We start from the raw sequence: 104,225 nt of genomic DNA on the forward strand, positions 1-104,225 counted from the left end.
TCATGGTGCGGGGCTCTTCTGCGTTTAGGGTGACCCGCAAGGTCACGACGAGGACGGCCCGATACGGTGGCCAGCATGAGCGGCCGCGCGTTGTTGATGTGGGACGAGGCAGTCACGAAGTATGACTTCGGGAACGACCATCCGATGGATCCGGTGCGGCTTGCGCTGACGATCGGATTGGTGCGGGCTTACGAGCTGGACCGTGCGCTCGATGTGGTGGCGGCGAAGCCGGCCGGGGACTCGACGCTCAGGCTCGTACACCGTGAGGACTATGTGGCGGCAGTCCGGGCGGCTTCCGCTGACCCACGCGAGGCCGACCAGGCGTACGGGCTGGGGACGATGGACGACCCGGCGTTCAAGGGGATGCATGAGGCGTCCGCGCTGATCGCCGGTCAGTCGGTGGGGGCGGCGGAGGCCGTGTGGCGCGGGGAGGCCGCGCACGCGGTGAACTTCGCGGGCGGTCTGCACCATGCGATGCCCGGCGCGGCGTCCGGGTTCTGCATCTACAACGACGCGTCCTTGGCGATCGCCCGGCTGCTGGAGCTGGGGGCCGAGCGGGTCGCGTACGTCGACGTCGACGTACATCACGGGGACGGGGTGCAGGCGGCGTTCTGGGATGACCCGCGGGTGCTGACGATCTCGCTCCATGAGCACCCTCAGACGCTCTTTCCGCAGACCGGGTGGCCGGAGGAGACCGGAGGCCGGGGCGCGGCGGAGGGCAGCGCGGTGAATGTGGCGCTTCCGGCGGGCACGGGGGACGAGGGGTGGCTCAGGGCGTTTCACGCGGTGGTGCCGGAGCTGCTGGCGGACTTCCGGCCACAGGTGCTGGTGACGCAGCACGGGGCCGATACGCACTTCGAGGACCCGCTGGCGCATCTGGCGGTGTCGCTGGATGCGCAGCGGTCGGTTCAGGCGGCGTGCCATGAGCTAGCCCATGCCCATGTGGACGGTGCGAAGTGGGTTGCCCTTGGGGGCGGCGGGTACGCGGTGGCGGATGTGGTTCCACGGTCCTGGACGCACCTGGTGGGGATCGTCGGCCATGCGGAGGTGCGGCCGGAGTCGTTGATCCCGGAGTCATGGCGCGATGAGGTGTATGCGCGGACGCGCGGGGTGGCGCCGGGGCGGATGACGGACGGGCGGTGGCCGGTGCGGTGGCGGCCGTGGGACGAGGGGTACGACCCGGGGGACCGGGTGGACCAGGCTGTGCTGGCGACGCGGCGTGCGGTGTTTCCGCTGCGGGGGTTGCTGGCCTAAGGGACCGGGGCCGGGGCCGGGACCGGAGGCTGAGGACCGGGGCCGGTTCCCCCGTTCCGTAATTAGGCCAATTGCGGGGGTAATTCGGGCTTTTCGCACGAAGGCGTCCCGCGTACGGCAGCATCGGGAAGGTGTTGAGTACCGGGGCGCTGCGGGCGCATTTGCTGGAGGCTCGGCTGGCCGGGGAAGTGGCCACGACGCGAGAGCAAAGCCTCCGCAGTTATCGGCTCTTCGCAGCTGGCGATCCGCGTGTCACCCTCGGGCTGAATCCCGAGTGGGTCTGGGGTGAGCGGGATCTGCTGGCGCTGATGGCTGACAGATGCGGAGTCTCCGCGGACCCCGACCAGGTGACCGGGCCCGATGTCATCGATCCGGAGCGGACGCTCGCGGGGCTCGACGCCTTCGCGGACCGGCTCGGGGACGCGGCCGAGCGCCGCGCGCCCGTGCTGTTCGGGACCGGGCATCCGCACCGGCTGCTGGGCTTCTACGCCGATCTCGCAGACGCTTTGTCGGCAGCTGGCTGCCCTGTCCTCACACCCGCGCAGGGGCGATGTGTCGACATAACGACCCGGTTCGGCGTACGCACGTACAACCTCGCGTACGTACGGCGCATCGCGCTCGTGCGCGAACCGGGCACGCGGGAGCACGGGGGCAATCCCGGCGCGCACACCCACTCACCACTGCCGATTCGGGTGGCCCTGGCCGCGGCCGCCGCCGCCCGCGAGCCGCTGCCCGAGCTGGTGGTGGGTGACCACGGCTGGGTCTGCGGTGCAGGTCAGCTGGGTATCGAGGCCATCGGCCTGGCAGATGTGAACGACCCCGCGCTGTTCGTCGGAGAGGCGGAGGGGCGGGTGTCCGTGACCGTTCCGGTTGATGACGCTGTGCGGTCTGATTGCTACCGACCGCTGACGCGCTATGTACTCAATCGAGCGTGTCTGTCACAGTAGGCGGCCGATGGCTGCTCCTCTTCCCCACTCGCACCACCCGCCCCTAGTCTGGGGAGTGAGCGCACAGCGACGAAGAGTCACCGGAGGGGAAGCCGGTGTGCGTCGGGTGCGGAAGGTACAGGTGGGTCATGGCTGCAGACCAGAGGCCTCTTAACGAGGTCGTGTTTCTGACCGTGGCGGAAGTCGCCACGGTCATGCGAGTGTCGAAGATGACGGTGTACCGCTTGGTGCACAGCGGTCATCTGCCGGCGATCAGGGTGGGGAGGTCTTTCCGGGTTCCGGAGCAGGCGGTTCACGACTACCTCCGAGAGTCCTATGTGGGGGTGGAAACCGCATAGCGGAGTCCGGATGGCTGCCCTCGGATTACGTCCCTCACTCGGCGGCAGGTAGGCTAGGCCGACGTAGGTCGTGTGGGCCCAGACGCCCCGCACCGAGATCCCCGCTGACGCGGGGTGTTCCGAGAAGTGAGCGAGGGTAGTCGTGGGCTCTGTTATCAAGAAGCGGCGTAAGCGGATGGCCAAGAAGAAGCACCGCAAGCTGCTCAAGCGCACGCGCGTTCAGCGTCGCAACAAGAAGTAAGCGCGCCCGGCGAGAGCCGTTCGCGCAGCCGTGGCCCTTCCACCAGACGTGTGGGAGGGCCACGGCGCGTTTCGGGGCGGCCCCAGACCATCACGCCGGGCGGTACGGCGATATGGGCGATCAGGCCACTTGTCCGCAGTAAGTGCGACGGGTGGACATCACAGCGCAACGCCCAAGCGCTACGGTGACGCACAGGACCTAAGGGAAGGCGCTGATCTTGGGCAAGGTCGTGCTCGTCACCGGGGTGGCCCGGCAGCTAGGAGGCCGTCTTGTACGGCGAATCCAGCGCGACCCGGAGGTGGACCGGGTCATCGGCGTCGACGCGATGAAGCCCGAGCACCATCTGGGCGGCGCCGATTTCATCCGCGCGGACATCCGGCAGCCGACGATAGGGCGGGTTCTCGCCGAGCATGCCGTGGACACCGTCGTCCATATGGATGTCACCGGCACACCGCTGGGCGCCGGCGGCCGCACCGCCGTCAAGGAGACGAATGTCATCGGCACGATGCAGCTCCTCGGCGCATGCCAGAAATCGCCGACGGTCAAACGGCTGGTGGTGAAATCCAGTACGAGCGTCTATGGCTCGGCGTCCCGGGACCCGGCCGTCTTCACCGAGACCACCCCGCCCAAATCACTCCCGAGCGGCGGTTTCGCCAAGGACGCGGTCGAGGTCGAAGGGTACGTACGGGGATTCGCCCGCCGCAGGCCGGACGTCGCCGTGTGCGTGCTGCGCTTTGCGAACATCCTCGGGCCATGCGCGGATTCCCCGCTTGCCGAGTTCTTCTCGCTGCCCGTCATGCCCACCGTCTTCGGCTATGACCCGCGGCTGCAGTTCGTCCATGAGGACGATGTGATCGACGTACTGCGCATCGGGCTGCACGAGCCGCGCCGGTCCACGCTGAACAGCGGCACATTCAATGTGGCCGGCGACGGCGTGCTGCTGCTGTCCCAGTGCTCGCGCAGGCTCGGGCGGCCGACGCTGCCGCTGCCGCTGCCCGCTGTCACCCGCTTCGGCTCGGCGCTGCGCACGATCGGCGTCACGGACTTCTCGCCCGAGCAGATCCGGCTGCTGACCCATGGACGTGTCGTCAGCACCGTGCAGATGCGCGAGACGCTCGGGTTCCACCCCAGGCACACGACCGCGGAGACCTTCGCGGACTTCGCGCGCAGCCGGCAGCCCGGGCTGCTGCCTCCGGCCGCCGTCGCCGCGGCGGTCGACCGGGTCGCGGCGGCTCTGCCGCGCGCAAGAGGAGCCTGCGGAGACAGAGCCCGGGGACACGGAGCCCGGGGACAGAGCTCACAGCCCGACGGTCGCACAGCCGGATAAGGAGCGCAGCCAACGATGGCGGATGCCAAGGTCATTCCCTTCGACGACGACCGTTCGCGTGGCGGGGCACAGCGCGGCGGCGCACAGCGCGGCAGCGGCGGTGCACGGCGGCGTCCCCGTCAGCCGTCCGGCGGCCGCGGCGCCGCCGCGCCCGACACGGCGGCGGGGACGGCGCCGGTGCATGAGGCCGCTGTGAGCCCGCTGCCCGGCGCCGCACGGCCGCGGAGGGCCGAGCGGAGCACGCCGTACGGCGGTGAGACGGAGCCCGAGGAGCGGTCCGCCCGCGTCGACGGCCAGGAGGCAGAGGCGCGGCCCGATCGCTGGGAGCGGCGGATCGCCGGCGGACTGGCGTTCCTGCGCCGACGGCTCACCGGCGACTACGAGGTGGATGAGTTCGGCTACGACAAAGAGCTGACCGACCAGGTGCTGATGTCGCTGCTCCGCCCGCTGTACGAGAAGTACTTCCGGGTGGAGGTGAAGGGCATTGAGAACATTCCGCAGGACGGCGGCGCGCTTGTGGTGGCGAACCACTCGGGCACGCTTCCGCTGGACGGGCTGATGATGCAGGTCGCCGTCCATGACAACCATCCCGCCCAGCGCCATCTGCGGCTCCTCGCCGCCGATCTCGTCTTCGTCCTCCCGGTCGTCAATGAGCTGGCCCGGAAGGCGGGACACACCCTGGCGTGCGTGGAGGACGCGGAGCGGCTGCTGCAGCAGGGTGAGGTCGTCGGGGTGATGCCGGAGGGCTTCAAGGGCATCGGAAAGCCGTTCAGCGAACGCTACAAGCTGCAGCGCTTCGGGCGTGGCGGGTTCGTCTCGACGGCGCTGCGGGCCGGGACGCCCATTGTGCCGTGCTCGATCGTCGGGGCGGAGGAGATCTATCCGATGATCGGCAATGCGAAGACGCTGGCGCGGCTGCTGGGCTTTCCGTACTTCCCGATCACGCCGACGTTTCCCTGGCTGGGGCCGCTGGGCGCGATGCCGCTGCCGACGAAGTGGACCATTCAGTTCGGGGAGCCGATCCCCACGGACGGCTATCCGCCGGAGGCGGCCGAGGACCCGATGCTGATGTTCAATCTGACCGACCAGGTGCGGGAGCAGATCCAGCACACGCTCTACAAGCTGCTCGTGCAGCGCCGGTCTGTGTTCTTCTGAAGCGTTCTTCTGAAGCGCTTGTCACGCATACGGCAGGGAGATGGGCGGGCCTCCTGAGAGGCCCGCCCATCTCCCTGCCTGTCTTCTGCTACTGGTCGCTTTCGCCCTCGACGCCGAGACCGGGGAGGATGCCCGGCAGCAGCGGCGGGAGGGTGACATCCGCCTCCGGCGTCGGCGACCCCGAGCCGTTCCCGGACGAGTCTTCGGGGGCGGGGGTGTTCGGCGGCGGGAGCAGACCGCCGGTGTTGCCGCCGAGCAGGCCCTCCTCCTGGGGCGAGGCGGAGCCGGATCCCGAGCCCGACGGCTGGGCCGAGCCGTCGGCGGACTCTCCCTGGCCGGAGGACGGCGCGGCCGGGGAGGTGCGGCTGTCGGATTCGGCATGGCCTGCGCCGGGTGTGTCACGGGTGGAGCCGGGGCGGCTCTGCACGCTGCTCTCCGTCTCCGGGGGGCGCGGCAGCAGCGACTCCAGCGGCTCGACGTCCTGCTCTATGGCGTCGAAGACCGAGCTGACCTCATTGCCGACGTCGGTGAGCTGGGTGGGCAGCCGCTCGCGGAGACCGAGCCAGGTGTCGCGGTGCGAGCGGGAGAAGGAGTCGAGGGCGGCCATGGGGCCGATCGAGCCGTCCCGCGCATAGGCGGCGGAGAGCAGCCGGTGCCCTTCCGAGGCGTCGTGGCGCATGCTGTTGAGCGCCCGGCGGATCTCGTTCAGCGACTCATGGTCCAGATCGCCGCTGCGGCCCCGCTCCATGAGCCGGCGGGCTTCGCCGAGGCGGGTCGAGGCGAGGTTCAGATAGAGCTCGCCGCGGTCGGAGTCGTCGTCCGCCAGGCCGAGCTTGAAGTCCTCCATGCCGCGCTTGAGGCCGTACAGCGAGTCGCCCGGGAGGGCGTCGGAGCTGGCGGCGGCCACTCCGCTGAAGGCTCCGGCGGCCACGCCGACCGTCAGGCCGCCTGCCGCCAGACCCTTGGACCAGCGGGAGCGCGGCCGCAGCTTCCGGAGCGCGGACGCACGATGGGCGCCGCGGCCCGCCTTGCGCTGCTCGGGGACCGTACGGCCCGCGGAGGCGCCGCCCGCGGCGAACATCTCTTCCATGGCGGCCACGAGCTGGGCCCGCTGCACCACTTTGACGTCGGGGTCCAGCTCGGGCTTCGGCAGCTCGCTGAGGCCGGTCGCCAGCGCCAACAGCCGTCCGTGCTCGGCTGGTTCGACGGTGTCGACCGGGCCTGCGGCGTCCGGCTCCGCGTCCGGCGCCTCGGGTCCCTCGGGCTGTTCGGCCGCCCGGTCTTCCAAGGCCTGGGCGAAGGCGTTCGCCCGCCGGTGCGCCGAAACGTTCGCGATCACTGGCGGCACCTCCTCTCGTCATGACGATCGACTCCCCAGGGGATCTGGAAGGTTGCACGCCTTGAACACATCCACACGAACGAGTGAGCGGACGCGGGCAGGGCGTAACCACAGGGAGCCTGCATCCCGCACAACGAGCGGCGCGGCACTTGGGTTACGCGCGAAAGATGATCGGACCAGAGCGTCATCGGGGCGTCACCGACGGTGAGTTGAGGAGTTAGTGAAAGGTGGACATCGGTCAGTGTGCGGACGGGCGGTACGGGCGGACGGTGCGGGCGGACGGCGGTGTGGCGGGTGGAGGCGGCTCAGCGGGCGTCGTCGGGGAGCAGCCGGGCCAGGGTGCGCACGGCCCGGTACTGGAGGGTTTTGATCGCGCCTTCGTTCTTGCCCATGACCCGGGCCGTCTCGGCGACGGACAGGCCCTGGAGGAAGCGCAGGGTCACACACTCCTGCTGCTGCGGATTGAGCTTGCGGACCGCCTCCAGCAGGGCGGCGTTGGAGAGGGACTCCAGGACGGAGTCCTCGGGGCTGCGCTCGACCTCATTGGCGTCGAGCATCTCGCCGGTGGTCACTTCCAGGCGGAAGCGGCTGGACTTGAAGTGGTCCGCGACCAGGTTGCGGGCGATGGTCACCAGCCAGGCGCCGAAGTCGCGGCCCTGCCAGGTGAAGGTGGAGATACGGCGCAGGGCGCGCAGGAACGTCTCGCTGGTGAGGTCCTCGGCGGTCGCCTTTCCGCCGACCCGGTAATAGATATAGCGGTAGACGGTGTCGCTGTACTGGTCGTAGAGGCGGCCGAAGGCGTCGGCCTCGCCGGCCTGCGCCCGCTCGACGAGCTCCATCATGCGGGCGCTGTCGCTGTCGGCGCTGGGGCGGCGGGCGGCGGTCGAGGCGCCGGCCCCGCCGAGCGCTCCCCGGCCGCGTCTGCCCACCGCCCGCCCGTCGCCCGACCACCTCCCCTCGACGACGCCGCTGCGCGCCGAGCCCTTCTCGACGCCGTTGGCCAGGGCATAGCAGGGGGCGGCGGGGCCGCCGCTTGCGGCGAGGCGGGGCATGGCGAATGCGGGGCCGGCGTACGCGGTGGGGACGAAGCCGCGCAAGCAGTCGAGGACCGTCGCGCGCAGCGTAGCCAGGCCCGAGGCGTCAACCCCGTCGTGTGGGTACACGGGACTCCCAGAGGCAGAGCTTCCATCACGTGCAGTGAGGGACCGTTCACCCGTCGTGGGGACAGGTGATGTCCGTCATGCGTCTGAGGAGAATAACGCTTCGTACAGGCAGTGCTACACCCAGTTGCTCAAATCATCGTTTCCGTCGCTTCTGTTACGCCTATGCGGCGGATCAAGTAGCGGATTGTGAACGGTTATTGATCGAAAGACTTCGTGATCTGTCTCATCGGGCGGCTGCTTGTGGCCGCGTGCAGAAAAGAGGACTGGCCGGCGGCGCGCGGGGGTAAGGCTTCGAGATTGGCCGCGTGTCCGTGTGCGGTTTCGTACGGGATCACGGGCGCGGGTGACGCGGATGACTGGACACGGGTGCGGGTCCCGGAAGACGGTTCGCGGGCCCGTTTCGCGGCCCTCATCGGGGCTCCCATGCGGCGCGCGCCCCGCCGAGTGCGGGCGTGGGGGGCGGGGCCGACGCCGGCGGAGCGGCCGGCTGGGCCCGGCGGGTCAGCGGCGTCGGCGGTGCAGCGCCACCGCGGCCGCAGTGCCGCCCGCGAGCGCGCCGACGCCCGCGGCCGCCGGGATGCCGACCTTGGCCGCCTTGCGGCCGGTGCGGTAGTCCCGCAGCCGCCAGTCGCGCTCGCGCGCGTACTTGCGCAGCTTGGCGTCCGGGTTGATCGCGTACGGATGGCCGACGAGCGTCAGCATCGGGATGTCGTTGTGCGAGTCGCTGTAGGCCGCGCAGTGTGACAGGTCCAGGCCCTCGGCGGCCGCCAGGGCCCGTACGGCCTCGGCCTTCGCCGGTCCGTGCAGCGGTTCGCCCACCAGCTTGCCCGTGTAGACGCCGTCGACGGACTCCGCGACTGTGCCGAGCGCCCCGGTCAGTCCGAGGCGGCGGGCGATGATCGTGGCCGTCTCGACCGGGGCCGCGGTCACCAGCCACACCTTCTGGCCCGCGTCCAGGTGAGCCTGGGCGAGGGCGCGGGTGCCGGGCCAGATGCGGTCGGCCATGTACTCGTCGTAGATCTCCTCGCCGATCGTCATCAGCTCGGAGACGCGGTGGCCCTTGACGATGGACAGGGCGCTGTCGCGCGCGTCCTGCATATGCTCCGGGTCCTCGACCCCGGCGAGCCGGAACCAGGCCTGCTGCCAGGCGAAGCGGGCCAGCTCACGGCGCTGGAAGAACTTGCGCTTGTACAGACCCCGGCCGAAGTGGAAGAGCGCAGCGCCCTGCATCACCGTGTTGTCGAGGTCAAAGAAGGCCGCGGCGCGCTCGTCCCCGGCGACGGGGAATTCCGGTTCCTCTGCCGCGGCGGCTTCCGCCGCGGCCTCGCGCTCCCGCAGGGCCTGCAGCTCCTCAAGCTCCCGCGACGACTTGCGTGCGGCCTCGGCTGCGGCCTCGCCTGCCAGGACGCTCCGTGCGGTGGCGGAGCGCCTACGGGGGGTGAGCCATCCCAGTGCGGCCATGTGGCGAGCATAGCCAGTCTGTTCGGTAGTTCCCGAGTCGCGGGGATGCGATGACGTGAACTCTGCAAGGCAGCTCTGTTAAACGGGTGATTCGCCGCGTACCGGGCGGCGGCTCCTGTGCTCGGTCCGCGCGGGCGGAGAATGGGCGTATGAGTCCTGTGCTGCGGCGTACGAAGAAGAAGGCCGGGGAACGGCTGGTGACCCTGATCGGGAAGCCGGGGTGTCACCTCTGTGACGATGCGCGGGCTGTGATTGAGGAGGTGTGCGGTGAGACGGGTGCTGCCTGGGAGGAGAAGGACATCACTCAGGACGAGGCGCTGCATCGCGCGTACTGGGAGCAGATTCCGGTTGTCCTGGTCGACGGCGAGCAGCACACCTTCTGGCGCGTGGACGCGGGGCGGCTGCGGCGGGCACTGGGAGCCTGAGGCGCATCAGGGTCCTCAGGCGTATGCGGAGCGTGAGCGTCCGCCTCCGGTTCTGCGGGAGGGTACCCTTGAGGGCGTTTTGCCCGGTTCTTTCTGGAGGATCGGGGCTCGTGCCGTGGCTCTATCGGAATGCGATGGGCGCAGGGCAGAGTGAGGCGTCCCGGGGTGTCATCGTGAGGAGTGTGTACGGCTGTGCCCGCAATGCGTGGTCAACGGGTCGGCGCGGCTCGCGGTTCCAGGAACGGGCGATCGAATCGCGTGACCCCGGTCACTTTGCTCGGACAAAGCGGACACTATCTTTGTGCACGCGTTCACAAAGACATAGCCTGCATTCGACGGGGCGGTCTTGGGACACACGGCCGCCTGCAGCCTCGCTCATCCCGCAGGAGCACCGTGGCAACTGGCCGAAATCACCGACCGGCGACCCGTAGCCGAGGAATCCCCGAGGCCACCGTCGCCCGGCTTCCGCTGTACCTGCGCGCCCTGACCGCGCTGTCCGAGCGGTCCGTGCCGACGGTTTCGTCCGAGGAGCTCGCGGCCGCCGCCGGAGTCAACTCCGCCAAGCTGCGCAAGGACTTCTCCTACCTCGGTTCGTACGGGACCCGCGGTGTGGGCTACGACGTCGAGTATCTCGTCTACCAGATTTCCCGCGAGCTGGGGCTGACCCAGGACTGGCCGGTCGTCATCGTCGGCATCGGAAACCTCGGCGCGGCCCTCGCCAACTATGGCGGGTTCGCCTCCCGCGGCTTCCGTGTCGCGGCCCTGATCGACGCCGACCCGGCCATGGCCGGAAAGCCGGTGGCCGGGATTCCGGTGCAGCACACGGACGAGCTTGAGAAGATCATCAACGACAACGGCGTGTCGATCGGCGTGATCGCCACCCCCGCGGGCGCCGCCCAGCAGGTGTGCGACCGGCTCGTCGCCGCCGGAGTCACCTCCATCCTGAACTTCGCTCCCACCGTGCTGTCCGTGCCGGACGGCGTCGATGTGCGCAAGGTCGACCTCTCGATCGAGCTGCAGATCCTCGCCTTCCACGAGCAGCGGAAGGCAGGCGAGGAGTCCGAGGCCGTCGCGGGCGCGCCCGCCGCGTCTGCGTCTGCTGCTGCGCCTGCCGCGTCTGCCGGAGCGCCTGCCGCGACCGAGCAGAACGAGAGCGCCGGGCCGGGCGCGAGTGCCGGCCGGAAGGGACCCGACGGGGATATGCCCGCCGTGATGCCGGCATGAGTCTCCTGGTCGTCGGGCTGAGCCATCGCAGCGCGCCGGTGAGCGTGCTGGAGCGGGCCTCCCTTGCCGCCGACACGCAGGCCAAGCTGCTGCAGGACACCCTCGCCGCGGAGCCCGCGGTCGAGGCCGCCGTCCTCGCCACCTGCAACCGCATCGAGCTGTACGCGGACGTGGACAAGTTCCACGCGGGCGTCGCCGAGCTGTCCACCCTGCTCGCCCAGCACAGCGGCGTCGGGCTGGAAGAGCTCACTCCGTATCTCTATGTGCACTACGAGGACCGGGCCGTCCACCATCTGTTCTCGGTCGCCTGCGGCCTTGACTCAATGGTCGTCGGCGAGGGCCAGATCCTCGGCCAGATCAAGGACGCCCTCGCGCTCGGCCAGGAGCTGCACACCGCCGGACGGCTGCTGAACGACCTCTTCCAGCAGGCGCTGCGGGTCGGCAAGCGCGCCCACAGCGAGACCGGCATCGACCGGGCCGGGCAGTCGCTCGTCACCTTCGGCCTTGAGCAGCTCGCCGCGGGTGCGTCCGTGGACGCCTGGGCCAAGGACAAGCGGGCGCTCGTCATCGGCGCGGGCTCCATGTCGTCGCTGGCCGCCGCCACGCTCGCCCGCGCCGGGGTCGCCGAGATCGTCGTCGCCAACCGGACCCTGAGCCGGGCCGAGCGGCTCACGGAGATCCTGCGCGAGCCGGGCGGCACGGGCGTGGACGCGCGCGCCGTCGAGATGACGGCGGTCGGCGCCGAGCTGACACGTGCCGATGTCGTCGTCTCGTGCACCGGGTCCACGGGGCTTGTGCTGGGGGCCGATGTCATCGGGGCGGCGGTCGAGGCGCGGGCCGCCGGGCCGCTGGCGCTGCTCGACCTGGCCATGCCGCGGGACATCGACGCCGCCGTGCACCGGCTCGGCGGGGTGCGCCTCGTCGACATCGAGTCCCTCGCCGAGGCGTCCGCCGACGTGCCCATGGCCGCCGACGTGGACCAGGTGCGCCGTATCGTCTCCGACGAGGTCGCGGCCTTCGGCGCCGCCCAGCGCGCCGCGCACATCACCCCGACCGTGGTCGCCCTGCGCACCATGGCCGCCGATGTGGTCGCCGGCGAGGTCGCCCGGCTGGAGGGCCGGCTGCCCGGGCTGGACGACAAGCAGCGAGCCGAGATCGTGCAGACCGTGCGCCGCGTCGTCGACAAGCTGCTCCACGCGCCCACCGTGCGCGTCAAGCAGCTCGCGAGTGAACCGGGCGGAGCCGGGTACGCGGATGCGTTGCGCACACTCTTCGACCTCGACCCGGAGGCGGTCGCTTCCGTCAGCCGGGCCGACCTGAATGACGCCGACGTCAAGAACCGAGGGCGAGTATGACCGAGAGGACCGAGAGGGCGGTCGGCGGCGCCGTGGAGCGTGCTGTGCACGCCGCGACGCATGCCGTCCTGTCCGAGACGGCCGACGGGCGGCCCGGGAAGGCGGGTGACGCGCGGCCCGGCACGGCGGGCACACGGCCCGTGCGCGCCGCCGAGGGTGCGTCGGCGGGGGCGGCCGGGCGGCCGTCGCGTGCGGCCGGTCGCGAGGACCGCGGGCGGTCCGTGCCTGCCGGCGATGCGCTGGGCGAGGTGACTCAGCCGTCCCGTGCGGCCGTCGCCGGGGAGCACGCCGGCGCGGCGGGTGCGGTGCGTGGTGCGGGTGGCGCAGGCCGGCCCGAGGCCGAGGGTGCGTCGGCTCCGGCGGGTGACGCCGCGCGGCCGTTGCGGCTCGGGACCAGGCGGAGCAAGCTCGCCATGGCCCAGTCCGGGCAGATCGCCCAGGCCGTGCGCGAACTGACCGGACGCGCCGTCGAGCTGGTGGAGATCACCACGTACGGCGACACCTCGCGTGAGCACCTCGCGCAGATCGGCGGCACCGGAGTCTTCGTCACCGCGCTGCGCGACGCGCTGCTCTCGGGCGAGGTGGACTTCGCCGTCCACTCCCTGAAGGACCTGCCGACCACCCAGCCCGAGGAGCTCGCGCTGGCCGCCGTGCCGCCGCGCGAGGACCCCCGCGACGCGCTGGTGGCCCGCGACGGCCTCACCCTGGACCGGCTGCCGCGCGGCGCGCGCGTCGGCACCGGGTCGCCGCGCCGGATGGCGCAGCTCAACGCCTATGCGCGCAGCCATGGGCTGCAGATCGAGACGGTGCCCATCCGCGGCAACGTCGACACGCGCATCGGATATGTACGCAGCGGAGAGCTGGACGCCGTGGTGCTCGCCGCGGCCGGCCTCAGCCGCATCGGCAGGTCCGACGAGGTGACCGAATTCCTTTCGGTCGACTTCGTGCTGCCCGCCCCCGGCCAGGGGGCCCTGGCGATCGAGTGCCCTGCGTCGAACGCAGACCTCGTCGCCGCGCTCGCCGAGCTCGACGACCCGTACACCCGGGCCGCCGTGACCGCCGAGCGTGCCCTGCTCGCCGCCCTGGAGGCCGGATGCAGCGCACCTGTGGGCGCGCTGGCCGATCTGTCGGGCGAGGGCCAAGTTGTCAACGAAATGCGCCTGCGGGGCGTCGTCGGCACGACCGACGGCGCGACGCTGGTGCAGCTGTCCACCACCGGTCCCGTACCCACGTCGCACGGCGACGCCGTCGCGCTTGGCCGCGAGCTCGCGTCCGAGATGCTCGCCAAGGGTGCGGCCGGTCTTATGGGGGAGCGAGTTCTTTGAGCCCCACCACCGTCTCGAACCATCCGGCCCCTCCCGCATACGGGCACGGCCACGGGCATGTCACCTTCCTCGGGGCAGGCCCGGGTGACCCCGGTCTGCTGACGCTGCGCGCCGTGGAGGCGCTCGCGGGCGCGGACGTGCTGATCGCCGAGCCGGATGTGCTCGACGTCGTGCGCGGCCATGCGCGCGCGAACGTAAGCACGCCCGAGCTGACGGCTTCTGACGAGGCGTCAGTTGTCGTCGGAGTCCCCGCCCTCAGGGATGCGGCCAATCTTGTCATGGAGGCCGCGCGGGGCGGCAAGCGGGTCGTCCGTGCGGTGACCGGCGACCCGGGGCTCGACGGCAACGCGGGCGAGGAGATGCTCGCCTGCGCCGCCGAGGGCATCCCCTTCGAGGTGGTGCCGGGCATCGCGGCGGCGGTCGGCGTGCCCGCGTACGCGGGTGTGCCGCTGCGGGACGCGCAGGGCGCGGACGTCCGCTTCGTGGACGCCCGCACCGCGAGCGACCGCTGCTGGACCGAGGTCGGCGCGTCCGACGGGACCGTCGTCGTGTCCGCCACGCTGGAGACGGTCGCCGGGGCGGCGGGGGAGCTCGTCTCTGCCGGGCGCAAGCCCGACACCCCGCTGACCGTGACCGTCGCCGGGACGACCACCCGGCAGCGGACGTGGACCGCGACCCTCGGCACCATCGCCCAGGTCTTCAAGCAGGGCAAGGTCCTGCCCTCCCCGGAGGGGCACCGCCCGGTGATAGCCGTGGTCGGCGAGCGCAGCGCCCCGGCGCAGCGCGACCAGCTCGCCTGGTTCGAGTCCAAGCCGCTCTTCGGCTGGAAGGTGCTCGTGCCGCGCACCAAGGAGCAGGCCGCGTCGCTCTCCGACCAGCTCCGCTCGTACGGCGCGGTGCCGCACGAGGTGCCGACCATCGCCGTCGAGCCGCCGCGCACCCCGCAGCAGATGGAGCGGGCGGTCAAGGGGCTCGTCACCGGACGGTACGAGTGGATCGCCTTCACCTCCGTCAACGCGGTCAAGGCGGTGCGCGAGAAGTTCGAGGAGTACGGGCTCGACGCGCGCGCCTTCGCCGGGATCAAGGTCGCCGCGGTCGGCGAGCAGACCGCGAAGGCCCTTGTCGACTTCGGCGTCAAGCCGGACCTCGTGCCCAGCGGGGAGCAGAGCGCGGCGGGCCTCCTGGAGGACTGGCCGCCGTACGACCCCGTCTTCGACCCGATCGACCGGGTCTTCCTGCCGCGCGCCGACATCGCCACCGAGACGCTGGTCGCCGGGCTGATCGAGCTGGGGTGGGAGGTCGACGACGTGACCGCCTACCGCACCGTGCGCGCCTCTCCGCCCCCGGCGGAGACGCGCGAGGCGATCAAGGGCGGCGGCTTTGACGCCGTGCTCTTCACCTCGTCCTCGACCGTGCGGAATCTCGTCGGCATCGCAGGCAAGCCGCACAACGTGACCGTCATCGCCTGCATCGGCCCCGCGACCGCGAAGACCGCGGAGGAGCACGGGCTGCGGGTGGACGTCCTGTCGCCGGAGCCGTCGGTGCACAAGCTGGCGGAGGCGCTGGCGGAGTTCGGCGCGAAGCGCCGCGAGGCGGCGAAGGAGGCGGGGGAGGCGATTCTCCGCCCGAGCGAGAAGCGGCCGGGCGGGCGGCGCCGCCGCGCGACGTAAGCCTGCGGGGGCTTGGCCCCGCGCCCGCCGCCTGCGGGGTGTGGGAGCTTGCCCCCCGGCACCCGCCTGCGGGGTGTGGGGGCTTCGCCCTGCACGCCCCCGGCGGCGGTGCGCGTCGTGGGCTGGGCGCGCCCGCTTTGGCGGGGTGCGGGTCCTTTCCCGCGGGGTGCGGGCGCTTTCCCACCCCTCCCCGCCTTGGAGTGCGGGGGTCGGAAGGGGGCGGGCGGGAGAGAAGGGCGCCCGGCCGGACCCCGGGCCGGCCGCTCTCGCGAGGGTGGCCGTACCGCCCCGGGCCCGGTACGCCGCCCGGTAGCGTGGGGTCATGACTTCGTACGGTTCCTTCCCCGGCACCCGCCCCCGTCGGCTGCGGGTCACCCCGGTCATGCGGCGTATGGTCGCCGAGACGCGGCTGCACCCGGCCGATCTGATCCTGCCCGCGTTTGTGCGGGAGGGCATCGGGGAGCCGGCGCCGATCGGCGCGATGCCGGGGGTCGTGCAGCACACGCGGGACTCGCTGCGGAAGGCCGCCGTGGAGGCGGCGGAGGCCGGGGTCTCCGGGATCATGCTCTTCGGGGTGCCCGAGGAGGCGAAGAAGGACGCGGCGGGGACGGCCGGCACGGACCCGGACGGTATCCTCCAGGTCGCGATCCGCGATGTGAAGGCCGAGGTCGGCGACGCGCTGGCAGTGATGTCGGACCTGTGCCTGGACGAGTACACGGACCACGGCCACTGCGGCGTCCTCGACGAGCGCGGCCGCGTCGACAACGACGCCACGCTGGAGCGCTACGCCGAGATGGCGCAGGTCCAGGCGGACGCGGGCGTGGACGTGGTCGGCCCCAGCGGCATGATGGACGGCCAGATCGGGGTCATCCGCGACGCGCTGGACCAGACCGACCACGAGGACGTGGCGATCCTGGCGTACACGGCGAAGTATTCGTCGGCCTTCTACGGCCCGTTCCGGGAGGCGGTCGGCTCCTCGCTGCGCGGCGACCGCAAGACGTACCAGCAGGACCCGGCGAATCTGCGCGAGTCGCTGCGGGAGCTGGCGCTGGACCTCGAAGAGGGCGCCGACATGGTGATGGTCAAGCCCGCGGGCCCGTATCTGGACGTCCTGGCGAAGATCGCGGACGCCGTGGACGTGCCGGTCGCCGCGTACCAGATCTCCGGTGAGTACGCGATGATCGAGGCCGCGGCGGAGAAGGGCTGGATCGAGCGGGACAAGGCGATCCTGGAGGCGCTGACCGGCATCCGCCGGGCGGGCGCGAAGATGATCCTGACGTACTGGGCGACGGAGGCCGCGCGCTGGATCAAGTGACCGGTGATGCCGCGGGCCGGGGAGCCGGGCGACTCAGACTCCCTGGCCCGCGGTGGTTCAGCGGCTCAGCAGTACAGGTTTGAGCCGGTGGACGTGCCCAGGATCTGGGTGAACTGGCGGAAGGTGTCCACCCGCGACTGCACCTGGCCCGGGTTGCCCCCGTTGCACTCCAGGCTGCCGTTGATCGCGCGGATCGTCTCGCCGAATCCGTGGTCGTTGACGATGGCGTGGTGCGCCGTCATGGTGCCGGGCCCGGTCTGGGTGTTCCAGTACCAGAGCGCCGTCTTCCAGGCGACCGCCGCGTCACGCTCGACGAGCCACGGGTTGTTCAGCAGATTCAGCCCGAGGGCGTCGCCCGCGGCCTTGTAGTTGAAGTTCCAGCTGAGCTGGATCGGCCCGCGGCCGTAGTACGCGGCCTGACCGGCCGGGCAGCCGTAGGGCCGCCCCCAGTCGCAGTAATGCGGGTAGTTCGCCGTGTTCTGCTCCACGATGTGGACCAGGCCGCCGGTCTCGTGCGAGACATTGGCGAGGAAGGCCGCCGCCTCACGCTTCTTGACGGTGTCGCTGCCGGTGTTGGCGAAGCCGGGGTACGAGCTGAGCGCGGCCTTCAGCCCGGAGTACGTGTAGAAGCCGTTCCGGCTTGGGAACATCTGGTTGAACTGCGCCTCGCTGACCACGAATCCCGACGGGTCCGTGGTGTCGCCCCCGCCGTCACCCGAGCAGGTGTACGGGTCCCAGTACCAGGTGGAGATCGTGGGGTCATAGCCCGGGTTGTCGTGCTCGGCTATGTAGTGGCTGCCGTTGTATCTGACAACGTTGCCAGTGGTGTACCAGACGCCCTGCTGCCAGTTGGGCGCGGTGTCGCAGACGCCGGCGGCGGCAGCGGAGCCGACGGCTGTGGCGGAGGGGGTGAAGACCGCGGACAGCCCGCTGGCGACGAGGGCCGCGAGCAGGAGGGGGATGATGCGCCGTCTCAGCACTCGATCACTCCTTGAGAGTCAACGGCCGTGCCCGGGGAGGGGGTTGAGCTACCGGGCCCGGCCGCGGTGGGGGGTGTGCCGGTAGCTAAGCGCGTTGACGTGATCGAGTCAATGGTATAGGCCAATTCTGACCAAGGGTCAGTTTCGGGGCGGGGCCGGGCATGCTCCATTCGGCAGAGGTCCGCTGGCCGTCGACGACGCCGGCGGCCAGGCTCGGAGGCGTACCGATACGAGGAGGACGCCGTGATCGAGATGCCCGTCGTGAACCAGTGCGCGGTCGAGGACTGCGCCTACAACCGGGACCACGGCTGCCACGCGCTGGCCATCACCGTGGGCGACACCCGGCATCCCCACTGCGACACCTTCTTCACCGCATCGGACAAGGGCGGCGATCCCTCCGCCACCGGCCGGGTCGGGGCCTGCAAGGTGTCCGACTGCCGGCACAACAGCGACTACGAATGCCGCGCCCCCGCCATCGCCGTCGGCTACCACCAGAGCGACGTCGACTGCCTGACCTACGCGCCTGCCTGAGTCAGTCCCACCAGAAGGACCAGCGGTCGCCGCCGACCAGCTCCTTGGCGTAGGCGTCGAGGGTGCCTGACCCCTGCCAGACGTTGTCCGGGCAGAAGGCGTGATGCTCGGCCGCGACGGCGAGCGCGTCGGGGAGCGTGCGGGGCGGGGCGGCGACGGACAGCTCCAGGCAGTCGAAGGACAGCCCGACCACTCGTATGCCGAACCTGTCCTCCCAGGAGCGCAGGACCGCGCAGAGCGCATCCGTCTCCGCGTGGTTGGACGGGCCCGTCCAGCCGAGGGCGTACGGGATGTCCGCGGACCGGGCAGCCGGGACCAGTCCCGCGCGGGGCGCGGGGAAGTGCGGGGACAGCGCCGGATCGAGGAGCGTCGCGGCGACGCGGGCGGCGGCGGTGTCCGGGTCCGTCTCGAAGGGCCGCGCGGGCGCGAGACCCGGCCGGTCGCCGTACCGGCCCTCGCCGTACGCGTCCTCGTCGGAGCGTACGAACTCCCAGAGCTCGGCGAGCACCGTCTCGGCGTCATGGTCGTCCGGGTCGGACGAGACCTCGGGGGACAGGTCCCTGTCCCAGGCGGGCGTCCTTCCCGGCCCGTCCGACAGCAGGACGGGATGCATGCCGGTGGCCTGCCGGGCGCGCTGGAGCTGCGCCCAAGTCTGCGGCTGCGCGGGCTCGTTCGCGTACCAGAACGACGGTCGTACGCGTACCGCGCCGGGCTGGAGGTCGAGCCCCAGCGCGTTCGGGTTCATCACCATGCGGCGACCCTAGGGGCCGCCACTGACAATCAGCCGACCTGCGAGGTGAACGCCGCCCAGGCGGAGGGGGTGAGGGTGAGCATGGGGCCCTCGGGGTCCTTGGAGTCCCGGACGTGGATGGTGGTGGGGGAGGCGGCGACCTCAACGCAGGACCCGCCCTCGGTGCCGCTGTAGCTCGACTTCCGCCAGGTGTAGGCGACTTCGACGCATGCGCCGCCCTCTTCGCTGCTGTAGCTGGACTTGAACCACTCAAGTGCGATGCTCATAACTCTCCTAGCAGCTGGCTCAACAGGCCTTTGGTCTCCTCCTGGTTGAGGGCCTGCGTTCGCAGCATCGCATACTTTTGCGAAAGGACGCTGACCTCGTCAGCGTCGGAAATGAGCTGACCGCCGCGCTGAGTCTCGGTGTAGGCCAGAAGCTCGTGGTCGTGCGTCTCCAGGAGAATGAACGGACCAGCCAGCCCTGCATGGGCCTGCCGGCCGAGCGGCATGATCTGGAGCGATACGCCTGGCAGGTCGGCGCAATCTCGCAGGTGCCGTAGTGTCTCCGTGTACACCTCGTCGCCGCCCAGCCGGTCCCGCACGACAGCTTCAGAGACGATGAAACTGATTGTCCTCGGGGTCTGGCAGCGGAGGATCTCCTGGCGTTCGAGACGGGCGGCCACAAGGGCGTCGATCTCTTCCTCGGTGACGATGGGGACCTTGCAGCGGAAGACGGCGCGAGCGTAGCTCTCCGTCTGCAGGAGCCCCGGCAGCACCTGGTTCTCGTACCACGAGATCGCGATGGCCTCGCGTTCGATGTCCATGAACTGCTCCGCCCACACCGGGAACAGGTCTGCCTCCGGCAGGTTGTCCAACGCCGTCTCCAGTACCCCCTTCGTGTCCAGAATCCGGTCCATCAGCCTGGCCAGATCCGGCTTCAGGGCCCGCCGTCCCACTTCGATCGACGAGATCGTCTCCACATGGAGCCTGACCCGTTCCGCCAGTTCCCTCTGTGTGAGGCCCGCCGCCTCGCGGAGGCGGGCGACCAGTGCGCCCACGAGCTTCATGGCCGACGCGTTCTTGGGGCGTCGCTTCTTGGAGTGCATGACCTGTCAACTCCCCGTACACGGTGAAAGGTCATGCCCGGTCCACCCGTACCAAAATTCTGTACGGGTGAACGGAGCGGCTGAGGCGAGCTCGATTTGTCCTTGCGTGACGGCTCAGGCGAGCAGGAATTTCAGCCGGTCGTCGGCCAGCCACGGGGCGATCTCCACGATCTCCGAGCTGACGATGTCCTCGACGACGAAGGGGTCGGCCGCGACGCGGCGCTCAAGGTCCTCCCGTGAGGCGCCGTCGGCCAGGATCGCGCCGCCGAGCCCCGGGCAGAACCATGAACATGGGGCACCTCTCGGTTGGCTGAAGGGGATGAGTCAGACGTTCGTCTGGCCGGCGGCGTCTTCGTTTCCGGCGTGCGGGGCGGTCTCGGGGCTCGCGGCATAGGCGCTCAGCCAGTCGTGCATGCGCTGGACCTCGCGGCGGATGAAGTCCTCGTCCTGGAAGGCGTGTGCGAGCGTGGCGACGCCCTGGCTGAAGGCCAGGACGTGCATCGCGAGGGCGTCGGCCTCAGCCTCCTGCCCCAACAGCACGAACTGCCGCCGCAGCCACTCCCGGAAAAGCGTGAACAGATCGCCGGCGTCGTCCAGCGCGGGGTGGCCGAGCTTGGCCAGCTCCGTGGTCAGGGTGCCCACCGGGCAGCCGTAGTGCTGGATGTCCGCGCGGTTCGTCACGACGATCTCGATGAACCTGCCGATCCGGCCGACGGGGTCGGGCTCGTCGGCCTCCCACCGCTCCAGCATCCGCCGCCTGTCGTCGAGCCGTGCGGCGATGACCGCGGCGAGGATGTCGTCCTTGGACTTGAAGTGGTAGTAGAAGTTCCCTCGCGAGATGCGTACGGCCTCGGCGATCGCCGCGAAGGACGTGTGCTCGTAGCCCTGTCGGTAGAACAGCTGATCGGCCGCCTCGACGATATGCGCCCGGGTGGTCGCAGCGCCCACTGTCACCCCTCCTTGGTGTCGCCCGGCCATGCGGAGCATGTTTAGGACGTCCGTCCTAGAGCCGCCTTGGAAGGGATATTAGGACGCTCGTCCTATTGCGTGTCAAGCAAAAACTGGGAGATCGGCGCGTGGCGATCAGCAGACGGGCGGCGCACCCTGGAGGTGGGTATCGCTGGAGGTGACCGTCATGCAGACGCTGGTCGGATGGCACATCGATATGGAGTTCCGCGAGGACGGCGACCGTACGCGGGCGGCGGCGCTGGTCAGGCTCGGTGACGGTACGGAGTACCGCGGGCACGGCGCGGCCAGTCGGCATCCTTCGGATCCGCCGCAGTTGCGGGTGGGGGAGGAGATCGCGGGTGCGCGGGCGATGATGGATCTCGCGTCGCAGCTGCTACAGAAGGCGCACAAGGAGATCGACGAGGTGAGCGGCAGGACCTCCCACCCGCTGAGGTGAGGGAATGGTTCCCTTATAGACCCCTGGCCCGGTGAACTGGGTTCACAGGGCCAGAGGGCGGATGGGTGCGGTCAGAGCCGCTCGGGCGTGCGGATGCCCAGCAGGGCCATGCCCTGGTGGAGCGTGCGGGCGGTGATGTCGCAGAGGAAGAGGCGGTTCTCGACCTGGGCCGGGGTGTCCGCCTTCAGGACCGGGCACTCCGAGTAGAAGGTGGTGTAGAGGGACGCCAGCTGGTAGAGGTACGCGGCCAGCTTGTGCGGCTCGTACCCGGCGGCGACCTCCGCGACCGTCTCGCCGAACCGGTCGATGTGCAGGCCGAGGGCCCGCTCGGCCGGGGCCAGCGCCAGCTCCGGGTGGGCGGCGGGCTTGGCGTCGCCGGACTTGCGGAGGATGGACTGGATGCGGGCGTACGCGTACTGGAGGTACACGGACGTGTCGCCGTTGAGCGAGACCATCTGGTCCAGGTCGAACTTGTAGTCGCGGGCGGCGGACGTGGACAGGTCCGCGTACTTCACCGCGCCGACGCCGACCTGCGCGCCCCGCTCGGCGATCTCCTCCTCCGTGAGGTCCTGGGCCTTCTCGCGGACGACCGCGGAGGCCCGCTCGATCGCCTCGTCGAGGAGGTCGACCAGCCGGACCGTCTCGCCCTCACGGGTCTTGAACGGCTTGCCGTCCTTGCCGAGCACCGTGCCGAAGGCGAGCTGGACGGCCTTGACGTCGCCGTTCAGCCAGCCGGCGCGGCGGGCCGTCTCGAAGACCATCTTGAAGTGGAGGGACTGCCGGGCGTCCACCACGTACAGCAGCGTCGACGCGCCCAGGTTCGCCACCCGGTCGCGGATCGCGGACAGGTCGGTGGCCGCGTAGCCGAAGCCGCCGTTCGACTTCTGCACGATCAGCGGGACGGGCTGGCCGTCCGGGCCCTTGACGTCGTCGAAGAAGACGCAGAGCGCGCCTTCGGAGCGGACCGCGACGCCCGACTCCTCCAGAAGGCGGCAGGTCTCGGCGAGCATGTCGTTGTACCCGGACTCGCCGACGATGTCCGGGTCGTCGATCTTCATGTCGAGCTTGTCGAAGACCGAGTAGAAGTAGATCTTCGACTCGTCGACGAACCGCTGCCACATCGCCCGGGTCTCCGGGTCGCCCGACTGGAGGGCCACCACCCGGTCCCGGGAGCGGGCCTTGAACTCCTCGTCGGAGTCGAACAGCGCCCGCGCGGCCTTGTAGAGCCGGTCGAGGTTGGACATGGCCTCCTCGCCGGAGACCGCCTTGTCGTCCTTGTGGTCCAGCTCGTGGGGGTGCTCGACCAGATACTGGATGAGCATGCCGAACTGGGTGCCCCAGTCGCCGATGTGGTGACGCCGGACCACCTTCTCGCCGGTGAACTCCAGGATCTCCGCCATCGCCGCGCCGATCACGGCGGAGCGCAGATGCCCGACGTGCATCTCCTTCGCCACGTTCGGCTGGGCGTAGTCGATGACCGTGGTGCCCGGCTTGTCCGCGTACGGAACGCCGAGCCGGCCGTCCGCGGCGCGCGCCGCCAGGGTCTCGACGATCGCCTGGTCGGAGACGGTGATGTTGAGAAAGCCGGGTCCTGAGACCTCGACGTCCTTCAGGACGGCGCCCGGGTCGAGCGCGCCGACGACCTTGGCCGCCAGCTCGCGCGGATTGCCCTTGAGCTGCTTGGCGAGCGCCAGGATGCCGTTGGCCTGGAAGTCTGCCCGGTCGCTTCGTCGCAGCAGGGGGTCCGCGGAACCGGCCTCCGGCAGAGCTGCCGAGAGGGCGTCCGCGAGGCGCTGCTGCACGGTCGAAGCGAGGGAAGGGACCGAGGCCATGAGCTTCCGTTCCTGTTGTGGGTGTCGTGTGTGTCCGTGTCGGCTGTCAAGTGTCCCATGGGCCATGAGCAACCTGGGACCGAGTTTCGCCGTCCCCGTCTGGGAGAATGGCTAACGCCAGCATCCACAGAAACAAGATCAAGCATTTGAGGACGTGCCGATCGTGGCTCAGAGCAGCACCGAGACCGACTGGGTCTCCCGTTTCGCGGACGACGTGATCGCAGAGTCGGAGCGACGCGCGCCCGGGAAACCGGTCGTGGTCGCCTCGGGTCTGTCGCCGTCCGGCCCGATTCACCTGGGCAATCTGCGCGAGGTGATGACCCCGCACCTGGTCGCCGACGAGCTCCGGCGGCGCGGCTACGAGGTCCGGCATCTGATCTCCTGGGACGACTACGACCGGTACCGCAAGGTGCCGGCGGGCGTCGAGGGCGTCGACGACTCCTGGGCGGAGCACATCGGCAAGCCGCTGACCTCCGTGCCCGCCCCGGCCGGCTCCCCGCACCCGAACTGGGCCGAGCATTTCAAGGCCGCCATGGTCGAGTCGCTGGCCGCGCTGGGCGTGGAGTACGACCCGATCAGCCAGACCCGGCAGTACACCTCGGGCGCCTACCGCGAGCAGATCCTGCACGCCATGAAGCACCGGGCGGAGATCGACGGCATCCTCGCCCAGTACCGCACCAAGAAGAACCCTGTGAAGAAGCCGCAGAAGTCGCAGAAGCCGGTCGACGAGGCGGAGCTGGAGGCGGCCGAGGGATCGGGCGCGGCCAGCGAGGACGACGGCAGCGGCGGCTCGGCCGGGTACTTCCCGTACAAGCCGTACTGCGGCCAGTGCGAGAAGGACCTGACGGCCGTCTCCTCGTACAACGACGACACGACCGAGCTGACGTATGTCTGCACGGCGTGCGGCTTCGGCGAGACCGTGCGGCTGAGCGAGTTCAACCGCGGCAAGCTGGTCTGGAAGGTCGACTGGCCGATGCGCTGGGCGTACGAAGGCGTGATCTTCGAGCCCAGCGGCGTGGACCACTCCTCTCCGGGGTCGTCGTTCGTGGTCGGCGGGCAGATCGTGCGCGAGATCTTCGGCGGAGTGCAGCCCATCGGGCCGATGTACGCCTTCGTCGGCATCTCCGGCATGGCGAAGATGTCGTCCTCGCGCGGCGGCGTGCCCACCCCGGCCGACGCGCTGAAGATCATGGAGGCGCCGCTGCTGCGCTGGCTGTACGCGCGCCGCAAGCCCAACCAGTCCTTCAAGATCGCCTTCGACCAGGAGATCCAGCGGCTCTACGACGAGTGGGACAAGCTGGAGGCCAAGGTCGCGGAGGGGTCTGTGCTGCCCGCGGACGCGGCCGCCCACTCGCGCGCCGTGCGCACGGCCGCCGGTGAGCTGCCGAAGACACCGCGCCCGCTGCCGTACCGCACGCTGGCGTCCGTCGTGGACATCACCGCGGGGCACGACGAGCAGACGCTGCGCATCCTCAGCGACCTCGACCCGGCCAACCCGCTGACCTCGCTGGACGAGGCCCGGCCGCGGCTCGACTGCGCCGAGAACTGGATCACCACCCAGGTCCCGGCGGAGGCGCGCACGATCGTGCGCTCCGAGCCGGACGCCGAGCTGCTCGGCTCGCTGGACGACGAGGCGCGCGAGTCGCTGCGGCTGCTGCTGGACGGGCTGGACACGCACTGGTCCCTGGACGGGCTCACCACACTCGTCTACGGCGTGCCGAAGATGATGGCGGGCCTGGAGCCGGACGCCAAGCCCACGCCCGAGCTGAAGGTCGCGCAGCGGTCCTTCTTCGCGCTGCTGTACCGGCTGCTGGTGAGCCGGGACACCGGGCCGCGGCTGCCGACGCTGCTGCTCGCGGTGGGGGCGGACCGGGTGCGCAAGCTCCTGGCCGTGTAGGCGGTGTCCGGGGGCTCCGCCCCCGGACCCCCGCGCCTCAAAGTCCCCCAGACTCCGTCCGGGGGTACCCCCAGGCGGGGCTGGATTTGTCCAGCGCCGCCTGGGGGTCAGGCGATGTGTTCGGCCTCCAGGTCCGCCTGGTAGCGGTTGCGGAACTCGGGGAGCAGCTTGCGCAGCAGGCTGGAGCTGCGCGGGTGGGTGACGCCGTGGACGTCCGTCAGCAGTATGTCCAGCTGGTCGTTGCTGGGGAACGCGCCGTACTGGTCCACGTACTGACGGAACACCGGATACGCCTGCTCGGCGAACTGCCCGTCCTCCACGGGGAGCGGGTCCTGGACGGGCAGCTCCTCGGGGTGCGGGGCCGGGCCCTGGGGGACGGGGACGGCGGTGGGCTCCAGGCCCTCGACGTACGTGGGGTTGTAGGCGCTCTCGTACGCCTGCTGGTACGCCTCCTGAGGCAGGTGCTGGGCCGCGAACCAGGGGCTGTCATGGGTGACGGGGCCGCTGGCCTGTCCCTGGGGCTGCTGAGGCTGAGGCTGAGGCTGAAGCTGAGGGTGCGGCTGGGGCTGCTGCTCGGCGGGTGCTTCAGGGCCGGGGTCCGGTATCGGCTCCGGCTGCGGTTCCGCTTCCCGGTCGGGCTCGGGCGCTGCGGCCGCCGGCAGTTCTTCACGGCGCTCCGGCGCCTTCGTCAGCTCGGCGGGAGGCTGCTTCGCCGGCGATGACTGGGCCGTCTGGGCCGACTCGACGACGGGGTTCGGCGGCAGCAGCACCGGGTCCACCCCGGCCGCGGCCAGGCCCGCCGCGGCGGTGTCGGCCAGCGGAACGCCGTACTTCGCCAGCCGCAGCGGCATCAGCGCCTCCACCGGGGCCTTGCGCCGCCAGGCGCGCCCGTAGCGCGCCTGAAGGCGGGCCTGGTAGATCATCCGGTCCTGCTCCAGCTTGATGACCTGCTCGTAGCTGCGCAGTTCCCACAGCTTCATCCGCCGCCACAGCCGGAAGGTGGGGATGGGGGAGAGCAGCCAGCGGGTAAGCCGTACGCCCTCCATGTGCTTGTCGGCCGTGATGTCGGCGATCCGGCCCACGGCGTGGCGCGCCGCCTCCACGGAGACGACGAACAGGACCGGGATCACGGCGTGCATGCCGACGCCCAGCGGATCGGGCCAGGCGGCCGCGCCGTTGAACGCGATCGTGGCGGCGGTCAGCAGCCAGGCGGTCTGGCGCAGCAGCGGGAAGGGGATGCGGATCCAGGTCAGCAGCAGATCGAGGGCGAGCAGTACGCAGATGCCCGCGTCGATGCCGATCGGGAAGACCAGGGAGAAGTCCCCGAAACCTTTCTGCTCGGCGAGCTCGCGCACCGCCGTGTAGGAACCCGCGAAGCCGATCGCCGCGATGATCACCGCACCGGTGACCACCACGCCGACGAGTATGCGGTGTGTGCGTGTCAGCTGCATCGCGGCCACCCGCGATCCCCTCCCGTCAACCGAATCCAGCGGGCAAAGCCTGACACACGGCGGCGGAGCCCGTCCCTTCGGGGAGTGACGGGCTCCGGAACTCCGGCTGAGCGGCTGCCGGGCTGCCGCCCCGGCCGCCGCCGGGTCACTGCTCCTTGGCGGCGTCCTCCGAAGCCTTGTCCGAGGGCTTGTCCGAAGCCTTGTCCGAAGCCTTGTCCGAGGGCGTGCCCGTGGACTTGTCGTCGCCCGTGCCGCCGCCCTTGTTGGCGTCGGCCACCGCGGCCACCGCTTCCTTCGCCGCCTTCACGGCGCCCTTCGTCATGTCCTCGGCGGAGGGGCTCTTCGCGCCGCCGTATCCCGCGCCGTTGTAGCTGACGGTGATCACGGCGTTCTCCGTGCGGGCCACGACCACGGCGTATGTGAAGTCCTCGTCGGTCTTGTTCAGCGTGTAGTTGACCACCGTGGCCGCGTTGCCGACGCCGGAGGCCGGGGACGTCTTCACGCTCTTCGCGCCCTCGGCGGCCTTGGCCTTGTCGATCTCCTTGGCGTAGTTCTCCTCGGCGCGCTGCTGCCCGCTGAGGCCCAGGGCCTCCTGGGAGTCGTAGCGCAGCAGGGAGACATCCAGCCAGCGGTAGTCGGAGCCCTTGACGCCCTTGTCGTCCAGGGCGTTCCAGGAGCAGTGGCCGCTGATGGAGGTGTCCGACGACTTGCCCGCCTTGCCCCCCGTGCTCGCCTCCGGCACCAGCTCCTTGATCGTCTTCTCGGAGATCGTCTTGCAGGGGTTGGGCAGCCCGGCGAACTTCGCCGGGGCGACGGCCGGCGTCTTCTTCGCCTCGGGGGAGGCCGAGGCGGCGGCCGACTGCTGCTGACCGCCCTTGTCCTTGCCCGAGTCGGCAGAGCCGCCGCCGGAGTCCGATGAGCAGCCGACGACGACGAGCATGGCCGGGACGGCTGCGGCTGCGGCGATGATGCGGGTGAGTCGCGGAGCTGAACGGTGCATGGTTCCTTCAGTCGGTCGTCGTGCTGGAGTGTCGTGCCAGCCGGGTTCGGGCGGGCCGGAATCGACACGGTACGCGGGCCTGGCCCCTCGGCGCGGCCGGTCCCCGCGGCTCACTCCTCGTCCGCTCCTGGCTCACTCCTCGAACTGGTCGACCAGCCTGCGGGCCAGCTTCTGTGCTCTGTCCTGCATTTCCTCGCTGCTCGGAGCCGCTGCGGGCGGCGCGGACTGCTCCACGTACCGGATGGTCATGATCACGTTCGATGTGCGGAACACCACGCTCACGGTGCGGCGCTGGGCGGCCCCGCCGGCCCCGGCGAGGTCGTCGTCGAGGAAGGCCGCGTCCCCCAGGTCGTCGAGGAGGCGCGGCTGGAGGCCGTCGGCGCTGCCGGAGGGGGTGGCGGAGGGGGAGCCCGACGCGTCCGCGGACGGCGCTGAGGAGGAGGACGAGGAGGACGAGGAGGACGGGGAGGACGAGGCCGAGGAGGACGGGGAGGGTGACGTGGTTCCGGTGGGGGAGCCGTCGGCCTCGCCGTCGCCGTCTTCGGCGTCTTTGCCGTCTTGGCCTTCTTTGCCGCGCTGCGGGTCGACGGGGGCCGGGAGGGCGGCGGTCTGCTTCTTGGCGAAGACCTCCTGCGCCCGGTCGTCGTCGCTGATGGCGACGTCGTACGAGACGACCCGCTCGAAGTCCACCCGGAGCTGGTGCGAGGCGTGCGCCGCCTCGGCCTTCCAGCGGCAGCCGACGCGCCGGTCGGTGTCGTATGTGACGTCCGACGTCCCGCGGAAGACCTTCTGCCGTGCCTCCTCGGACAGACCGGCGGCGCCGGGGAGCAGCTCCTGGAGCGCGTCGCGGCCGACGGACCCGCAGGGCTCGGGGAGCGTGCGGTACTTGCCGGGGGCGGCGGTGGTCTTGGCGTCACCGGATTTGGGGTCGGTGGCGGAGTCGCCGCCGCCGTCGGCGGTGCAGCCGCCGACCGTGAGGACCGCGAGCAGCGACGCCGCCGCCAGGCCGGGTACGTACGCCTTTCGCTGCACGGTCCCAGGCTCCCTTCCACGCTGACTGCCGTGAAAAACGGTTTGCCGCCTCTTGGCGGCGGATGGACACAATGTGTATCGCACGCGCAGCCGCGGATGCCGGTCCGTCGAGCGTTTTATGGACCTTCGCTAGGGATTTTGCGCTTTGTGGCTTTTCGGTTGATGTTCAGCGATGTTCAGTGATGTTCAGGTGATCCGGGGGATCAGGGGGACGTATGTCGTATGTAGAGGTGCCCGGTGCGAAGGTGCCGATCCGGATGTGGACGGACCCGTCGACAGTCGAGGGCGTCGCCATGGAGCAGCTGCGGAACGTCTCCACGCTGCCATGGATCAAGGGTCTCGCCGTGATGCCGGACGTCCACTACGGCAAGGGAGCGACGGTCGGCTCGGTGATCGCGATGCAGGGCGCGGTCTGTCCGGCGGCGGTCGGGGTCGACATCGGCTGTGGCATGTCCGCGGTGAAGACCTCCCTCACCGCGAACGACCTGCCCGGCGACCTCTCCGGCCTCCGCTCCCGTATCGAGCAGGCCATCCCGGTGGGCCGCGGCATGCATGACGAGCCGGTGGACCCGGACCGGCTGTACGGATTCGGGGCACAGGGGTGGGACGACTTCTGGAAGCGCTTCGACGGGATCGCTGAAGCGGTCAGGTTCCGTCAGGAGCGGGCTGTGAAGCAGATGGGGACGCTCGGCTCCGGAAACCACTTCGTCGAGGTGTGTCTGGACGAGTCCGGGGCGGTGTGGCTCATGCTCCACTCCGGCTCCCGGAACATCGGCAAGGAGCTGGCCGACCACCACATCGGCGAGGCCCGCAAGCTGCCGCACAACCAGGGCCTCGTCGACCGCGACCTGGCGGTCTTCGTCGCGGACACCCCGGAGATGGCGGCCTACAGGAACGACCTCTTCTGGGCGCAGGAGTACGCCAAGCACAACCGCGCGATCATGATGGCGCTGCTGCAGAACGTGCTGCGCAAGCAGTTCAAGAAGGCCAAGGTCACCTTTGAGCCGGTGATCTCCTGCCACCACAACTATGTGGCGGAGGAGCGGTACGACGGCATGGATCTGCTGGTCACCCGCAAGGGCGCGATCCGGGCGGGCAGCGGGGACTACGGCATCATCCCGGGCTCGATGGGCACCGGCTCGTACATTGTCCGGGGTCTTGGGAACGAGGCGTCGTTCAACTCCGCGTCGCACGGCGCGGGCCGGAAGATGAGCCGGAACGCCGCCAAGCGCCGCTTCTCCACGCGCGATCTGGAGGAGCAGACGCGGGGCGTGGAGTGCCGTAAGGACTCCGGCGTCGTGGACGAGATCCCGGGCGCGTACAAGCCCATCGAGAGGGTCATCGACCAGCAGAAGGACCTGGTCGAGGTGGTCGCCAAGCTCAAGCAGGTCGTCTGTGTGAAGGGCTGATCTCCCGTACGACCGCCGGTGCTGCCGCGAGCCGCGCGGCCTCAGAGCTCGCGGTGGATCTTCGTATTGGACGCCTGGGCGCGCGGGCGGACCACCAGGAGGTCGATGTTGACGTGGGAGGGGCGGGTCACCGCCCAGGTGATGGTGTCCGCCACGTCGTCGGCGGTCAGCGGAGCGGAGACGCCCGCGTAGACCTTGGCCGCCTTCTCCTTGTCGCCGCGGAAGCGGGTCGTCGCGAACTCCTCCGTCCTGACCAGGCCGGGCGCGATCTCGATCACCCGCACCGGCGTGCCGACGATCTCCAGACGGAGGGTCTCGGCGAGGACGTGCTCGCCGTGCTTGGCCGCGACATAGCCCCCGCCGCCCTCGTACGGGGCGAGGGCCGCGGTGGAGGACAGGACGACGACCGTGCCGTCGCCGGAGGCGGTGAGGGCGGGCAGCAGCGCCTGGGTGACGTTGAGGGTGCCGATCACGTTCACCTCGTACATCCGACGCCAGTCGGCGGGGTCGCCGGTGGCGACCGGGTCCGCGCCGAGCGCGCCGCCCGCGTTGTTGACCAGTACGTCGCAGCGGTCCAGGGCGGCGGCGAAGGCGTCCACGGCCGGGCGGTCGGTGACGTCGAGCGCGCAGGCCGTGGCCTGGTGACCGGCCGCGGTCAGCTCGTCGGCGAGCGCCTCGACGCGGTCCTTGCGGCGGGCGGCGAGCATGACGTGGTAGCCGGCGGCGGCGAGACCGCGCGCGGTGGCCGCGCCGATGCCGCTGCTCGCTCCGGTGACGACGGCGACGGGGGCCGCGGGGGCGGCAGGGGAGCCGGCGGCGGTCTCGGCGGCGGTCATGGTCGTACTCCTCGCTTGTCGTGCAAGTGATCGATACGGCGCTACGCGGCCAGGATAGTGATCCCGCAACGGGGCCCGAGCACGGGGCGCGCGGTGCGCACCCATGCGGCAGCCGGGGGAATCCGGCGCGCCGCCGGGTGAAGAGCCGTCAGATGATATGGGCGATATGCGGACGATACGGGTATGTTCCCGGCATGTGGTGGAGAAGCGGAAGACGCGCGGGCCTGTGGGCGGTCTCCGGGGCGGCCGCGCTCGTGGTCGGCGCGGCGGCGAGCGCGGGCGCGGGCGGCCGGGTGATCGCCCCTGAGGCGGATGTGGCGCACCACGGCAGCGTCACCCTGCTGGACGGGCGGCTGGACGTATCGCTGCACAGCCGGAGCCATGGCCCCGCCTCCCTGGACGGCGCGACCGTGCGGCTGCGGTTCTCCGAGCCGCTCGCGGGTGCGCAGAAGCTGCCGGGGCAATGCCTGTGGGGCGGCGACCGGGTGGTGCTGTGCGGCACCGGCGAGCTGCGGGCCGGCGGGGCCGCCCAGCAGGTGCGGCTCGATCTGCGGACCGTGGGCGCGCCGGACGAGGTCATCGTGAAGATCGACACCATGTGGAACGGCGGCGCGACCGACCGCAATCCGTCCAACAACGAGCACCAGGTGCTGGCCCCGGCGACCGGCGACCCCTACGTCTTCTGAGCGCCTCTGTCTTCTGAGCGCCTCGCCGGGGAGCGGTGACGCGGACGGGTGACACTGGATGCGTGATCGTCGAACGCGCATACGCTCATGTCCCTTCCCTCGATGAGCGCCGGTGGCCCTGGTCCGTGCCCTGCGTACGGCAGCTGCTGGACGAGGGGATGCGCTTCACCGCGCCCGTGACCTTCCTCGTCGGGGAGAACGGCTCGGGCAAGTCCACCCTGGTCGAGGCGTTCGCGGAGGCCTTCGGGCTGGACCCGTACGGCGGCTCCCACGACTGGCGCTATGCCTCGCACCGCGAGAAGTCGCCGCTCGGCCGGCACATCCGATTTGACGCCGCCTCCCCGCGCGGGCGGCGGATGGCCCGCAGCTGGGCCGCGCGCAAGGGCTTCTTCCTGCGGGCGGAGACGGCGCTGGACGCCCTGGACCGGGAGGGCTTCGGCCCCGACTCCGTCAGCCACGGGGAAGGGTTTCTCGCCGCGTTCCGCGGGAAGTTCCTGCAGCCCGGGCTGTATGTGATGGACGAGCCCGAGGCGGCGCTGTCCTTCTCCTCCTGCCTGGAGCTGATCGGCCATCTCGACCAGCTGGCCAGGAAAGGCGGCCAGGTCGTCTGCGCCACCCACTCACCGCTGCTGACGGCCCTGCCGGGCGCGGACGTCGTCGAGGTCGGCGAGCACGGCATGCGGCGCGTCGCCTGGCGGGAGCTGGCGGTCGTCGACCACTGGCGGCGGTATCTCGCCGACCCGCAGGCCTATCTGCGTCACATCGTCGACTGAGCAGACTGAGCAGACTGAGCGGACTCCGACTGCTCTGTCTGCTCCATCCGCTCCATGTGGCGCACCGCTCTGCGGACGATCGCCTCCAGCCGGGAGTGGTGTGCGCCGCGCCAGTACACCCTGCCGCAGGCCGTGCACCGCGCGAAGACGTCATACGTGCGCTGCGTGCCCTGCTGGAGCTGGTCCTGCACCTCGTCCTTGTCGGCGTCCACGAGCGGGCCGTTGCAGGCCGTGCAGCGCGTCCACGGGGCTAGCGCGGGCGCGAACCGGTCGAGGACCTCGTGCAGTTGGGCGTCGGGACGGTCGTTGTAGACATACGCGCCCGCCCAGATCTCACGGCGGCGCAGCAGACCGCGGTCGCGGGAGAGGAGCACCCGGCGCTCACGCGCCGAAAGCGCCGCCAGCGCCGCGTCGCCGATGTCCTCGTTCTCGTACGCCGCGTCGACGCCGAGGAGGCGCAGCCGCCGCGCCAGGGTGCCCAGATGGACGTCGAGCAGGAAGCGCAGCGGGGCGCCGGGGACACGCTGCGGGCGCTCGACCCCGTACACCTCGACGTGTTCGCCGGCGCGCGGGATGTGCGAGACCGGCGTGTCCCGGCCGTCGACGACGAGCCTGCCGACCTCCGTCAGCGGCACGCCGAGCGACTCGACGACATGGCCGAGCGTCGACGAGCCGTCGGTGACCAGGTCGGCGGGGCCGTCCTCGCGGTGTTCCGCGGGTACGAAGAGGCGCAGCGCGGGCGCGACAGCGAGGGTGATGACCGGTCCGTTCACGCTGCCCAGGATGTCATCGGGGGGTACGGCCCGGCCACGCCGTTTCCGCCCGGCGCGGGGCTCAGAGGCTCAGAGGCGTGGGGCTCGCGGTCTCGGGGGCTCACGGCCTCGGGGTGCGTCTGCCGGGGCCGGGGGCCGTCTCAGGCGTTCGCCTCGGGCCACAGGTCGAGCCGCCAGTCGTGGGAGCGGCCGATATGGCCGGGCGGGTACTCGAAGGCGCACTCGCCCATCAGCGAGAACCCCGCCCTGCGGCACACCGCGTTCGACGCGGCGTTGCCGACGGACGGGAAGGCGTGCAGAAAGCGGTGCCGCCGCGCGGCCCTGGCCGCCCGGACGACCGCCAGGGCGCCGGCCGTGGCCAGACCGCGGCCCTGGTGTGCGGGCAGGACCGTCCATCCCGTCTCGTACACGGTCCGCCCCTGCCAGTTCTGCTCCCAGTAGCCGGTCGTGCCGACGGCTGCCCCGTCGGCCTCGGCGACGATGGAGTACATCCGGCCCCTGCCGGTCGTGTCCGCGCTCAGCTCGACATACCGCCGATGCCTGCTGAGCAGCTGCTCCTCGGTCTCGGGCCCGCCGAGGTGGTCCATCAGCGCGGGCGAGTTCGCCGCGCGGAGCAGCCCGAGGTCGGCTTCCGTCCACGGCTCGATGCGCACCGCCGGGGGTCTGGTGTCCATGCCCCGCACTGTAGGCGGCGGGCGGGACGCCGGCCGCCGCGCGGCTCCAGGGCCTACGGCCAGACCAGGCAGTACGGCTGATGCCCCGCCTCGTGCAGACGATGGCTGAAATCTTGCCATTCGTGGAGCAGTTGATAGACGTCGAACGCGTCCCGCGGCCCGCCCCTGTCCGGCACCGTCGACCAGATGAACGCCGCCGCGCCCACCGACTCCTCGCCGACGTCGCGCAAGGGGTCGACCGTCGTCATCGGAAGCTTGACCACCGCGTAGTCGGGGTGCAGCACCACCAGCTCCAGCGGCGGCACCTTGTGCAGCGGCATGCCCTGGATGCCGGTCAGCACCATCGCGGCTATCGTCTCGGGCTTGATCTTGGTGAACATCCCGCCCATGCCGAGCTCGTCGCCGCCCAGCTCCTCAGGGCGCATCGAGATCGGCACACGGGCCGCGGTAGCGCCGTCGGGAGCCCCGAAGTACTTGTAGGTCACCCCCACTCGGCCGCTCCTGCTTCCCGCGGGCTCCTCCGCGCCGTGCCGCCGATGCTTTCCCCGCCGGGCAGGCTCAGGGCCCAGATCGTCGGTCCCCTCGCCCAGTCCGCCACCGCGATGCATATCTCCACCCGACCACTCGCAGCCCCCGCCGCGCAACCCGATCATCGTGACAAACACCTCCCCCGACAACGTGCGGTGAAACACCCGTCCTCGGAGAACGTCCCGGCCTCTGCCACCATGGATTCCGTGAGCTTTCCCTATGACGCCCCAGTTTCGCAGACGCTCTTCGACCGCGCGTCCCTCGTGACGCCCGGCGGCGTGAACTCTCCCGTCCGCGCCTTCCGCGCCGTGGGCGGCACGCCCCGGTTCATGGTGTCCGGCGACGGCCCGTATCTCACCGACGCGGACGGCCGTGAATACGTCGACCTCGTCTGCTCCTGGGGACCCATGATCCTCGGGCATGCCCACCCGGCCGTCACCCAGGCCGTCCAGGCGGCCGTGGCGCGCGGCACATCCTTCGGGACGCCGGGCGAGGGCGAGGTCGCGCTCGCCGAGGAGATCGTCGCGCGGGTGACGCCGGTGGAACAGGTGCGGCTGGTGTCCAGCGGCACTGAGGCGACGATGTCCGCGATCCGGCTGGCCCGCGGATTCACCGGCCGCGCCAAGGTGATCAAGTTCGCGGGGTGCTACCACGGCCATGTGGACGCGCTGCTCGCGGCCGCCGGTTCCGGCGTGGCCACCTTCGGGCTGCCGGACACGCCGGGCGTCACCGGCGCGCAGGCGGGCGACACCATCGTGCTGCCGTACAACGACCTGGAGGCCGTGCACGCCGCGTTCCACGCGCACCCCGGCGAGATCGCCTGTGTGATCACCGAGGCGTCGCCGGGCAACATGGGCGTCGTCCCGCCGCGCGACGGCTTCAACGCCGGACTGAAGGCCGCCTGCGAGAAGAACGGCGCGCTGTACATCTCGGACGAGGTGATGACCGGCTTCCGTACTTCCAGGGCGGGCTGGTACGGCGTCGACGGCGTCGCCCCCGACCTGATGACCTTCGGCAAGGTGATGGGCGGCGGCTTCCCGGCGGCGGCGTTCGGCGGCCGCGCCGATGTGATGGCGCACCTCGCCCCGGCCGGGCCCGTCTACCAGGCGGGCACGCTCTCCGGGAACCCGGTCGCCACGGCCGCGGGCCTGGCGCAGCTCAAGCTCCTCGACGACGCCGCGTACGAGAAGGTCGACGCCGTCTCGCGGGAAATCCAGGGCCTGGTGACGGGCGCGCTCGCCAAGGAGGGCGTGGCGCACCGGCTGCAGACCGCGAGCAACATGTTCTCCGTGTTCTTCACGGACCGCGAGGTGCGCGACTACGAGGACGCCAAGCGGCAGGAAGCTTTCCGCTTCAATGCGTTCTTCCACTCGATGCTGTCGAACGGGGTGTATCTGCCGCCGTCGGCCTTCGAGTCCTGGTTTGTCTCGACCGCGCACGACGACCGGGCGATCGAGCGGATCGCGGCCGCGCTGCCCGCCGCCGCGCGCGCCGCCGCGGAGGCGGTCGCATGACGGGCGAGCTGGGAAGCGGGATGAAGAGCGGGCTGAGGAGCGGTCTGGCCGAGGGGCTGGGCTACGGGGACGCCGTCGGCGGCGACGACATCACCGTGGTGCATCTGATGCGCCACGGCGAGGTGCACAACCCGGATGGTGTGCTCTACGGCCGCCGGCCCGGCTACCACCTCTCCGACCTCGGCCGGCAGATGGCCGACCGCGTCGCCGACCACCTCGCCTCCCGCGACATCACCCGGGTCATCGCCTCCCCGCTGGAGCGGGCGCAGGAGACCGCGGCGCCCATCGCCAAGGCGCACGGACTGACCGTCGACACCGACGACCGTCTGATCGAGGCGGGCAACGTCTTCGAGGGCAAGACCTTCGGCGTGGGCGACGGCGCGCTGCGCCGGCCCGCCAACTGGAAGCACCTGACCAATCCGTTCCGCCCGTCCTGGGGGGAGCCGTACATCGAGCAGGTCGTCCGGATGATGGGCGCGCTGAGCGCCGCGCGGGACGCGGCGCGGGGCCATGAGGTCGTGTGCGTCAGCCATCAGCTCCCGATCTGGATCGTGCGCAGCTTCGTGGAACGGCGGCGGCTGTGGCATGACCCGAGGCGTCGGCAGTGCACCCTGGCCTCGCTGACGAGCTTCACCTATCAGGGCAACAAGATCGTTTCCGTGGGTTACAGCGAGCCGGCGAGGGATCTGGTGCCGGCGCACTTGCTGGCGGGGGCGAAGCCGGTGAAGGGCAAGTCGAAGGCCTTCGGCGCGTAGGCGGTCCCCTTTGCCGGGGCTCCCCCCCCGCCTGGCAAGGCGCTGGCAACGGGGCCGGTGGGGGAAGAAGCCGCTCCCGGGGCCCGAGAGGCCCGGCGTCGATCGGTCGCGTGTTCAAAATTGGGTACGTCTGTCCGGAACCGTCTCCATCCATCCCGCATCTCTCCCTTTGCCGGTTTGGATGGGCTCTCTCTTCTCCATGAGGGCCGGATGGGGACGACGATATGCGCGACATCACTCGAAGGGGCCTGCTCGGGGCGGGCCTTGGGGCCGCCGCGGCGATCGGGATCGCGGGGTGCGGATCCGGGGCCGACGGGGGCGGGAAGAGCGGCACGGGCAAGGGCGGCGGCGGGGGCAGTCCGTCGCCCTCCAAGGCGGAGGGGAGGCTTATCGGCGACGGCTCCACCTCCGACACGGGGAAGCAGCCGAACCAGCCCGACAAGCCCGTGCCGCTGGAGCCGGGCGAGACCCCTCCGCAGTTTGTGATCTTCTCCTGGGACGGCGCGGGCGACGTGGGCAACGGCCTCTTCCCGCGCTTCCTGGAGCTTGCCAAGAACCATGACGCGGCGATGACGTTCTTCCTGTCGGGGATCTATCTGCTCCCCGAGTCGAAGAAGACGCTGTACCGCCCGCCGAACAACCGCATCGGCGCGTCGGACATCGGCTATCTCACCGATCAGCACATCAAGGACACGCTGAAGTACATACGCCAGGCATGGCTCGACGGGCATGAGATAGGCACGCATTTCAACGGCCATTTCTGCGCCGGATCCGGCTCGGTGGGCAACTGGTCCCCGGCGGACTGGCAGAGCGAGATCGACCAGGCTGTGTCCTTTGTCACAGAGTGGCGCACCAACTCCGGCTGGAAGGATCTCGACCCGCTGCCCTTCGACTACCGCAAGGAGCTCGTCGGCGGCCGTACCCCCTGTCTCCTCGGCCAGGACAAGCTGCTGCCCACCGCCAAGAAGCTGGGCTGGCGCTATGACGCCAGCTCGCCGGGCGGCTTCCAGAAGTGGCCCGTGAAGAAGATGGACGTCTGGGATCTGCCGCTGCAGCAGATTCCCTTCCCGGGGCGTTCTTTCGAGGTGCTGTCCATGGACTACAACATGCTTGCCAATCAGTCGAAGAACACGACCAAGGGAATGCCCTCGCGCTACCCGGAGTGGAAGAAGCAGGCCACGGACGCCTATGTCGCGGGCTTCAAGCGCGCCTACGAGACCAATCGCGCGCCGTTCTACATAGGCAACCACTTCGAGGACTGGAACGGCGGCATCTACATGGACGCGGTCGAGGAGGCGCTCAAGCAGATGGCGGGCAAGAAGGACGTACGTCTGGTCTCCTTCCGGCAGTTCTGCGACTGGCTCGACGTGCAGGACCCGAAGGTGCTCGACAAGCTGCGCACGCTGGAGGTCGGGCAGTCCCCGGCGGGCGGCTGGAACACTTTCCTTAAGACCTCTTGACAAGGGGCCATCCGGACGCCGTGGTCGCGGCAGGGGGGCGCGGAAGATCGCCCAGAGGCTCATGCGAAACTTTTCACATGAGCCTGAGCCAAGCCCCCCGCGCCGCCCTGTCGGCAGCCGCGCTGGCTGCCGTCTGCGCGCTCGCCCTGACCGCCTGCAGTGCGGACGGCGGCAAGTCCGGCGGGGGCGGCAACTCCAACTTCGTCAGCGGAACCGGCGGAGTCGCCACGGTCGCCAAGGGGGAGCGGCAGGCCGTCAAGGAGCTGGCCGGTGAGACGCTCACCGGGGAGCATCTCGACGTGGCCGACCTCAAGGGCAAGGTCGTCGTGCTGAACATCTGGGGCTCCTGGTGCGGACCGTGCCGCGCCGAGGCCAAGCATCTGGCGAAGGTCTCCAAGGAGACCGAGAAGGACGGCGTCCAGTTCGTCGGAATCAACACCCGCGACCCCGAGAAGGGCCCCGCGATCAACTTTGAGAAGGACTGGGGAATCGAGTACCCCAGCCTCTACGACCCGAACGGCAAGCTGATCGTCCATGGCTTCCCCAAGGGCAGCCTCAACCCGCAGTCCATTCCCACGACGATCGTGCTGGACCGGGAAGGGAAGATCGCGGCCCGCGCCGCGGGCGGGGTGGACGAGAAGAAACTCCGCTCGATGATCGACCCGCTGATCGCGGAGAAGTAGCCGATGACTGAAACGGTCGTCGGCGGGGCGCTCCTGCTGGCCCTTCCCATTGCGCTGCTCGCCGGTTTGATCTCCTTCTTCTCCCCGTGCGTGCTGCCGCTCGTGCCCGGCTATCTCTCGTACGTGACCGGGGTCACCGGCACCGATCTCGCGGAGGCCAGGCGCGGCCGGATGGTCGCCGGCGCCTCCCTCTTCGTCCTCGGCTTCACCGGCGTCTTCGTCTCCGGCGGGGCCCTCTTCGGGTACGCGGGCTGGACGCTCCAGGAGCACCGAGAGACCCTCACGACCGTCCTCGGCGTGCTGATGATCCTCATGGGCGTCCTCTTCATGGGGCTGATGCCCTGGATGACTCAGCGGGAGTTCCGCTTCCACAGGCGGCCCGCCACCGGGCTGCTGGGCGCGCCGCTGCTGGGCGCGCTTTTCGGCATTGGCTGGACCCCGTGCGTCGGCCCCACGCTGACCGCCGTCAACGCGCTCGCCGCCGAACAGGGCAGCGCCGGGCGCGGGGCGCTGCTGTCGGTCGCGTACTGCCTCGGTCTCGGACTGCCATTTGTGCTCGCCGCCGTCGCCTTCCGCAAGGCGCTCGGTGCGTTCGGCTGGGTCAAGCGGCACTATGCGTGGGTGATGCGCATCGGCGGCGGCATGATGATCGCGACCGGTCTGCTGCTGCTCACAGGTGCATGGGACACGATGGTCCAGCAGATGCAGGTGTGGTCCAACGGCTTCACGGTGGGGATCTGACCCATGAGTTCCACGAGCAGGACAGACGCAAGCAGGACCGAGACGGGCAGGACAGACACGGGCAAGACCGAGGCGGGCAAGACCGAGGCGGGCAGGACGGAGGCGGGCGAAGAGCGCGACGAACTGCGCACGGCCGACCTCGGCGAAGCCGGGGAAAGGCTCTCCACCGCCCCGAAGGACGACGTCGGCGACACTCCGGGCGCCGCCGGTCCGGCCGGCGGCCCGGTCCTCGGCGTCATCGGCTGGCTGCGCTGGTTCTGGCGGCAGCTCACCTCGATGCGGGTCGCGCTGATCCTGCTCTTCCTGCTGTCCCTGGGCGCGATCCCCGGCTCGCTCATCCCGCAGAACAGCGTGAACGACCTCAAGGTCCAGGACTTCAAGGCCGAGCACGAGACCCTCGCCCCGATCTACGACAAGCTCCAGCTCTTCGACGTCTACAGCTCGGTGTGGTTCTCGGCGATCTACATCCTGCTGTTCGTCTCCCTCATCGGCTGCATCGTGCCGCGCTCCTGGCAGTTCGTCGGCCAGCTGCGCTCCCGCCCGCCCGGCGCGCCCGGCCGGCTGACCCGGCTGCCCGCGTACACCACTTGGCGTACGGAGGCCGCGCCGGAGCAGGTCCGCGAGGCCGCGGGGAGGCTGCTCGCCAAGCGCCGCTTCCGCGCCCACACGGTCGGCGACGCCGTGGCCGCCGAGAAGGGGTATCTGCGCGAGGCCGGGAACCTGGTCTTCCATATCGCGCTGATCGTGATGCTGGTGGCGTTCGCCGTCGGCCAGCTGCTGAAGTCCGAGGGCGGCAAGCTGATGGTGGAGGGGACCGGCTTCTCCAACACCCTCACCCAGTACGACGACTTCAAGTCCGGTTCGCTGTTCAGCACCGACGAGCTGGCGCCGTTCTCCATCTCCCTGGACGAGTTCACCGGCACATACGAGAAGACGGGCCCGCAGCGCGGCACCCCCCGCACCTTCCGGGCGGACGTCACCTACTCGCAGGGCGACGGCAAGGACCACAAGGCCGCCATCGAGGTGAACAAGCCGCTCGTCATCGACGGCACCAAGGTCTATCTGCTGTCCCACGGCTATGCGCCCGTCGTCACCGTCAAGGACGGGCGCGGCAAGGTCGTCTTCAACGGCGCGGTGCCGCTGCTGCCCATCGACGACAAGGTGTCCTCCACCGGCGCGATCAAGGTGATGGACGGCTACCGCGACAAGGACGGCAAGCGCGATCAGCTCGGCTTCGCCGCGTTCTTCGTGCCGACGTACGGGGGCAAGGGCAGCGGCCAGATGTTCTCCCAGTTCCCGGGGCTGGAGTTCCCGGTGCTGAACGTCGGCGCGTACCACGGCAGCCTGGGCGTCGACTCCGGACTGCCGCAGAACGTGTACCAGCTCGACACCCGCAAGATGACGCCGTTCAAGGACGCCGACGGCAATGTGCTGAAGAAGTCGCTGCTGCCGGGCGAGACCCTTGAGCTGCCGGACGGCGCGGGCTCCATCACCTTCGAGAAAGAGGTGAAGGAGTGGGCCAGTTTCCAGATCTCGCAGCAGCCGGGCAACGGCTGGGCTCTCGGCGGCGCGATCGCCGCGATCGCCGGTCTTGCCGCGTCGCTGTTCATCCAGCGCCGCCGGGTGTGGGTGCGGGCCCGGACGGGCGAGGACGGCGTCACCGTCGTCGAAATGGCGGCCCTCGGCCGCAGCGAGTCGGCGAAGCTGCCGGAGGAGCTGGCCGACCTCGCCGCGACCCTGCACGCCGCGATGCCGACCGCCGAGACGCCCACCGCCGCGACGCCTGATCCCCCGGGCGTCGAGAAGGCCGGGGGCGCAGAGAGCAACGAGGACTCCGTGAACTCCGCGGACACCGTGGACACATCTGCCGAAGGGGCTGAGAAGTGACTCTCGCCGCCGCGACCAACGAGAACCTCGCCAGCATCAGCAATGTGCTGATCTACTCGGCGATGGCCGTGTACACCCTGGCCTTCCTCGCCCATATCGCCGAGTGGGTCTTCGGCAGCCGCAGCAAGGTGGGCCGCACCGCCGCCGCGCTGACCACGGACGCCGGCCCCGCCGCGAAGACCGCCGCGGGCCCCGTCGTACAGACCAGGGCAGGCGGCGCCGCCGTCCTGGAGCGGCCCAAGGTCATCACCCGCTCCGCCGCCGGGCAGCGGGACGTCCCGGACGGCCCCGGCGCCCACGGCGGCACCGAGAAGGGCGATCTGTACGGACGGATCGCCGTCTCCCTGACCGTCCTCGCCTTCCTCATCCAGGCCGCGGGCGTCCTCGCCCGCGCGCTCTCCGTGCAGCGTGCCCCCTGGGGCAATATGTACGAGTTCTCCATCACCTTCTCCACGGTGGCGGTCGGCGCGTACCTGGGCTTCCTCGCCGCGAAGAAGAACATCCGCTGGATGGGGCTGCTGCTCGTCGCGACCGTCCTCGCCGACCTGGGCATCGCCACCACCTGGCTGTACACCGAGAGCGACCAGCTGGTCCCGGCGCTGCACTCGTACTGGCTGTGGATCCATGTCTCCACGGCCATCTTCTGCGGCGCGGTCTTCTACCTCGGCGCGGTCGGCACCCTGCTGTACCTCTTCCGCGACTCGTACGAGGCGAAGCTCGCCCGCGGCGGCAGCCCCGGCCGCTTCGCCAGCTCCGTCCTGGAACGGCTGCCCTCGGCCGCCTCGCTGGACAAGTTCGCCTACCGCGTCAACGCGGCCGTCTTCCCGCTGTGGACCTTCACGATCATCGCCGGGGCGATCTGGGCCGGGGACGCCTGGGGCCGGTACTGGGGCTGGGACGCCAAGGAGGTGTGGTCCTTCATCACCTGGGTCGCCTACGCCGCCTACCTCCACGCCCGCGCCACGGCCGGCTGGAAGGGCCGCAAGGCCGCCTGTCTGGCGCTGGTCGCCTTCGCCTGCTGGCTGTTCAACTACTACGGCGTCAATCTGTTCGTGAACAGCCTCCACGGCTACGCGGGCGTCTGACCGGCTGCGCGGGCGTCTGACCGGTCGTCCTGCGGTAGCGGGCGCGTTCCGGCGGCGTGACGCTGGTGCCATGGGCAGTGAAGCGATTCCCTATGGCGCCAGCGAGACCCGCGACGGCGAGCACGTGCTGCACTTCGTGCTGCATCTGCCGCACCCCGTCGTCTATGTGTGGGCCGCCGTGGCCACACCGGAGGGCCTGCCCCAGTGGCTGGCGGCCGCGGATCTGCTGGAGCCGCGGCTCGGCGGAGACGTGACCCTGCGCTGGCTGAACACAAACACAGACAACCGGCACACCGTCGTGTCCGGGCGGGTCACCGCCTGGGAGCGGGAGTCCGTCGCGGAGTACACGGTCGAGCGGCACGGGCGGATGCGGTTCCATATGGAGCCGCCGCCCGCCGACTCGTTTGCGACGGTGCTGCGCTTCACCAATGAGTTCCGCGGCGACGAGGACTTCCGGCTCGACTGCCTCGCCGGATGGCACCGGCATTTCGAACTGCTGGACGATGCGCTGGACGGGCGGCCCGCGGACTGGTCCGCCTGGACCATGGACCGCTGGCGGCAGCTCCGGGAGGAGTACGCCCGGAGGCCGTCGCTCAGCCGACCGTGATCAGGCGGCAGTCGTTCAGCCGAGCGTGATCGCGTTCAGCTGGGCGCGCAGATGCGCATGGGAGTCGATGCCGCGGATCACGGTGCCCGGATCGCACTCGTAGAAGTACACCAGTGACATCAGCTCCTCGGCCGGTGCGTCCGCGGGCGGCGGCAGCACCCGGTGCCGCCCGGAACGCCAGCGGCCGCCGCTCCAGTGAGCCATCAGATCGCCGATGTTGACCGTCAGCGCATCGGCCTCCGGGTCGTACGGGGCGTCCTCCCAGCCGCCCTCCTCCGTGAAGACCTGCAGCCCGCCCTTGCCCGACTGGCGGTCGAGGACCGTGACCGTGCCGAAGTCCGTATGCGGCCCGATCCGGAACTGGCCCGGCCGCGGCTCGCCGACCACCTCGCGCCCCGGATACCAGTTGATGTTGAACCCCCAGGTGGGGTGCGCCGTGTGGCGGGTGAAGAAGTCCTCCTCCTCGCCGAGCGCCTCGCCCAGCAGTCCCAGCAGCCGGTCGGAGAGCGTACGCATCGCGCTGAGATACCGCTCCACGGCCGGGCGCAGCCCGGGGACCTCACGCGGCCAGGCGTTCGGCAGAAACCACTCGGCGTCCACCGCGGGGTCGCCGGTCGGCTCGTACGAGGCGAAGGAGAACGACTCCTTCAGATCGGGCGGGGTCTCGGTGCCCTCCGCATAGCCGTTGGCCTCCGCGCCCGGACCGAGCCAGCCGCGGCCGCCGACCCGCACCGCGTACGCCTCCTTGACGGGGGCCGGAAGCCGGAAGAAGCCACGGGCCAGCTCGCGGATCTCCGCCCGCAGCGACCGGTCGACGCCATGCCCGGCGACCATCAGGAATCCCGCGGTGCGCAGAGCGGCGTCCACGGCTGCGGCGGTACGGGCACGGGTCTCGGGGCCGCCGGTGAGCCAGGCGCTCAGATCGACCGTGGGGATACGCGCACCGGACGCCGTCATGGCTGCTTGGGGTCCTCGCCCTGCCCCTGCTCGCGCTCGCGCCGCTCGTCCTGCTTGCCCTCGTCGTGCTTGCCCTCGTCCTGCTCGCTCTCTTCCTGGTTGCTCTTACGCGGTCTCTCCTGACGCTGCTTCTCATCGCGCAGCGACTGGAGGAACTCGGGATTGTCGTCCGGCGCCACCCATTTCGGCCGGCGGCCGCGGTGCCACTCGGAGGGGGTGCGGCCGTTCGCCGCCACACGGCGTGTCTTGCCCGCCGCCAGCCACACGACCGGGCCGACGATCCAGAAGAGCAGGATGATGAAGACCCAGGCGATCTTGGGCAGATGCTTGGCCTCGTCCTCGGGGGTGTTGAGGCAGTCGATGAACGCATAGATGGTCAGTGCCAGCGGCACGAGAAACATCAGGGCCCTGAGCATGGTGGACGCGTCCCCCAGAGTGCGGCGGCGGGCCTGCGCGGCCCAGGTGACACGGCCCAGGGTATCCGGCCGTCTGTTCTGCGCGGGGCGCGCGCAGCCTCCGCGTCCCCCTCCGGGCTGTGTTTGTCCGGGGGCGACCCCCGGACCCCCGGTACGGCGGCCGTCTGTTCTGCGCGGGGCGCGCGCAGCCTCCGCGTCCCCCTCCGGGCTGTGTTTGCCCGGGGGCGACCCCCGGACCCCCGGTACGACGGCCGTCTGTTCTGCGCGGGGCGCGCGCAACCCCCGCATCCCCCTCCGCGATACTGGGGCACATGGCTTACGACGATCTCCGCTCGTTGCTCAGGGCGCTGGAGCGCGAGGGCGACCTCAAGCGCATCAAGGCCGAAGTCGACCCGTATCTGGAAGTCGGGGAGATCGTCGACCGGGTCAACAAGGCCGGCGGGCCCGCGCTGCTCTTCGAGAATGTCCGCGGCTCCGCGATGCCCCTCGCGATGAACGTCTTCGGCACCGACCGCCGGCTTCTCAAGGCCCTCGGACTGAAGTCGTACTCCGAGATCAGCGACAAGATCGGCGGCCTGCTCAAGCCCGAGCTCCCGCACGGTTTCGTCGGCGTCCGCGAGGCCTTCGGCAAGCTCGGCTCGATGGTCCACGTACCGCCGAAGAAGGTGAAGGAGGCCCCCGTACAGGAGGTCGTCCTGCGCGGCGACGACGTGGATCTGGACCGGCTGCCGGCGCTGTTCACTTGGCCCAAGGACGGCGGCTCCTTCTTCAACCTGGGCCTCACCCACACCAAGCACCCCGAGACCGGCGTCCGGAACCTCGGCCTGTACCGGCTCCAGCGCCATGACCGGAGCACCATCGGCATGCACTGGCAGATCCACAAGGACAGCCGCAACCACTACCAGGTCGCCGCCAAGCGCGGCGAACGGCTGCCGGTCGCGATCGCGTTCGGCTGCCCGCCGGCCGTGACATACGCGTCCACCGCGCCGCTGCCCGGCGACATCGACGAGTATCTCTTCGCGGGCTTCGTCCAGGGCAAGCGCATCGAGATGGTCGACTGCAAGACCGTCCCGCTGCAGGTTCCCGCGCAGGCGGAGGTCGTGCTCGAAGGCTGGCTGGAGCCGGGCGAGATGCTGCCGGAAGGGCCCTTCGGCGATCACACCGGCTTCTACACCCCGCAGGAGCCGTTCCCCGCGCTGACCATCGACTGTGTGACCATGCGCCGCCGGCCGCTGCTCCAGTCGATCGTCGTGGGCCGCCCGCCGACGGAGGACGGCCCGCTGGGCCGGGCCACCGAGCGGTTCTTCCTCCCCCTGCTCAAGATCATCGTGCCGGACATCGTGGACTACCACCTCCCCGAGTCCGGCGGCTTCCACAACTGCGCGATCGTCTCGATCGACAAGAAGTACCCCAAGCACGCGCAGAAGGTCATGCACGCCATCTGGGGCGCGCACATGATGTCGCTGACCAAGCTGATCGTGGTGGTGGACGCCGACTGCGATGTCCACGATCTGCACGAGGTGTCCTGGCGGGCCCTCGGCAACACGGACTACGCACGCGACCTGACCGTGGTCGAGGGCCCGGTGGATCATCTGGACCACGCCTCCTACCAGCAGTTCTGGGGTGGCAAGGCAGGCATCGACGCGACCCGCAAGCTGCCTGAGGAGGGGTACGTGCGAGACGGGGGCTGGCCGGACATGGTGGAGTCCGACCCGGAGACGGCGGCGCTTGTCGACCGCCGCTGGAAGGAGTACGGGCTGTCGTGAGCGCCTCCGCCGCAGCCGTACCCGGACCCGGTCGCACCCGCGCGTTTCTGCGCCTGGTGATGATCGAGCACTCGGTCTTCGCGCTGCCCTTCGCCTATATCGCCTCCCTCACCGCGATGTTCCGGATCGACCAGAGCATCCACTGGGGCGAACTGCTCCTCGTCACCGTCGCCATGGTCGGGCTGCGCACCTTCGCGATGGCCTGCAACCGGATCATCGACCGTGAGATCGACGCCCGCAATCCGCGCACGGCGGGCCGGGAACTGGTCACCGGAGCGGTCTCCGTGCGCTCCGCGTGGACCGGCGCGCTGATCGCCGTGGTGATCTTCCTGGGCGCGGCGGCCGCGCTGAACCCGCTCTGCCTCGCCCTCGCCCCGCTCGCCGTGATCCCGATGGTGGTCTATCCGTACGGCAAGCGCTTCACCAACTTCCCGCACGCGATCCTGGGCCTGGCACAGGCGATCGGCCCGATCGGGGCATGGCTCGCCGTCACCGGCGCATGGTCCTGGGAGGCGGTGATCCTCGGATTCGCCGTCGGCATCTGGATCGGCGGCTTCGACCTGATCTTCGCCTGCCAGGACGTCGAGGCGGACCGCACCCAGGGCGTGATGTCGGTCCCGGCCCGCTTCGGCGTTCCGGCGGCGCTGTGGGGTGCGCGGTGGAGCCATGCGGTGACGATGCTGCTGTTCGTCTGGTACGCGCTGGCGACGGACGCGGGGGCGTTCTTCTGGCTGGGGCTCGGGGTGGTGGCGACGGCGTTCGTGTACGAGCACACGATTGTGCGGCCGCATGATCTTTCGCGGCTGAACCGGGCGTTCTTCACCGTGAACGGCTTTATCGGGATCGCGCTGTTCTGCTGTGCGCTGCTTGATCTGCTGGTGCGGGGGCTCACGGCCTGACTGGCCACATCCAGTCCCGTGGGGGTACCGCCGTGGGGGTGCCCCCGGACGGAGTCTGGGGGAGGCAGCTGGGGGAGATTGAGGCGCGGGGGTCCGGGGGCGGAGCCCCCGGTTACCAGGCGCCCGGGCCCGTGGCGGCCGGACGCCGCGGCGGGTCGCGGAAGAGGAACGCCGCGGCCGCGCCGCCCAGCAGGCCGAACAGATGGCCCTGCCAGCTGATGGCCGCGTCCGTGGGGAGGACGCCCCAGATGAGGGAGCCGTACAGCGCGGCGACGACCAGGCCGATGACGACCTCCAGCGGTTTGCGGTTGACGAAGCCGCGGACCAGCAGATAGCCGAAGAGGCCGAAGACGACGCCGGACGCGCCCGCGGTGATGCTGTTGTCGGGTGAGGTCAGCCAGATGCCGAGGCCGGAGACGACGATGATGGTCGCCGCGACCGCGAGGAAGCGGCGGATGCCGGAGAGCGCGGCCAGAAAGCCCAGGATGAGCAGCGGCACGGTGTTGGCCGCGACATGCTCGAAGCCGTGGTGCAGAAACGCCGCGGGGATGACGTCCCGCAGCTCGGCGGGCTGGCGCGGTGTGATCCCGTACGTGTGAAGTCCGCCGCCCGTCGCCAGGTCGAGGGCCTGAAGGGTCCACAGCAGCGCCACCCAGCCCAGCATCAGCTTGGCCGCGGCCAGGGCGCGGGCGCTCGGGCTCCATCCGGTCGGTTCCCCGGTCGCCATGGAAAGCCCCCTCACGGTCGCAGTGCCTTCTCCGCGGAAACGTCCGGGGCACCGTGCACAGTTCCGGGCCCGCCCCGGCGGATAGGCTCATTGGCGTGGAGCCGGTACAAGAACAGCGTCGCCCCTGGGTCGTCGGGGTGTCGGGCGCGTCGGGGACCCCTTATGCGGCCGCCGTGCTGCGCGGTCTGCTCGCCGCGGGCGAGAGCGTGGATCTGGTGGTGAGCCGGGCCGCGCGGCTGACCCTGCTCGACGAGACGGGCATCTCCTTCAGGGACGCGCGCTGGCGGGAGGATCTGGCCGAGTGGCTGGCGCGCGGGGCCGACAGCAAGCCCGACGCGTTCGACGGCGGCGCGGTGGACGTGTCGGACGTACGGCACTGGGCGGCGGGGGATCTGGCCGCCGGGCCGTCCTCGGGGTCGTACCCCGTCAAGGGGATGCTGATCGTGCCCGCGTCGACGGCCTGTGTGGCGGGTGTGGCGCTGGGGCTTTCGAAGGATCTGCTGCAGCGGGCGGCGAGCGTGACGCTGAAGGAGCGGCGGCCGTTGGTCGTGGCGGTGCGGGAGACTCCGCTCAGCGGTCAGACGCTGAAGGCGCTGGTGACGCTGGACGAGGCGGGCGCCGTGGTGCTGCCCGCCTCTCCGGCGTTCTACGCGGGGGCGACGCACATCCAGGATCTGGTGGACTTCGTCGCGGGGCGGGTGCTGGACGCGGCAGGCGTGCCGCATCGGCTGTACCGCCGTTGGGGGGGAGAGCTGGGCGGCTCTCGTACCGGTTAGCCCGGTCAGCGCTTCTTGGCGCGGCGCGGGGTACGGGTCTTGTCGGCCCGGCGGGCGGCCGGGGGCTGGTGGGCACGCGAGCGGTCGGCCAGCTCCTGAAGCTGTCGCATCTGGGCGTAGGCCATCTCGATCGTGTACACGGTGGGTTTCATCTCCTGAAGGATCGTCGTTGATCGTCTGAAAGATTCACAGGGTGTCGGCCCTGTATGCCTTAGATTCTACACGTAAACTTGCGGTATTGCTGAACAATGGAAGGCTCAGGCTTATGGACGCCGTGGACAGGCAGCTCATCCAGGCCCTCAGGGAGAACGGCAGGGCCTCGTATGCGGAGCTCGGCCGGCTGGTGGGGCTCTCCGGTCCCTCCGTCACCGACCGGATCAACCGTCTCGAGGCCGCGGGCGTCATCACCGGCTACCGCGCCACGGTCGACGCGCCCTCGCTCGGCCTCGGCGTCACCGCGCTCATCGGCATCTCGCTCTCCGACGCCGCCGACCACGAGGATGTGGCGCGCCGGCTGAAGGACCTCGCCGAGATCGAGGACTGCTGGTTCATCGCGGGCGACGACTCGTACATGCTCAAGGTGCGCGCCACCGACGTCGACGGCCTGGAGAAGACGATCCGCCGGCTGTCGGGGACGCGGGGCGTGTCCCGTACGCGTACGACGATCGTGCTGTCCACGAAGTGGGAGAACCGGGTCGGGGACCTGCCCGAAGAGGCGTAGCCGTAGTCTGGGTGGGGCCCGATTGATTGACGTATGGGAGGCGGGCGCATGGACGCTGGACTCAAGCGCGAGCTGGAGGAGAAGGTCCGCTCCGGCGAGCGGCTGACCCGTGAGGACGGCATCGCGCTGTACGAGTCGGACGACCTGGCCTGGCTCGGCGGGCTCGCCCACGAGGTGCGCACCCGCAAGAACGGCGACGTCGTCCACTTCAACGTCAACCGTCATCTGAATATGACGAACGTGTGCACGGCGTCCTGTGCGTACTGCTCCTTCCAGCGCAAGCCGGGGGAGAAGGACGCGTACACGATGCGCATCGAGGAGGCCGTCCGCCTCGCCAAGGCGATGGAGAGCGAGAACCTCACCGAGCTGCACATCGTCAACGGGCTCCACCCCAATCTGCCGTGGCGTTACTACCCGCGCTCGCTGAGCGAGTTGAAGAAGGCGCTGCCGAACGTCTCGCTGAAGGCGTTCACCGCGACCGAGATCCACCACTTCGAGACCATCTCGGGACTCTCGGCCTCCGAGATCCTGGATGAGCTGATCGAGGCGGGCCTTGAGTCGCTGACCGGCGGCGGCGCGGAGATCTTCGACTGGGAGGTCCGCCAGCACATCGTCGACCACCGCACCCACTGGGAGGACTGGTCGCGCATCCACCGCCTCGCGCACGAGAAGGGGCTCAAGACCCCGTGCACGATGCTGTACGGCCATATCGAGGAGCCGCGGCACCGGGTGGACCACGTCCTGCGGCTGCGTGAGCTCCAGGACGAGACCGGCGGCTTCCAGGTCTTCATCCCGCTGCGCTACCAGCACGACTTCGTCGACATGAAGGACGGCAAGGTCCGCAACACGCTCCAGGCGCGCACCACGATGGCGACGGGCGCGGAGGCGCTGAAGACGTTCGCGGTGTCCCGGCTGCTGTTCGACAACGTCCGGCATGTGAAGGTCTTCTGGGTGATGCACGGCGTGCAGACCGCCCAGCTCGCGCTGCAGCACGGCGCGGACGACATGGACGGCTCGGTCGTCGAATACAAGATCACGCATGACGCGGACAACTACGGCACGCCGAACAAGCTGACGCGGGACGATCTGCTGGACCTGATCCGCGATGCGGGCTTCCGCCCGGTGGAGCGGAACACCCGGTACGAGGTGATCCGGGAGTACCCGGGGCCGGACCCGGACCGCCGGGAGTCCCCCCAGCCGATGCGGGTCTGACCCGCCCGGCGCGGGGCTGCCCCGCCGTCGCGAGGCTGACCGCCGCCCGCGGCGCTGCCCCGCCCGCCCGATTGATCCACTGCGCGTCGTGCTTCACTGGACAGGCATCGCCTGTCGTACGAAGAGAGAAGGCCCGCCGTGTCCGCAGCAAAGCCGAACGCCGCGATCCGGTACACACTCCTGCGTCTTGCCGTCTTCGTCGGCTCGTTCCTCGTCGTCGCCGGGCTGGTCCAGTTCGGCATCCTGCCCAAGGGGCTCGGCGACTCCAACTTCGTCTGGGTCGTGCTGCTGGCGCTCGTCGTCTCCGCGCCGCTCAGCTTTGTGCTGCTGCGCAGGCAGCGGGAGGCGATGTCCGAGCAGATCGTCGACCAGGTGGACCGGGCGAAGGCGCGCCTGGAGGCGAACCGCACCCAGGAGGACGGGGCGTAACCTTCCTCACATCCGTCCGCATACCTTCCGGAGTCCCAGCAGGGGAGTACCCGCTCCCTGGCTGGGACTCTGTGGTTTTGGGGCGTGACCGCCTTCGAATCAGACCCAAAGAAGAGCTTTGAGCTTCTCAAAGTTCAAGTGTTAACGTGTCCGGCATGACGACAGCAGTGCGCCGCCACCACGACGCCGCGGGCATCCCGCTCGTGGCGCGCCTGCATGTCGATCTCTGCCGCTGTATGTCCGCGGTCTGTTGCCGCTCGGTCTGACCCGGCATCATGCAGCGGCGCCGCGCATCTGCGCGTGGGCGCCGCACCTTCTGTCCGTATGACTTGAAGCTCTATACGTCACTGGAGTGTGCCCGTGTCCGCGAACACCGCGAACACCCCATCCGCGTCCCCCTCCCCGGCCGATTCCCCCGCCCCGGCTCCCGCGTCCGGCTTCCGGCTGCCGAAGGTCCCGTTCTGGGCCCAGATCGTCGCCGGTCTCACCCTGGGCGTCCTGCTCGGCTGGCTCGCCCGCAGCCAGGACGTCTCCTGGCTCAAGGACACCCTCGACCAGATCGGCTCGATCTTCGTCCAGCTGCTGAAGCTGGCCGTCGCGCCGCTCGTCTTCTTTGCGATCCTGGTGTCGATCACCAATCTGCGGAAGGTCAACAACGCCGCCCGGCTGGCCACCCGCACCCTGCTCTGGTTCATGATCACATCGCTGATCGCGGTCGGCATCGGCCTGACCATCGGCCTGCTCACCAACCCGGGCTCCGGCACCGGCCTCACGCCCCGCGACGGGGCCGCGCCCAAGCACGAGGGCAGCTGGATCGACTTCCTGACCGGGATCATCCCGACCGACGTCATCACGCCCTTCACCGAGCTGAACGTCCTGCAGATCGTCTTCATGGGCGCCGTCGCCGGCATCGCCGCCCTCAAGCTCGGCGAGCGCGCCCAGCCGATCCTCGCGCTGAGCGAGTCCGTGCTGGAGCTGCTGCAGAAGGCCCTGTGGTGGGTCATCCGCCTGGCGCCGCTCGGCACCGTCGGCCTCATCGGCTATGCGATCGCCGACTACGGCTGGGAGCTGATCGGCAAGTACGCCACCTTCACCGCGGACATCTACATCGGCTGCGCGCTGGTGCTGTTCGGCGTCTACCCGCTGCTGCTCGCCACCGTCGCCAAGGTCAGCCCGGTGCAGTTCTTCCGCGGCGCCTGGCCCGCCATCCAGCTGGCCTTTGTCTCCCGCTCCTCCGTCGGCACCATGCCGGTCACGCAGCGGGTCACCGAGCGCCTCGGCGTTCCGAAGGAGTACACCTCCTTCGCGGTGCCGTTCGGCGCGACGACCAAGATGGACGGCTGCGCCGCGATCTACCCGGCCATCGCCGCGATCTTCATCGCGGAGATCTTCGGGATCCAGCTCGGCATCCAGGAGTATCTGCTCATCGTCTTCGTCTCGGTCGTCGGCTCCGCCGCCACGGCGGGCCTGACCGGAGCGACGGTCATGCTCACCCTGACCCTCTCCACCCTGGGCCTTCCGCTGGAGGGCGTGGGTCTGCTGCTGGCCATTGACCCGGTCCTGGACATGATGCGCACGGCCACGAACGTCGCCGGCCAGGCGCTGGTCCCGGTCGTCGTCGCGGCCCGCGAGAAGATCCTCGACCACGACGCGTACAACTCGGCCACCTCGTCCCCGATCACGGACACGGACGTCCGCGAGGCCGAGCGGAAGCCGTCGCTTCCGGTGGTCGCGGCCTAGCGCTCCGCGGAGGCAGCGCTCCGCGGGGGACGTGCCCGCGGCCGGCCGTTGGGCGGGTGCGGGCACGCCGTGGCGCTGCCGTCAGCTCGCGACGCCCGGCACGGCGGCGGCCCGGAGGCGGTGCAGGACCGCCATGCGGTTCTCGGCCTGGATACGGCGGGTGGCGGCGCGGTCCGGGTAGCAGCGGGTGAACATCCGGGTGAAGTGGGTCCCGTAGTGGAGGGTTTCGGCGGCCGCGCCGGGGGCCGCGGTGAGCGGGCGCAGCGTGGTGTCGAAGGCCGGTTCGTGGAAGTAGGCCAGAGCGAAGCGCTCGCGGTCGGCCAGCTGGACCTTGTGCGGGGTGGAGAGCAGAGCGCCGTCCGTCAGGAACTGGAGGATGTCGCCGGGGAAGACCGTGATGGCGGAGGGCGTCGGCGGGACGTAGATCCAGCCGGCGTCCTGCTCGTACATCCCCGCCGTGCTCTCGCCCTCCCGCCAGTTGCGGGCCCGGGGCTCGCCGGGGAGGGGCGGGCGGACGTAGAGGCCGCCGACGCCGTCCTGGACCGCGAGGACCAGCAGCCCGTAGTCGGTGTGCGCGCCGATGCCGCGGACGGCGCCGGCGGGGGTGGGGGCGCCGGCGGGTGCGGGCGGGAAGCGCAGGACGCGCAGATGGTGCCAGCCGTCGCGGGTCAGGGAGGTCAGCGCGGCGGGGTCGGACAGACCGAGACCCAGCGCCGTGAGTTGCAGGATCGTTTCAGCGAGGGCGCCCAGGCCCGCCGCAAAGGCGCTGACGGCCTGTCGGAAGTCCGCGCCCGGCCAGGGCACGGGGCCGTGGCACGGCCAGCCGTCCCGTACCCGAGGATCGTCCCGGGGGATGTCCCGGGTGACGGTGAAGATCTCCGGCCGGTCCGGCTCGCCCGCGGTCAGCTCCTCGCCCGAGGCGGCATAGCCGCTGTAGGACAGATCGCTGACGAGCGCCGATTTGGCCAGGTGCGGCCTGATGAAGAACCGCCGCGCGGCGCCCGTCGCGGAGCCGGTGAGGGCGTCCTGCGCGGGGGACGCGGCGGCCTGGAAGACGCCGTCGGTCCGCCAGGCTCGCAGAAGCGCCTGGCCGAGAGCGTGGTCGGCCGCATCGCCGCGGACCGACTCCGGCAGATGGAACGTCTGAAGCGTCGTCATCCCGCTCGCCTCTCTTGTGATGTCTCCTGCGCGCCGCCGGGCGTCGCTGAGCGTTCCTATGGCCGCAACACGTAGGGAACGTGAGGAAGGTTCAGTTACTCCTCGGCCACCCGGCCGCGAGGAGCGGTTCAGGGCCATCGGCGGGCCGTAGGCTTACCGGGCGGTAGGGGGAGCGGGGGAAGCAGGTGTGGCGTGTGGGGCGGGAGGATGTTCTGAGATGGGTGCGGCGAAGAGCGCTACCAGTGCGACCAGCGCGACGAGTGCGACGAGTGCGACGAGCGCGAAGGGCAAACGCATGCCGCGTGCCGTCCGCGAGCGCCAGATGATGGACGCCGCGGTGCGGACCTTCGGACAGCGCGGCTACCGCGCGGCGTCGATGGACGAGATCGCCGAACTGGCGGGGGTGTCAAAACCCCTGGTCTATCTGTATCTGAACTCCAAGGAGGAGCTGTTCACCGCTTGCATCCGACGGGAGGCGCAGGCGCTGATCGAGGCCGTGCGGGCCGGGGTCGAGCCGGGGCTTCCCGCCGACCGGCAGCTGTGGACGGGGCTCGCGGCGTTCTTCACGCACACCGCGCGGCACCCGGACGGCTGGGCGGTGCTGCACCGTCAGGCGCGTACGCACGGCGAGCCGTTCGCCGCGGTGGTCACGGCGATGCGGAATGAACTGGTGGCCTTTGTGACGGCGCTGATAGGGGCCGCCGCCCGTGAGACGCACCGCGGCCCGGAGCTGGGCGACCGCGATGTCGCGGGGCTGGCCCAGGCGCTGGTGGGCGCGGCGGAGTCCCTCGCGGGCTGGGCGAACGAGACCGGGGGCGTGACGGCCAAGGAGGCGGCCGGCACCCTGATGAACTTCGCCTGGATGGGCCTCGGCAACCTCATGGAGGACCGGCGGTGGTCTCCTCCGCGCTGACGCTCAGCGGGACGGAGCGGCCGGCGCTCAGCCGTCCGCCGCCGCTCGGCGGTCCGCCGATTCTCCGCCGTCGCCGTGCCGTCGGCGCCACTGCTGTACGACCTCCTCGACGTCGTACGGCTTGAGCCCCAGCGGCGGCCCCTCCGGCGGGCGGCGGATCGCCTGGGCGATCTTCTCGTTGATCCCGGCCACGATGCGGCGCACCGCCGTCTCCGAGGGGGCCCGGGCCGCGGACGCCAGCGCGTCCTCCGCCTCCTTGCGGAGCGCGAGCGTCGGCGGCAGCACGGACAGGCCCTCGCGCTGCATCTTGCCCTTGACCCACCACAGATCGTCGTAGGCCTCGCCGCTCTCCGGCAGGGGCATGCCGATGCCGGGCAGGTCCTTGAAGTCGCCGCGCTCCGTCGCCTCACGGATCTGCCGGTCGACCCATGATTCAAAGCTGACACCGGGTGGCTTCCGCTCCGTCATGACTCCAGCGTACGAGCCCGGCGTGCCAGATGGCCGGGATCCGCCGCTCGAAGCGGTGAATCCCGGCCAGGGAGTGCCAGAGCGCACCGTGTGGTGCGGGGTCAGCAGGTGCCGGACGTCCGTTCGCCCGCGAAACGGCCGGCAAGCCAGTCGCCCGCCCGGACCGACTCCGTGATCACGCCGCTGACGTGCTCGCCGAGCCAGATCGTGCGCCACCGCACATCCGCGCCCCGCGCGCACCAGTCGTCACGCAGCCCGCGGCCGAGCGAGTACGGGATCAGCTCGTCGGCGAGGGCGTGGTACAGATACACGGGGTGGTCGGGCGCGCGCGTGCCGAGGTCGGACTCGCTCAGCCGGCGCTGCCACTCCGGCGTCTGCAGCGGGTCGCGCACGGTCAGGTCGGAGATCTTCTTGAAGGAGCCGACCGTCGTGTCGACCGCCACGCAGTTGTTCCGCAGGAAGCCGATCAGCGCCTTGCCCGCCCGGTTCAGATAGGAGTCGAGCTTCAGCTCCGGGAAGGCCGCGTCCTGCCCGGCGGCGGCCATGAACAGCAGCCCGGAGCCGTACGAGCCGTCGTGGACGGGCGCGAGGGCGGCGAGCTTCGCGGGGACGCCGCCGGTGACCGTGCCCTTCACGTTCAGCTCGGGCGCGTACGAGCCGTGCAGCTCGGCGGCCCAGCTGGAGGCCTGGCCGCCCTGCGAGTACCCCATGATGCCCACCGGGGCATCGGGCGCGAGACCCGCCTCGGGCAGGGCGATCGCGGCGCGCGCCGCGTCGAGGACGGCATGGCCCGCCGAGCGGCCCACCGTGTAGGTGTGGTCGCCCGGTGTGCCCAAACCCTCGTAGTCGGTGACGACCACGGCCCAGCCGCGCAGGGTGAGCTGCTGGATGAGGTTGGCTTCGAGCGTCGTGCCGTGCGGGAAGCCCGCGCTCGGCGCGCAGCTGTCGCCGAGGCCGACCGTGCCGACGGCGTAGGTGATCAGCGGCCTGGGCCCGTCGTCGGCGTCGCGGCCGTCCTGGGGGACGATCACCGTGCCGGAGACGACGCTGGGCGCTCCGAGCGCGGTGGTCGACCGGTACTCGATGCGCCAGGCCTTGGTGCGGGTGGGCTGTCCGGGCAGGGGGTGGAAGGAGCTGGGCTCGGTGGCGACGAGATCGCCGGGCGCGGCGGTCTCAGCGGCGGTCTCAGCGGCGGTCGCGGCAGAGGTCCCGGCGCCGGTCTCGGCGGAGGCGGCGGCTGGCACGGCTGCCGACAGACCGAGCGTGACGGCCAGGGCCAGCGCTTTTGTACGGAGACGCATAGGCGGCTCTCCCAACGGTCCATGAGCTGGGCGGTTGGGGAGACCGTAGTGACCGGCGGGTAAGTTCCGTCCTGACCGGGAAGCTCAGCTTTACTGACTTTCTGTCAACCGGACCCGCCCGCCGGGTAGCGGTTGCGGTACGCGCCCGGCGTCGTGCCCGTCCACCGCCGAAACGCCCGGTGGAACGACGTGTCCTCGGAGAAGCCGAGCCGCGCCGCCAGCTCCGCGATGGGCTCGCGCCCCTCCACGAGCCCGGCGATCGCCGCGTCCCGCCGTACCGCGTCCTTGAGCTGCTGATACGAGGTGCCCTCCTGCTGAAGCCTGCGCCGCAGGGTCGCCGGGCTGACCGCCAGCCGGGCCGCCAGCTCGCCAAGCGACGGCAGCCGCGGCGACGAGACCAGCGACCGCGCGAGCGCGCGGCGGACCCGCTCGGCGCAGGTCGTGCCGTACTCGCGACGGCTGAGCAGCTCGAACGGCGAGCCCCGCAGCATCTCCTGAAGCGCCTCCTCGTCCCGCACCAGCGGCGACCGGAGCCAGTGCGCGTCGAAGACGACGGCCGTCGCCTGCTCCCCGAAGCGCACGGGGCAGCCGAAGAGCAGCGGATACTCGTCCTTGTGGGGCGGCGGGGGATAGCCGAATCCGGCCCTCAGGAGCGGGATGCGCCGGCCGATCAGCCAGCTGCACAGCCGATGCCAGATGATCAGCAGACATTCGCTGAGGAAGCGTTCCCCGTCCCGGGCGAGGTCGTTGCGGACCGCGAACGTCGCCTCCTCGCCGTCCGCCGTGAGGGCGAGATCGGGGCCGTGGGGGAAGAGCCGGTAGAAGGCGATGCCCCGGTCGACGGCTGCGCCCAGATCGCGGCAGCCCAGCGAGGCATGGCACATCATGGCGAAGGTGCCGGGGCGGCTCGGGGCGGACCCGAGGCCCAGGAACTCGTCCCCGGTCGCCCGGTACAGCGCCCGGAACAGCAGGGCGAACTGATCGGGCGTGACCCGGGCGCGGTCGTCGCCGAGCAGCAGCGGCGGGATGCCGGCCGCCTGGAGCAGGGGTGTCGTGTCCAGCCCGTGCCGCTGGGCCCCGCGCAGCACGGCCCGCACATGGTGGACGGTGATGGTCCGCTTCCCCATGGTCATCGACCGTAGCGGGGTTGAGCGGCCCGGTCAGCGGGGCTGACGTTTTCCGTCATCCCGGTGGCCGGGACACCGTCCCTACCGTCGGCTCATGACGCGATGCGAACCTCCTCGGACGCAGGACCGGCCGCAGGACCGGACGTACGACCGTCCCCCGACGCTGGCGCTGCTCGCGGAGTGGGCGGGCGGGCGCTACGCCGGCCATCCCGCGCTGAGATTCAAGACGCGATCCGAGCGGGGCGGATGGGAGACGGTGTCGTACGCCGGGCTCCGCACCCTGGTACGGCGGTGCGGCCGACGCCTCCTGGACCTGGGCACAGCGGCCGGGGACCGGGTCGCGATCCTGTCCGAGACCCGTCCCGAGTGGACCTGTGCCCATCTGGCCGTGCTCGCCGCGGGCGCGGTGACGGTCCCGGTCTATCCGACGGCGGGCGAGGCCGAGCTGCGCTGGGTGCTCTCCGACTCCGCCGCCTCGCTGGCACTGTGCGAGAACGACGCCCAGGCGGCACGGGTGGAGGCGCTCAGGGCCGCGGGCGCGCTGCCGCACCTGCGGCATGTGCTGCTGCTCACGGACACCCCGGCGGACGCCCCCGCGCCTCATGGCGCTCCGCTCGACGACGTGCTGCCGCTCGACGACGCATTGGCGGTCGACGACGCATTGGCGGCGCGGGCCGGGAGCGTACGGGACGAGGACGACGCCGCGATCGTCTACACCTCCGGCACCACCGGCCCGCCGAAGGGCTGCCGGCTCACCCACCGCTGCCTGGGCGCGACCCTGGACGCCACACTGCCGCTCCAGGACGGCGGGCCCGGCGACCGGACGTATCTGTATCTGCCGCTTGCGCATCTGCTCGCCCAGCTGACCGAGTTCTCCACCCTCGTCCGCGGCGGCGAGCTGTGCTTCTTCGGCGGCCGCATCGAGGACGTCGTCGCGGAGCTGGCCGAGGCGCGGCCCACCCATCTGCCCTCCGTGCCCCGGCTCTTCGAGAAGGTCCACTCGGCCGTGCTGTCGCTGGCCCAGTCGCAGGAGGGCGGCCGTGAGCGGTTCGAGGAGGCGGTGCGGATCGGGGTGCTGGCGGCCGAGGGACGGCTGCCGGACGACTTGCGGGCCGCCTGCGAGGAGGCAGACGAGCGCCTGTACGGACCGGTCCGCGAGGCCTTCGGCGGCCGGCTGCGCTGGGCGCTGACCGGCGCGGCCCCCATCGCACCGGCCACGCTGGACTTTCTGCGGGCCTGCGGGATCGCCGTCTACGAGGGATACGGAATGACCGAGTCCGGCGGGGTGATCTCCCTCAACCATCCGGGCGCGGTGCGGTACGGCACGGTGGGGCGGCCCATCGGCGGCTGCGAGGTCGATATCGCGGACGACGGCGAAATCCTCGCCCGCGGGCCCGCGGTCTTCCCCGGCTACCACCGCGACCCGGAGGCCACCGCCGCCGTGCTCGACGCGGACGGCTGGCTGCACACCGGGGATCTGGGCGCGCTGGACGAGGACGGGTTCCTGACCGTCACCGGCCGCAAGAAGGACCTGATCATCACCTCGTCCGGCAAGAATCTGACCCCGTCCCACGCCGAGCTGGCCATCGAGCGTGCGCCCTGTGTGGCGCATGCGGTGCTGGCCGGCGACCGCCGCCCGTATCCGGTCGCCCTGATCGCGGTCGACCCCGACGAGGTCCGCGGTCTGGGCCCGGACGCCGTGCGCTTCCTCGTCCAGCAGGCGGTGGACGCCGCCAATGCGACGCTGTCGCGCCCGGCGCGGGTCAGGGCGTTCACGGTCCTGGACGGGGGTTTCAGCGTCGAGGGCGGGGAGCTGACTCCGACGCTCAAGGTCCGGCGGCGGGCCGTGCTGGAGAAGTACGCCGACGACGTCGACAGGCTGTACGCGGAGGGCTGAAACCGGGGCCCGGGAAGAGGGGCCCGGAAACGGGGCCGAAAAGGCAGGAGCCCTGCTCGTACGAAAGTACGGAACAGGGCTCCTTGGGTACTGCTAAGTAGGACGCGATAGCCGCCCGGGTCGCTTAGACCGGGGTGACGTTCTCCGCCTGCGGGCCCTTCGGGCCCTGCGTGACGTCAAAGTTCACCTGCTGGTTCTCCTCCAGGGAGCGGAAGCCAGAGGCGTTGATCGCGGAGTAGTGAACGAAGACATCCGGGCCGCCGCCGTCCTGGGCGATGAAGCCGAAGCCCTTTTCAGCGTTGAACCACTTGACGGTTCCGGTAGCCATAAGCCCTCCTTGGGCCAAAGGGTTGCCCTGCTCCAGAACCTGCAAGAAGTCTGAAAACTACAAAAGCCTGCGGGTTACATGCTCCGCAGGCTCTGTACTGCAAGGGAAACCAAACTGCAACTTGCGTTGAGCCTAGCACGCACGGTGTTCGTTGCGGTAGAGGGAAAGATCACGTCACCCGGATGTTTGACAGAGGGTGTCGCCGCGCTGACGGCGGACCCGGCGGCGCCGGGCCGGGTGGCCGGGTCTAGCCTCACGATGTGGACAAATCCCTGCGGAGCCGGCCCCGCGTCGGCCACATCCAGTTCCTGAACTGTCTGCCGCTCTACTGGGGGCTGGCGCGGACCGGAACGCTGCTTGATCTTGAGCTGACCAAGGACACCCCGGAGAAGCTCAGCGAGCGCCTGGTGCAGGGCGACCTCGACATCGCCCCGATCACCCTTGTGGAATTCCTGCGCAACGCGGACCGGCTGGTCGCCTTCCCCGATCTCGCGGTCGGGTGCGACGGCCCCGTCATGTCCTGCGTGATCGTGTCGCAGCTCCCGCTGGAGAAGCTGGACGGCGCGCGGGTGGCCCTCGGCTCCACCTCCCGCACGTCCGTACGGCTGGCGCAGCTGCTGCTCGCGGAGCGGCACCAGGTCGCCCCCGACTACTACACCTGCCCTCCCGACCTGGGCGTGATGATGCAGGAGGCGGAGGCGGCCGTGCTCATCGGGGATGCGGCGCTGCGCGCCTCGCTGCACGATGCGCCGCGGCTCGGCCTCCAGGTCCATGACCTGGGACAGATGTGGAAGGAGTGGACCGGCCTGCCGTTCGTCTTCGCGGTGTGGGCGGCGCGCAGGGAGTATCTGGAGCGCGAGCCCGTGGTCGTACGGAGGGTGCACGAGGCATTTCTCGCCTCGCGCGATCTGTCCCTGGAGGAGGTCGGGAAGGTCGCAGAGCAGGCCGCCCGCTGGGAGGCGTTCGACGCCGAGCTGCTGGAGCGCTACTTCACCACGCTCGACTTCCGCTTCGGTGTCGAACAGCTTGCCGGGGTACGGGAATTCGCCCGCAGGACCGGCCCGACGACCGGCTTTCCGGCGGATGTGACGGTCGAACTGCTCGGCCCCGCCTGAGCCGCGGCCCGGCTCCCGGGCCGAGTCCCAGCCCGAGTCCCGGGCCGGGGCTCCGCCCGGGCGACTGCGCGTGGCTCAGGGGACGCGGATCGGGGCCTGCATCTGTTCGCTGATCCACTTGAGTGAGCCTTCCCCCATGCCCCGTACGTAACTGCGGGCGTCGTGCCCGCCGTTCTCGATGACCTGGAGACGGGTCTTCACCGGCCCCTTGCCGTAGTCGCGGATGAACCTCTTCAGATTGTTCATCCCGGACTCCTTGGTGCCGATCTGGAAGGCCAGAAACACCTCGTTTTCCTTGGTGTCAGGCCGCGTCGACAGAGATTCCGCGAGTTTTTCCGGGTTGTTCGCCTGGCGTTCCCTCTCATGCCCGGACCAGAGCGGGGAGTCGGGCACAGTGTCCGGGCCCGAGGCGATCACCGCCTTGAATTTGTCCGGACGCTCCAGCGCCGACTTCAGGCCGACGAACCCGCCGGAGGACGACCCCATGAACGCCCAGCCGTCACGGGATTTGAAGGTGCGGAAATTGGCCCGGACGAAGTCCGGCACGTCCTCGGTCATCCAGGTGCCCATCTTCGGCTGGCCCGGGATGTCGCTGCCGTCGTAGTAGTGGTCGGAGTCCGGGTTGAGCACCGGCATCACCACGATGAACGGCAGGCTCGCGCCCTCTTCCGACCACCGGCTGATGTTCTCCTGGAGCTTCAGGTCCGTGCCCATCCAGTAGTTCGTGGGATAGCCGTGCCCGCCCGGCAGGGAGATCAGAACGGGGAAGCCGCTGGAGGCGTAGGCGGGGTCGAAGTACTCCTTCGGGGCCCACACCCACACCTGGCCCGTGAAGCCGGACTTCCTGCCCTCCAGCGTCGTCACGCCGATCCTGGTGCCGTCGTCCAGCGTGTTGGCCGTGGTGAACGAAGCCTTGGGCCCGGTCGGCAGCTGCGTCTTGGCAGCGGCCTCGGCCGCCCGCCCGCCCTTGGCCCCCGCCCCGCCGGCGGCCGCGGCCCTCGCCCCTGGGGTGTCAAAGCTGACCGGGTCGCCCTCGCTGGAACAGCCGGCGGCGAGCGTGAGCGCGGCGAGGGCGACGGCGGTCATCAGAGCCTGGGGAAGGCGTTTCATCGTTGCTCCGAATCTTCCGACATGACGGGAAATACGGTCATGTGTGGATGGACGCCTGAAGAGATGCCGGAGCGGGGGGATTGGTTGGCTGCGCGCGGGGACCATTCCCGTGACGCGGCCCACGGGGGCCGCCTGGGCGGCGACCAGTGGGTCTTTACGGGGGCTCCGCCCCCGGACCCCCGCTCCTCAAACGCCGGAGGGGCTGGAAAATCCAGCCCGTCCGGCGATTGAGGACACGGCCGAAGGCCGTACCGGGGGTCTGGGGGCGGAGCCCCCCAGTTACGGGAAGGGGCGGGGAGGGGGAAAGACCCGCCGGGCACGGCCTAGGCTGGCCCCGCGGCAATGCGCCGCGGGGAGTTCGGGGGAGTGACGCGAAGTGCAGATGCAGCCGCTGGAACCGGGAGAGCCGACCTCCGTCGGCGCATACCGGCTGCTCGGCCGGCTCGGCGCGGGCGGCATGGGCCGGGTCTACCTCGGCCGCAGCGCAGGCGGCCGCACCGTCGCCGTCAAGGTGGTCCACCCCCACTTCGCGCTGGACGAGGAGTTCCGCGCACGCTTCCGGCGCGAGGCAGAGGCGGCGCGGCGCGTCGGCGGCCGCTGGACGGCCCCCGTGCTCGACGCCGATCCGGACGCCTCCGTGCCCTGGATCGCCACCGGCTATGTGGCCGGCCCTCCGCTCTCCTCCGCCGTCGCCGAACACGGCCCGCTGCCGGCTCACTCCGTACGGGCGCTGGGCGCGGGGCTCGCCGAGGCGCTTCGGACCGTGCACGCCCTGGATCTCGTACACCGCGATGTGAAGCCCTCCAATGTGCTGCTGACGCCCGAGGGCCCGCGGCTGATCGACTTCGGGATCGCGCGGGCGACGGACGGGACGGCCTCGCTGACGTCGACCGGTGTGTCCGTCGGCTCGCCCGGCTATATGTCGCCCGAGCAGATCCTCGGCAAGGGCGTCACCGGCGCGGCGGACGTCTTCTCGCTGGGCGCGGTGCTGGCGTACGCGGCGACCGGCGAGGCGCCCTTCCCCGGCGACTCGTCCGCCGCGCTGCTGTACAAGGTGGTGCACGAGGAGCCCGAACTGGGCGCGCTCCAGGGCGAGCTGCGGGAGCTGGTCGCCGCCTGTCTGGCCAAGGACCCGGCCGCGCGGCCCGCTCCGCAGGACGTCGTACGCGGCCTCGCGCCGGAGGGGGCGGCGGCGCTGCTGGGGCAGGGGTGGCTGCCGGGGCCGCTGGTGGAGCAGGTGAGCCGGTCGGCCGTCAGCCTGCTGAATCTTGAGGTGACGGAGCCGGACCCGGCGTCCGGGCCCGCACCCGGCCCCGCGTCCCGCTCCGCTCCCGGCCCCGCCTCCGGCCCCGTTGACTTCTCCAGGCCCGTGATCGGCGTGTTCGGCCCCCCGGTGGAGCCGACGTCCGCGCCTGCCGGGGACCGGCAGCCGGAGACCCCGGGACGTCGCACCCGCGGCCGGAGGGTCAGCTGCACGGTGGCGCTGACCGTCGCGGGCGCGCTCGCGGCCGTCACGGTCGGCGGCACGTATCTGCTCGACCTGTGGCCCGACTTCGGCTCGGGCGGCCGGAACGGCGAGGGCGATGGCGCGGCCCGTCCGCCCGCCACCTCCCCGCAGCCGTCGACGACGCGGGACGGCGACGGCGCCTTTGACACCCTGCCGGAGACGTTCGTCGGCACCTGGAGCGGTCCCGCGGTGGAGCGGACCGGGCTGCCGCACGGTCAGGTGACGGCGGAGTTCCAGGCAGGCGCGAAGGGGGAGGACGTCCTGCGCACCACCAACTCCATCTCTCTGCTGGGCGTGGAGATCACCTGCCATGGCATCGGCAAACTGGTGTCGGCGACCGCCCGCGAGGTCCGCGTCGAGGAGCGGCCCGACCCGGACCGCCCGGGCGCGGGCGAGGGCAAGTGCACCGGGGGCCTCGCGGAGCTGACGTTCACGCTCGGCGGCGACGGCACCCTGCGCTACCAGTCGCAGGAGGAGGCGGCGGGCAAGCCGTCCGCGACCCTGGCCAAGAGGGCCGAGCCGAGCGGCTGAGGGGGCGAAAACCGAGCGAAACCGCTGGCGTAGGCTGGTCCGGTCCGTCCAGAACCCTTCGAAAGGGACGCCCGGTGATCGAGAAGGCCGACCTTCAGCCCATCCTCGACCGTGCCGCCGCAGGTGGGCGGATCACCCCCGAGGAAGCCCTCGACCTGTACCGCCACGCGCCGCTGCATGCGCTGGGCGCGGCGGCCGACGAGGTGCGGCGGAGGCGGTACGCGGGCACGGAGCACATCGCCACGTACATCATCGAGCGGAACATCAACTACACCAATGTGTGTGTGACGGCGTGCAAGTTCTGCGCGTTCTACGCACCGCCGAAGGACGCTGCCAAGGGCTGGACACGGGATCTGGACGACATTCTGCGGCGCTGCGCGGAGACCGTGGAGCTGGGCGGCACGCAGATCATGTTCCAGGGCGGGCACCACCCGGACTACGGCGTCGAGTACTACGAGAAGCACTTCGCGGCGATCAAGAAGGAGTTCCCCCAGCTGGTGATCCACTCGCTGGGCGCGTCCGAGGTCGAGCACATGGCCCGCATCTCGGGCGTCCCGGTCGAGGAGGCCATCTCCCGCATCCATGCCGCGGGCCTCGACTCCTTCGCGGGCGCGGGCGCGGAGCTGCTCCCGGAGCGTCCGCGCAAGGCCATCGCCCCGCTGAAGGAGAGCGGCGAGCGCTGGCTGGAGATCATGGAGATCGCGCACGGTCTCGGCGTCGAGTCCACGTCGACCATGCTGATGGGGACGGGCGAGACCAACGCCGAGCGGATCGAGCATCTGCGGATGATCCGCGATGTACAGGACCGGACGGGCGGCTTCCGGGCCTTCATCCCGTACACCTACCAGCCGGAGAACAACCATCTGAAGGGCCGCACGCAGGCCACGATCTTCGAGTATCTGCGGATGATCGCGATCGCCCGGCTCTTCATGGACAACATCGCCCATATCCAGGGCTCCTGGCTGACCACCGGCAAGGAGATCGGCCAGCTGTCGCTGCATTACGGCGCGGACGACCTGGGCTCGATCATGCTGGAGGAGAACGTGGTCTCCTCGGCGGGCGCGAAGCACCGCTCGAACCGCCAGGAGATCATCGACCTGATCCGCCGCGCGGACCGGGTCCCGGCGCAGCGCGCGACGACATACGAGCACCTCGTGGTCCACGACGACCCCGCGAACGACCCCGTCGACGAGCGCGTGGCCTCCCATATCTCCTCCACGGCCATCGAGGGCGGCACGGCCCACCCGGAGCTGAAGCTCCTCGCGTCCAGCTGAGGCGGCGTTGCTGACGCTGCACACCGCGCCCCTGCTGCTGCCGGTCGGCGCGCCGCCCGTCGCCGACGGCGCGGTCCTCCTCGACGGCGACCGGATCGCCGCCCTCGGCCCGTACGAGGAGCTCGCCGCCGCGCACCCCGCGGCACGTGTACGGCGCTGGCCGGGCGTCCTCACCCCCGGCCTGTGCCAGCCGCACGCCCGGCAGCTGCTCACCCGCGCCTACCACCCGGACCCGCGCGAGGCCGACCTGCTCGGCACGGAGCCGATCACAGGGGAGGCGCTGGAGCGGCTGCGGCTGGACGAGGCACGCTGGGCGGGCAGCGTACGGCGGGGCCTCCAGCGCATGCTGGCGCACGGCGTCACCGCCCTGACCGGGCCCTTCCCTCAGTGGGTGCGCCCCGCGGTCGCCCGCTCCGGCCTGGCAGTCCTTCCCGCGCCCAGCGCCCTTGCCGACCGGCCCCCGCACCTCGACCCCTTCGCCGGCGGCCTCGCGGCCGCGGCCCACGGGCCCCTGCGGGAGGCCGGCCGCGCCGACCTGGCGGCCTTCGACGTCCCGGACGAGACCGCGCTCGTCGAACGCGGCGCGGGCGCCTGCGTCGCCACCGTGCTCGCCGGACGGCTGGTATACCGGCGGCGCTGAGCCCCCTGGCCGTCTTCCGGCCGCCCCCGACCGGCACAATGGGGCACGTGACCCGAGCCTCGCTGGACAAGCAGCCGCATGAAGTCGCCTCCATGTTCGACGACGTGGCGGCCAACTACGACCTCACCAACGACGTGCTCTCGCTCGGCCAGGACCGGCGCTGGCGGCGGGAGGTCGCCAGGGCGGTGGACGCGCGCCCCGCGCAGAAGGTGCTGGATCTGGCGGCCGGCACCGGGACGTCGTCGATGCCGTTCACCGAGCGCGGGGCGTATGTCGTGCCGTGCGACTTCTCGCTCGGGATGCTCCGCGAGGGCAAGAAGCGTCACCCGTGGCTGCCGCTGACCGCGGGCGACGCGATGAAACTGCCGTTCAGGGACGACGTCTTCGACGCGGTGACGATCTCCTTCGGGCTGCGCAACGTCCAGGACACCGAGGCGGCGCTGCGCGAGATGTACCGGGTGACCAGGCCCGGCGGGCGGGTGGTGATCTGCGAGTTCTCGCATCCTGCCTGGGCGCCGTTCCGGACGGTGTACGAGGAGTATCTGATGCGGGCGCTGCCGCCGGTGGCGCGGGCCGTGTCGTCCAACCCCGAGGCGTACGTCTATCTCGCCGAGTCGATCCGCTCGTGGCCCGAACAGGCTGAGCTGGCGCGGCTGCTGCAGCGGGCCGGCTGGGCGGGGGTCGCATGGCGCAATCTGACCGGGGGGATCGTGGCCCTGCACCGGGGCGTCAAGCCGGTGGCCTGAGGCTGGAGGGCGGGAGCCCCCGCATGGAGCCCCTCGGCTTGTGATCAGCGCGCCACCATAGACTGCACATGTCCTGTGCCGTTCGGTACGCACAATCGAGTAATCGGGAGCCCCCGCCGTGACCGAGCCCCTCTCCGAACACACCGCCGATGTGATCGTCGTCGGGGCAGGCCCGGCCGGCTCCACAACCGCGTACCACCTCGCCAAGGCGGGGCTGGACGTCCTGCTGCTGGAGAAGACCGCCTTCCCGCGGGAGAAGGTCTGCGGCGACGGCCTCACGCCCCGCGCCGTCAAACAGCTGGTGGCGATGGGCGTCGACATCTCCGAGGAAGCCGGCTGGCTGCGCAACAAGGGCCTGCGGATCATCGGCGGCGGGGTGCGGCTCCAGCTCGACTGGCCGGATCTGGCCTCGTATCCGGACTACGGACTGGTCCGCAAGCGCGATGACTTCGACGAGCAGCTGGCCCGGCAGGCGCAGAAGGCGGGGGCGCGGCTGTACGAGCGCTGCAACGTCGGCGCCCCGGTCCTGGACGACCGCACCGGCCGCATCACGGGCGTGCACGCCAAGCTGGGCGAGGAGAAGCGGGACGTCGTCTTCCGCGCCCCGCTCGTCGTCGCCGCCGACGGCAACTCCTCCCGGATCTCCCTGGCGATGGGTCTGCACCGCCGCGAGGACCGTCCCATGGGCGTGGCCGTGCGCACCTACTTCACCTCGCCGCGCCACGACGACGACTATCTGGAGTCGTGGCTGGAGCTGTGGGACCGCCGCGGGCCCGGCGAGGACCGGCTGCTGCCCGGCTACGGCTGGATCTTCGGCATGGGCGACGGCACCTCCAACGTCGGCCTCGGCGTGCTGAACACCACCGCCTCCTTCCGCGAGCTGGACTGGCGCGAGGTCCTCAAGACATGGTGCGCCTCGATGCCGGAGGACTGGGGGTACGTCCCCGAGAACATGACAGGACCGATCCGCGGCGCGGCGCTGCCCATGGCGTTCAACCGGCAGCCGCACTACACCCGCGGACTGCTGCTGGTCGGGGACGCGGGCGGCCTGGTCAACCCGTTCAACGGCGAGGGCATCGCATACGCCATGGAGTCCGGCCAGATCGCCGCCGACGTCATCGTGCAGGCCCATGCGCGCCGCACCCCGGCCCAGCGCGAGGCCGCCCTGCTCCACTACCCCAAGGTCCTCAAGGACACCTACGGCGGCTACTACACGCTCGGCCGTGCGTTTGTGAAGCTCATCGGCAATCCTAAGGTCATGAAGATCGCCACCCAGCGGGGACTCACACACCCGGTGCTGATGAAGTTCACGCTGAAGATGCTGGCGAACCTGACCGACCCCACGGGCGGCGATGCGATGGACCGCATCATCAACGGCCTGTCGAAGGCGGCGCCGAAGGCCTGAGCCGGGCTCCCGCACAGGGCTCATACGACGTGAGGGCCGCCGTCCCCGGAACTCCGGGAGCGGCGGCCCTCACGACGTGGGAGAGCGAGCTACAGGACGCGGACCGCGCCGGTCGCCGGGTAGCCCGACAGGTCCTGGATCACCACGCCCTTGCCGGGGTTGGCGGCGTCAAGGTACTGGCCGTTCCCGATGTAGACGCCCGTGTGGTACGCGGAGCCCGCGGCGCCCCAGTAGAGGATGTCGCCCACCTGGAGGTTCGACAGGCTCACCTGGGTGCCCGCGGTCGACTGGGCCTGCGAGACGCGGGGCAGCTCGATGCCGACCTGGCGGAACGCGGCCTGGACCAGGCTGGAGCAGTCCCAGGCGTTGGGGCCGGTGGCGCCCATGATGTAGGCGTCGCCGAGCTGCGCCTTGAGGAAGCTGATGACGGTCGCGACACTGCCCGTGGCCTGCTGCGAGCTGCTGGAGGCGCCGGCACTCGCCGAGGAGCCTGCGGAGCCGGAGGAGCTGGACGAGCCGGAGGCGCTGTACGAGGACAGGGAGGTGCGCTCGGCGGTGCGGGAGGCACGCTCCTTGGCCTCGGCCTCGGCGCGCTTCCTGGCCTCCTCCTTCGCCTCGGCCTCAGCCTTGCGGTCCGCCTCTTCCTTGGCCTTCTTGGCGGCCTTGGCGGCCTTCTCCGCGGCGGCGTCCTCCTGGGCGCGCAGTTCGTCGTGCTGCGCCTGGAGTTCGAGGTCGAGGGCGACCCGCTGGGTGGCCGCGGCGGCCTGCGCGGCGGCGACCGAGAGGTCGGCGGTGATCGTGGGCATCTCGATGGTCTCGGTCACCGGGTCGGCGTTCGCCGGACCGGCCGCACCGGCCACCGCAAAGGTGCTGAGGACGCCACCGGCAACTCCGGCGCGCAGCGAGAGCTTCGAGGCGCTGCGGCGGGGCTTCCGGTGGCTGGGTATGTGAGCGGTCTGGGACATGAGAACAACCGCTATCAAGCCAGGACGGTTCCCTTCAAGAAACGTGTGTTGCGCCACAGTTGCGTGCGGAACCCGTGAATCCGTTTCCTTCGCGCCTTTATTGACGCCGTAACGGTCAAAACGGGCATGGGTGATCACGGCTGTGATCATGGGCTTTCTGTGAAACGTCCGAATTGCCGGGGGCTTACCACTCCCGCGGTCCGTTGGCCAAGCCCGCTTTCAGCGGCCGCCTGGGCGAGTGGCGCAGGTCACAGAAAGGTCACCGTCCAGCGGCGGCTCGATTGCTCGTGAATGTGTGAACGAGTGCGCGGCCCGGCGGCGGCTGTCCACTTCGCTCCGCCGGGACCCTCGCGCGAGTGACCGCGGGTCCAATATCACCCGGAACGGTCCCTTGCGAATTTGCCTGTAGCTCCCATCGTTTGATATGGCAACCCCGCTTCGACCAGCGAAAACGGGCGCGGATGTCACGTATGGCAACCGCTCGGACGCTTCGCGTATGAAGATCACTTCTCATCCGGCTTCATGATCCTTCGTCAGGTGTCAAAGATCACAAACTCCTTGCGGTACCCCGTGTCGCAGATCACAGACCGGCGGGCATAGGATGCGTGGCAGTCGGGCTTGTGAACTGCCTCACATGTGCACGATCTTCGCGAGGCGGCGATGGGGAAGCCCGGTGCGGTCCAACGGTCAAGGACGACTGGAAGGAGCGAGGAGGGTGAATGCCTACGCGCCCATCCTTGTGCTCGGCGCCCTCGGGGCAGGGTTTGCGATCTTCTCCGTGGTCATGGCCACGCTCACTGGCCCCAAGCGCTACAACCGGGCGAAGCTCGAAGCGTACGAGTGCGGCATCGAGCCCACGCCCACGCCGGCCGGCGGCGGCCGCTTCCCGATCAAGTACTACCTGACGGCGATGCTCTTCATCGTCTTCGACATCGAGATCGTCTTCCTCTACCCCTGGGCCGTCACCTTCGACGCGCTGGGGCTTTTCGGGCTGGTGGAGATGGTGCTCTTCGTTCTGACCGTCTTTGTCGCCTATGCCTATGTGTGGCGGCGCGGCGGCCTGGAATGGGACTGAGCGACCACAGGGCCAGGACTACTCAAGCGGCGTCAGGAGCACACCAATGGGACTCGAAGAGAAGCTGCCGAGCGGCTTTCTGCTGACCACCGTCGAACAGGCCGCGGGCTGGGTGCGCAAGTCATCCGTCTTCCCGGCGACTTTCGGGCTGGCCTGCTGCGCCATCGAGATGATGACGACCGGCGCCGGCCGGTACGACCTGGCCCGCTTCGGCATGGAGGTCTTCCGCGGCTCGCCGCGCCAGGCCGATCTGATGATCGTCGCGGGGCGGGTCAGCCAGAAGATGGCGCCGGTCCTGCGGCAGGTCTATGACCAGATGGCCAACCCCAAGTGGGTGATTTCCATGGGGGTTTGCGCTTCATCGGGTGGAATGTTCAACAATTACGCGATTGTGCAGGGCGTTGATCATGTTGTCCCCGTCGACATCTATTTGCCAGGCTGCCCGCCCCGCCCGGAGATGCTGATGGACTCGATCCTCAAACTCCACGAGAAGATCCGGACGTCCAAGCTCGGCGTCAATGCGGAGGAAGCGGCCCGCGAGGCGGAGGAGGCGGCCCTCGCCGCGCTCCCCACCATCGAGATGAAGGGGCTGCTGCGATGAGCGAGCCCACCGAGCCGAACCCCGAGAAGGAGCTCAGCGAGCAGAATCTGCCGGGCCAGCGGGGCGAGCACGGCGAGGAGATCCGGGTCCAGCGCGGCATGTTCGGCGCGAACAACGGCGGCGACACCTCCGGCTACGGCGGCCTCGTCCGCTCCGTACGGCTGCCCGGCCCGGCAGCCCGCCCGTACGGGGGCCCGCGCGGCAAGGACGCGTACGGGGAATTCGACGAGGTCGCCGATGAACTCGAAGGCGCGCTGGAGGAGCAGGGCCTCGTCCCCGAGAACGCCATCGAGAAGACGGTCGTCGACCGCGGCGAGCTCACCTTCCACATCGCCCGCGAGCATCTGGCGCTCGTCGCCCGCACCCTGCGCGACGACCCCGCGCTCCGCTTCGAGCTGTGCACCGGCGTCAGCGGCGTCCACTACCCGCAGGACAAGGGCCGCGAGCTGCACGCCGTCTACCATCTGCGCTCGCTCACCCACGGCCGGCTGCTCCGCCTTGAGGTCTCGGCCCCGGACGACGATCCGCACATCCCGTCCCTGGTGTCGGTCTATCCGACCAACGACTGGCATGAGCGCGAGACCTACGACTTCTTCGGGCTCGTCTTCGACGGACACCCGGCCCTCACCCGGATCATGATGCCGGACGACTGGCAGGGCTTCCCGCAGCGCAAGGACTACCCCCTCGGCGGCATCGCCGTCGAATACAAGGGCGCCCAGATCCCGGCTCCGGACCAGCGGAGGTCGTACTCATGACAACGCCATCTGCTTCGGCGCGCGAGACCACCGAGGGGACCGTCTACACGGTCACCGGCGGCGACTGGGACGAATTCGTCCAGTCCGCGGTCAAGGCCGACGACGAACGCATCGTCCTCAACATGGGCCCCCAGCACCCCTCCACCCATGGGGTGCTCCGACTCATCCTGGAGATCGACGGCGAGACCGTCACCGAGGCCCGCTGCGGCATCGGCTACCTCCACACCGGCATCGAGAAAAACCTCGAATTCCGCAACTGGACGCAGGGCACCACCTTCGTCACACGCGCGGACTATCTGACGCCGTTCTTCAACGAGCAGGCGTACTGCATGGGCGTGGAGCGGCTCCTCGGCATCGAGGACCAGATCCCGGAGCGCGCCCGGGTCATCCGGGTGCTGCTGATGGAGCTCAACCGGATCTCCTCGCATCTGGTGGCCATCGCCACCGGCGGCATGGAACTCGGCGCCACCACGATCATGGTCTATGGCTTCCGCGACCGGGAGCTGATCCTCGACGTCTTCGAGCTGATCACCGGGCTGCGGATGAACCACGCCTTCATCCGCCCCGGCGGACTCGCCCAGGATCTGCCGCCCGGCGCCATCGACCAGCTGCGCGAGTTCCTCAAGACCATGAAGAAGAACCTGCCGGAGTACGACAAGCTCGCCACCGGCAACCCCATCTTCAAGGCCCGGCTGCAGGACATCGGCTATCTCGACCTCGCCGGCTGTATGGCCCTCGGCGTGACCGGCCCGATACTGCGCTCCACCGGCCTCGCGCACGACCTGCGCAAGACCGACCCCTACTGCGGCTACGAGACCTACGACTTCGACGTCCCGACCGCCGACACGTGCGACTCCTACGGCCGCTTTCTGATCCGCCTGGAGGAGATGCGCCAGTCGCTGCGCATCGTCGAACAGTGCCTCGACCGGCTTCAGCCGGGCCCGGTGATGGTCGCCGACAAGAAGATCGCCTGGCCCGCGCAGCTGGCGCTCGGCCCCGACGGGCTTGGCAACTCCCTGGACCACATCAAGAAGATCATGGGCACCTCCATGGAGGCCCTGATCCACCACTTCAAGCTGGTCACCGAGGGCTTCCGGGTGCCGCCCGGGCAGGTGTACGCGGCCGTCGAGTCGCCCCGCGGCGAGCTGGGCGCACATGTCGTCTCCGACGGCGGCACCCGCCCCTACCGGGTGCACTTCCGCGACCCGTCCTTCACCAATCTCCAGGCCATGGCGGCGATGTGCGAAGGCGGCCAGGTCGCCGACGTGATCGTGGCCGTGGCGTCCATCGACCCCGTGATGGGAGGCGTCGACCGGTAATGACGGACGTATCTCTGGGGATGCCCCAGCCGCCCGCCCCCGCCTACCCGGCCGAGGTGCGGGCCAGGCTGGAGGCCGACGCCAAGGAGATCATCTCCCGCTATCCGCACAGCCGCTCCGCGCTGCTGCCGCTGCTGCATCTGGTGCAGTCCGAGGAAGGCCATGTCACCCGCACCGGCATGCAGTTCTGCGCGGAGATGCTGGACCTGACCACCGCCGAGGTCACCGCCGTCGCCAGCTTCTACACCATGTACCGCCGCAGGCCCTCCGGCGACTACCAGGTCGGCGTGTGCACCAACACCCTGTGCGCGGTCATGGGCGGCGACGCCATCTTCGGCGAACTCCAGGAGCACCTCGGCGTCGGCAACGGCGAGACTACAGACGACGGCAAGGTCACGCTGGAGCACATCGAGTGCAACGCCGCCTGCGACTTCGCGCCCGTGGTGATGGTCAACTGGGAGTTCTTCGACAACCAGACGCCCGAGAGCGCCCGGCGGCTCGTTGACGACCTGCGGGCGGGCCGCCCTGTCGAGCCCACCCGAGGCGCCCCGCTGTGCACCTTCAAGGAGACCGCCCGCATCCTCGCCGGTTTCCCCGACGAGCGCCCCGGAGCGGTCGAGGCCACCGGCGGCGCGGGGCCCGCCTCCCTCATCGGGCTGCGCCTGGCCAGGGGCGAGAAGCCCGCGGCGCGGGTGGTCTCCCCGCGCGCCGAGACCGTCCAGGAGCCTCCGTCCGCCGACGGCGCCGCAACCGAGGAGGGGGAGTGATGACCGTGTCCACCGAATACGGGGGCGCGTCCCAGCCGGAGGCCGGGGGAGGCGCGAGCCCGGAGAAGCTCCTCGCGCCCGTGCTCTCCGCCTTCTGGGACGAGGAGCAGTCCTGGACGCTTGAGACCTACCGGCGTCACGAGGGGTACGAAGGGCTGCGCAAGGCGCTCGCCATGGCGCCCGACGACCTCATCGCGTACATCAAGGACTCCGGGCTCCGCGGCCGCGGCGGCGCCGGCTTCCCGACCGGCATGAAATGGCAGTTCATCCCGCAGGGCGACGGCAAGCCGCACTATCTCGTCGTCAACGCCGACGAGTCGGAGCCCGGCACCTGCAAGGACATCCCCCTGATGTTCGCCAATCCGCACTCCCTCATCGAGGGAATGATCATCGCCTGTTATGCGATCCGCTCCAGTCGCGCCTTCATCTATCTGCGCGGCGAGGTGGTACCCGTACTGCGCCGGCTCCATCTGGCGGTCCGCGAGGCATACGAGGCCGGCTACCTCGGCGCGAACATCCTCGGCAGCGGACTCGACCTTGACATCACCGTGCACGCGGGCGCGGGCGCGTATATCTGCGGCGAGGAGACCGCGCTGCTGGACTCCCTGGAAGGGCGGCGCGGCCAGCCCCGGCTGCGGCCCCCCTTCCCCGCCGTCGCCGGTCTGTACGCATGCCCCACTGTGGTGAACAACGTCGAGTCCATCGCGTCGGTTCCCGCGATCGTCAACCGCGGCAAGGAATGGTTCCGGTCGATGGGCAGCGAGAAGTCCCCCGGCTTCACTCTCTACTCGCTCAGCGGCCATGTCGCCAGCCCCGGACAGTACGAGGGCCCGCTCGGCATCACGCTGCGTCAGCTCCTCGACATGAGCGGCGGGATGCGCCCCGGCCACCGGCTGAAGTTCTGGACCCCCGGAGGCTCCTCCACCCCGCTGCTCACCGACGAACACCTCGACGTCCCGCTGGACTACGAGGCCGTGGGCGCGGCCGGGTCCATGCTCGGCACCAAGGCGCTCCAGTGCTTCGACGAGACCACCTGCGTGGTGCGGGCCGTCACCCGCTGGACCGAGTTCTACGCCCATGAGTCCTGCGGCAAGTGCACCCCCTGCCGGGAGGGCACCTACTGGCTCGTCCAGCTGCTGCGTGCCATCGAAAACGGGGGTGGAATCCTCTCCGACCTCGACAAGCTGAACGACATCGCCGACAACATCAACGGCAAGTCGTTCTGCGCCCTCGGCGACGGCGCCGCCTCGCCGATCTTCTCCTCGCTGAAGTACTTCCGGGAGGAGTACGAGCAGCACATCACCCAAGGCGGCTGTCCCTTCGACCCAGCGAAGTCCACGGCGTGGGCCGACAAGCACCTGGAGGCGCGGTCATGACCGTCACCACGTCCGGCAGCGCGGGAGGGGGCGCCGTGCCCGCCGAGGACCTGGTCACCCTCACTGTCGACGGCGTCGAGATCTCCGTCCCCAAGGGGACGCTGGTGATCCGGGCCGCCGAACAGCTCGGCATCGAGATCCCCCGCTTCTGCGACCATCCCCTCCTCGACCCGGCAGGCGCCTGCCGCCAGTGCATCGTCGAGGTCGAGGGCCAGCGCAAGCCGATGGCGTCCTGCACCATCGCCTGCACCGACGGCATGGTCGTCAAGACGCAGCTCAGCTCCCCGGTCGCCGAGAAGGCCCAGCGGGGTGTGATGGAGCTGCTGCTGATCAACCATCCGCTGGACTGCCCGGTCTGCGACAAGGGGGGCGAGTGCCCGCTGCAGAACCAGGCCATGTCGCACGGCGACGCCGAATCCCGCTTCGACGGCAAGAAGCGCACCTTCGAGAAGCCTGTGCCGATCTCCCCGCAGGTGCTGCTCGACCGCGAGCGCTGCGTCCTGTGCGCACGCTGCACCCGCTTCTCCAACCAGATCGCGGGCGACCCGATGATCGAAATGCTGGAGCGGGGCGCGCTGCAGCAGGTCGGCACCGGAGTGGGCGACCCCTTCGAGTCGTACTTCTCCGGCAACACCATCCAGATCTGCCCGGTGGGCGCGCTCACCTCGGCCGCGTACCGCTTCCGCTCCCGCCCCTTCGACCTGGTGTCCTCGCCCAGCGTGTGCGAGCACTGCGCCGGCGGCTGCGCCACCCGCACCGACCACCGGCGCGGCAAGGTCATGCGGCGGCTGGCCGCCGACGACCCGGAGGTCAACGAGGAGTGGCTGTGCGACAAGGGCCGCTTCGCCTTCCGCTACGCCCAGCAGCGCGACCGGCTCACCGGCCCGCTGGTGCGCAACCGGGACACCGGTGAACTGGAGCCGGCCGGCTGGCCAGAGGCGCTGGCCGCGGCTGCCGAAGGGCTGGCCGCCGCGCGCGGCCGGGCCGGGGTGCTGGCGGGCGGCCGGCTGACCGTCGAGGACGCCTACGCGTACGCCAAGTTCGCGCGGGTCGTCCTCGACACCAACGACGTCGACTTCCGCGCGCGCGTGCACAGCAGCGAGGAGGCCGACTTCCTGGCCGCCCAGATCGCCGGCCGCGGCCGTGATCTGGACTCCACGGGTGTGACATACACGGCGCTGGAGAAGGCCCCGGCCGTGCTGCTCGCCGGGTTCGAGTCCGAGGAGGAGGCGCCCGGCGTCTTTCTGCGGCTGCGCAAGGCGAACCGGAAACACGGTCAGCGCACCTTCGCGCTCGCCACGCACGCCACACGCGGCCTGGTCAAGGCCGGCGGCACCCTGCTGCCCGCCGCGCCCGGCACCGAGACCGAATGGCTGGACGCGCTCGCCGCGGGCGCCGGCCTGGACGGGGACGGCGAGGCGGCGGCCCGGGCGCTGCGGACCGAGGGCGCGGTGCTGATCGTCGGCGAGCGGCTCGCGGGCGTGCCCGGCGCGCTGACCGCCGCCGTGCGCGCCGCTGCGGCCACCGGGGCGCGGCTGGTGTGGATTCCGCGCCGGGCGGGCGAACGCGGCGCGGTCGAGGCGGGCGCGATCCCCTCGCTGCTGCCGGGCGGCCGGCCCGCCACCGATCCACGCGCGCGTGAGGAGACCGCCGCCGTCTGGCGCGTACGGGAGCTTCCGCACCGCTACGGCCGCGACACCGGCCAGATCGTGGAGGCCGCCGCCACCGGCGAGCTGGCCGCGCTGCTGGTCGGCGGGGTCGAGGTGGCCGATCTGCCCGACCCGGCACGCGCGCGTGAGGCGCTCGCCGCGGCGTTCACGGTCTCCCTGGAGCTGCGGCCCGGCGAGGTGACCGCACACGCGGATGTCGTCCTCCCGGTCGCGGCCGTCGCCGAGAAGCCCGGCGCGTTCCTCAACTGGGAAGGCCGGGTGCGGATGTTCGAGGCGGCGCTCAAGCCGGACCAGCTGACCCGTACGCCCGCTCCAGCGGACGCGCGCGTGCTGCATATGCTTGCCGACGCCCTCGACCGCGACCTCGCCCTGCCCGATCTGCTCTCCGTGCGGCGGGAGATGGACCGGCTCGGCCGCTGGGACGGGCCCCGGGCGGGCGAACCCGCGGGGTCGGCGCGGCCGCTGCCGCGCCCCGGGCCCGGAGAAGCGGTCCTCGGCGGCCACCGGATGCTGCTCGACCAGGGCGTCCTCCAGGAGGGCGACCCGGCGCTGGCCGCCACCCGGCACGCGGCAGTGGTCCGGCTGTCCGCCGCGACCGCAGCCGAGACCGGCGTCAAGGACGGCGATGTGCTCCAGGTGTCCGGGCCCGCGGGCGCCGTGCGGCTGCCGCTGCACGTGAGCGAGATGCCCGACCGGGTGGTGTGGCTGCCGCTGAACTCCACGGGCGGCGGCGTCCTGTCGGACACCGGCGCCCGCCCCGGCGAACTGGTGCGCATCACGGCGGCTCCGGGAGCGCCGGACACGGCGGCGAGTGAGGTGGAGGCATGACGGCGAACCCGGCTGTGAACCCAGCCCTGGCCCTTGAGGACCTGGCCCTTGAAGACCTGTCCATGTTCGGACGGGACCCCTGGTGGCTCATCGCCCTCAAGGCGGTGTTCTGCTTCGCCTTTCTGATGGTCACCGTGCTGTTCTCCATCGTGTGGGAGCGCAAGGTGGTGGCCTGGATGCAGCGGCGCATCGGCCCTAACCGGCACGGCCCCTGGGGGCTGCTGCAGTCGCTCGCCGACGGCGTCAAGCTGATGCTCAAGGAAGACGTCGTCGTCCGGCGGGCCGACAAGGCGGTCTATGTCCTCGCACCGGTCGTGGCCGCGATCCCCGCCTTCATGGCATTCGCCGTGATCCCCTTCGGCCCCGCGGGCAACGAGGTCTCGGTCTTCGGCCAGCGCACCACGATGCAGCTCACCGATCTGCCGATCGCGATGCTCTACATCCTCGCGGTCGCGTCGGTCGGCATCTACGGCATCGTGCTGGCCGGCTGGTCCTCCGGATCGACCTACCCGCTGCTCGGCGGACTGCGGGCCTGCGCACAGATGATCTCGTACGAGATCGCGATGGGCGCGGCCTTCGCCTCCGTCTTCCTGTACTCCGGGTCGATGTCGACCTCGGCGATCGTGGACGCGCAGGCGGACCGCTGGTACGTGGTGCTGCTGCCGGTGTCGTTCCTGATCTATGTGGTGACGATGGTCGGCGAGGTCAACCGCGCACCCTTCGACATGCCGGAGTCCGAAGGCGACCTGGTCGGCGGCTTCAACACCGAATACAGCTCCATCAAGTTCGCGATGTTCATGCTGGCCGAGTACATCAACATGGTCACGGTCGCCGCGGTGTCGGTGACCCTCTTCCTGGGCGGCTGGCGGGTTCCGTACCCGGTGTCCGCGGTCTGGGAGGGCGCGAACCACGGCTGGTGGCCGCTGCTCTGGTTCACGCTCAAGCTGCACCTGGTGTTGTTCTTCTTCATCTGGCTGCGCGGCACGCTCCCGCGGGTCCGCTACGACCAGTTGATGAAGCTCGGCTGGAAGGTCCTCATCCCGGTCTCGGTGGCCTGGCTGATGCTGGTGGCCACCGTGCGGGCGCTGCGGAACCAGAACTACGACTTCCAGGAGATCGTGCTGTACGTCGGCGGCGCGGTCCTCGCCGTCCTGCTGCTGTCCTTCGTCGCGGACCTCTTCCGCGGCCGGCAGGAGAAGGCGGAGGAGGAGGCGGCGGCCAAGCGGCCGCCGGCCGAATTCGACCCGATGGCCGGCGGGTTCCCCGTGCCGCCGCTGCCCGGACAGACCCTGCCGCCCGTGCCGCGGCGCAGGCCGCGCCGCGAGCGCGAGCTCATTGTCAGTGGCGGCCCGGATACTGCAAGTGACGGAAAGGAGGCTGACGGTGTCTGAGGAGAACGAGACCACATCCACATCCGCGCAAGCGTCCGCGTTCCACAATCCCGTGGCCGGCTTCGGCGTGACCTTCAAGGCCATGTTCCGAAAGCGGCTGACCGAGCAGTACCCGGAACAGCGGAAGGTCACAGCGCCGCGCTTCCACGGCCGGCATCAGCTCAACCGCCACCCCGACGGCCTGGAGAAGTGCGTCGGCTGCGAGCTGTGCGCCTGGGCCTGCCCCGCCGACGCCATCTATGTGGAAGGCGCGGACAACACGGACGAGGAGCGCTACTCCCCGGGCGAGCGGTACGGCCGCGTCTACCAGATCAACTACGCCCGCTGCATCTTCTGCGGGCTGTGCATCGAGGCGTGCCCGACGCGCGCGCTGACGATGACCAATGAGTTCGAGCTGGCCGACAGCAGCCGGGCCAACCTCATCTTCACCAAGGACCAGCTCCTGGCCGGTCTGGAGGAGGGCATGGTCGACACCCCGCACGCCATCTACCCCGGCATGGACGAACAGGACTACTACCGGGGGCTGGTGACCGAGGCCGCGCCCGGCACCGTCCGCCAGCGGCCCGTGTCCCAGGAGAACGACGAGAAGGAGAAGCAGCAGGGACAGGAGCAGGAGCGGGGACGGGAGCAGGAGCGGCGGCAGGAGGAGGTGGCGGACGCATGAACACCACCCTCGCCGCCACCCTGACCTCCACCGGCGAGGCCGTCCAGTTCTGGATCCTCGGCGCCGTCGCCGTCATCGGGGCGCTGTGCACCATCCTGATGAAGAAGGCCGTGCACAGCGCGCTCTGCCTGGCCGGGACCATGATCGTGCTGGCGGTGTTCTACCTGGCCAACGGCGCCTACTTCCTGGGCGTCGTCCAGATCATCGTCTACACCGGCGCGATCATGATGCTGTTCCTGTTCGTCGTGATGCTCGTCGGCGTGACGGCCGCGGACTCCCTCAAGGAGACCCTCAAAGGGCAGCGCTGGCTCGCCGCGGGCTGCGGGCTCGGCTTCGGCGTCCTGCTGATCGCCGGCATCGGCCATGCCTCCCTGTCGACGTTCAACGGCCTTGGCGCGGCCAACACCGCCCACGGCGGCAATGTCGAAGGGCTGGCCCGGCTGATCTTCACCCGCTATGTGTTCGCCTTCGAGATCACCGGCGCACTGCTGATCACCGCCACGGTGGGGGCCATGGTGCTGACCCACCGGGAGCGCACCGAGCGGGCCAGGACCCAGCGTGAGCTGGCCGAGCAGCGCGTGCGGGAAGGCAAGCAGCTGCCGCCGCTGCCCGCACCTGGCGTCTACGCCCGGCACAACGCCGTGGACATCGCCGGACTGCTGCCCGACGGCACCCCGTCCGAGCTGACCGTCAGCAAGACCCTGCGGGAGCGCGGCCAGATCCGCGATGTGTCGAGCGAGGCGCTGAACGACCTCAAGGCGCTGGAGCAGCGCTCCGAGGAGCGGCTCGGCCGGGACGAGGAGGCGGTCAAGTGAACCCGGTCAACTATCTCTACCTCTCCGCGCTGCTGTTCACCATCGGCGCTGCGGGCGTGCTGATCCGGCGGAACGCGATCGTGGTGTTCATGAGCGTGGAGCTGATGCTCAACGCCTGCAATCTGTCGCTCGTCACCTTCTCCCGGATGCACGGCAACCTCGACGGCCAGGTCGTCGCCTTCTTCACGATGGTCGTCGCCGCCGCGGAGGTCGTGGTCGGGCTCGCGATCATCGTGTCGCTGTTCCGCTCCCGTCACTCGGCCTCGGTCGACGACGCCAGCCTGATGAAGCTGTAAGGGGACGCTGACCGTGGACAATCTGATTGCGCTGCTGATCGCGGCGCCCCTGCTCGGAGCGGCGCTGCTGCTGTGCGGCGGACGGCGGCTCGACGGCGCCGGGCACTGGATCGGCACCGTGCTCGCCTTTGTGTCCTTTCTTCTCGGCACGGTGCTCTTCGCCGACATGCTGGGCAAGGCCGCGGACGACCGGACCGTACAGCAGCAGCTGTTCAGCTGGGTGCCCGTCGAGGGCTTCCAGGCGGACGTCGCCTTCCAGCTGGACCAGCTGTCGATGACATTCGTGCTGCTGATCACCGGCGTCGGCTCGCTCATCCATCTGTACTCCGTGGGATACATGGAGCACGACGAGCGCCGCCGCCGCTTCTTCGGCTATCTGAACCTCTTTCTCGCGGCCATGCTGCTGCTGGTCCTCGCCGACAACTATCTGCTGCTGTACGTCGGCTGGGAGGGCGTCGGCCTCGCCTCGTATCTGCTGATCGGCTTCTGGCAGCACAAGCCGAGCGCGGCGACGGCCGCCAAGAAGGCGTTTCTGGTCAACCGGGTCGGCGACATGGGCCTGTCGATCGCCGTCATGCTGATGTTCGCCACCTTCGGCACCTTCGCGTTCACCCCGGTGCTGGAGTCGACCGGCGAGACCAGCGAGGCCATGCTGACGGCCATCGGGCTGCTCCTGCTGCTGGCCGCCTGCGGCAAGTCCGCCCAGGTGCCGCTGCAGTCCTGGCTGGGGGACGCGATGGAGGGCCCCACTCCCGTCTCCGCCCTGATTCACGCGGCCACCATGGTGACCGCGGGCGTCTATCTGATCGTCCGCTCCGGCGCGATCTTCAACGCCGCGCCGGACGCACAGCTCGCGGTCGTGGTCGTCGGCGCGGTCACACTCCTCTTCGGTGCGATCGTCGGTTGCGCCAAGGACGACATCAAGAAGGCGCTGGCCGGCTCCACCATGTCGCAGATCGGCTATATGACCCTGGCGGCCGGGCTCGGCCCCATCGGCTACGCCTTCGCCATCATGCACCTGGTGACGCACGGCTTCTTCAAGGCCGGGCTGTTCCTCGGCGCCGGATCGGTCATGCACGGCATGAACGACGAAGTCGACATGAGGAAGTACGGCGGCCTCCGGAAGTATCTTCCGGTCACCTTTGTGACCTTCGGGCTCGGCTATCTCGCCATCATCGGCATGCCGCCGTTCTCCGGCTTCTTCTCCAAGGACAAGATCATCGAGGCGGCCTTCGCCCAGGAGGGCGCCCGGGCCTGGATCTTCGGAGGCGTCGCGCTGCTGGGCGCCGGCATCACCGCCTTCTATATGACCCGCGTGATGCTGATGACCTTCTTCGGCAAGCAGCGCTGGCAGCCTGACGCCGAGGGCAATGAGCCGCATCCGCACGAGGCGCCGCGCACCATGACCATCCCGATGATCCTGCTCGCTGTCGGCTCGGTCGGCGCGGGCGCGTTCCTCGGCGTCGGAGACCGGTTCGCCAACTGGCTCGCCCCCGTCACCGAATTCGAGCACCCCCACCCGGTGATCAGCGTGCCGGCCATCACCGCGTCCACCATCGCGGTGCTGCTGGTCGGCGCCGCCCTCGCCTATGTGATGTACGGCGCCCGGCCGGTGCCCGTCACCGCCCCGCGCGGCTCGCTGCTCACCCGGGCCGCCCGCCGGGATCTCCTTCAGGACGACTTCAACCATGTGGTCCTGGTCCGCGGGGGCGAGCATCTGACCCGCTCGCTCGTCTATGTCGACCACACCCTGGTCGACGGGGTGGTCAACGGCACGGCCGCCGGCTTCGGCGGTCTCTCCGGCCGGCTGCGCAAGCTGCAGAACGGCTACGCCCGCACCTATGCGGTCTCGATGTTCGGAGGTGCAGCGGTGCTGATCGCCGCGACCCTGCTGATGAGGGCGGTCTGACCATGTCCTTTCCCCTGCTGACGGCGACGGCGGCGCTCCCGGCGGCCGGCGCGATCGCCGTCGCCGCCGTCCCCGCCGCCCGCCGCACCGCGGCCAAATGGCTCGCGCTGCTCTTCTCCCTCGGCACGCTGGCGCTGGCCGTGACCGTGCTCGTACGGTTCGAGCCCGGCGGAGCGCGCTATCAGCTCACCGAATCCCACGCCTGGATCGCCGACTTCGGCGTCCGCTACGAGCTGGGAGTGGACGGCATCGGGGTGACGCTGCTGGCGCTCACCGCGCTGCTGGTGCCCTTTGTCATCCTGGCCGGCTGGCATGACGCCGACCCCCTCGCCGTGTCCGACGGCGGCCCCGCCGGGGGGAAGTCCTCCCGGTGGCGGCCCACCCAGGGCTTCTTCGCGCTGATCCTGATGGTCGAGGCGATGGTGATCCTCTCCTTCGAGGCCACCGACGTCTTCCTCTTCTACATCCTCTTCGAGGCCATGCTCATCCCGATGTACTTCCTCATCGGCGGCTTCGGAGACCGCGCCCATGCGCAGGGCGAGGAGGCGGCCGCCACCCAGCGGTCGTACGCGGCCGTGAAGTTCCTGCTCTACAACCTGGCCGGCGGGCTGATCATGCTGGCCGCCGTCATCGGGCTCCATGTCGTCGCCGGGAGCTTCTCGCTCACAGAGATCGCCGCGGCGCGGGCGAGCGGCGAGCTGGAGATGGCGACCACCACGGAGCGGCTGCTCTTCCTCGGGTTCTTCTTCGCCTTCGCGATCAAGGCCCCGCTGTGGCCGCTGCACACCTGGCTGCCCAACGCCATGGGCGAGGCGACCGCCCCCGTCGCCGTGCTGATCACGGCGGTCGTCGACAAGGTCGGCACCTTCGCGATGCTCCGCTTCTGCCTCCAGCTCTTTCCCGAGGCGTCGAAGTGGGCCACTCCGGTGATCATCGTGCTGTCGCTGATCAGCATCGTCTACGGCGCACTGCTCGCGGTCGGCCAGCGCGACATCAAGCGGCTGATCGCCTATGCCTCGATCTCCCACTTTGGCTTCATCATCCTCGGCATCTTCGCGATGACCAGCCAGGGTCAGTCCGGCGCGACGCTCTATATGGTCAACCACGGGATCTCGACGGCCGCGCTGATGCTGGTGGCCGGATTCCTGATCTCGCGGCGCGGCTCGCGCCTCATCGCCGACTACGGCGGAGTGCAGAAGGTGGCGCCGGTGCTCGCGGGCACCTTCCTGGTGGGCGGTCTGGCCACGCTGTCGCTGCCCGGGCTCGCGCCGTTCGTCAGTGAATTCCTGGTCCTGGTCGGCACATTCACCCGCTATCCGGCCGCCGGGATCATCGCCACCTTTGGCATCGTGCTGGCGGCCCTCTATGTCCTGGTGCTCTATCAGCGCACCATGACCGGCCCGGTCAAGGAGGAGGTGCGGTCCATGCCGGACCTCCGGGTACGTGAGCTGGCGGTGGTCGCCCCGCTGATCGCGCTGCTGATCTTCCTCGGCGTCTATCCGAAGCCGGTGACCGAGATCGTCAATCCGGCGGTGGAGCACACCATGTCCGATGTTCAGCGGCAGGACCCCCGGCCCGATGTGGAGGCAGCCAAGTGAGCACGTCAGCTGTCCACAGCCTGTGGACGACGGCGGCGCAGCAGCCGGTCGACTCGATCCCCGCGCCGCATATCGAGTACGCCCAGCTCACCCCCATGCTGATCGTCGTCGGCGCGGCGGTCCTCGGGGTGCTGGTGGAGGTGGTCGTCCCCCGTAAGGCCCGCTACCACTCGCAGCTGTTCCTCTCGGTCACGGCCCTGGCCGCCGCCTTTGCGGCGGTGGTCGGGCTGGCGGCCACCGGCCATGGCACGACCAAGGTGCAGATCGCGGCGATGGGTGCGATCGCGGTCGACGGGCCCGCGCTGTTCCTGCAGGGCACGATCCTGCTGGCCTCGCTGGTCTCCGTGTTCACCTTCGCCGAGCGCCGGCTCGACCCGCGGGCGCACGGCAAGCGGGTCGACTCCTTCGTCGCGCAGGCCGGTTCGGTGCCCGGCGGCGAGGGCGAGCAGGCCGCGGTGCGGGCCGGGTTCACCACCACCGAGGTGTTCCCGCTGATGCTGTTCGCCGTCACCGGCATGCTGGTCTTCCCGGCCGCCAACGACCTGCTGACGCTCTTCATCGCCCTGGAGGTCTTCTCCCTTCCGCTGTATCTGCTGTGCGCACTGGCCCGCCGCAAGCGGCTGATGTCGCAGGAGGCTGCGGTCAAGTACTTCCTGCTGGGTGCGTTCTCCTCCGCCTTCCTGCTCTTCGGGATCGCCCTGCTGTACGGGTACGCGGGCTCGGTGTCCTACGCGCGCATCGCGGAGGTCGTCGACGGCAGCGTCCGCACGATCGACCCGGCGCTCGCCCAGACCATGGGCAATGACGCGCTGCTGCTGGTCGGCGGCGCGATGCTGCTGATGGGCCTGCTGTTCAAGGTGGGCGCGGTGCCGTTCCATATGTGGACCCCGGACGTCTACCAGGGCGCGCCGACCCCGGTGACCGGCTTTATGGCCGCGGCCACCAAGGTCGCCGCTTTCGGTGCGCTGCTGCGCCTGCTGTATGTGGTGCTGCCCGGCCTGACCTGGGACTGGCGGCCGGTGCTGTGGGGCGTGGCGATCGTGACCATGCTGGGCGGCGCGATCGTGGCGATCACCCAGACCGACGTCAAGCGGCTGCTGGCCTACTCGTCCATCGCACACGCGGGCTTCATCCTGGCCGGTGTGATCGCGCTGACGCCCGACGGCATCTCCTCCGTGCTCTTCTATCTGGCCGCGTACTCCTTTGTGACGATCGGCGCGTTCGCCGTGGTGACGCTGGTGCGGGACGCGAGCGGCGAGGCGACGCATCTGTCCAAGTGGGCGGGGCTCGGGCGGCGTTCGCCGCTGGCGGCCGCGGTGTTCGCGGTGTTTCTGCTCGCCTTCGCCGGCATTCCGCTGACCAGCGGCTTCGCCGGCAAGTTCGCCGTCTTCAAGGCGGCGGCGGAGGGCGGTGCGGGGGCGCTGGTGGTGATCGGCGTGATCGCCTCGGCCATCGCGGCGTTCTTCTATATCCGGGTGATCGTGCTGATGTTCTTCAGCGAGCCCAGGCCGGAGGGCCCGACGGTCGCCGTCCCCTCACCGCTGACGATGACGACGATCGCGGTCGGCGTGGCGGTGACGGTGGTGCTGGGGGTGGCGCCGCAGTACTTCCTGGACCTGGCGGGTCAGGCGAGCGGCTTCGTGCGGTAGCTGTGGTGTTTCCCCCGCCTCCCCCTACGCCCTGGGGGCGTGGGGGACCCCCACTTCCCGTAACCGGGGGCTTAAGCCCCCAGCCCCCCTTCGGGGGGAGGGGCTGCGGGGCTGGCGCCCCGCGCCCCAGTGGGCGGCAGCTTCGCGCCGCCCGCGCCGGTACGGCCTTCGGCCGTGAACTCAAGCTCCGCCGGACGAAGTCCGGGAGTGCCCCCCGACGGGGCTGCATTGGCTGCGCCAATCCAGCCCCGTCGGCGTTTTGAGACCCGGCGCATTCGGCCCGGCTGGCGTCTGAGGCCCACATTCAGCCTCGTCGGCGTTTGAGGTGCAGGACCCGGCGCATTCGGCCCGGCCGACGTTGGCGGCCACATTCGGCCCCGCCGGCGATTGAGGCGCAGGGGCCGGAAAACCAGCCCCGCCGGCGATTGAGGCGCGGGGGTCTGGGGGCGGAGCCCCCAGTTATGGCTGAGCGCAGGTCAGGCCGCGGGCCGCACCCGGCCCGTGACCTCGCCCAGTCCCACCCGCGTACCGTCCGCCCCCGGCGCCCACGCCGTCATCGTGACCTCGTCGCCGTCCTCCAGGAACGTCCGCTTGCCCTCGGGAAGGTCAAGCGCGTCCCGGCCGTTCCAGGTCAGCTCCAGCAGCGAGCCCCGCTGGTGGACCTCGGGGCCGCTGACCGTGCCGGAGCCGAAGAGGTCGCCGGTGCGCAGCGACGCGCCGTTGACCGTCATATGGGCGAGCTGCTGCGCGGCCGTCCAGTACATCGTGGCGAACGGCGGCTCCGCGATCACATGGCCGTTGACCGCGACCGAGATCCGCAGGTCGTAGCCGCCGGGCTCGTCCTCCGCGGAGTCGTCGAGGTACGGCAGGACGGGCACGTCGCGGGCGGGCGGGGCGACCCGCGCCTCGTCCAGCGCCTCCAGGGGGGTGACCCACGCGGAGACGGAGGTGGCGAAGGACTTGCCGAGGAACGGCCCGAGCGGCACATACTCCCAGGCCTGGATGTCGCGGGCGGACCAGTCGTTCAGCAGGGACAGTCCGAAGACGTGGTCGCGGAAGTCCCCGAGCCCCACGGGGCGGCCCAGTTCGGAGGGCGTGCCGACGAGGAAGCCGACCTCCGCCTCGATGTCGAGCTTCACGGACGGGCCGAAGACGGGCGCGGCGTCGGCCGGGGTCTTGCGCTGGCCGGAGGGCCGCACCACATCCGTGCCGGAGACGACGACCGTCCCTGACCGGCCGTGGTAACCGATCGGCAGATGCTTCCAGTTGGGGGTGAGCGGCTCGCCGTCCGGGCGGAACATCCGGCCCACGTTGGCCGCGTGGTTCTCGCTCGCGTAGAAGTCGACGTAGTCCGCGACCTCGTAGGGCAGATGCATGGTGAGCGAGTCCAGCGGGTGCAGCAGCGGCTCGATCTGGGGCCGGTGCGCGGGCACGGTGACCCATGCGGTGATCGCCCGCCGTACGTCCCGCCATACGGTCCGCCCGGCAGCCAGCAGCGGGTTGAGGCTCGGCTGCGCCAACAGGGCGGCGTAAGGGGAGCCGAGGGCGTGCGCCGCGGCCCCGAGGTCGAGCGCATGGCGGCCGATGCGGACGCCGAGCCTGCGGCGCTCGGGTTCGCCGGCCGTGGTGAAGACGCCGTACGGGAGGTTGTGCGGGCCGAAGGGGTCGCCCTCGGGGAGATCGAGCGGGCTCTGCTGCGGGCTCTGCTCGGGCATCGGTGCTTGCCTCGCTTTCCACGGGTGTGGGGGCCACGTTACGTGGGGCGGCCAGGGGGCACGTAGAGGGACCGGGAGATCAGTTTTCCCGGCGCGGGATGTGCTTCTCCCAGGTCCGGTGGAAGACGATCTCCTCGCCGTCGCGGCAGACCAGCTCGTTGGAGACGAGGAAGTCGGTTTCGTCGCAGCCCAGTTCTGAGCGGGATTCCAGGCGTGCGTCCCAGGGCAGGTCGGGGCGGTGCAGCCGGATCGTCCAGTCGGACCGGGCGTGGGCCGACAGCGGGTCGTCCTCCTGGACGGTGTAGGTGTCAAGGACGTCCTCGGTGTATTCGAGCCCGTCGGGGTGGAGCCGGGTGCCGCTGAAGCGGGGGGCGAGCTCCAGCCGCCACTCGCCCTTGGCGACATCGCGGATCACCAGGCGCTCCGGCCGCTGTCCGTCGAGTGTGGCGGGCGAGCTGACGCCCAGCGGTTCGGACTGCTCCGGCTCCTCGAAGGCGATGGTGTCCTCGGTCGGGGTGCGTACGGGCAGCTCCAGACGGGAGCCGGAGGGTTCCAGGGTGAAGCCGGGGTCCTCGTGCGCGCCGGGGCTCTGCGGCCAGATCCACGGCCAGTACGCGGAGGAGACGGCCAGCCGGATGCGATGGCCGGGCGGGAAGGTGTGGCCGATGGCGCTCAGCTCGAAGGCCACGCTCTCGCTCGCGCCGGGCTGCCAGGCGTCGGCCCGGTCGTGGCCGTGGCGCGCGGCGAGATTGAGGACGCCCCGTGTGACCAGGGTGGACGCGCCGTCTGGCGCGACATCGCAGAGCCGGGCGGCCACCTGCCCGTAGGGGACGTCGAGCCGCAGCCGCAGGGTCACCCGCGGGCAGCCGAGGATCTCGACCGGGCCGTCCGCCTCGCTGACCGGGAAGTCGAAGCACGCGGAGTGCGCGTCCTCGGCCCGCTGGTCGGGCGGCAGATCCGCGTCATCGCCGAGCGGGAGGTACCGCCCGGCGTCCAGACCGGTGTGCTCCGGCGAGCGTACGAGCACGGGTGCGCCCGTCAGCCCGTATGTCACGGGGGCGAGGTGCGGCGACGGCCAGGCGGGCTCGCCGACCCAGCGTCCCGACAGCTCGGGGCAGACCGTCGCGGGCGGGTGGGAGCGGCTGATCCAGCAGCGCAGAAGCGGCTCGGACAGCACGTCGTTGTCCACGTCCTTGAGATGGCGGTCCCACCAGCGGAGCGTCTCCTGGAGGAAGCCGATCGACGGGCCCGGCGGTCTGCCCCGGTCGGGGTACTGGTGCGACCAGGGGCCGATGATGCCGCGCACCCGGTCGGGCGGCAGCAGCTCCACGAGCCGCAGCACCGCGTCCCGGTAGGGGTCGTGCCAGCCGCCGACCGCGAGCACCGCGGCTTCGATCGTGGCGCAGTCCTCGCGGACGCTGCTCTCGGTCCAGTAGGCGTCTCGGGTCTGGTGGGCCAGCCAGGTGTGGATCAGCGGTTCCAGGGCGTCGAGGCGCTTCAGCCACAGCTCCCGCCAGCCTTTCCCGGCGTATACGGGGTCCGGGGGGCGGGCGGCGAGGGCGAGCATCGCGGCGGAGCGGGCGTGCATGCCCTCTGCGAGCAGGGCGCCGCCCAGATAGTGCACATCGTTGTCGTACCGGTCGTCTCCGGTGCACACGGCCACTGCCGCCGCGAGCGGCTCGGGGGCGCGCGCGGCGATCCGCAGGGCCGTATAGCCGCCCCAGGAGATGCCGAACATGCCGACCCGTCCGCTGCACCAGGGCTGCGCCGCCAGCCAGTTGATCACTTCCACGCCGTCGGACGTCTCGGCAGGCGTGTACTCGTCGCCGGGCAGCCCCTCGCTGTTGCCGTGGCCGCGTACGTCGACGCGTACGGAGGCATAGCCGTGGCCCGCGTACCAGGGGTGGCGCTGCCAGTCGCGCGGTGCGGTCCAGTCGGTGAGCCGGTAGGGGACGTATTCGAGCAGTGCGGGGACCGGCTCGTCGGTCAGCGGCCGCCACACCCGCGCGTAGAGTCTCACCCCGTCCCGCAGTGGGATGCGGACGTCCTCGTGGACGGTCTCATAGGGGAAGTCGGTGCGGATGCGGCGCATGGGGATGACCTGCCTTCGCCCTGCCGTGCCCTGCGGGTGGGGTATTCGAACAAGCTCCGTACAAAGTTTCGAGAAGCCATGAAAAGCCTCGAAAGAGATAAAAAGACGGCGTATCTCCTGTTCCCGAACATACCGGCGGCGGCGGACGGCCGCCCACGGTGATCGAAACGCGACCGGATACGCTGACTTGAGTGAATCCAGCGACACATCGACAATCCGTGTGATCATCAGCAGACAGGAGACCCCCTCGTGACCGTCGTCGGGCCGTTCGGGCTGAGCGTGCGGGACCAGGCTCTTGAAGCCGATGTCCAGACCGGATTGGCGGCTGTCGAGGCGGGGCTGCTCGATGCCTGCAAGAGCGATGTGCCCTTCATCACGGAGGCGGCCCAGCATCTGGTGCGCGCCGGGGGCAAGCGCTTCCGCCCGCTGCTGGTGATGCTCGCCGCCCAGTTCGGCGACCCCTACGCGCCCGGCGTGGTGCCCTCGGCGGTCGTGGTCGAGCTGACCCACCTCGCCACGCTGTACCACGACGATGTGATGGACGAGGCAGAGGTGCGCCGCGGTGTGCCCAGCGCCAATGCCCGCTGGGGCAACTCGGTGGCCGTCCTCACGGGTGACTTTCTCTTCGCGCGCGCCTCACACATACTGGCCGATCTCGGCCCGGAGGCCGTGCGCATCCAGGCCGAGGCGTTCGAGCGGCTGGTCACGGGCCAGATCCTGGAGACCGCGGGACCGCGCGACGGCCGCGACCCGGTCGGGCACTACCTGGACGTCATCGGCGGCAAGACCGGTTCGCTGATCGCCGTCTCCGGCCGCTTCGGCGCGATGATGTCGGGCGCGGATGAGAGCGTCGTGGATGTGCTGACCCAGTACGGGGAACGGCTCGGCGTGGCCTTCCAGCTCGCCGACGACGTACTGGACATCGCCAGCGACTCGCATGAGTCGGGCAAGACGCCCGGCACGGATCTGCGCGAGGGGATCGCCACGCTGCCGGTGCTCCATCTGCGCGCACGGGCCGCGGCGCACGGGCGGGAAGAGGACCTGTCGCTGGTCGAGATGCTCGAAGGGGATCTCACGGACGACGCCAGGCACGCGGAGGCGCTGCGGCTGCTGCGCGCGCACCCGGCGCTGGAGCAGGCCCGCCGGGACACCGTGCGGTACGCGGAGGAGGCGCGGGCGATGCTCGCCCCGCTGCCCGACGGGTATGCCAAGGCGGCGCTCGCGGAGCTGTGCGACGCGGTGGTGCACCGCGCCGGCTGACGCCCCGACCCCTACTGGATGGGGGAGCTGTCAGGGTCCGCCGTCATACCGGAGCAGTACGCCAACTTGCTTCCGCGGTCTGACGCTTCCGCAGCACCGATTTGGTCAGATGAATACACCACTGCTGACCACTCAGACCGAATCGGGTGAGGGCACACCATGGCACCGAACGACAGCGCACAGACCGCCGAAGAGGCCGAGGACCTCACCGCGGGCCGCCGCAAGGCCGCCCGCTATCTCGTCCCGGTCGCGGTGGCCGGGGCCGCCGCGGCGACCATCGGGCTCGTCCCGGCACTCGCGGCGTCCGGCGACCCGGACCTGCCGAAGATCAGCGCACAGGAGCTGATCGAGAAGATGGCCGCATCGGACGCCGAGCAGTTTTCCGGGACCGTGAAGATCCGTACGGATCTGGGGCTCCCGGCGATCGCCGGGCTCTCGGACCTCGGCGGCCTGGCCGGCGCGGCGGGCGGGAACGGCTCGGGCCCCGGTTCGGGCCCCGGCTCGGCAGCCTCGCCCGAGGCGAAGCTGATGGAGCTGGCCACGGGCACGCACACCCTGCGGGTCGCCGCCGACGGCCCCGACCGGCAGCGGCTGACGATCGTCGACGGCGCGGACGAGTACAGCCTGATCCACGACGGCGAGGAGTTCTGGGCGTACGACAGCGCCGCGAAGGAGGCCGTGCACGGCACGGAGAAGAGGGCCGGTGCGGCCGCGGACGAGCCGGCGGAGCCCCTCCCGGACGACCTCCCCGCCACGCCCAGGGAGCTGGCCGACGAGGTGCTCAAGGCGGCGGACGAGACCACCTCCGTGACCGTCGGCGGCACGGCGCAGGTCGCCGGGCGCGACGCCTACCAGCTGGTGGTCAAGCCCAAGCAGGAGGGCTCGACGGTCGGCTCGGTCAAGATAGCCGTGGACGCGCAGAACGGCGTGCCGCTGAAGTTCACACTGATCCCGAGCAGCGGCGGCAAGGCCGCGATCGACGCCGGATTCACCAAGGTCGACTTCTCCAGGCCGGACGCCTCCGTCTTTGACTTCACCCCGCCGAAGGGGACGAAGGTGACCGAGGCCGACGAGCCCCAGCGGCGGCACGAGGGGACCGAAGAGCCGGGCGAGGGCGGCAAGCACGGGGAGAAGCCGGAAGCCCTGGAGGACTTCCAGGGCCTGAACGTCATCGGCGAGGGCTGGACCTCCATCGCCAGGATCGAGACGCCGGGCGGCGCGGCCCTGTCCGGGGCGGAGGGCGCCGAGGATCTGCCGCCGGAGGCCCGTGGGCTGCTGGACTCCTTCGGCGACAAGGTCGAGGGGAAGTTCGGCTCCGGCACCTTCTTCTCCACGCGGCTGGTCAACGCCCTGATGACGGAAGACGGCACGGTCTATGTCGGCGCGGTGACCAAGGACGCGCTGGTGAAGGCGGCCGGCGAAGCGAAGTGACGCCTTTGCGCAGCTGACGGAGGACTGCATGCGCGTGCCGCCGAGCACGCGCATGCAGTCTCCTGTGGGGGGTGGCGGTCTGCGGCCCCGGCCGGGCTCAGAAGGTCAGCCGGAAGCTGTCGATATAGCCGGTGTCATAGCGGGCCACGTCCTGGACGCGAAGCTGCCAGACGCCGTTCGCGGTCTCACTGGAGGCGTTCACCGTGTACGTCTCGATGACGTTGTCCGCCGAGTCGCCGCCGCTCGCGTTCTTCAGCCGGTACGCGCTGTTGTCCGGAGCCAGCAGATCGATGACCAGATCGCCGCGCCAGGTGTGCTTGATGTCCACGCCCACCCGGAGCGCGGAGGGCGCGTTGCCGGTGCGGCCGGTGACGGTGACGGAGGAGGTGACGGCGGCTCCGTAGTCCGGGATGGAGACGTCGGCGGTGTTCTCGTAGACGTCGCCGTCGGGCGGGGTGGTCGGCTCGGCGCCGAGCGTCCACACGGCGTGTGCGATGGCGTCGCTGTTGCGGTCCAGGGCGGTGTCGTCGATGTTCGAGGTCGTGTCGCAGGAGCGGTGGTAGCAGCGGTCGAAGGGCTGGCCCGCCGTGCCGCCCCACTTCGCCGCCTGGGCGCTGGATTTATAGCGGCCCGCTCCGGTGAACAGCCCGCCGACCGGGATGCCGGCGTTCTTGAAGTTGGCGTGGTCGGAGCGGCCGTCGCCCTCGGTCTCGATCTCGGTGGGGACGCCGATTCCGGCGAAGTAGTCCTTGAGCGTGGCTTCGAGGGCAGGGTCGTCGTCATAGACGAAGTAGCCGGGGTTCGGGGATCCGATCATATCGAAGTTGAGATACCCGGAGATCTTTGAACGCTCGCCGGACGGCAGGCTGTTGACGTAGTGCCGGGAGCCGACTAGCCCCACCTCCTCGGCGCCCCACCAGGCGAACCGCAGATGCTTCACCGGCTCCAGCTGGGCCCGGGAGACGGCGAGCGCGGTCTCCAGCACCCCCGCCGAGCCCGAGCCGTTGTCGTTGATGCCGGGTCCTGAGGAGGCCGAGTCGAGGTGGGCGCCCGCCATCAGGACGTCGTTCGGGTCGCCGCCCGGCCAGTCGGCGATCAGGTTGTAGCCGGTCGAGCCGTTGGAGCTGAACTGCTGCACGGTCGTGGTGTATCCGGCGGCGTCCAGCTTCGCCTTCGCGTAGTCGAGGGACGCCCGGTAGCCGGGGCGGCCGTGCGCGCGGTTGCCGCCGTTGGCGGAGGCGATCGACTGGAACTGCGTCAGATGCGCCTTGACGTTGGCCACGGGTATGTCGGGGGCGGCGGCCTGTGCGGCCGTGGCCGGTGCTGCCGTCGTGGGCGCGGCGGCGCCCAGCAGCCCGGCGAGGGCCAGTGCCGCGACGGCGGCGGTGCGTCTGGGGACGGAGAGACTCATGTGGGGGCTCCGGTATTCCGTACGGGGACAGGACGGAACGTGCGTGACGCCCGGGGACGGCGGTGTCCCAGAGCGCTGGAGCTAACGGCGCGCAGAGCGCGCAGACAATGGCCGGCTCGTGGGGCGGCTATTGGTGCGCGGCGTGTGCTGAATGGTCAGGGAGGTACTGACTCACCGTCAAGGGCGGAAACCGGTCAGTGATGTTCACATAGCGGACGGCTGATGGTCTGGATCGCGACCTCCGCCTCCCGTCGCCATGGGGCCGCCTCGCTGGTGCGCGATGGGCGGGAGCGTGCTCCGCTTCCATCAGGAGCACTGGCGGACGCCGCCGAGCGGGAGGCGGCGGCGTGCGCACTTCCGGCGCGTCATGGCCGAGGTGGTTCAGGCGCTGGGGGTCGACGCGGGGGCGTAGGGCGCCTATGCCCTGGCTTCCGCTTTCGCCTCCGCCGGGGCGGTGTGCGCCGCCGCCAGCCGCTCCGCCGCCGCGCGGTTGCGGCGCGCGGTGCGCAGGGCGTCCCAGGTCAGCACGGTGAGCGCCAGCCAGACGAGGGCGAAGCCCGCCCACCGCTCCGGCGGCATCGCCTCATGGAAGTACCAGACCCCGAGGAGGAACTGGAAGACCGGCGCCAGATACTGCAGCAGCCCCAGCGTGGAGAGCGGCACCCGGATCGCCGCCGCGCCGAAGCAGACCAGCGGCAGCGCCGTCACCAGGCCGGTCGCGGCGAGCAGGGAGGCGTGCACCGCGCCGTGTGCGCCGAATGACAGCGAGCCGTCCGCACCGAGCCAGAGCAGAAAGCCGAGCGCCGGGAGGAACTGGACGGCCGTCTCGGCGGCCAGCGACTCCAGCCCGCCGATGTTCACCCGCTTCTTGATCAGGCCGTAGCAGGCGAAGGAGAACGCCAGCACCAGGGAGATCCACGGCGGCCGGCCGTATCCGACCGCGAGCACCAGCACCGCCGCGAAGCCGATGGCGACCGCCGCCCACTGCGCCGGGCGCAGCCGCTCCTTCAGCAGCAGCACGCCCATGGCGATGGTGACCAGCGGGTTGATGAAGTAGCCGAGCGACGCCTCGACGACCTGGCCGGAGTTGACCGCCCAGATGTACACACCCCAGTTGACCGTGATCACGGTCGCGGCGAGGGTGAGGAGCCCCAGCTTGCGCGGGGCGTGGATCAGCTCGCGCGCCCAGCCCCAGCGCCGCAGCGCCAGCAGCGCCAGAGCGACGAAGACGAGGGACCAGACCATGCGGTGGGCGAGGATCTCCAGCGCCCCGGACGGCTTCAGCAGCGGCCAGAAGAGCGGGACCAGGCCCCACATGCCATAGGCCCCGATCCCGTACAGCAGTCCCGCCCGCTGCTCCCCCTGTGATGCCGTCGATATCTGTGCTGCCACCGGACCTCCCTGCACGCGCCAACCCTCGATGAAGGTACGCCGCGCACGGGCGGATGTCATGCATGTATCGGCATACGGTCATGACGTTCGTGCGACGGTCGCCGCCCGGGCACCGGGCGTACACGGGAAGCGGCAAGCGGCAGGCAGGAAGCACGGCAGAGGGGTGCGGGACCGGGTCCCGCACCCCTCTGCCTGACGTCGTCAGAAGGCCCTGGCGTCAGCCCACCACCGTCCAGGTGTCGCTCCCGGCGAGCAGCGCGGCCAGATCGCCCTTGCCGTTCTGCTCGATGGCCGAATCGAGCTGATCGGCCATCAGCGTGTCGTACACCGGCCGCCGCACGCTGCGCAGCACCCCGATGGGCGTGTGGTGCAGCGTGTCGGGGTCGGCGAGGCGGGAGAGCGCGAAGGCCGTGGTGGGGCTGGCGGCGTGCGCGTCATGGACGAGGATCCGCGACTCGTTCTCCGGTGTGACGGCGACGATGGCCAGATCGCCGGTCTCCGGGTCCCGGACGACGCCCTTCCCGCCGTCCGCGCCGAAGCGGATCGGCTGCCCGTGTTCCAGGCGGATGACCGCCTCCTGGGCCTGCTGCTTGTCCTTGAGGACCTCGAACGCGCCGTCGTTGAAGATATTGCAGTTCTGGTAGATCTCCACCAGCGCGGTGCCCTGGTGGTCGGCCGCCTGGCGCAGCACCTCGGTGAGGTGCTTGCGGTCGGAGTCGACGGTGCGGGCGACGAAGGAGGCCTCGGCGCCGAGCGCCAGCGACACGGGGTTGAAGGGGGCGTCCAGCGACCCCATCGGCGTCGACTTGGTGACCTTGCCCAGCTCGGAGGTGGGGCTGTACTGCCCCTTGGTCAGCCCGTAGATCCGGTTGTTGAAGAGCAGGATCTTGAGGTTGACGTTGCGCCGCAGGGCGTGGATCAGATGGTTGCCGCCGATGGAGAGCGCGTCGCCGTCACCGGTGACGACCCAGACGGACAGATCGCGGCGCGATGCGGCGAGCCCGGTCGCGATCGCGGGGGCGCGGCCGTGGATGGAGTGCATCCCGTAGGTGTTCATGTAGTACGGGAAGCGGGATGAGCAGCCGATTCCGGAGACGAAGACGATGTTCTCCTTCGCCAGGCCGAGTTCGGGCATAAAGCCCTGTACGGCGGCGAGGATCGCATAGTCGCCGCAGCCGGGGCACCAGCGGACCTCCTGGTCCGACTTGAAGTCCTTCATGGACTGCTTGGCCTCGGCCTTGGGCACCAGGGACAGCAGAGAAGACGCTGTCTCAGTCATTGATGGCCTCCTTGAGCGCCGAAGCGAGCTGCTCGGCCTTGAACGGCATGCCGTTGACCTGGTTGTAGCTGTGGGCGTCGACCAGATACTTCGCCCGGATCAGAGTGGCGAGCTGGCCGAGGTTCATCTCGGGGACGACCACCTTGCGGTAACGCCCGAGAACCTCCCCGAGATTCCCCGGGAACGGGTTGACATGGCGCAGATGGGCCTGCGCGATCGGCAGGCCCTCCTTGCGGAGCCGGCGCACCGCCGCGGTGATCGGGCCATAGGTGGACCCCCAGCCGAGCACCAGCGTCCGCGCGCCGTCCGGGTCGTCGACGGCGAGGTCGGGCACCTCGATGCCGTCGACCTTCGCCTGGCGGGTGCGCACCATGAAGTCGTGGTTGGCGGGGTCGTACGAGATATTGCCGGTGCCGTCCTGCTTCTCGATCCCGCCGATGCGGTGCTCAAGACCCGGCGTGCCGGGCACCGCCCAGGGGCGCGCCAGCGTCTGCGGGTCGCGCTTGTACGGCCAGAAGACCTCGGCGCCGTCCTCGGCGGTGTGGTTGGGGGCGGTGGCGAACTGCACCCGCAGATCGGGCAGCTCGTCGAGGTCGGGGATGCGCCAGGGCTCGGAGCCGTTGGCGAGGTAGCCGTCGGAGAGCAGGAACACCGGAGTCCGGTAGGCCAGCGCGATCCGGGCGGCCTCGATCGCCGCGTCGAAGCAGTCGGCCGGGGTGCGGGGCGCGACCACCGGCACCGGGGCCTCGCCGTTGCGCCCGTACATCGCCTGCAGCAGGTCCGCCTGCTCCGTCTTGGTGGGCAGGCCGGTCGAGGGCCCGCCGCGCTGGATGTCCACGATCAGCAGCGGCAGCTCCAGTGAGACCGCGAGCCCGATCGTCTCGGACTTCAGCGCCACGCCCGGCCCGGAGGTGGTCGTCACAGCCAGCGAGCCGCCGAAGGCCGCGCCGAGCGCGGCGCCGATCCCGGCGATCTCGTCCTCGGCCTGGAAGGTGCGCACGCCGAAGTTCTTGTGCTTGCTCAGTTCGTGCAGGATGTCGGAGGCCGGGGTGATCGGGTACGAGCCGAGGAAGAGCGGCAGGTCCGCCTGGCGGGACGCGGTGATCAGCCCGTAGGACAGGGCCAGATTCCCGGAGATATTGCGGTACGTGCCGGTGGGGAAGGCGGAGCCCGCCGGGGCGACCTCGTAGGAGACGGCGAAGTCCTCGGTCGTCTCGCCGAAGTTCCAGCCGGCGCGGAACGCGGCGATGTTCGCCTCCGCGATCTGCGGCTTCTTGGCGAACTTCGACCGCAGGAAGGACTCCGTGCCCTCCGTCGGGCGGTGGTACATCCACGACAGCAGCCCGAGCGCGAACATGTTCTTGCTCCGCTCGGCCTCCTTGCGGGAGAGCCCGAACTCCTTGAGCGCCTCGACCGTCAGCGTCGTCAGCGGCACCGGGTGCACGCGGTAGCCGTCCAGCGAGCCGTCTTCGAGGGGGGAGGTCTCATAGCCGACCTTGGCCATCGCCCGCTTGGCGAATTCATCCGTGTTGACGATCACCTCGCCGCCGCGCGGCACATCGCCGATATTCGCCTTGAGCGCGGCGGGATTCATCGCCACCAGCACGTTCGGGGCGTCGCCCGGGGTGAGGATGTCGTGGTCGGCGAAGTGCAGCTGGAACGACGACACACCGGGGAGCGTGCCGGCGGGGGCCCGGATCTCGGCCGGGAAGTTCGGCAGCGTGGAGAGATCGTTTCCAAAGGACGCGGTCTCCGAGGTGAACCTGTCTCCGGTGAGCTGCATGCCGTCGCCGGAGTCGCCGGCAAACCGGATGATCACCCGGTCCAGTCGGCGGACCTCCTTCTCACCGGCCTCGCCGGGCGGACGCTGCCCGCCCATGACCGTCTCGCCATCCGGACGGGACCGCGCCTTTTGGGCGTCGTCGGTCCTCTGCTCCGGGTCGTCGGTCTGCTCCGCTGGGCTACTGACCTGGCTGGTCACTGAACTGGACCTCCCTCGAGGCGGCTGCTCGGGCCCGGCCGGCCCACCGGCCGTGCCTGGGCCAACCCTACGTCGGTAAGGGTGCCCTTCCTCAGACCGCTCATATGCTGGACATCTTTTTGAGACGTCGTGTCGCCCTGGTTTGTCATGGTTGGCTCGCCCCCCGGGTGGCTACGGCCCTTCTGGAAAAGACGCTCCCTGCTCATTCTTCGGTTGTAGGGCTGACGGCTGACTTGTGGCTGACTTGACACCTGACAGGATGTCAGTCGGTCAGGAATTCAAGTAGGTGAGCACGGCCAGTACACGCCGGTGATCCCCGTCACTGGGGGACAGGCCGAGCTTGAGGAAGATATTGCTGACGTGCTTCTCCACCGCGCCGTCGCTGACGACCAGCTGCCGGGCGATCGCGGAGTTCGTCCGGCCCTCGGCCATCAGACCGAGGACCTCCCGCTCGCGGGGTGTGAGACCGGCCAGCACGTCCTGTTTGCGGCTCCGGCCGAGCAGCTGGGCCACCACCTCGGGGTCGAGGGCGGTGCCGCCGCCCGCCACCCGGACGACGGCGTCCACGAACTCGCGGACCTCGGCGACCCGGTCCTTGAGGAGATAGCCGACGCCCCGGCTGTTGCCGGCGATCAGCTCGGTGGCGTACTCCTCCTCGACGTACTGGGACAGCACCAGCACCCCGATGCCGGGGTGATCCCGGCGCAGCCGCACTGCCGCGCGCACGCCCTCGTCGGTGTGCGTGGGCGGCATCCGCACATCGGCCACGACGACGTCCGGCAGCGCGTCCTGGGCGGCGAGGTCGCCCACGGTCTTGATCAGCGCGTCCGCGTCGCCGACGCCGGCCACGACATCGTGCCCGCGGTCGGTGAGCAGCCGGGTGAGCCCCTCCCGGAGCAGCACGGAATCCTCGGCGATGACCACGCGCACCCTGTCCCGGTCCTCCACGACGCCCTGCCCCCTGTGTCCCTGGTGTCTCTGTGTGGCTGTCTGCTTGCCGTGTGCTTGTTCTCCGGCGTCCGGCGTGTCTGCCGGTCTGCCGGGTCTGCCTGACAAGCATCCCAGGTCGGGGGCGGGAGCGGGCGTCTTTGCGGGGCGGGGCGGCGGTACGGGACGTTCCGCCGGCTGTTCTGCTCCTCGGGTCTGTTCTTCGGGTCTGTTCTCCGGGCGGGCGGCTGGCCGTCGGGCCGGAGGGGCGGTCAGCCGCTGCGCCAGGGGAGCTCGGCGGTGACGGAGGTGGGGCCGCCGCGGGGCGAGTCCACGACCAGGACGCCGTCGACCGCGTCCAGCCGGTCCGCGAGCCCCGCCAGCCCTGTGCCGCCGTCGGTCCGCGCGCCGCCCCGTCCGTCGTCCTGGACCTGGAGCATCAGCCGGTCGCCGGCCCGCCATACGTCCACCGAGGCGCGGGAGGCCCGGGCGTGCTTGCTGACGTTCTGCAGCAGCTCGGAGACGGTGAAGTAGGCGATGCCCTCGATCGCGGGCGCGGGCCTGGCCGGCAGATCCACCTCCACGGTCACCGGCACGGTGCAGCGGGAGGCGACGGCGGACAGTGCGGCGTCCAGGCCGCGGTCGGTCAGTACGGCGGGGTGGATGCCGCGGGCCAGGTCGCGCAGCTCCTGAAGGGCGGTCTTCACTTCGCCGTGGGCCTCGTCGACCATGCGGGCGGCGGCCTGCGGGTCGTCGAGGAGTTTCTCCTTGGCGAGGCCGAGGTCCATGGCGAGGGCGACGAGGCGGGCCTGTGCGCCGTCGTGGAGGTCGCGTTCGATCCGGCGCAGATCGGCGGCGGCGGTGTCGACGACGACTCCCCGGTCCGACTCCAGCTCGACGACGCGGCTGTCCAGCCGGGAGGGACCGAGCAGCCCGGCCACCAGCAGCCGGTCGACCGTCGTGAGCCCCCGGATGATCCAGGGGGTGACCAGGACGAGCAGCAGCCCGACGGCGGAGACGACGCCGATCTCGAACGGGGTGTCGGCGTAGAGCTGCCGCCCCCGCGAATCGCCGAAGAGCGCGATGCCAGGCTGGTCCAGATAGCGCGGGAACACCCACTGCCACAGCGGGTACGCCAGCGCCGCCCAGCCGTACAGCCAGAACGTCACCGAGACGCAGAACGCGAACACCGCCCAGGGGAAGTGCAGCAGCGCGTAGAGCAGATGCCGCCAGGAGGCCCCGCTCTTCAGGACCGCGCCCACCCATGCCATAAGGCCGCTCCGGGCGGGCCGCAGCGGCGCCGGATCGGCCACCTCGGCCCGCAGCAGCGCCCGCGCCCGCGCCCGCTCCACCGCACCGAGCGCCCGGCACCCGGCGAGTCCCGCGGCGAGAATCGGCACCCCGAGAAACGTGATCAGCAGGCCGGCGCCCAGGGACACCGCCGTCACCGCGAACACAAAGAACACGACGCTCACCGGCAGCCCCACCAGCAGATACCCGAACTCCCGCCACGTCCGCCCCTCAAGCGGCGCCCGGACGGCGGCCGGCAGCGCGTGCCTGCGGGGCGGGGCGGGTGCGGCGGGGTACGGGTGCATGGGCTCAGCTCTCCTCATGCCCACCAGCCTGCGGGGCGCGGGCGTCGGTCACCATGAGGGGTCTCTCCGTCTTGGGCGGGGGTTTTCCCCACCCCGGAAGCTGGGGGAGGTGGCTGGGGGAGTTTGAGGCGCGGGGACCCGCACAATCCAGCCTCGCCGGCGATTGAGGCGCGGGGGCGCGGGGGCGGAGCCCCCGGAAACGGGGTCTGGGGCGGAGCCCCAGGACCCCCGTATCGTCACCCACCCGCCTCGCGCGAGCGCCACGGCAGCTCCGCCGTCACCACCGTCGGCCCGCCCTCCGGCGAGTCGAGGACGAACAGCCCGTCCACCGCCCCCAGCCGCTCCGCGAGCCCCGCCATCCCCGTACCGCCGTCGATCCGCGCCCCGCCCTGGCCGTCGTCCTGGACCTGGAGCATCAGCCGGTCCCCGGCCCGCCATACGTCCACCGACGCCCGCGTGGCCCGCGCGTGCTTGCTGACGTTCTGCAGCAGCTCGGAGACCGTGAAGTAGGCGATGCCCTCGATCGCCTCCGCCGGCCGCTGGTCCAGATCGACCGTCACCCGCACCGCCGCCGTACACCGCGACGCCACCGCCGACAGTGCGGCGTCCAGGCCGCGGTCGGTCAGTACGGCGGGGTGGATGCCGCGGGCCAGGTCGCGCAGCTCCTGGAGCGCCAGCTTCACCTCGCCGTGGGCCTCGTCCACCATGGCCGCCGCGGCGTCCGGGTCGTCGAGGAGTTTCTCCTTGGCGAGGCCGAGGCCCATGGCGAGGGCGACGAGGCGGGCCTGTGCGCCGTCGTGGAGGTCGCGTTCGATCCGGCGCAGATCGGCGGCGGCGGTGTCGACGACGACGCCCCGGTCCGACTCCAGCTCCGCGATCCGCCGCTCCAGCTCGTCGGAGGGGCCGAGCAGCCCGCGCACCATCGCCCGGTCGAGGTCGGCCATGCCGCGCACCAGGAACGGCAGCACAGGCCACAGCACGAACAGGCCGGTCAGCGTGACGCTGAACGTCAGCACCCCCCACGGCAGCCGGATGAGGCAGTACAGGACGCTCCGCCAGCCCACCGGGTCCTTCAGCCGCAGCCACATCCAGGGAAGGAAGCCGCCCTTGCGCGGCAGCACGCCGAGACCGCTCGGTTCGTCGATCCGCACCCCCAGCAGCGCCCGCGACCGGGCGCGCTCCGCCCAGCCGACCAGCCGCGCCCCGGCGAGGCCGAGCGCCAGCCACGGCAGGCCGACCACCGTCACCGACAGCCCGACGCCGGTGAAAATCATGAACGCCACGTAAATAAATCCGATGAGCGCCATCGGCAGATTCGCCAGCTGATGCGCGATTTCCCGCCAGGTGCCGCCGTCGTAGGCAAGGCGGGCGGGCGGCGGCCGGTCAGGGTCGGGGACGGCAGTCTGCGCGGTCATACCCGACAGCATCCAAGGCCGGATCCGGGGCGCACCATGGGGTACATGGGGTGGGGGCGGGTGGGGATAACCCCACCCGTGTGTGAGACGCCTGCTTACGGTCTCTTTAGCAGGGCCTAGACTCCCGTGCGTACAGATCGTCGAACAGAGTGCCATCGAGGTCAGGGAGCGAGGGGCTGACGTGCCGGAACCGACCGTGTCGACCGTGCTCGCGGCGGAGTACTTCCAGAGCTACTCGGTCGTGGGGCTGCTTGCGCTCATCGGCGTGCTGTTCGTCGCCGTGGCCTTCGGCGCGGGGCGGCTGCTGCGGCCCGTCGTGCCCACGCGGGAGAAGCTGCTGACGTACGAGTGCGGCGTCGACCCGGTGGGGGAGGGCTGGGCCCACACCCAGGTCCGCTACTACGTCTACTCGTTTCTGTATGTGATCTTCGCCGTTGACTCGATCTTCCTCTTCCCCTGGTCGACCGTCTTCGCCGCCGCCGGATACGGTGCGACGACGCTGGTGGAGATGTTCATCTTCCTCGGCTTCCTGGCCGTGGGACTGCTCTACGCGTACAAGAAGGGGGTCCTGACATGGACGTGACCCCGACCCCCGTCGACCTGCCCGACCCCGGGCCGGCTCCCGCCGCAGGCAGGGGACGGCTCGGCGCGCTCGCCCGGCTGGCCCCCGAGCCGATGAAGGTGGTCCTGAACTGGGGCCGCCGCTACAGCCTGTGGGTGTTCAACTTCGGCCTCGCCTGCTGCGCCATCGAGTTCATCGCGGCGTCGATGGCCCGCCATGACTTCATCCGCCTCGGCGTGATCCCCTTCGCGCCCGGGCCGCGTCAGGCCGATCTGATGATCGTCTCCGGCACCGTGACGGACAAGATGGCCCCGGCCGTGAAGCGGCTGTACGAGCAGATGCCCGAGCCGAAATACGTCATCTCCTTCGGCGCCTGCTCGAACTGCGGCGGCCCCTACTGGGACTCGTACTCCGTCACCAAGGGCGTCGACCAGATCATCCCGGTCGATGTGTACGTGCCCGGCTGCCCGCCCCGTCCCGAGGCGCTCCTCCAGGGCATCCTCAAGCTCCAGGAGAAGATCGCCCGCGAGTCGCTCGGCGAGCGGTACGGCCATGGCTCCGGCGGGCGGGCCTCCGTGGGCGAGCTGCGCAGCGGCCTGGTCACCCCGCCCACGCCCACGCCGACGTCCACGCCGACGTCCACGCCGACGTCCACGCCGACGTCCACGCCGACGTCCACGCCGACGTCCACGCCGACGTCGACGCCGTCCACCGGGGCCTCGGGGGAGGAGGCGCGGTGAACGGCTACGACCGGCTCCCCGACGCCGTCGCCGAGATCTTCGGCGAAGAGGCCACGGCCGAGCACACCTACGACCTGCTGACCGTCGACGTCCCCGCGGGCTCCTGGATCTCCGCCCTTGAGACCGCCCGGGACGAGCTGGGCTGCACCTACTTCGACTGGCTGAGCGCCGTTGACGAGCCGGGCGCCGGCTTCCGGATCTGCGCCCATGTCGCCTCCGTCGAGGGCGGCGCGGTGCGCCGTCTCCTGGTGCGGACGACCGTGCCTCACGAGTCACCCGAGCTGCCGACGGCGGTCGGCGTCTACGCGGGCGCGGCCTGGCACGAGCGGGAGACGCACGAGATGTTCGGCGTGGTGTTCACCGGCCATCCGCATCTGGCGCCGCTGCTGCTCCCCGAAGGCTTCGAGGGGCACCCGCTGCGCAAGGACTTCGTGCTGGCGGCGCGGGTGGCGAAGGCCTGGCCGGGAGCCAAGGAGCCGGGGGAGCCCGCGGCGGGCGCAGCGCACGGCGGGCCCAAGCGCCGTCAGATGCTGCCGCCCGGCGTGCCCGACCCGAACGAGTGGGGTCCCCTCAAGGGGCAGCTCCCCCCGGCCCCGGCGCGCCCCGCCCGTGCCGCGCGCGCCGCGGGCGAACGCCCTCCGCGCCGCACCCGCACCGCGGGCGAAGGC

The 104,225-nt window shown here is 70.5% G+C and carries 97 protein-coding genes; 61 read left to right on the forward strand and 36 right to left on the reverse strand.

All coding sequences use genetic code 11. The features are described 5' to 3' along the window. The first annotated feature begins 75 nt into the window (after positions 1-75). From OF819_RS19815 to OF819_RS19840, 6 genes are all read left to right on the forward strand, one after another. Positions 76-1,254 carry an acetoin utilization protein AcuC gene (locus OF819_RS19815; RefSeq protein ID WP_267244932.1) on the forward strand — a complete coding sequence of 393 codons (1,179 nt, stop codon included), beginning with the start codon at positions 76-78 and terminating at the stop codon, positions 1,252-1,254. 131 nt (positions 1,255-1,385) lie between these two features. Further along, a complete protein-coding gene (locus OF819_RS19820) occupies positions 1,386-2,201 on the forward strand; it encodes a phosphatase (RefSeq protein WP_267244933.1) in 816 nt (271 codons plus the stop codon). A gap of 128 nt (positions 2,202-2,329) precedes the next feature. Next, a complete protein-coding gene (locus OF819_RS19825) occupies positions 2,330-2,539 on the forward strand; it encodes a helix-turn-helix domain-containing protein (RefSeq protein WP_267244934.1) in 210 nt (69 codons plus the stop codon). A 142-nt stretch (positions 2,540-2,681) separates the two neighbouring features. Continuing rightward, on the forward strand, positions 2,682-2,780 hold the full coding sequence (locus OF819_RS19830) for a 30S ribosomal protein bS22 (RefSeq protein WP_003948845.1): 99 nt from the start codon (positions 2,682-2,684) through the stop codon (positions 2,778-2,780). Positions 2,781-2,997: 217 nt separating this feature from the next. Continuing rightward, positions 2,998-4,107 (forward strand): NAD-dependent epimerase/dehydratase family protein, encoded by a 1,110-nt coding sequence (locus OF819_RS19835; protein WP_267244935.1) that lies wholly within the window; start codon positions 2,998-3,000, stop codon positions 4,105-4,107. Between the two features lie 15 nt (positions 4,108-4,122). After that, on the forward strand, positions 4,123-5,262 hold the full coding sequence (locus OF819_RS19840; RefSeq protein WP_267244936.1) for a lysophospholipid acyltransferase family protein: 1,140 nt from the start codon (positions 4,123-4,125) through the stop codon (positions 5,260-5,262). A gap of 88 nt (positions 5,263-5,350) precedes the next feature. Here OF819_RS19840 and OF819_RS19845 read toward each other — a convergent pair whose 3' ends face one another. The 3 genes from OF819_RS19845 to OF819_RS19855 form a co-directional block, all read right to left on the reverse strand. After that, on the reverse strand, positions 5,351-6,601 hold the full coding sequence (locus OF819_RS19845) for a DUF5667 domain-containing protein (protein WP_267244937.1): 1,251 nt from the start codon (positions 6,599-6,601) through the stop codon (positions 5,351-5,353). Positions 6,602-6,906: 305 nt separating this feature from the next. Beyond that, on the reverse strand, positions 6,907-7,764 hold the full coding sequence (locus OF819_RS19850; RefSeq protein WP_267244938.1) for an ECF subfamily RNA polymerase sigma factor, BldN family: 858 nt from the start codon (positions 7,762-7,764) through the stop codon (positions 6,907-6,909). A 501-nt stretch (positions 7,765-8,265) separates the two neighbouring features. Then, the gene (locus tag OF819_RS19855; RefSeq protein WP_267244939.1) at positions 8,266-9,225 is read right to left on the reverse strand and encodes an HAD family hydrolase; all 960 of its coding nucleotides are present in this window, start codon (positions 9,223-9,225) and stop codon (positions 8,266-8,268) included. Between the two features lie 149 nt (positions 9,226-9,374). On the opposite strand from OF819_RS19855, the gene OF819_RS19860 reads away from it, so the two are divergent. From OF819_RS19860 to hemB, 6 genes are all read left to right on the forward strand, one after another. Continuing rightward, complete coding sequence (locus OF819_RS19860; protein ID WP_267244940.1) at positions 9,375-9,650, forward strand: glutaredoxin family protein; 276 nt, start codon at positions 9,375-9,377, stop codon at positions 9,648-9,650. A 393-nt stretch (positions 9,651-10,043) separates the two neighbouring features. Next, on the forward strand, positions 10,044-10,874 hold the full coding sequence (locus tag OF819_RS19865; RefSeq protein ID WP_267244941.1) for a redox-sensing transcriptional repressor Rex: 831 nt from the start codon (positions 10,044-10,046) through the stop codon (positions 10,872-10,874). Continuing rightward, positions 10,871-12,229 carry a glutamyl-tRNA reductase gene (locus OF819_RS19870; RefSeq protein ID WP_267244942.1) on the forward strand — a complete coding sequence of 453 codons (1,359 nt, stop codon included), beginning with the start codon at positions 10,871-10,873 and terminating at the stop codon, positions 12,227-12,229. Before OF819_RS19865 ends, OF819_RS19870 begins: the two co-directional genes overlap by 4 nt. Positions 12,230-12,609: 380 nt before the next feature. Continuing rightward, entirely contained in the window at positions 12,610-13,554 is a 945-nt protein-coding gene (gene hemC, locus OF819_RS19875) for a hydroxymethylbilane synthase (RefSeq protein ID WP_267245018.1), read from the forward strand. Continuing rightward, the gene (locus OF819_RS19880; protein ID WP_267244943.1) at positions 13,551-15,224 is read left to right on the forward strand and encodes a bifunctional uroporphyrinogen-III C-methyltransferase/uroporphyrinogen-III synthase; all 1,674 of its coding nucleotides are present in this window, start codon (positions 13,551-13,553) and stop codon (positions 15,222-15,224) included. Before hemC ends, OF819_RS19880 begins: the two co-directional genes overlap by 4 nt. 322 nt (positions 15,225-15,546) lie before the next feature. Continuing rightward, positions 15,547-16,539, forward strand: a complete 993-nt coding sequence (hemB, locus tag OF819_RS19885) for a porphobilinogen synthase (protein ID WP_267244944.1) — start codon at positions 15,547-15,549, stop codon at positions 16,537-16,539. A gap of 65 nt (positions 16,540-16,604) precedes the next feature. On the opposite strand, the gene OF819_RS19890 is transcribed toward hemB, so the two are convergent. Then, complete coding sequence (locus tag OF819_RS19890) at positions 16,605-17,516, reverse strand: glycoside hydrolase family 19 protein (RefSeq protein ID WP_323748946.1); 912 nt, start codon at positions 17,514-17,516, stop codon at positions 16,605-16,607. Positions 17,517-17,771: 255 nt separating this feature from the next. Between OF819_RS19890 and OF819_RS19895 the strand changes: the two genes are divergently transcribed. Beyond that, positions 17,772-18,050: a DUF1540 domain-containing protein gene (locus OF819_RS19895; RefSeq protein ID WP_267245019.1), complete on the forward strand. Its 279-nt coding sequence runs from the start codon at positions 17,772-17,774 to the stop codon at positions 18,048-18,050. A 1-nt stretch (position 18,051) separates the two neighbouring features. On the opposite strand, the gene OF819_RS19900 is transcribed toward OF819_RS19895, so the two are convergent. From OF819_RS19900 to OF819_RS19910, 3 genes are read right to left on the reverse strand one after another with little or no spacing between them, the layout of a single operon-like run. Beyond that, a complete protein-coding gene (locus tag OF819_RS19900) occupies positions 18,052-18,801 on the reverse strand; it encodes a DUF4253 domain-containing protein (protein WP_267244946.1) in 750 nt (249 codons plus the stop codon). Positions 18,802-18,830: 29 nt separating this feature from the next. Further along, positions 18,831-19,067, reverse strand: coding sequence for a DUF397 domain-containing protein (locus OF819_RS19905; protein ID WP_267244947.1), 237 nt, complete (start codon positions 19,065-19,067; stop codon positions 18,831-18,833). Further along, complete coding sequence (locus OF819_RS19910; RefSeq protein WP_267244948.1) at positions 19,064-19,888, reverse strand: helix-turn-helix domain-containing protein; 825 nt, start codon at positions 19,886-19,888, stop codon at positions 19,064-19,066. Before OF819_RS19910 ends, OF819_RS19905 begins: the two co-directional genes overlap by 4 nt. A 102-nt stretch (positions 19,889-19,990) precedes the next feature. Between OF819_RS19910 and OF819_RS19915 the strand changes: the two genes are divergently transcribed. Beyond that, complete coding sequence (locus OF819_RS19915) at positions 19,991-20,128, forward strand: hypothetical protein (RefSeq protein WP_267244949.1); 138 nt, start codon at positions 19,991-19,993, stop codon at positions 20,126-20,128. An 84-nt stretch (positions 20,129-20,212) separates the two neighbouring features. Here OF819_RS19915 and OF819_RS19920 read toward each other — a convergent pair whose 3' ends face one another. Continuing rightward, positions 20,213-20,836: a TetR/AcrR family transcriptional regulator gene (locus OF819_RS19920; protein WP_267244950.1), complete on the reverse strand. Its 624-nt coding sequence runs from the start codon at positions 20,834-20,836 to the stop codon at positions 20,213-20,215. Positions 20,837-21,023: 187 nt separating this feature from the next. On the opposite strand from OF819_RS19920, the gene OF819_RS19925 reads away from it, so the two are divergent. Further along, a complete protein-coding gene (locus tag OF819_RS19925; protein ID WP_240135506.1) occupies positions 21,024-21,293 on the forward strand; it encodes a DUF1876 domain-containing protein in 270 nt (89 codons plus the stop codon). Between the two features lie 71 nt (positions 21,294-21,364). Here the strand turns inward: OF819_RS19925 and argS are convergent, their stop codons facing one another. Then, on the reverse strand, positions 21,365-23,125 hold the full coding sequence (argS, locus tag OF819_RS19930) for an arginine--tRNA ligase (RefSeq protein ID WP_267244951.1): 1,761 nt from the start codon (positions 23,123-23,125) through the stop codon (positions 21,365-21,367). Positions 23,126-23,279: 154 nt separating this feature from the next. Between argS and lysS the strand changes: the two genes are divergently transcribed. After that, positions 23,280-25,022 (forward strand): lysine--tRNA ligase, encoded by a 1,743-nt coding sequence (gene lysS / locus OF819_RS19935; protein WP_267244952.1) that lies wholly within the window; start codon positions 23,280-23,282, stop codon positions 25,020-25,022. A 107-nt stretch (positions 25,023-25,129) separates the two neighbouring features. On the opposite strand, the gene OF819_RS19940 is transcribed toward lysS, so the two are convergent. From OF819_RS19940 to OF819_RS19950, 3 genes are all read right to left on the reverse strand, one after another. Continuing rightward, the gene (locus tag OF819_RS19940; RefSeq protein ID WP_267244953.1) at positions 25,130-26,473 is read right to left on the reverse strand and encodes a DUF2637 domain-containing protein; all 1,344 of its coding nucleotides are present in this window, start codon (positions 26,471-26,473) and stop codon (positions 25,130-25,132) included. Between the two features lie 145 nt (positions 26,474-26,618). After that, the gene (locus OF819_RS19945; RefSeq protein WP_267244954.1) at positions 26,619-27,473 is read right to left on the reverse strand and encodes a DUF3558 domain-containing protein; all 855 of its coding nucleotides are present in this window, start codon (positions 27,471-27,473) and stop codon (positions 26,619-26,621) included. Between the two features lie 132 nt (positions 27,474-27,605). After that, complete coding sequence (locus OF819_RS19950) at positions 27,606-28,505, reverse strand: DUF3558 domain-containing protein (protein WP_267244955.1); 900 nt, start codon at positions 28,503-28,505, stop codon at positions 27,606-27,608. A gap of 215 nt (positions 28,506-28,720) precedes the next feature. Here OF819_RS19950 and OF819_RS19955 point away from each other — a divergent pair, with 215 nt between their 5' ends. Beyond that, positions 28,721-29,914, forward strand: coding sequence for an RtcB family protein (locus OF819_RS19955; RefSeq protein ID WP_267244956.1), 1,194 nt, complete (start codon positions 28,721-28,723; stop codon positions 29,912-29,914). A 41-nt stretch (positions 29,915-29,955) separates the two neighbouring features. Here OF819_RS19955 and OF819_RS19960 read toward each other — a convergent pair whose 3' ends face one another. Further along, a complete protein-coding gene (locus OF819_RS19960; protein WP_267244957.1) occupies positions 29,956-30,750 on the reverse strand; it encodes an SDR family NAD(P)-dependent oxidoreductase in 795 nt (264 codons plus the stop codon). 194 nt (positions 30,751-30,944) lie between these two features. On the opposite strand from OF819_RS19960, the gene OF819_RS19965 reads away from it, so the two are divergent. Both OF819_RS19965 and OF819_RS19970 read left to right on the forward strand, forming a co-directional pair. Beyond that, complete coding sequence (locus tag OF819_RS19965) at positions 30,945-31,436, forward strand: hypothetical protein (RefSeq protein ID WP_267244958.1); 492 nt, start codon at positions 30,945-30,947, stop codon at positions 31,434-31,436. A gap of 62 nt (positions 31,437-31,498) precedes the next feature. Next, positions 31,499-32,209, forward strand: a complete 711-nt coding sequence (locus OF819_RS19970; protein ID WP_267244959.1) for an AAA family ATPase — start codon at positions 31,499-31,501, stop codon at positions 32,207-32,209. On the opposite strand, the gene OF819_RS19975 is transcribed toward OF819_RS19970, so the two are convergent. The 3 genes from OF819_RS19975 to OF819_RS19985 form a co-directional block, all read right to left on the reverse strand. Then, positions 32,194-32,982: a Mut7-C RNAse domain-containing protein gene (locus OF819_RS19975; protein WP_267244960.1), complete on the reverse strand. Its 789-nt coding sequence runs from the start codon at positions 32,980-32,982 to the stop codon at positions 32,194-32,196. The two genes, OF819_RS19970 and OF819_RS19975, sit on opposite strands and share 16 nt — an antisense overlap. A gap of 140 nt (positions 32,983-33,122) precedes the next feature. Beyond that, the gene (locus OF819_RS19980; protein ID WP_267244961.1) at positions 33,123-33,656 is read right to left on the reverse strand and encodes a GNAT family N-acetyltransferase; all 534 of its coding nucleotides are present in this window, start codon (positions 33,654-33,656) and stop codon (positions 33,123-33,125) included. Between the two features lie 53 nt (positions 33,657-33,709). Then, complete coding sequence (locus tag OF819_RS19985) at positions 33,710-34,264, reverse strand: hypothetical protein (RefSeq protein WP_240135503.1); 555 nt, start codon at positions 34,262-34,264, stop codon at positions 33,710-33,712. Positions 34,265-34,381: 117 nt separating this feature from the next. Here OF819_RS19985 and hemL point away from each other — a divergent pair, with 117 nt between their 5' ends. The 8 genes from hemL (at position 34,382) to OF819_RS20025 (ending at position 42,916) form a co-directional block, all read left to right on the forward strand. Next, positions 34,382-35,698 carry a glutamate-1-semialdehyde 2,1-aminomutase gene (gene hemL, locus OF819_RS19990; protein WP_267244962.1) on the forward strand — a complete coding sequence of 439 codons (1,317 nt, stop codon included), beginning with the start codon at positions 34,382-34,384 and terminating at the stop codon, positions 35,696-35,698. 107 nt (positions 35,699-35,805) lie between these two features. Continuing rightward, positions 35,806-36,453 (forward strand): histidine phosphatase family protein, encoded by a 648-nt coding sequence (locus OF819_RS19995; protein ID WP_267245020.1) that lies wholly within the window; start codon positions 35,806-35,808, stop codon positions 36,451-36,453. Positions 36,454-36,677: 224 nt separating this feature from the next. After that, entirely contained in the window at positions 36,678-37,913 is a 1,236-nt protein-coding gene (locus OF819_RS20000) for a hypothetical protein (protein ID WP_267244963.1), read from the forward strand. A 77-nt stretch (positions 37,914-37,990) separates the two neighbouring features. Next, positions 37,991-38,596 (forward strand): TlpA family protein disulfide reductase, encoded by a 606-nt coding sequence (locus tag OF819_RS20005; RefSeq protein WP_267244964.1) that lies wholly within the window; start codon positions 37,991-37,993, stop codon positions 38,594-38,596. Positions 38,597-38,599: 3 nt separating this feature from the next. Continuing rightward, complete coding sequence (locus tag OF819_RS20010; protein WP_267244965.1) at positions 38,600-39,337, forward strand: cytochrome c biogenesis CcdA family protein; 738 nt, start codon at positions 38,600-38,602, stop codon at positions 39,335-39,337. Positions 39,338-39,340: 3 nt separating this feature from the next. Then, positions 39,341-41,224, forward strand: a complete 1,884-nt coding sequence (gene resB, locus OF819_RS20015) for a cytochrome c biogenesis protein ResB (protein WP_267244966.1) — start codon at positions 39,341-39,343, stop codon at positions 41,222-41,224. Beyond that, complete coding sequence (gene ccsB / locus OF819_RS20020; protein WP_267244967.1) at positions 41,221-42,309, forward strand: c-type cytochrome biogenesis protein CcsB; 1,089 nt, start codon at positions 41,221-41,223, stop codon at positions 42,307-42,309. Before resB ends, ccsB begins: the two co-directional genes overlap by 4 nt. Before the next feature lie 70 nt (positions 42,310-42,379). Further along, the gene (locus OF819_RS20025; RefSeq protein ID WP_267244968.1) at positions 42,380-42,916 is read left to right on the forward strand and encodes an SRPBCC domain-containing protein; all 537 of its coding nucleotides are present in this window, start codon (positions 42,380-42,382) and stop codon (positions 42,914-42,916) included. A gap of 15 nt (positions 42,917-42,931) precedes the next feature. Here OF819_RS20025 and OF819_RS20030 read toward each other — a convergent pair whose 3' ends face one another. Both OF819_RS20030 and OF819_RS20035 read right to left on the reverse strand, forming a co-directional pair. After that, a complete protein-coding gene (locus OF819_RS20030) occupies positions 42,932-43,873 on the reverse strand; it encodes an isopenicillin N synthase family dioxygenase (protein ID WP_267244969.1) in 942 nt (313 codons plus the stop codon). Then, complete coding sequence (locus OF819_RS20035) at positions 43,870-44,289, reverse strand: PLD nuclease N-terminal domain-containing protein (protein ID WP_267244970.1); 420 nt, start codon at positions 44,287-44,289, stop codon at positions 43,870-43,872. The genes OF819_RS20030 and OF819_RS20035 overlap by 4 nt, the downstream gene beginning before the upstream one ends. Positions 44,290-44,600: 311 nt before the next feature. Between OF819_RS20035 and OF819_RS20040 the strand changes: the two genes are divergently transcribed. Continuing rightward, complete coding sequence (locus tag OF819_RS20040) at positions 44,601-46,055, forward strand: menaquinone biosynthesis decarboxylase (protein WP_267244971.1); 1,455 nt, start codon at positions 44,601-44,603, stop codon at positions 46,053-46,055. After that, positions 46,052-46,954, forward strand: a complete 903-nt coding sequence (mqnP, locus tag OF819_RS20045) for a menaquinone biosynthesis prenyltransferase MqnP (protein WP_267244972.1) — start codon at positions 46,052-46,054, stop codon at positions 46,952-46,954. Before OF819_RS20040 ends, mqnP begins: the two co-directional genes overlap by 4 nt. 112 nt (positions 46,955-47,066) lie before the next feature. On the opposite strand, the gene OF819_RS20050 is transcribed toward mqnP, so the two are convergent. Beyond that, entirely contained in the window at positions 47,067-47,681 is a 615-nt protein-coding gene (locus OF819_RS20050; RefSeq protein WP_267244973.1) for a rhomboid family intramembrane serine protease, read from the reverse strand. Between the two features lie 95 nt (positions 47,682-47,776). Between OF819_RS20050 and OF819_RS20055 the strand changes: the two genes are divergently transcribed. After that, on the forward strand, positions 47,777-48,457 hold the full coding sequence (locus OF819_RS20055) for a UbiX family flavin prenyltransferase (protein WP_267244974.1): 681 nt from the start codon (positions 47,777-47,779) through the stop codon (positions 48,455-48,457). Positions 48,458-48,462: 5 nt separating this feature from the next. Here the strand turns inward: OF819_RS20055 and OF819_RS20060 are convergent, their stop codons facing one another. Next, on the reverse strand, positions 48,463-48,609 hold the full coding sequence (locus OF819_RS20060) for a hypothetical protein (protein ID WP_267244975.1): 147 nt from the start codon (positions 48,607-48,609) through the stop codon (positions 48,463-48,465). A 113-nt stretch (positions 48,610-48,722) separates the two neighbouring features. On the opposite strand from OF819_RS20060, the gene OF819_RS20065 reads away from it, so the two are divergent. The 4 genes from OF819_RS20065 to OF819_RS20080 all read left to right on the forward strand — a co-directional run bounded on the left by OF819_RS20065 (position 48,723) and on the right by OF819_RS20080 (position 52,559). Continuing rightward, entirely contained in the window at positions 48,723-49,178 is a 456-nt protein-coding gene (locus tag OF819_RS20065) for an Lrp/AsnC family transcriptional regulator (RefSeq protein ID WP_267244976.1), read from the forward strand. A gap of 48 nt (positions 49,179-49,226) precedes the next feature. Continuing rightward, positions 49,227-50,390 carry an aminofutalosine synthase MqnE gene (gene mqnE, locus OF819_RS20070; RefSeq protein ID WP_267244977.1) on the forward strand — a complete coding sequence of 388 codons (1,164 nt, stop codon included), beginning with the start codon at positions 49,227-49,229 and terminating at the stop codon, positions 50,388-50,390. A 138-nt stretch (positions 50,391-50,528) separates the two neighbouring features. Then, positions 50,529-50,819 carry a DUF4229 domain-containing protein gene (locus OF819_RS20075; RefSeq protein ID WP_267244978.1) on the forward strand — a complete coding sequence of 97 codons (291 nt, stop codon included), beginning with the start codon at positions 50,529-50,531 and terminating at the stop codon, positions 50,817-50,819. 360 nt (positions 50,820-51,179) lie between these two features. Beyond that, the gene (locus OF819_RS20080; protein WP_416370578.1) at positions 51,180-52,559 is read left to right on the forward strand and encodes a dicarboxylate/amino acid:cation symporter; all 1,380 of its coding nucleotides are present in this window, start codon (positions 51,180-51,182) and stop codon (positions 52,557-52,559) included. Between the two features lie 81 nt (positions 52,560-52,640). On the opposite strand, the gene OF819_RS20085 is transcribed toward OF819_RS20080, so the two are convergent. Then, positions 52,641-53,717: a 2OG-Fe(II) oxygenase family protein gene (locus tag OF819_RS20085; protein WP_267244979.1), complete on the reverse strand. Its 1,077-nt coding sequence runs from the start codon at positions 53,715-53,717 to the stop codon at positions 52,641-52,643. 295 nt (positions 53,718-54,012) lie between these two features. Between OF819_RS20085 and OF819_RS20090 the strand changes: the two genes are divergently transcribed. Further along, the gene (locus OF819_RS20090; protein ID WP_267244980.1) at positions 54,013-54,630 is read left to right on the forward strand and encodes a TetR/AcrR family transcriptional regulator; all 618 of its coding nucleotides are present in this window, start codon (positions 54,013-54,015) and stop codon (positions 54,628-54,630) included. 27 nt (positions 54,631-54,657) lie between these two features. On the opposite strand, the gene OF819_RS20095 is transcribed toward OF819_RS20090, so the two are convergent. The 3 genes from OF819_RS20095 to OF819_RS20105 form a co-directional block, all read right to left on the reverse strand. Further along, a complete protein-coding gene (locus OF819_RS20095; RefSeq protein WP_267244981.1) occupies positions 54,658-55,098 on the reverse strand; it encodes a DUF1992 domain-containing protein in 441 nt (146 codons plus the stop codon). Between the two features lie 101 nt (positions 55,099-55,199). Next, positions 55,200-56,399: a lipase family protein gene (locus OF819_RS20100; protein ID WP_267244982.1), complete on the reverse strand. Its 1,200-nt coding sequence runs from the start codon at positions 56,397-56,399 to the stop codon at positions 55,200-55,202. Between the two features lie 104 nt (positions 56,400-56,503). Next, the gene (locus tag OF819_RS20105; protein ID WP_416370579.1) at positions 56,504-57,532 is read right to left on the reverse strand and encodes an AraC family transcriptional regulator; all 1,029 of its coding nucleotides are present in this window, start codon (positions 57,530-57,532) and stop codon (positions 56,504-56,506) included. 88 nt (positions 57,533-57,620) lie between these two features. Between OF819_RS20105 and OF819_RS20110 the strand changes: the two genes are divergently transcribed. Next, on the forward strand, positions 57,621-59,423 hold the full coding sequence (locus OF819_RS20110) for an AMP-dependent synthetase/ligase (RefSeq protein WP_267244984.1): 1,803 nt from the start codon (positions 57,621-57,623) through the stop codon (positions 59,421-59,423). 124 nt (positions 59,424-59,547) lie between these two features. Here OF819_RS20110 and OF819_RS20115 read toward each other — a convergent pair whose 3' ends face one another. After that, complete coding sequence (locus OF819_RS20115) at positions 59,548-59,751, reverse strand: cold-shock protein (RefSeq protein ID WP_003984261.1); 204 nt, start codon at positions 59,749-59,751, stop codon at positions 59,548-59,550. A 260-nt stretch (positions 59,752-60,011) separates the two neighbouring features. Between OF819_RS20115 and OF819_RS20120 the strand changes: the two genes are divergently transcribed. Next, a complete protein-coding gene (locus OF819_RS20120) occupies positions 60,012-60,866 on the forward strand; it encodes a menaquinone biosynthetic enzyme MqnA/MqnD family protein (protein ID WP_267244985.1) in 855 nt (284 codons plus the stop codon). A gap of 75 nt (positions 60,867-60,941) precedes the next feature. On the opposite strand, the gene OF819_RS20125 is transcribed toward OF819_RS20120, so the two are convergent. Continuing rightward, a complete protein-coding gene (locus OF819_RS20125) occupies positions 60,942-61,976 on the reverse strand; it encodes an alpha/beta hydrolase (RefSeq protein WP_267244986.1) in 1,035 nt (344 codons plus the stop codon). Positions 61,977-62,358: 382 nt separating this feature from the next. Between OF819_RS20125 and OF819_RS20130 the strand changes: the two genes are divergently transcribed. The 5 genes from OF819_RS20130 (at position 62,359) to OF819_RS20150 (ending at position 68,079) form a co-directional block, all read left to right on the forward strand. Further along, positions 62,359-64,014 carry a serine/threonine-protein kinase gene (locus OF819_RS20130; protein ID WP_267245022.1) on the forward strand — a complete coding sequence of 552 codons (1,656 nt, stop codon included), beginning with the start codon at positions 62,359-62,361 and terminating at the stop codon, positions 64,012-64,014. A 74-nt stretch (positions 64,015-64,088) separates the two neighbouring features. Then, the gene (mqnC, locus tag OF819_RS20135) at positions 64,089-65,288 is read left to right on the forward strand and encodes a cyclic dehypoxanthinyl futalosine synthase (RefSeq protein ID WP_267244987.1); all 1,200 of its coding nucleotides are present in this window, start codon (positions 64,089-64,091) and stop codon (positions 65,286-65,288) included. Positions 65,289-65,295: 7 nt separating this feature from the next. Beyond that, the gene (locus tag OF819_RS20140; RefSeq protein ID WP_267244988.1) at positions 65,296-65,928 is read left to right on the forward strand and encodes an imidazolonepropionase-like domain-containing protein; all 633 of its coding nucleotides are present in this window, start codon (positions 65,296-65,298) and stop codon (positions 65,926-65,928) included. A 47-nt stretch (positions 65,929-65,975) separates the two neighbouring features. Continuing rightward, a complete protein-coding gene (locus OF819_RS20145) occupies positions 65,976-66,674 on the forward strand; it encodes a demethylmenaquinone methyltransferase (protein WP_267244989.1) in 699 nt (232 codons plus the stop codon). 118 nt (positions 66,675-66,792) lie between these two features. After that, positions 66,793-68,079, forward strand: a complete 1,287-nt coding sequence (locus OF819_RS20150) for a geranylgeranyl reductase family protein (protein WP_267244990.1) — start codon at positions 66,793-66,795, stop codon at positions 68,077-68,079. Between the two features lie 89 nt (positions 68,080-68,168). On the opposite strand, the gene OF819_RS20155 is transcribed toward OF819_RS20150, so the two are convergent. Continuing rightward, the gene (locus tag OF819_RS20155; RefSeq protein WP_267244991.1) at positions 68,169-69,044 is read right to left on the reverse strand and encodes a C40 family peptidase; all 876 of its coding nucleotides are present in this window, start codon (positions 69,042-69,044) and stop codon (positions 68,169-68,171) included. A gap of 715 nt (positions 69,045-69,759) precedes the next feature. On the opposite strand from OF819_RS20155, the gene OF819_RS20160 reads away from it, so the two are divergent. From OF819_RS20160 to nuoN, 14 genes are read left to right on the forward strand one after another with little or no spacing between them, the layout of a single operon-like run. Beyond that, positions 69,760-70,119 carry an NADH-quinone oxidoreductase subunit A gene (locus OF819_RS20160; protein WP_267244992.1) on the forward strand — a complete coding sequence of 120 codons (360 nt, stop codon included), beginning with the start codon at positions 69,760-69,762 and terminating at the stop codon, positions 70,117-70,119. 46 nt (positions 70,120-70,165) lie between these two features. Continuing rightward, positions 70,166-70,720: a NuoB/complex I 20 kDa subunit family protein gene (locus OF819_RS20165; RefSeq protein ID WP_267244993.1), complete on the forward strand. Its 555-nt coding sequence runs from the start codon at positions 70,166-70,168 to the stop codon at positions 70,718-70,720. Further along, on the forward strand, positions 70,717-71,475 hold the full coding sequence (locus OF819_RS20170; RefSeq protein WP_267244994.1) for an NADH-quinone oxidoreductase subunit C: 759 nt from the start codon (positions 70,717-70,719) through the stop codon (positions 71,473-71,475). The genes OF819_RS20165 and OF819_RS20170 overlap by 4 nt, the downstream gene beginning before the upstream one ends. Further along, entirely contained in the window at positions 71,472-72,794 is a 1,323-nt protein-coding gene (locus OF819_RS20175) for an NADH-quinone oxidoreductase subunit D (protein WP_267244995.1), read from the forward strand. The genes OF819_RS20170 and OF819_RS20175 overlap by 4 nt, the downstream gene beginning before the upstream one ends. After that, positions 72,794-73,561, forward strand: coding sequence for an NADH-quinone oxidoreductase subunit NuoE (gene nuoE / locus OF819_RS20180; protein ID WP_267244996.1), 768 nt, complete (start codon positions 72,794-72,796; stop codon positions 73,559-73,561). The genes OF819_RS20175 and nuoE overlap by 1 nt, the downstream gene beginning before the upstream one ends. Further along, positions 73,561-74,937, forward strand: coding sequence for an NADH-quinone oxidoreductase subunit NuoF (nuoF, locus tag OF819_RS20185; RefSeq protein WP_267244997.1), 1,377 nt, complete (start codon positions 73,561-73,563; stop codon positions 74,935-74,937). Before nuoE ends, nuoF begins: the two co-directional genes overlap by 1 nt. Further along, positions 74,934-77,435, forward strand: a complete 2,502-nt coding sequence (locus OF819_RS20190) for an NADH-quinone oxidoreductase subunit G (protein ID WP_267244998.1) — start codon at positions 74,934-74,936, stop codon at positions 77,433-77,435. The genes nuoF and OF819_RS20190 overlap by 4 nt, the downstream gene beginning before the upstream one ends. Then, positions 77,432-78,826: an NADH-quinone oxidoreductase subunit NuoH gene (gene nuoH / locus OF819_RS20195; RefSeq protein WP_267244999.1), complete on the forward strand. Its 1,395-nt coding sequence runs from the start codon at positions 77,432-77,434 to the stop codon at positions 78,824-78,826. Before OF819_RS20190 ends, nuoH begins: the two co-directional genes overlap by 4 nt. After that, on the forward strand, positions 78,819-79,490 hold the full coding sequence (gene nuoI, locus OF819_RS20200; RefSeq protein WP_267245000.1) for an NADH-quinone oxidoreductase subunit NuoI: 672 nt from the start codon (positions 78,819-78,821) through the stop codon (positions 79,488-79,490). The genes nuoH and nuoI overlap by 8 nt, the downstream gene beginning before the upstream one ends. Further along, the gene (locus OF819_RS20205; RefSeq protein WP_267245001.1) at positions 79,487-80,305 is read left to right on the forward strand and encodes an NADH-quinone oxidoreductase subunit J; all 819 of its coding nucleotides are present in this window, start codon (positions 79,487-79,489) and stop codon (positions 80,303-80,305) included. The genes nuoI and OF819_RS20205 overlap by 4 nt, the downstream gene beginning before the upstream one ends. Beyond that, positions 80,302-80,601 (forward strand): NADH-quinone oxidoreductase subunit NuoK, encoded by a 300-nt coding sequence (gene nuoK, locus OF819_RS20210; RefSeq protein ID WP_267245002.1) that lies wholly within the window; start codon positions 80,302-80,304, stop codon positions 80,599-80,601. The genes OF819_RS20205 and nuoK overlap by 4 nt, the downstream gene beginning before the upstream one ends. A 13-nt stretch (positions 80,602-80,614) precedes the next feature. Next, the gene (nuoL, locus tag OF819_RS20215; RefSeq protein ID WP_267245003.1) at positions 80,615-82,510 is read left to right on the forward strand and encodes an NADH-quinone oxidoreductase subunit L; all 1,896 of its coding nucleotides are present in this window, start codon (positions 80,615-80,617) and stop codon (positions 82,508-82,510) included. 2 nt (positions 82,511-82,512) lie between these two features. Next, positions 82,513-84,108, forward strand: a complete 1,596-nt coding sequence (locus tag OF819_RS20220; RefSeq protein WP_267245004.1) for an NADH-quinone oxidoreductase subunit M — start codon at positions 82,513-82,515, stop codon at positions 84,106-84,108. Further along, positions 84,105-85,757, forward strand: a complete 1,653-nt coding sequence (nuoN, locus tag OF819_RS20225) for an NADH-quinone oxidoreductase subunit NuoN (protein ID WP_267245005.1) — start codon at positions 84,105-84,107, stop codon at positions 85,755-85,757. Before OF819_RS20220 ends, nuoN begins: the two co-directional genes overlap by 4 nt. 476 nt (positions 85,758-86,233) lie before the next feature. On the opposite strand, the gene fahA is transcribed toward nuoN, so the two are convergent. Together fahA and OF819_RS20235 are read right to left on the reverse strand one after the other, a co-directional pair. Next, positions 86,234-87,472 (reverse strand): fumarylacetoacetase, encoded by a 1,239-nt coding sequence (gene fahA / locus OF819_RS20230; RefSeq protein WP_267245006.1) that lies wholly within the window; start codon positions 87,470-87,472, stop codon positions 86,234-86,236. A gap of 79 nt (positions 87,473-87,551) precedes the next feature. After that, complete coding sequence (locus OF819_RS20235; RefSeq protein WP_267245007.1) at positions 87,552-89,564, reverse strand: CocE/NonD family hydrolase; 2,013 nt, start codon at positions 89,562-89,564, stop codon at positions 87,552-87,554. Positions 89,565-89,813: 249 nt separating this feature from the next. On the opposite strand from OF819_RS20235, the gene OF819_RS20240 reads away from it, so the two are divergent. After that, the gene (locus OF819_RS20240) at positions 89,814-90,824 is read left to right on the forward strand and encodes a polyprenyl synthetase family protein (protein ID WP_267245008.1); all 1,011 of its coding nucleotides are present in this window, start codon (positions 89,814-89,816) and stop codon (positions 90,822-90,824) included. A gap of 159 nt (positions 90,825-90,983) precedes the next feature. Next, the gene (locus tag OF819_RS20245; protein WP_267245009.1) at positions 90,984-92,255 is read left to right on the forward strand and encodes a LolA family protein; all 1,272 of its coding nucleotides are present in this window, start codon (positions 90,984-90,986) and stop codon (positions 92,253-92,255) included. 97 nt (positions 92,256-92,352) lie between these two features. On the opposite strand, the gene OF819_RS20250 is transcribed toward OF819_RS20245, so the two are convergent. The 7 genes from OF819_RS20250 to OF819_RS20280 all read right to left on the reverse strand — a co-directional run bounded on the left by OF819_RS20250 (position 92,353) and on the right by OF819_RS20280 (position 102,255). Beyond that, a complete protein-coding gene (locus OF819_RS20250; RefSeq protein ID WP_267245010.1) occupies positions 92,353-93,666 on the reverse strand; it encodes a M28 family metallopeptidase in 1,314 nt (437 codons plus the stop codon). A gap of 417 nt (positions 93,667-94,083) precedes the next feature. Beyond that, positions 94,084-95,058 carry an EamA family transporter RarD gene (gene rarD / locus OF819_RS20255; protein WP_267245011.1) on the reverse strand — a complete coding sequence of 325 codons (975 nt, stop codon included), beginning with the start codon at positions 95,056-95,058 and terminating at the stop codon, positions 94,084-94,086. Positions 95,059-95,275: 217 nt separating this feature from the next. After that, entirely contained in the window at positions 95,276-96,337 is a 1,062-nt protein-coding gene (locus tag OF819_RS20260) for a 2-oxoacid:ferredoxin oxidoreductase subunit beta (RefSeq protein WP_267245012.1), read from the reverse strand. Beyond that, positions 96,330-98,318, reverse strand: a complete 1,989-nt coding sequence (locus tag OF819_RS20265) for a 2-oxoacid:acceptor oxidoreductase subunit alpha (protein ID WP_416370580.1) — start codon at positions 98,316-98,318, stop codon at positions 96,330-96,332. Before OF819_RS20265 ends, OF819_RS20260 begins: the two co-directional genes overlap by 8 nt. A 270-nt stretch (positions 98,319-98,588) precedes the next feature. Further along, positions 98,589-99,248, reverse strand: coding sequence for a response regulator transcription factor (locus OF819_RS20270; protein ID WP_267245024.1), 660 nt, complete (start codon positions 99,246-99,248; stop codon positions 98,589-98,591). A gap of 269 nt (positions 99,249-99,517) precedes the next feature. Then, the gene (locus OF819_RS20275) at positions 99,518-100,840 is read right to left on the reverse strand and encodes a sensor histidine kinase (RefSeq protein WP_267245013.1); all 1,323 of its coding nucleotides are present in this window, start codon (positions 100,838-100,840) and stop codon (positions 99,518-99,520) included. A gap of 236 nt (positions 100,841-101,076) precedes the next feature. Beyond that, entirely contained in the window at positions 101,077-102,255 is a 1,179-nt protein-coding gene (locus OF819_RS20280) for a sensor histidine kinase (RefSeq protein ID WP_267245014.1), read from the reverse strand. 181 nt (positions 102,256-102,436) lie between these two features. Between OF819_RS20280 and OF819_RS20285 the strand changes: the two genes are divergently transcribed. From OF819_RS20285 to OF819_RS20295, 3 genes are all read left to right on the forward strand, one after another. After that, positions 102,437-102,838, forward strand: a complete 402-nt coding sequence (locus tag OF819_RS20285) for an NADH-quinone oxidoreductase subunit A (RefSeq protein WP_267245015.1) — start codon at positions 102,437-102,439, stop codon at positions 102,836-102,838. Beyond that, positions 102,829-103,557 carry an NADH-quinone oxidoreductase subunit B gene (locus OF819_RS20290; protein WP_267245016.1) on the forward strand — a complete coding sequence of 243 codons (729 nt, stop codon included), beginning with the start codon at positions 102,829-102,831 and terminating at the stop codon, positions 103,555-103,557. The genes OF819_RS20285 and OF819_RS20290 overlap by 10 nt, the downstream gene beginning before the upstream one ends. Continuing rightward, the coding region (locus tag OF819_RS20295) for an NADH-quinone oxidoreductase subunit C (RefSeq protein WP_267245017.1) at positions 103,554-104,225 on the forward strand (672 nt) is incomplete at its 3' end. The genes OF819_RS20290 and OF819_RS20295, both read left to right, overlap by 4 nt.

Source organism: Streptomyces sp. PR69, assembly GCF_026420845.1.
GTDB lineage: Bacteria > Actinomycetota > Actinomycetes > Streptomycetales > Streptomycetaceae > Streptomyces.

Excerpts from the sequence above, each read along its gene's own strand:
- OF819_RS20065 (WP_267244976.1), top strand. The coding sequence starts at position 48,723 with ATGGACGCCGTGGACAGGCAGCTCATCCAGGCCCTCAGGGAGAACGGC.
- fahA (WP_267245006.1), bottom strand. The coding sequence starts at position 87,472 with ATGCCCGAGCAGAGCCCGCAGCAGAGCCCGCTCGATCTCCCCGAGGGC.
- nuoH (WP_267244999.1), top strand. The coding sequence starts at position 77,432 with ATGACGGCGAACCCGGCTGTGAACCCAGCCCTGGCCCTTGAGGACCTG.
- hemB (WP_267244944.1), top strand. The coding sequence starts at position 15,547 with ATGACTTCGTACGGTTCCTTCCCCGGCACCCGCCCCCGTCGGCTGCGG.
- OF819_RS20050 (WP_267244973.1), bottom strand. The coding sequence starts at position 47,681 with ATGGCGACCGGGGAACCGACCGGATGGAGCCCGAGCGCCCGCGCCCTG.
- OF819_RS20165 (WP_267244993.1), top strand. The coding sequence starts at position 70,166 with ATGGGACTCGAAGAGAAGCTGCCGAGCGGCTTTCTGCTGACCACCGTC.
- OF819_RS19945 (WP_267244954.1), bottom strand. The coding sequence starts at position 27,473 with ATGCACCGTTCAGCTCCGCGACTCACCCGCATCATCGCCGCAGCCGCA.
- OF819_RS19840 (WP_267244936.1), top strand. The coding sequence starts at position 4,123 with ATGGCGGATGCCAAGGTCATTCCCTTCGACGACGACCGTTCGCGTGGC.
- OF819_RS20235 (WP_267245007.1), bottom strand. The coding sequence starts at position 89,564 with ATGCGCCGCATCCGCACCGACTTCCCCTATGAGACCGTCCACGAGGAC.
- OF819_RS20250 (WP_267245010.1), bottom strand. The coding sequence starts at position 93,666 with ATGAGTCTCTCCGTCCCCAGACGCACCGCCGCCGTCGCGGCACTGGCC.
- OF819_RS20220 (WP_267245004.1), top strand. The coding sequence starts at position 82,513 with ATGTCCTTTCCCCTGCTGACGGCGACGGCGGCGCTCCCGGCGGCCGGC.
- OF819_RS20280 (WP_267245014.1), bottom strand. The coding sequence starts at position 102,255 with ATGACCGCGCAGACTGCCGTCCCCGACCCTGACCGGCCGCCGCCCGCC.
- OF819_RS19925 (WP_240135506.1), top strand. The coding sequence starts at position 21,024 with ATGCAGACGCTGGTCGGATGGCACATCGATATGGAGTTCCGCGAGGAC.
- OF819_RS19965 (WP_267244958.1), top strand. The coding sequence starts at position 30,945 with ATGTGGTGGAGAAGCGGAAGACGCGCGGGCCTGTGGGCGGTCTCCGGG.
- OF819_RS19995 (WP_267245020.1), top strand. The coding sequence starts at position 35,806 with ATGCGCCACGGCGAGGTGCACAACCCGGATGGTGTGCTCTACGGCCGC.
- OF819_RS19905 (WP_267244947.1), bottom strand. The coding sequence starts at position 19,067 with ATGAGCATCGCACTTGAGTGGTTCAAGTCCAGCTACAGCAGCGAAGAG.
- OF819_RS20090 (WP_267244980.1), top strand. The coding sequence starts at position 54,013 with ATGCCGCGTGCCGTCCGCGAGCGCCAGATGATGGACGCCGCGGTGCGG.
- mqnE (WP_267244977.1), top strand. The coding sequence starts at position 49,227 with ATGGACGCTGGACTCAAGCGCGAGCTGGAGGAGAAGGTCCGCTCCGGC.
- OF819_RS19980 (WP_267244961.1), bottom strand. The coding sequence starts at position 33,656 with ATGGACACCAGACCCCCGGCGGTGCGCATCGAGCCGTGGACGGAAGCC.
- nuoE (WP_267244996.1), top strand. The coding sequence starts at position 72,794 with ATGACGGACGTATCTCTGGGGATGCCCCAGCCGCCCGCCCCCGCCTAC.
- OF819_RS20245 (WP_267245009.1), top strand. The coding sequence starts at position 90,984 with ATGGCACCGAACGACAGCGCACAGACCGCCGAAGAGGCCGAGGACCTC.
- OF819_RS19910 (WP_267244948.1), bottom strand. The coding sequence starts at position 19,888 with ATGCACTCCAAGAAGCGACGCCCCAAGAACGCGTCGGCCATGAAGCTC.
- OF819_RS19855 (WP_267244939.1), bottom strand. The coding sequence starts at position 9,225 with ATGGCCGCACTGGGATGGCTCACCCCCCGTAGGCGCTCCGCCACCGCA.
- OF819_RS19940 (WP_267244953.1), bottom strand. The coding sequence starts at position 26,473 with ATGCAGCTGACACGCACACACCGCATACTCGTCGGCGTGGTGGTCACC.
- OF819_RS19960 (WP_267244957.1), bottom strand. The coding sequence starts at position 30,750 with ATGACCGCCGCCGAGACCGCCGCCGGCTCCCCTGCCGCCCCCGCGGCC.
- OF819_RS20175 (WP_267244995.1), top strand. The coding sequence starts at position 71,472 with ATGACAACGCCATCTGCTTCGGCGCGCGAGACCACCGAGGGGACCGTC.
- OF819_RS20290 (WP_267245016.1), top strand. The coding sequence starts at position 102,829 with ATGGACGTGACCCCGACCCCCGTCGACCTGCCCGACCCCGGGCCGGCT.
- OF819_RS19900 (WP_267244946.1), bottom strand. The coding sequence starts at position 18,801 with ATGGTGATGAACCCGAACGCGCTGGGGCTCGACCTCCAGCCCGGCGCG.
- OF819_RS20040 (WP_267244971.1), top strand. The coding sequence starts at position 44,601 with ATGGCTTACGACGATCTCCGCTCGTTGCTCAGGGCGCTGGAGCGCGAG.
- OF819_RS19825 (WP_267244934.1), top strand. The coding sequence starts at position 2,330 with ATGGCTGCAGACCAGAGGCCTCTTAACGAGGTCGTGTTTCTGACCGTG.
- OF819_RS19895 (WP_267245019.1), top strand. The coding sequence starts at position 17,772 with ATGCCCGTCGTGAACCAGTGCGCGGTCGAGGACTGCGCCTACAACCGG.
- OF819_RS20170 (WP_267244994.1), top strand. The coding sequence starts at position 70,717 with ATGAGCGAGCCCACCGAGCCGAACCCCGAGAAGGAGCTCAGCGAGCAG.
- nuoF (WP_267244997.1), top strand. The coding sequence starts at position 73,561 with ATGACCGTGTCCACCGAATACGGGGGCGCGTCCCAGCCGGAGGCCGGG.
- OF819_RS19860 (WP_267244940.1), top strand. The coding sequence starts at position 9,375 with ATGAGTCCTGTGCTGCGGCGTACGAAGAAGAAGGCCGGGGAACGGCTG.
- OF819_RS20125 (WP_267244986.1), bottom strand. The coding sequence starts at position 61,976 with ATGAAACGCCTTCCCCAGGCTCTGATGACCGCCGTCGCCCTCGCCGCG.
- OF819_RS20105 (WP_416370579.1), bottom strand. The coding sequence starts at position 57,532 with ATGACCATGGGGAAGCGGACCATCACCGTCCACCATGTGCGGGCCGTG.
- OF819_RS20005 (WP_267244964.1), top strand. The coding sequence starts at position 37,991 with ATGAGCCTGAGCCAAGCCCCCCGCGCCGCCCTGTCGGCAGCCGCGCTG.
- hemL (WP_267244962.1), top strand. The coding sequence starts at position 34,382 with ATGGATTCCGTGAGCTTTCCCTATGACGCCCCAGTTTCGCAGACGCTC.
- OF819_RS20190 (WP_267244998.1), top strand. The coding sequence starts at position 74,934 with ATGACCGTCACCACGTCCGGCAGCGCGGGAGGGGGCGCCGTGCCCGCC.
- OF819_RS20260 (WP_267245012.1), bottom strand. The coding sequence starts at position 96,337 with ATGACTGAGACAGCGTCTTCTCTGCTGTCCCTGGTGCCCAAGGCCGAG.
- OF819_RS20025 (WP_267244968.1), top strand. The coding sequence starts at position 42,380 with ATGGGCAGTGAAGCGATTCCCTATGGCGCCAGCGAGACCCGCGACGGC.
- OF819_RS20085 (WP_267244979.1), bottom strand. The coding sequence starts at position 53,717 with ATGACGACGCTTCAGACGTTCCATCTGCCGGAGTCGGTCCGCGGCGAT.
- OF819_RS20000 (WP_267244963.1), top strand. The coding sequence starts at position 36,678 with ATGCGCGACATCACTCGAAGGGGCCTGCTCGGGGCGGGCCTTGGGGCC.
- OF819_RS20060 (WP_267244975.1), bottom strand. The coding sequence starts at position 48,609 with ATGAAACCCACCGTGTACACGATCGAGATGGCCTACGCCCAGATGCGA.
- argS (WP_267244951.1), bottom strand. The coding sequence starts at position 23,125 with ATGGCCTCGGTCCCTTCCCTCGCTTCGACCGTGCAGCAGCGCCTCGCG.
- OF819_RS20030 (WP_267244969.1), bottom strand. The coding sequence starts at position 43,873 with ATGACGGCGTCCGGTGCGCGTATCCCCACGGTCGATCTGAGCGCCTGG.
- OF819_RS20205 (WP_267245001.1), top strand. The coding sequence starts at position 79,487 with ATGAACACCACCCTCGCCGCCACCCTGACCTCCACCGGCGAGGCCGTC.
- OF819_RS20130 (WP_267245022.1), top strand. The coding sequence starts at position 62,359 with ATGCAGCCGCTGGAACCGGGAGAGCCGACCTCCGTCGGCGCATACCGG.
- OF819_RS20100 (WP_267244982.1), bottom strand. The coding sequence starts at position 56,399 with ATGCGTCTCCGTACAAAAGCGCTGGCCCTGGCCGTCACGCTCGGTCTG.
- OF819_RS20095 (WP_267244981.1), bottom strand. The coding sequence starts at position 55,098 with ATGACGGAGCGGAAGCCACCCGGTGTCAGCTTTGAATCATGGGTCGAC.
- OF819_RS20275 (WP_267245013.1), bottom strand. The coding sequence starts at position 100,840 with ATGCACCCGTACCCCGCCGCACCCGCCCCGCCCCGCAGGCACGCGCTG.
- OF819_RS19955 (WP_267244956.1), top strand. The coding sequence starts at position 28,721 with ATGTCGTATGTAGAGGTGCCCGGTGCGAAGGTGCCGATCCGGATGTGG.
- OF819_RS20115 (WP_003984261.1), bottom strand. The coding sequence starts at position 59,751 with ATGGCTACCGGAACCGTCAAGTGGTTCAACGCTGAAAAGGGCTTCGGC.
- OF819_RS19870 (WP_267244942.1), top strand. The coding sequence starts at position 10,871 with ATGAGTCTCCTGGTCGTCGGGCTGAGCCATCGCAGCGCGCCGGTGAGC.
- OF819_RS19985 (WP_240135503.1), bottom strand. The coding sequence starts at position 34,264 with ATGCATCGCGGTGGCGGACTGGGCGAGGGGACCGACGATCTGGGCCCT.
- resB (WP_267244966.1), top strand. The coding sequence starts at position 39,341 with ATGAGTTCCACGAGCAGGACAGACGCAAGCAGGACCGAGACGGGCAGG.
- OF819_RS20035 (WP_267244970.1), bottom strand. The coding sequence starts at position 44,289 with ATGCTCAGGGCCCTGATGTTTCTCGTGCCGCTGGCACTGACCATCTAT.
- OF819_RS20155 (WP_267244991.1), bottom strand. The coding sequence starts at position 69,044 with ATGTCCCAGACCGCTCACATACCCAGCCACCGGAAGCCCCGCCGCAGC.
- OF819_RS19815 (WP_267244932.1), top strand. The coding sequence starts at position 76 with ATGAGCGGCCGCGCGTTGTTGATGTGGGACGAGGCAGTCACGAAGTAT.
- OF819_RS20110 (WP_267244984.1), top strand. The coding sequence starts at position 57,621 with ATGACGCGATGCGAACCTCCTCGGACGCAGGACCGGCCGCAGGACCGG.
- OF819_RS20010 (WP_267244965.1), top strand. The coding sequence starts at position 38,600 with ATGACTGAAACGGTCGTCGGCGGGGCGCTCCTGCTGGCCCTTCCCATT.